General features: G+C 64.6%; 99 protein-coding genes, 1 tRNA gene and 2 pseudogenes. 77 read left to right on the forward strand and 25 right to left on the reverse strand.

From position 1 onward, the window contains the following. Nucleotides 1-144, reverse strand: a pseudogene (locus tag LK540_RS18895) (GFA family protein); the annotation flags it as partial. A gap of 121 nt (nucleotides 145-265) precedes the next feature. On the opposite strand from LK540_RS18895, the gene LK540_RS18900 reads away from it, so the two are divergent. The 7 genes from LK540_RS18900 to bamC all read left to right on the forward strand — a co-directional run bounded on the left by LK540_RS18900 (nucleotide 266) and on the right by bamC (nucleotide 6,198). Further along, a complete protein-coding gene (locus tag LK540_RS18900) occupies nucleotides 266-1,099 on the forward strand; it encodes a 3',5'-nucleoside bisphosphate phosphatase (protein WP_229438862.1) in 834 nt (277 codons plus the stop codon). Nucleotides 1,100-1,196: 97 nt separating this feature from the next. Continuing rightward, complete coding sequence (htpX, locus tag LK540_RS18905; RefSeq protein WP_229438863.1) at nucleotides 1,197-2,075, forward strand: protease HtpX; 879 nt, start codon at nucleotides 1,197-1,199, stop codon at nucleotides 2,073-2,075. A 12-nt stretch (nucleotides 2,076-2,087) separates the two neighbouring features. Next, the gene (locus LK540_RS18910) at nucleotides 2,088-2,711 is read left to right on the forward strand and encodes an L-threonylcarbamoyladenylate synthase (protein WP_229438864.1); all 624 of its coding nucleotides are present in this window, start codon (nucleotides 2,088-2,090) and stop codon (nucleotides 2,709-2,711) included. A 96-nt stretch (nucleotides 2,712-2,807) separates the two neighbouring features. Next, nucleotides 2,808-3,461, forward strand: coding sequence for a site-2 protease family protein (locus tag LK540_RS18915; protein WP_229438865.1), 654 nt, complete (start codon nucleotides 2,808-2,810; stop codon nucleotides 3,459-3,461). Beyond that, nucleotides 3,458-4,030 carry a bifunctional 2-polyprenyl-6-hydroxyphenol methylase/3-demethylubiquinol 3-O-methyltransferase UbiG gene (locus LK540_RS18920; protein ID WP_229438866.1) on the forward strand — a complete coding sequence of 191 codons (573 nt, stop codon included), beginning with the start codon at nucleotides 3,458-3,460 and terminating at the stop codon, nucleotides 4,028-4,030. Before LK540_RS18915 ends, LK540_RS18920 begins: the two co-directional genes overlap by 4 nt. 61 nt (nucleotides 4,031-4,091) lie before the next feature. Then, nucleotides 4,092-4,976: a 4-hydroxy-tetrahydrodipicolinate synthase gene (gene dapA / locus LK540_RS18925; protein WP_229438867.1), complete on the forward strand. Its 885-nt coding sequence runs from the start codon at nucleotides 4,092-4,094 to the stop codon at nucleotides 4,974-4,976. Between the two features lie 43 nt (nucleotides 4,977-5,019). Then, nucleotides 5,020-6,198: an outer membrane protein assembly factor BamC gene (bamC, locus tag LK540_RS18930; RefSeq protein ID WP_229438868.1), complete on the forward strand. Its 1,179-nt coding sequence runs from the start codon at nucleotides 5,020-5,022 to the stop codon at nucleotides 6,196-6,198. Between the two features lie 275 nt (nucleotides 6,199-6,473). Here bamC and LK540_RS18935 read toward each other — a convergent pair whose 3' ends face one another. The 3 genes from LK540_RS18935 to LK540_RS18945 form a co-directional block, all read right to left on the reverse strand. Then, complete coding sequence (locus tag LK540_RS18935) at nucleotides 6,474-6,770, reverse strand: hypothetical protein (RefSeq protein WP_229438869.1); 297 nt, start codon at nucleotides 6,768-6,770, stop codon at nucleotides 6,474-6,476. Between the two features lie 280 nt (nucleotides 6,771-7,050). Continuing rightward, a complete protein-coding gene (locus tag LK540_RS18940; RefSeq protein ID WP_229438870.1) occupies nucleotides 7,051-7,530 on the reverse strand; it encodes a hypothetical protein in 480 nt (159 codons plus the stop codon). Between the two features lie 18 nt (nucleotides 7,531-7,548). Beyond that, on the reverse strand, nucleotides 7,549-8,670 hold the full coding sequence (locus tag LK540_RS18945; protein ID WP_229438871.1) for a cupin domain-containing protein: 1,122 nt from the start codon (nucleotides 8,668-8,670) through the stop codon (nucleotides 7,549-7,551). 78 nt (nucleotides 8,671-8,748) lie between these two features. Here LK540_RS18945 and LK540_RS18950 point away from each other — a divergent pair, with 78 nt between their 5' ends. Next, entirely contained in the window at nucleotides 8,749-9,297 is a 549-nt protein-coding gene (locus tag LK540_RS18950) for a peptidylprolyl isomerase (RefSeq protein WP_229438872.1), read from the forward strand. Between the two features lie 323 nt (nucleotides 9,298-9,620). Here the strand turns inward: LK540_RS18950 and LK540_RS18955 are convergent, their stop codons facing one another. Then, nucleotides 9,621-10,559 (reverse strand): hypothetical protein, encoded by a 939-nt coding sequence (locus LK540_RS18955; protein ID WP_229438873.1) that lies wholly within the window; start codon nucleotides 10,557-10,559, stop codon nucleotides 9,621-9,623. Beyond that, nucleotides 10,559-13,222: a DNA mismatch repair protein MutS gene (mutS, locus tag LK540_RS18960; RefSeq protein WP_229438874.1), complete on the reverse strand. Its 2,664-nt coding sequence runs from the start codon at nucleotides 13,220-13,222 to the stop codon at nucleotides 10,559-10,561. Before mutS ends, LK540_RS18955 begins: the two co-directional genes overlap by 1 nt. Nucleotides 13,223-13,409: 187 nt before the next feature. Between mutS and LK540_RS18965 the strand changes: the two genes are divergently transcribed. After that, a complete protein-coding gene (locus LK540_RS18965; protein WP_229438875.1) occupies nucleotides 13,410-13,736 on the forward strand; it encodes a response regulator in 327 nt (108 codons plus the stop codon). Between the two features lie 21 nt (nucleotides 13,737-13,757). Here the strand turns inward: LK540_RS18965 and LK540_RS18970 are convergent, their stop codons facing one another. After that, nucleotides 13,758-14,138, reverse strand: coding sequence for a response regulator (locus LK540_RS18970; RefSeq protein WP_229438876.1), 381 nt, complete (start codon nucleotides 14,136-14,138; stop codon nucleotides 13,758-13,760). 3 nt (nucleotides 14,139-14,141) lie between these two features. Continuing rightward, nucleotides 14,142-15,884 carry a histidine kinase famiy protein gene (locus tag LK540_RS18975; protein WP_267498845.1) on the reverse strand — a complete coding sequence of 581 codons (1,743 nt, stop codon included), beginning with the start codon at nucleotides 15,882-15,884 and terminating at the stop codon, nucleotides 14,142-14,144. Nucleotides 15,885-16,135: 251 nt separating this feature from the next. Here LK540_RS18975 and LK540_RS18980 point away from each other — a divergent pair, with 251 nt between their 5' ends. Next, entirely contained in the window at nucleotides 16,136-20,260 is a 4,125-nt protein-coding gene (locus LK540_RS18980) for a CheR family methyltransferase (protein WP_229438877.1), read from the forward strand. A gap of 165 nt (nucleotides 20,261-20,425) precedes the next feature. After that, the gene (locus tag LK540_RS18985; RefSeq protein ID WP_229438878.1) at nucleotides 20,426-21,064 is read left to right on the forward strand and encodes a PEP-CTERM sorting domain-containing protein; all 639 of its coding nucleotides are present in this window, start codon (nucleotides 20,426-20,428) and stop codon (nucleotides 21,062-21,064) included. On the opposite strand, the gene LK540_RS18990 is transcribed toward LK540_RS18985, so the two are convergent. The 3 genes from LK540_RS18990 to cphA (LK540_RS19000) all read right to left on the reverse strand — a co-directional run bounded on the left by LK540_RS18990 (nucleotide 21,042) and on the right by cphA (LK540_RS19000) (nucleotide 26,684). Beyond that, complete coding sequence (locus LK540_RS18990; RefSeq protein WP_229438879.1) at nucleotides 21,042-21,668, reverse strand: LysE family translocator; 627 nt, start codon at nucleotides 21,666-21,668, stop codon at nucleotides 21,042-21,044. The two genes, LK540_RS18985 and LK540_RS18990, sit on opposite strands and share 23 nt — an antisense overlap. A gap of 185 nt (nucleotides 21,669-21,853) precedes the next feature. Further along, on the reverse strand, nucleotides 21,854-24,427 hold the full coding sequence (cphA, locus tag LK540_RS18995; RefSeq protein WP_229438880.1) for a cyanophycin synthetase: 2,574 nt from the start codon (nucleotides 24,425-24,427) through the stop codon (nucleotides 21,854-21,856). An 82-nt stretch (nucleotides 24,428-24,509) separates the two neighbouring features. After that, nucleotides 24,510-26,684 (reverse strand): cyanophycin synthetase, encoded by a 2,175-nt coding sequence (gene cphA / locus LK540_RS19000; RefSeq protein WP_229438881.1) that lies wholly within the window; start codon nucleotides 26,682-26,684, stop codon nucleotides 24,510-24,512. Between the two features lie 286 nt (nucleotides 26,685-26,970). Here cphA (LK540_RS19000) and LK540_RS19005 point away from each other — a divergent pair, with 286 nt between their 5' ends. The 25 genes and pseudogenes from LK540_RS19005 to LK540_RS19125 all read left to right on the forward strand — a co-directional run bounded on the left by LK540_RS19005 (nucleotide 26,971) and on the right by LK540_RS19125 (nucleotide 59,214). After that, nucleotides 26,971-29,256, forward strand: a complete 2,286-nt coding sequence (locus LK540_RS19005; protein ID WP_229438882.1) for an ABC transporter ATP-binding protein — start codon at nucleotides 26,971-26,973, stop codon at nucleotides 29,254-29,256. A gap of 3 nt (nucleotides 29,257-29,259) precedes the next feature. Next, nucleotides 29,260-29,727, forward strand: coding sequence for a DUF1854 domain-containing protein (locus LK540_RS19010; RefSeq protein WP_229438883.1), 468 nt, complete (start codon nucleotides 29,260-29,262; stop codon nucleotides 29,725-29,727). Nucleotides 29,728-30,024: 297 nt separating this feature from the next. Then, nucleotides 30,025-30,435 (forward strand): GFA family protein, encoded by a 411-nt coding sequence (locus tag LK540_RS19015; RefSeq protein WP_229438884.1) that lies wholly within the window; start codon nucleotides 30,025-30,027, stop codon nucleotides 30,433-30,435. 121 nt (nucleotides 30,436-30,556) lie between these two features. After that, on the forward strand, nucleotides 30,557-31,006 hold the full coding sequence (locus tag LK540_RS19020; protein WP_229438885.1) for a hypothetical protein: 450 nt from the start codon (nucleotides 30,557-30,559) through the stop codon (nucleotides 31,004-31,006). A 121-nt stretch (nucleotides 31,007-31,127) separates the two neighbouring features. Continuing rightward, nucleotides 31,128-31,664 carry a pyridoxamine 5'-phosphate oxidase family protein gene (locus LK540_RS19025; RefSeq protein WP_229438886.1) on the forward strand — a complete coding sequence of 179 codons (537 nt, stop codon included), beginning with the start codon at nucleotides 31,128-31,130 and terminating at the stop codon, nucleotides 31,662-31,664. Nucleotides 31,665-31,695: 31 nt separating this feature from the next. Then, nucleotides 31,696-32,082: a VOC family protein gene (locus LK540_RS19030; protein WP_229438887.1), complete on the forward strand. Its 387-nt coding sequence runs from the start codon at nucleotides 31,696-31,698 to the stop codon at nucleotides 32,080-32,082. A 91-nt stretch (nucleotides 32,083-32,173) separates the two neighbouring features. Beyond that, nucleotides 32,174-32,509, forward strand: a complete 336-nt coding sequence (locus tag LK540_RS19035; RefSeq protein WP_229438888.1) for a DUF805 domain-containing protein — start codon at nucleotides 32,174-32,176, stop codon at nucleotides 32,507-32,509. A 91-nt stretch (nucleotides 32,510-32,600) separates the two neighbouring features. After that, the gene (locus LK540_RS19040; protein ID WP_229438889.1) at nucleotides 32,601-33,668 is read left to right on the forward strand and encodes an SDR family oxidoreductase; all 1,068 of its coding nucleotides are present in this window, start codon (nucleotides 32,601-32,603) and stop codon (nucleotides 33,666-33,668) included. Next, complete coding sequence (locus LK540_RS19045) at nucleotides 33,668-34,993, forward strand: glycosyltransferase (RefSeq protein ID WP_229438890.1); 1,326 nt, start codon at nucleotides 33,668-33,670, stop codon at nucleotides 34,991-34,993. The genes LK540_RS19040 and LK540_RS19045 overlap by 1 nt, the downstream gene beginning before the upstream one ends. A gap of 204 nt (nucleotides 34,994-35,197) precedes the next feature. Then, nucleotides 35,198-37,753 carry an excinuclease ABC subunit UvrA gene (gene uvrA, locus LK540_RS19050; RefSeq protein ID WP_229438891.1) on the forward strand — a complete coding sequence of 852 codons (2,556 nt, stop codon included), beginning with the start codon at nucleotides 35,198-35,200 and terminating at the stop codon, nucleotides 37,751-37,753. Between the two features lie 153 nt (nucleotides 37,754-37,906). Then, a complete protein-coding gene (locus LK540_RS19055) occupies nucleotides 37,907-41,377 on the forward strand; it encodes a response regulator (RefSeq protein ID WP_229438892.1) in 3,471 nt (1,156 codons plus the stop codon). Nucleotides 41,378-41,412: 35 nt separating this feature from the next. Beyond that, nucleotides 41,413-42,204: a protein-glutamate O-methyltransferase CheR gene (locus LK540_RS19060; RefSeq protein ID WP_229438978.1), complete on the forward strand. Its 792-nt coding sequence runs from the start codon at nucleotides 41,413-41,415 to the stop codon at nucleotides 42,202-42,204. Further along, nucleotides 42,201-42,815 carry a chemotaxis protein CheB gene (locus LK540_RS19065; protein WP_229438893.1) on the forward strand — a complete coding sequence of 205 codons (615 nt, stop codon included), beginning with the start codon at nucleotides 42,201-42,203 and terminating at the stop codon, nucleotides 42,813-42,815. Before LK540_RS19060 ends, LK540_RS19065 begins: the two co-directional genes overlap by 4 nt. Continuing rightward, the gene (locus LK540_RS19070) at nucleotides 42,812-44,026 is read left to right on the forward strand and encodes a hybrid sensor histidine kinase/response regulator (RefSeq protein ID WP_229438894.1); all 1,215 of its coding nucleotides are present in this window, start codon (nucleotides 42,812-42,814) and stop codon (nucleotides 44,024-44,026) included. The genes LK540_RS19065 and LK540_RS19070 overlap by 4 nt, the downstream gene beginning before the upstream one ends. A gap of 250 nt (nucleotides 44,027-44,276) precedes the next feature. Beyond that, entirely contained in the window at nucleotides 44,277-44,840 is a 564-nt protein-coding gene (gene ahpC / locus LK540_RS19075) for an alkyl hydroperoxide reductase subunit C (RefSeq protein ID WP_229438895.1), read from the forward strand. Between the two features lie 98 nt (nucleotides 44,841-44,938). Next, the gene (gene ahpF / locus LK540_RS19080) at nucleotides 44,939-46,528 is read left to right on the forward strand and encodes an alkyl hydroperoxide reductase subunit F (RefSeq protein ID WP_229438896.1); all 1,590 of its coding nucleotides are present in this window, start codon (nucleotides 44,939-44,941) and stop codon (nucleotides 46,526-46,528) included. 142 nt (nucleotides 46,529-46,670) lie between these two features. Then, the gene (locus tag LK540_RS19085) at nucleotides 46,671-47,957 is read left to right on the forward strand and encodes a hypothetical protein (protein ID WP_229438897.1); all 1,287 of its coding nucleotides are present in this window, start codon (nucleotides 46,671-46,673) and stop codon (nucleotides 47,955-47,957) included. Between the two features lie 531 nt (nucleotides 47,958-48,488). Further along, the gene (locus LK540_RS19090; RefSeq protein WP_229438898.1) at nucleotides 48,489-50,195 is read left to right on the forward strand and encodes an ATP-dependent DNA helicase RecQ; all 1,707 of its coding nucleotides are present in this window, start codon (nucleotides 48,489-48,491) and stop codon (nucleotides 50,193-50,195) included. A 145-nt stretch (nucleotides 50,196-50,340) separates the two neighbouring features. Further along, a complete protein-coding gene (locus LK540_RS19095; protein ID WP_229438899.1) occupies nucleotides 50,341-51,441 on the forward strand; it encodes a ligase-associated DNA damage response exonuclease in 1,101 nt (366 codons plus the stop codon). Next, complete coding sequence (locus LK540_RS19100) at nucleotides 51,434-53,074, forward strand: ATP-dependent DNA ligase (protein WP_229438900.1); 1,641 nt, start codon at nucleotides 51,434-51,436, stop codon at nucleotides 53,072-53,074. The genes LK540_RS19095 and LK540_RS19100 overlap by 8 nt, the downstream gene beginning before the upstream one ends. Further along, nucleotides 53,071-55,539, forward strand: a complete 2,469-nt coding sequence (locus LK540_RS19105) for a ligase-associated DNA damage response DEXH box helicase (protein ID WP_229438901.1) — start codon at nucleotides 53,071-53,073, stop codon at nucleotides 55,537-55,539. The genes LK540_RS19100 and LK540_RS19105 overlap by 4 nt, the downstream gene beginning before the upstream one ends. Further along, the gene (pdeM, locus tag LK540_RS19110) at nucleotides 55,536-56,210 is read left to right on the forward strand and encodes a ligase-associated DNA damage response endonuclease PdeM (protein ID WP_229438902.1); all 675 of its coding nucleotides are present in this window, start codon (nucleotides 55,536-55,538) and stop codon (nucleotides 56,208-56,210) included. Before LK540_RS19105 ends, pdeM begins: the two co-directional genes overlap by 4 nt. 125 nt (nucleotides 56,211-56,335) lie before the next feature. Beyond that, nucleotides 56,336-57,457, forward strand: coding sequence for a sensor histidine kinase (locus tag LK540_RS19115; protein ID WP_229438903.1), 1,122 nt, complete (start codon nucleotides 56,336-56,338; stop codon nucleotides 57,455-57,457). Next, nucleotides 57,454-58,248, forward strand: a pseudogene (locus LK540_RS19120) (LytR/AlgR family response regulator transcription factor). Before LK540_RS19115 ends, LK540_RS19120 begins: the two are co-directional and overlap by 4 nt. 153 nt (nucleotides 58,249-58,401) lie before the next feature. Then, the gene (locus tag LK540_RS19125; protein ID WP_229438904.1) at nucleotides 58,402-59,214 is read left to right on the forward strand and encodes a glycine zipper 2TM domain-containing protein; all 813 of its coding nucleotides are present in this window, start codon (nucleotides 58,402-58,404) and stop codon (nucleotides 59,212-59,214) included. A 299-nt stretch (nucleotides 59,215-59,513) separates the two neighbouring features. Here LK540_RS19125 and LK540_RS19130 read toward each other — a convergent pair whose 3' ends face one another. The 3 genes from LK540_RS19130 to LK540_RS19140 form a co-directional block, all read right to left on the reverse strand. Then, on the reverse strand, nucleotides 59,514-60,305 hold the full coding sequence (locus tag LK540_RS19130) for a Crp/Fnr family transcriptional regulator (protein ID WP_229438979.1): 792 nt from the start codon (nucleotides 60,303-60,305) through the stop codon (nucleotides 59,514-59,516). Nucleotides 60,306-60,786: 481 nt separating this feature from the next. Continuing rightward, nucleotides 60,787-61,431, reverse strand: a complete 645-nt coding sequence (locus tag LK540_RS19135; RefSeq protein WP_229438905.1) for a response regulator transcription factor — start codon at nucleotides 61,429-61,431, stop codon at nucleotides 60,787-60,789. 96 nt (nucleotides 61,432-61,527) lie between these two features. Then, nucleotides 61,528-61,995: a universal stress protein gene (locus LK540_RS19140; RefSeq protein ID WP_229438906.1), complete on the reverse strand. Its 468-nt coding sequence runs from the start codon at nucleotides 61,993-61,995 to the stop codon at nucleotides 61,528-61,530. Between the two features lie 384 nt (nucleotides 61,996-62,379). Between LK540_RS19140 and LK540_RS19145 the strand changes: the two genes are divergently transcribed. From LK540_RS19145 to LK540_RS19240, 20 genes are all read left to right on the forward strand, one after another. Next, on the forward strand, nucleotides 62,380-63,243 hold the full coding sequence (locus LK540_RS19145) for a protein phosphatase CheZ (RefSeq protein WP_229438907.1): 864 nt from the start codon (nucleotides 62,380-62,382) through the stop codon (nucleotides 63,241-63,243). After that, complete coding sequence (locus tag LK540_RS19150; RefSeq protein WP_229438908.1) at nucleotides 63,243-65,165, forward strand: chemotaxis protein CheA; 1,923 nt, start codon at nucleotides 63,243-63,245, stop codon at nucleotides 65,163-65,165. The genes LK540_RS19145 and LK540_RS19150 overlap by 1 nt, the downstream gene beginning before the upstream one ends. Before the next feature lie 231 nt (nucleotides 65,166-65,396). Beyond that, a complete protein-coding gene (gene leuC / locus LK540_RS19155) occupies nucleotides 65,397-66,797 on the forward strand; it encodes a 3-isopropylmalate dehydratase large subunit (protein ID WP_229438909.1) in 1,401 nt (466 codons plus the stop codon). Between the two features lie 29 nt (nucleotides 66,798-66,826). Next, the gene (locus LK540_RS19160; protein ID WP_229438910.1) at nucleotides 66,827-66,949 is read left to right on the forward strand and encodes an entericidin A/B family lipoprotein; all 123 of its coding nucleotides are present in this window, start codon (nucleotides 66,827-66,829) and stop codon (nucleotides 66,947-66,949) included. Nucleotides 66,950-66,992: 43 nt separating this feature from the next. Further along, the gene (gene leuD / locus LK540_RS19165; RefSeq protein WP_229438911.1) at nucleotides 66,993-67,640 is read left to right on the forward strand and encodes a 3-isopropylmalate dehydratase small subunit; all 648 of its coding nucleotides are present in this window, start codon (nucleotides 66,993-66,995) and stop codon (nucleotides 67,638-67,640) included. An 8-nt stretch (nucleotides 67,641-67,648) separates the two neighbouring features. Then, a complete protein-coding gene (gene leuB / locus LK540_RS19170) occupies nucleotides 67,649-68,722 on the forward strand; it encodes a 3-isopropylmalate dehydrogenase (RefSeq protein ID WP_229438912.1) in 1,074 nt (357 codons plus the stop codon). Between the two features lie 158 nt (nucleotides 68,723-68,880). Beyond that, nucleotides 68,881-70,008, forward strand: a complete 1,128-nt coding sequence (asd, locus tag LK540_RS19175) for an aspartate-semialdehyde dehydrogenase (RefSeq protein WP_229438913.1) — start codon at nucleotides 68,881-68,883, stop codon at nucleotides 70,006-70,008. A 396-nt stretch (nucleotides 70,009-70,404) separates the two neighbouring features. Beyond that, nucleotides 70,405-73,482: a FimV/HubP family polar landmark protein gene (locus LK540_RS19180; RefSeq protein ID WP_229438914.1), complete on the forward strand. Its 3,078-nt coding sequence runs from the start codon at nucleotides 70,405-70,407 to the stop codon at nucleotides 73,480-73,482. Then, complete coding sequence (gene truA, locus LK540_RS19185; RefSeq protein WP_229438915.1) at nucleotides 73,479-74,279, forward strand: tRNA pseudouridine(38-40) synthase TruA; 801 nt, start codon at nucleotides 73,479-73,481, stop codon at nucleotides 74,277-74,279. Before LK540_RS19180 ends, truA begins: the two co-directional genes overlap by 4 nt. An 8-nt stretch (nucleotides 74,280-74,287) precedes the next feature. Continuing rightward, nucleotides 74,288-75,019 (forward strand): phosphoribosylanthranilate isomerase, encoded by a 732-nt coding sequence (locus LK540_RS19190; RefSeq protein WP_229438916.1) that lies wholly within the window; start codon nucleotides 74,288-74,290, stop codon nucleotides 75,017-75,019. Beyond that, nucleotides 74,964-76,247 (forward strand): tryptophan synthase subunit beta, encoded by a 1,284-nt coding sequence (gene trpB / locus LK540_RS19195; protein ID WP_229438917.1) that lies wholly within the window; start codon nucleotides 74,964-74,966, stop codon nucleotides 76,245-76,247. Before LK540_RS19190 ends, trpB begins: the two co-directional genes overlap by 56 nt. A gap of 91 nt (nucleotides 76,248-76,338) precedes the next feature. Next, nucleotides 76,339-77,139 (forward strand): tryptophan synthase subunit alpha, encoded by an 801-nt coding sequence (trpA, locus tag LK540_RS19200; protein ID WP_229438918.1) that lies wholly within the window; start codon nucleotides 76,339-76,341, stop codon nucleotides 77,137-77,139. A 219-nt stretch (nucleotides 77,140-77,358) separates the two neighbouring features. Further along, entirely contained in the window at nucleotides 77,359-77,637 is a 279-nt protein-coding gene (locus tag LK540_RS19205; protein ID WP_229438919.1) for a hypothetical protein, read from the forward strand. Nucleotides 77,638-77,737: 100 nt separating this feature from the next. After that, nucleotides 77,738-78,613 carry an acetyl-CoA carboxylase, carboxyltransferase subunit beta gene (accD, locus tag LK540_RS19210; RefSeq protein ID WP_229438920.1) on the forward strand — a complete coding sequence of 292 codons (876 nt, stop codon included), beginning with the start codon at nucleotides 77,738-77,740 and terminating at the stop codon, nucleotides 78,611-78,613. An 89-nt stretch (nucleotides 78,614-78,702) separates the two neighbouring features. Continuing rightward, nucleotides 78,703-80,001 carry a bifunctional tetrahydrofolate synthase/dihydrofolate synthase gene (folC, locus tag LK540_RS19215; protein ID WP_229438921.1) on the forward strand — a complete coding sequence of 433 codons (1,299 nt, stop codon included), beginning with the start codon at nucleotides 78,703-78,705 and terminating at the stop codon, nucleotides 79,999-80,001. Nucleotides 80,002-80,010: 9 nt separating this feature from the next. Beyond that, nucleotides 80,011-81,012, forward strand: coding sequence for an SPOR domain-containing protein (locus LK540_RS19220; RefSeq protein ID WP_229438922.1), 1,002 nt, complete (start codon nucleotides 80,011-80,013; stop codon nucleotides 81,010-81,012). Nucleotides 81,013-81,028: 16 nt separating this feature from the next. Further along, the gene (locus tag LK540_RS19225) at nucleotides 81,029-81,517 is read left to right on the forward strand and encodes a CvpA family protein (RefSeq protein ID WP_229438923.1); all 489 of its coding nucleotides are present in this window, start codon (nucleotides 81,029-81,031) and stop codon (nucleotides 81,515-81,517) included. 37 nt (nucleotides 81,518-81,554) lie between these two features. Continuing rightward, nucleotides 81,555-83,081 carry an amidophosphoribosyltransferase gene (purF, locus tag LK540_RS19230; RefSeq protein WP_229438924.1) on the forward strand — a complete coding sequence of 509 codons (1,527 nt, stop codon included), beginning with the start codon at nucleotides 81,555-81,557 and terminating at the stop codon, nucleotides 83,079-83,081. An 8-nt stretch (nucleotides 83,082-83,089) separates the two neighbouring features. Next, nucleotides 83,090-84,331 (forward strand): cystathionine gamma-synthase family protein, encoded by a 1,242-nt coding sequence (locus LK540_RS19235; protein ID WP_229438925.1) that lies wholly within the window; start codon nucleotides 83,090-83,092, stop codon nucleotides 84,329-84,331. 24 nt (nucleotides 84,332-84,355) lie between these two features. Then, nucleotides 84,356-85,090, forward strand: a complete 735-nt coding sequence (locus LK540_RS19240; protein ID WP_229438926.1) for a tetratricopeptide repeat protein — start codon at nucleotides 84,356-84,358, stop codon at nucleotides 85,088-85,090. Between the two features lie 262 nt (nucleotides 85,091-85,352). Here the strand turns inward: LK540_RS19240 and lexA are convergent, their stop codons facing one another. Further along, the gene (gene lexA / locus LK540_RS19245; RefSeq protein WP_229438927.1) at nucleotides 85,353-85,988 is read right to left on the reverse strand and encodes a transcriptional repressor LexA; all 636 of its coding nucleotides are present in this window, start codon (nucleotides 85,986-85,988) and stop codon (nucleotides 85,353-85,355) included. A 241-nt stretch (nucleotides 85,989-86,229) separates the two neighbouring features. On the opposite strand from lexA, the gene rpsF reads away from it, so the two are divergent. The 7 genes from rpsF to LK540_RS19280 all read left to right on the forward strand — a co-directional run bounded on the left by rpsF (nucleotide 86,230) and on the right by LK540_RS19280 (nucleotide 91,052). After that, nucleotides 86,230-86,622 carry a 30S ribosomal protein S6 gene (rpsF, locus tag LK540_RS19250; RefSeq protein ID WP_229438928.1) on the forward strand — a complete coding sequence of 131 codons (393 nt, stop codon included), beginning with the start codon at nucleotides 86,230-86,232 and terminating at the stop codon, nucleotides 86,620-86,622. Nucleotides 86,623-86,666: 44 nt separating this feature from the next. After that, nucleotides 86,667-86,960: a primosomal replication protein N gene (priB, locus tag LK540_RS19255; protein WP_229438929.1), complete on the forward strand. Its 294-nt coding sequence runs from the start codon at nucleotides 86,667-86,669 to the stop codon at nucleotides 86,958-86,960. Between the two features lie 42 nt (nucleotides 86,961-87,002). Continuing rightward, the gene (gene rpsR, locus LK540_RS19260) at nucleotides 87,003-87,293 is read left to right on the forward strand and encodes a 30S ribosomal protein S18 (protein WP_036249492.1); all 291 of its coding nucleotides are present in this window, start codon (nucleotides 87,003-87,005) and stop codon (nucleotides 87,291-87,293) included. Nucleotides 87,294-87,334: 41 nt separating this feature from the next. Further along, nucleotides 87,335-87,787: a 50S ribosomal protein L9 gene (rplI, locus tag LK540_RS19265; protein WP_229438930.1), complete on the forward strand. Its 453-nt coding sequence runs from the start codon at nucleotides 87,335-87,337 to the stop codon at nucleotides 87,785-87,787. Nucleotides 87,788-87,927: 140 nt separating this feature from the next. Beyond that, the gene (locus tag LK540_RS19270; protein WP_229438931.1) at nucleotides 87,928-89,313 is read left to right on the forward strand and encodes a replicative DNA helicase; all 1,386 of its coding nucleotides are present in this window, start codon (nucleotides 87,928-87,930) and stop codon (nucleotides 89,311-89,313) included. A 78-nt stretch (nucleotides 89,314-89,391) separates the two neighbouring features. Beyond that, the gene (locus tag LK540_RS19275) at nucleotides 89,392-90,018 is read left to right on the forward strand and encodes a DUF47 domain-containing protein (protein ID WP_229438932.1); all 627 of its coding nucleotides are present in this window, start codon (nucleotides 89,392-89,394) and stop codon (nucleotides 90,016-90,018) included. 23 nt (nucleotides 90,019-90,041) lie between these two features. Beyond that, on the forward strand, nucleotides 90,042-91,052 hold the full coding sequence (locus tag LK540_RS19280) for an inorganic phosphate transporter (protein WP_229438933.1): 1,011 nt from the start codon (nucleotides 90,042-90,044) through the stop codon (nucleotides 91,050-91,052). Nucleotides 91,053-91,358: 306 nt separating this feature from the next. On the opposite strand, the gene LK540_RS19285 is transcribed toward LK540_RS19280, so the two are convergent. The 3 genes from LK540_RS19285 to LK540_RS19295 all read right to left on the reverse strand — a co-directional run bounded on the left by LK540_RS19285 (nucleotide 91,359) and on the right by LK540_RS19295 (nucleotide 94,463). Then, a complete protein-coding gene (locus LK540_RS19285) occupies nucleotides 91,359-93,113 on the reverse strand; it encodes a PhoH family protein (RefSeq protein ID WP_229438934.1) in 1,755 nt (584 codons plus the stop codon). A 224-nt stretch (nucleotides 93,114-93,337) separates the two neighbouring features. Then, the gene (locus LK540_RS19290) at nucleotides 93,338-93,808 is read right to left on the reverse strand and encodes a peroxiredoxin (protein WP_374041370.1); all 471 of its coding nucleotides are present in this window, start codon (nucleotides 93,806-93,808) and stop codon (nucleotides 93,338-93,340) included. A gap of 277 nt (nucleotides 93,809-94,085) precedes the next feature. Continuing rightward, the gene (locus LK540_RS19295) at nucleotides 94,086-94,463 is read right to left on the reverse strand and encodes an Mth938-like domain-containing protein (RefSeq protein ID WP_229438935.1); all 378 of its coding nucleotides are present in this window, start codon (nucleotides 94,461-94,463) and stop codon (nucleotides 94,086-94,088) included. Between the two features lie 156 nt (nucleotides 94,464-94,619). Here LK540_RS19295 and LK540_RS19300 point away from each other — a divergent pair, with 156 nt between their 5' ends. Further along, entirely contained in the window at nucleotides 94,620-95,846 is a 1,227-nt protein-coding gene (locus LK540_RS19300) for a pyridoxal phosphate-dependent aminotransferase (protein WP_229438936.1), read from the forward strand. Between the two features lie 16 nt (nucleotides 95,847-95,862). Then, nucleotides 95,863-97,182, forward strand: coding sequence for a homoserine dehydrogenase (locus LK540_RS19305; protein ID WP_229438937.1), 1,320 nt, complete (start codon nucleotides 95,863-95,865; stop codon nucleotides 97,180-97,182). Nucleotides 97,183-97,213: 31 nt separating this feature from the next. Here LK540_RS19305 and LK540_RS19310 read toward each other — a convergent pair whose 3' ends face one another. Further along, nucleotides 97,214-97,420 (reverse strand): hypothetical protein, encoded by a 207-nt coding sequence (locus tag LK540_RS19310; protein WP_229438938.1) that lies wholly within the window; start codon nucleotides 97,418-97,420, stop codon nucleotides 97,214-97,216. Nucleotides 97,421-97,741: 321 nt separating this feature from the next. Between LK540_RS19310 and LK540_RS19315 the strand changes: the two genes are divergently transcribed. The 5 genes from LK540_RS19315 to LK540_RS19335 all read left to right on the forward strand — a co-directional run bounded on the left by LK540_RS19315 (nucleotide 97,742) and on the right by LK540_RS19335 (nucleotide 101,818). Continuing rightward, entirely contained in the window at nucleotides 97,742-99,628 is a 1,887-nt protein-coding gene (locus LK540_RS19315) for an MFS transporter (protein ID WP_229438939.1), read from the forward strand. 71 nt (nucleotides 99,629-99,699) lie between these two features. Then, nucleotides 99,700-99,776: transfer RNA gene (locus tag LK540_RS19320), tRNA-Pro, on the forward strand. A gap of 252 nt (nucleotides 99,777-100,028) precedes the next feature. Continuing rightward, entirely contained in the window at nucleotides 100,029-100,268 is a 240-nt protein-coding gene (locus LK540_RS19325; protein ID WP_229438940.1) for a hypothetical protein, read from the forward strand. Then, nucleotides 100,265-100,957: a hypothetical protein gene (locus LK540_RS19330; RefSeq protein ID WP_229438941.1), complete on the forward strand. Its 693-nt coding sequence runs from the start codon at nucleotides 100,265-100,267 to the stop codon at nucleotides 100,955-100,957. The genes LK540_RS19325 and LK540_RS19330 overlap by 4 nt, the downstream gene beginning before the upstream one ends. Before the next feature lie 252 nt (nucleotides 100,958-101,209). Continuing rightward, nucleotides 101,210-101,818 carry a hypothetical protein gene (locus LK540_RS19335; protein ID WP_229438942.1) on the forward strand — a complete coding sequence of 203 codons (609 nt, stop codon included), beginning with the start codon at nucleotides 101,210-101,212 and terminating at the stop codon, nucleotides 101,816-101,818. A gap of 188 nt (nucleotides 101,819-102,006) precedes the next feature. Here the strand turns inward: LK540_RS19335 and LK540_RS19340 are convergent, their stop codons facing one another. Next, nucleotides 102,007-102,795 carry a helix-turn-helix transcriptional regulator gene (locus LK540_RS19340; protein WP_229438943.1) on the reverse strand — a complete coding sequence of 263 codons (789 nt, stop codon included), beginning with the start codon at nucleotides 102,793-102,795 and terminating at the stop codon, nucleotides 102,007-102,009. A gap of 126 nt (nucleotides 102,796-102,921) precedes the next feature. Between LK540_RS19340 and LK540_RS19345 the strand changes: the two genes are divergently transcribed. Then, nucleotides 102,922-104,160, forward strand: a complete 1,239-nt coding sequence (locus LK540_RS19345) for an MFS transporter (RefSeq protein WP_229438944.1) — start codon at nucleotides 102,922-102,924, stop codon at nucleotides 104,158-104,160. Nucleotides 104,161-104,376: 216 nt separating this feature from the next. After that, on the forward strand, nucleotides 104,377-105,894 hold the full coding sequence (locus LK540_RS19350; RefSeq protein WP_229438945.1) for an SGNH/GDSL hydrolase family protein: 1,518 nt from the start codon (nucleotides 104,377-104,379) through the stop codon (nucleotides 105,892-105,894). Nucleotides 105,895-106,024: 130 nt separating this feature from the next. Here the strand turns inward: LK540_RS19350 and LK540_RS19355 are convergent, their stop codons facing one another. From LK540_RS19355 to LK540_RS19375, 5 genes are all read right to left on the reverse strand, one after another. Further along, nucleotides 106,025-107,140, reverse strand: coding sequence for a glycosyltransferase family 9 protein (locus tag LK540_RS19355; RefSeq protein WP_229438946.1), 1,116 nt, complete (start codon nucleotides 107,138-107,140; stop codon nucleotides 106,025-106,027). Continuing rightward, entirely contained in the window at nucleotides 107,137-107,697 is a 561-nt protein-coding gene (locus tag LK540_RS19360) for an HAD-IIIA family hydrolase (protein WP_229438947.1), read from the reverse strand. Before LK540_RS19360 ends, LK540_RS19355 begins: the two co-directional genes overlap by 4 nt. Before the next feature lie 132 nt (nucleotides 107,698-107,829). After that, nucleotides 107,830-108,783, reverse strand: coding sequence for a glycosyltransferase family 4 protein (locus LK540_RS19365; RefSeq protein ID WP_229438948.1), 954 nt, complete (start codon nucleotides 108,781-108,783; stop codon nucleotides 107,830-107,832). Between the two features lies 1 nt (nucleotide 108,784). Then, nucleotides 108,785-109,816 (reverse strand): glycosyltransferase family 2 protein, encoded by a 1,032-nt coding sequence (locus LK540_RS19370; RefSeq protein WP_229438981.1) that lies wholly within the window; start codon nucleotides 109,814-109,816, stop codon nucleotides 108,785-108,787. Nucleotides 109,817-110,260: 444 nt separating this feature from the next. Further along, nucleotides 110,261-111,178, reverse strand: coding sequence for a hypothetical protein (locus LK540_RS19375; protein WP_229438949.1), 918 nt, complete (start codon nucleotides 111,176-111,178; stop codon nucleotides 110,261-110,263). Between the two features lie 354 nt (nucleotides 111,179-111,532). On the opposite strand from LK540_RS19375, the gene LK540_RS19380 reads away from it, so the two are divergent. The 5 genes from LK540_RS19380 to LK540_RS19400 all read left to right on the forward strand — a co-directional run bounded on the left by LK540_RS19380 (nucleotide 111,533) and on the right by LK540_RS19400 (nucleotide 115,291). Beyond that, nucleotides 111,533-111,811: a KGG domain-containing protein gene (locus LK540_RS19380; RefSeq protein ID WP_229438950.1), complete on the forward strand. Its 279-nt coding sequence runs from the start codon at nucleotides 111,533-111,535 to the stop codon at nucleotides 111,809-111,811. 243 nt (nucleotides 111,812-112,054) lie between these two features. Continuing rightward, nucleotides 112,055-112,417, forward strand: a complete 363-nt coding sequence (locus LK540_RS19385) for a hypothetical protein (RefSeq protein WP_229438951.1) — start codon at nucleotides 112,055-112,057, stop codon at nucleotides 112,415-112,417. A gap of 117 nt (nucleotides 112,418-112,534) precedes the next feature. Beyond that, nucleotides 112,535-113,656, forward strand: a complete 1,122-nt coding sequence (locus LK540_RS19390; RefSeq protein WP_229438952.1) for a M14-type cytosolic carboxypeptidase — start codon at nucleotides 112,535-112,537, stop codon at nucleotides 113,654-113,656. 4 nt (nucleotides 113,657-113,660) lie between these two features. Then, on the forward strand, nucleotides 113,661-114,137 hold the full coding sequence (locus tag LK540_RS19395; RefSeq protein WP_229438953.1) for a CYTH domain-containing protein: 477 nt from the start codon (nucleotides 113,661-113,663) through the stop codon (nucleotides 114,135-114,137). After that, the gene (locus tag LK540_RS19400; RefSeq protein WP_229438954.1) at nucleotides 114,134-115,291 is read left to right on the forward strand and encodes a serine hydrolase; all 1,158 of its coding nucleotides are present in this window, start codon (nucleotides 114,134-114,136) and stop codon (nucleotides 115,289-115,291) included. Before LK540_RS19395 ends, LK540_RS19400 begins: the two co-directional genes overlap by 4 nt. The last annotated feature ends 52 nt before the right edge of the window (nucleotides 115,292-115,343 follow it).

A 115,343-nucleotide genomic window follows, 5' to 3' on the forward strand; every position in this document is an offset into this window, starting at 1 on the left:
ACAAGCAGCCCCCACCTGCACCCCCCAGAACCGCATCTTCGTACAAACCGAACAATTACACTTCACCGTCCCCGTCACCGCCAGGTCGAACTCCGCCTCATACCGCACCGCCCCGCAATGACAACTCCCCCGATACGTCTTCATCGCCGCCGCCCAAGTTCAAGAAGAAAGCAACAACTCTAGCACTGCCCAGCCGCCCCGCACAGCCGGCGCATTGCGGCGTACAATGTCCCTTCCGTCCAGTATCCGCACACGCACCGCATCCATGCTGAAAGTCGACCTGCACTGCCATTCCAACGTTTCCGACGGCGTCCTCGCGCCGGCCGCCGTGGCCGCCTATGCGCGCAAGGGCGGGGTCGATGCCTGGGCCCTGACCGACCACGACGAGGTCGGCGGCATCAAGGCGGCGCGCGCCAAGGCGAACGAACTCGGCATGCGCTTCGTCCCCGGCGTCGAGATCTCGGTCACCTGGGCCAACCAGACCGTGCACCTGGTCGGCCTGCACGTCGACGAAGACAACCCGGACCTGCTGGCCGGCCTGGCCGCCACGCGCCAGGGCCGCGACGCGCGCGGACGCGAGATCGCCGCCCAGCTGGAACAGGCCGGCATTCCCGACGCCTACGAAGGCGCCCTGAAATACGTCGGCAATCCCGATTTGCTGTCGCGCACCCACTTCGCCCGCTACATCGTCGAAACCGGCCGCTGCAACAGTACGCCCGAGGTATTCCGCAAATACCTCAGCGAAGGCAAACCCGGCTATGTGCCGCACCGCTGGGCCGCGCTCGACCAGGCCATGGGCTGGATCAAAAGTGCCGGCGGCATCCCCGTGATCGCCCACCCGGGCCGCTACCGCTTCGACGCCACCGCCGAGGGCGTGCTGTTCGACGAATTCCGCCAGCTCGGCGGCAACGCGATCGAAGTCGTCACCGGCAGCCACACGCCCGACCAGTACGCTGTGTACGCCGAAGTCGCGCGCCGCTACGGCTTCCTCGCCTCGCGCGGCACCGACTTCCACGCCCCTGGCGAAGCCCGCGTCGAATTCGACGCCTTGCCGCCCTTGCCGGCCAACGTCACCCCGGTCTGGCACGACTGGTTCTGAAGCCTTAAGCTCCCCATAAGCCCCCGGCCTTGAATTTTCCAAGGCAGAGCCCTATCTTGGCAGCCTGTCAATGTCATTCTGCCGGGAGGCTTGTTCCATGAAGCGCATCGTTCTGTTCCTCGCCACCAACCTCGCGGTTGTGCTGGTGCTCACCGTTGTCCTGAACCTGCTGGGTGTCGGGCGCGCGGTGACCGCCGAGGGCATTAATGTCGGCGCCCTGGCTGTCTTCTCGCTGGTGGTCGGCTTCACCGGCTCGATCATTTCCCTGCTGCTGAGCAAACCGATGGCCAAGTGGTCGACCGGCGCGCGCGTCATCGACCAGCCGCAAAACGCCACCGAGCAGTGGCTGGTGAATACCGTGCGTAAGCTTGCCGAGCGCGCCGGCATCGGCATGCCCGAAGTGGCGGTCTACGACGGCGAACCAAATGCCTTTGCCACCGGCGCCTTCAAGAACTCCGCACTGGTCGCCGTTTCCACCGGCCTGCTGCAGGGCATGACCCAGGACGAGGTCGAGGCCGTGCTCGGCCACGAGGTTGCCCACATCGCGAATGGCGACATGGTCACGCTCACGCTGATCCAGGGCGTGGTGAACACCTTCGTCGTGTTCCTGGCGCGCGTGGTCGGCTTCTTCGTCGACAAGGTGCTGCTGCGCGGGAACGACGACCGCGGCCCCGGCATCGGCTACATGGTCACCGTCTTCGTGTGCGAGATCGTGTTCGGCCTGGTGGCCTCGATCATCGTCGCCTGGTTCTCGCGTCAACGCGAATTCCGCGCCGATGCGGGCTCGGCTAAACTCCTGGGCAGCACGGTGCCGATGCAGCATGCGCTGGCGCGCCTGGGCGGCCTGCAGCCGGGCGCCTTGCCGTCGTCGCTGAACGCCTCGGGCATCTCGGGCGGCGGCGGCGGCTGGGGCGCGCTGTTCTCGACCCACCCGCCGATGGAAGAGCGCATCGCCGCGCTGCAAGCCCTGCGCTAATCAAGGAAACCAATGAGCCAATTTTTCCAGATCCATCCAGAGAACCCGCAGGCGCGGCTGATCAAGCAGGCCGCGCAGATCATCCGCTCCGGCGGCGTGGCGGCGCTGCCGACCGACTCGGCCTATGCGCTGGTATGCCAGCTCGACGACAAGAACGCGGTCGAGAAGCTGCGCCGCGTGCGCGGCATCGACGACAAGCACCACCTGACGCTGCTGTGCCGCGACCTGTCGGAAATCGCGAAGTACGCGCGCATCGACAACTCCCAGTACCGCCTGCTGAAGGCCACCACCCCCGGCCCCTACACGGTGATCCTGGAAGCGACGAAAGAGGTCCCGCGCCGCCTGTCGCATCCGTCGCGCAAGACCATCGGCCTGCGCGTGCCGGAAAACCTGATCACGCTGGCGCTGCTGGAAGAACTCGGCGAGCCGCTGATCGGCACCACGCTGCAGCTGCCGGGCGACGACCACATGCTGTCCGACCCCGACGAAGTACGCGAGCGCCTGGAAAAGCAGATCGACCTGGTGGTCGACGGCGGCGCCGGCACGCTGGAAGGCACCACCATCGTCGACCTCACCGGTCCCGAGCCCGTGCTGCTGCGCGAGGGCAGGGGCGACCCCGCCGCCTTCGGCCTGTAAGTTCTCTCCGCCACTGCCACCCCGGCCCGGCCGCTCATCCTGCGCGCCGGGTCGCCTGCCGGGTTCCCTTGCCCGGCTCTGCTAGAATCCCTCCCCATGGTTGAAAATTTCAGAAACATCCTGGTCTTCGCGCTGCCCGTACTGTTCGCGATCACCCTGCACGAAGCGGCCCACGCCTATGCCGCCCGCCGCCTCGGCGACAACACCGCCTATGCCCAGGGCCGCATGACCTTGAATCCGCTGGTCCACATCGACCTGCTCGGCACCATCATCATTCCGATCGTGCTGTACATGACGAGCGGCTTCGTGTTCGGCTATGCCAAGCCGGTACCGGTCCAGTTCGGCAACCTGCGCAATCCGAAGCGCGACATGGCCTGGGTGGCGCTGGCCGGGCCTGCCGCCAACCTGCTGATGGCCTTCCTGTGGGTGGTGTTCAGCATGCTGCTGGTGGCGTTCAATATCGACGAGGAATTTCCGAACAAGATGGCGCGTGCCGGCCTGGTCACGAACCTGCTGATCTTCGCCTTCAATTTGTTCCCGCTGCCGCCGCTCGACGGCGGGCGCGTGCTGACCAGCATGCTGCCGAACCGGATCGCCTACCAGTTCGCGCGCATCGAGCCCTACGGCTTCTTCATCCTGCTGGCGCTGCTGTACTTCAACCTGCTCGCCTTCTGGGTGCAGCCGGTGATGTGGCTGGGCGCGCAGGCGGTCGAGCTGATCACCACGCCGCTGGCCTGGCTCCTCACATGATGCACGCTCCCGTTTCCGCCGCCTCGCCCTGGGTGGGGCGCTTCGCCCATCTGGTACCCGCCGGCGAAGTGCTGGACCTGGCCTGCGGCAGCGGCCGCCATGCGCGCCTGTTCGCGGGGCTTGGCCATCCCGTGCTGGCGGTCGACCGCGACCCGCAGGCGCTGGCAAGCGCCTCCGGCCCCGGCATCGTCACCCTCGAGCACGACCTGGAAGTTGACGGCGCCATCTGGCCCTTCGAGCCCGGCCGCTTTTCCGGCATCGTCGTCACGAACTACCTGCACCGGCCCCTGATGGCGCAGCTGATGGCCAGCCTGGCGCCGAACGGCGTGCTGCTCTACGAAACCTTTGCCCTTGGTAACGAACTCTTCGGCAAACCCTCGAACCCGGCCTTCCTGCTGCGCCCTGGCGAACTGCTGGAACACGCGGTGGTGGGCGGCTTGCGGGTGCTGGCGTTCGAGGACGGCGCCATCGCCCAGCCGAAGCCGGCGCGGGTGCAGCGCCTGTGCGCGGCGGGGCAGGCCATGGTGCAAACCGAGGTAAAGCTCGACCATTTATCTGGCGTTGAATGAACCACAGCGCCGGGCTATCCGCTACAATCGGATTTTTATTTTCCAACACGTACCAGAAATTATGATCAAGGGCAGCATAGTAGCAATCGTCACGCCGATGTTTGAGGATGGCAGTCTCGACAAGGACAGCCTGCGCAAACTGCTCGACTGGCACGTGGCCGAAGGCACCGACGGCATCGTCATCGTCGGCACCACCGGCGAATCGGCCACCGTCAGCCCGGAAGAGCACTGCGAACTCATCAAGCTCACGGTCGACCACGTGGCCGGCCGCATTCCCGTCATCGCCGGCTCGGGCGGCAATTCCACCGCCGAAGCCATCGCCCTGACGCGCCACGCCAAGGAAGTCGGCGCCGACGCCTCGCTGCAGGTGGTGCCGTACTACAACCGTCCGACCCAGGAAGGCATGTACCGCCACTTCAAGGCGATCGCCGAAGCGGTCGAGCTGCCCATCATCCTGTACAACGTGCCGGGCCGCACCGTGGCCGACATGAGCAACGAGACCATCGCGCGCCTGGCGCCGATCGACAACATCGTCGGCGTGAAGGATGCCACCGGCAACATCGGGCGCGGCATCGAGCTGCTGAAGATGGTCGACAAATCCTTCGCCGTGTACTCGGGCGACGATCCGACCGCGATGGCGCTGATGTTCTGCGGCGGCGCCGGGAATATCTCGGTCACCGCCAACGTCGCTCCGCGCGCGATGCACGAGCTGTGCGCCGCCGCCATGGCCGGCGACATCGCCAAGGCCGTCGAGATCAATAACCGCGTGCTCGAACTGCACGCCAAGCTCTTCGTCGAGCCGAATCCGGTGCCGGTCAAATGGGCGCTGACGGAAATGGGCAAGATGCCGGCAGGCCTGCGCCTGCCGCTGGCGCCGCTGTCCGCGCCTTTCCACGACACCGTGCGCACCGCGCTGCGCCAGGCGGGCCTCCTGCCGCAATCCTGAGTCCCGCAAGGGTGTTGGTTCACAGATCTGAAATCGTAACGATATGACTACTCGCAACAAAAAGACCTTCGCGACCCGTGTTTCCGCGCCAACCGCAGCGCGCGTACTGGCGCTGTCCGCACTGGCGCTGAGCATGGCCGCGTGCACCACCGTGTTCGAGTCGGACAAGGTGGATTACAAGGCTTCGAAAAAAGCGGCGCCGCTGGACGTGCCGCCGGACCTGACCCAGCTTCAAAAAGACAATCGTTACGCCGTGCCGGATGGCAGCGGCGTTGCCACCGCGTCCGGCATGCAGGCCGCCGCCGGTAGCCAGGCCGCGCCGGCCGCGGGCGTTCCCGCCGGCGCCGCCGCCATCGGCCCGGTCTCGACCGACGCCGTGCGCATCGAGCGCGCCGGCGACCAGCGCTGGCTGGTGGTCAAGCAGACGCCCGAGCAGCTCTGGCCGAAACTGCGCGAATTCTGGAACGACGCCGGCCTGCCTGTGGCAACCGAGTCGGAAGCGACCGGCGTGATGGAAACCGAGTGGGTCGAGAACCGTTCGAAGATCCCGCAGGACTTCCTGCGCAACACCATCGGCAAGGTCTTCGACCGCGCCTACTCGACCGGCGAGCGCGACAAGTTCCGCACCCGCCTCGAGCGCCTGCCGGACGGCTCCACCGAGATCTACATCAGCCACCGCGGCGCCGAAGAGGTGCTGACCGGCGCCCAGAAGGAAACCACGGTCTGGACCGTGCGTCCGAACGACCCGACCCTGGAAGCGCAATTCCTGGGCCGCCTGGTGGCACGCCTGACCGGCGCCACCACGCCCGAGCAGGTGCAGAGCGCGCAGGCCAAGGTCGACAACGCCGCCCCGGCGCCGCAGCGCGCCAAGCTGGTGGGCAACATCGTCGAAGTCGACGAGGGCTTCGAGCGCGCCTGGCGCCGTGTGGGCCTGGCGCTCGACCGCGTCGGCTTCACCGTCGAAGACCGCGACCGCGTGCAGGGCATCTACTTCGTGCGCTACGTCGATCCGGACGCGTCCAGCAAGGATGGCTTCTTCTCGAAACTGTTCAGCTTCGGCAATGACGACAAGGCCAAGGAAGCCCAGCGCTACCGCGTGCTGGTCAAGGCCAACGAAGGCGGCAACAGCAGCGCGGTGACCGTCCAGGACAACGAAGGCAAGCCGGATGCATCGGCGACGGCGGGCAAGATCCTGTCGCTGCTGAATGACGAGCTGAAGTAATCGTCGTCAGCGTCGAGAAAGCCGGCCTTCGTGGCCGGCTTTTTTATTGGCGCTTCGCGTCATGGTGGAGGTGTGCATGGGTGCGACAGCGTGGACACGGGTGTCCACCCTACGAAATCCGCCATGCCGCCGGTAATTGCATGGTGATACTGTAGGGTGGACACCTGTGTCCACGCGGTATGGCGCCTCCATGTCGATAAATTCTTCCGGCTACAAACGTCCGGACGAAAAAAAACCGGCCCGCAGGCCGGTCTTTCGAACCAGAAAAAATCTGATTACTTGGTAGCAGCAGCCGAAGCAGCAGCGTCAGCAGCGGTCGAAGCGGCCGAAGCGGCTTCCGAAGCAGCAGCCGAAGCGGTAGCGGCAGCAGCAGCAGCGTCAGCGGCTGGGGTGGTAGCAGCAGCGTCGGTGGTTGCTGGAGCAGCAGCGTCGGTGGTGGTGGTGGTGGTGGTTGCGGTGGTGTCAGCAGCAGGCGCTTCGACAGCAGCTGGGGTTGCTGGAGCTTCTTCTTTCTTCGAGCAAGCAGCCAGAGCAACAGCCATCAGGGAGACGATCAGCAGGGATTTTTTCATGATTTTCCTTTTAATTAAAAGTGGAGTGCTTCTTGTTTTGACGATGAATAATTACCGGTAATTATCGCTCGCTGGAATTCTCGTGTACTTTGCAAATATTGCAACAATGATACACATACAACGGAACCTTCCTAACCCGATATTATAGCCAAATTTACTCATTCGCAATAGAAAAGTCATGCCAAAATGTAAGTATTGTGTTACTTGTTAAGCTTCATTTTGTTACAAGATGCAACAGCCTCCAAGAGCTTTCCCAGCGGTTCAAATACTTGCCTGATTGCTACAATCCAGTGACGCTCGGCAGGAGCGTTGGGCGCGATTCTTCCCAGATGCCGGCGAAGCGGTGGGCCGGCACATCCACGGCGCCGGGCGCGTCGAAAGCGGCCTCGCCGCGCATCCAGTCGCTGTGAAAACGGCGCAGCACATGCAGCTCGTCGGCAATGCAGAAGGAGTCGGTCAGCTGGCGCAGCGCGCGCGGCGTCTGGCGGCATTCGGCCAGGTGGCTGTAGTCGCGCAGCAGGCGCAGGAAGCGCGGCGCGTGGCGTTCGATATGGCCGGGGTCGTGCAGCGCCAGGCGCAGGCTGCCGCCGCCATGCAGAAAGGCGCGCAACTGGGCATCGACTTCGCTCGAACCCAGCGGGAAGACGCTGAAATCGGGATCGAACATGTCGAGCCGCCGCACGGCGCGCGCCATCACGGCCTGCCACTGCGCCTCGCAGTCGCGGCGGGTATCGAAACGCACCAGCAGCGGCTCGTCCATGCTTCCTCCCGTTCGTGATTACCCCAGTTCGATCCAGCCGTCCTGGTACCAGGTGTAGAGCGCTTCGAGCACGTCGTCCGAGGCGTGGCCCAGGGTTTCGCCATCGAGGCGGCGTTCGTTGGCCAGTACGTCGAGCACGATCTTGTCGTTGCGGCTGACGGCAAACGATTCGCCGTTGATGAAGACGTGCTTGCCGCGGTAGAGCATCAGGGTCTTGCTGGAGAGCTTCAGGCCCTTTTTCGCTGCCGCTTCCATGAAGCGCCCCACGACCAGCGGCTTGGCCGGGCCGGTAAAGAAGACATTGTGCTTCGGCTCGGACATGTACTCGCCGAAGAAGATGGTCACGTCTTCCTCGTCCCAGCGCACCTTGTTCAGTTCTTCGGTAATGCTGGCCAGCATCTCGCGCGGGATCTCGGCCGGGTTCTTCGCAACCTGCTGGCCCGGGTCGGCATAGCGGCCCGGCAAATCGATCGAGTCTGCCATGAACTGCAGGAAGGCTTCGCCCAGTTCCTGGAACGAGGGCGAGCGGAAGCCGATCGAGTAGGTCATGCATTCGCCCTCGGCGATGCCGTCGTGGGCATAATGCGGCGGCAGGTACAGCATGTCGCCCGGCTCGAGCACGAATTCTTCTTCCGGGGTAAAGTTCGACAGGATCTTCAGCGGCAGGCCTTCGACCAGCGACAGGTCTTGCTGGGCGCTGATCTTCCAGCGGCGCTTGCCGTGGGCTTGCAGCAGGAACACGTCGTAGGAATCGAAGTGGGGGCCGACGCCGGCGCCGTCGGTGGCGTAGCTGATCATCAGGTCGTCGAGGCGCGCGTCCGGCAGGAAGCGGAACTGGCGCAGCAAATCGTCGGCCTTTTCGTCGTACAGGTTCACGCCCTGCACCAGCATGGTCCAGTTCTTCTGGTCGCGCGGGGGGAGTTCAGTCAGGGGGCCGTGCTGCATGTCCCACTGGCCGTCGACCTGGGTCACGAGGCGCGATTCGACGAAGTTCTTGGTGGCGAGGTCGGCCAGGCGCTCGAACTTGAGCAGGGGCTTGAAACCGGGGATGGCGCCGCGGATCAGCAGCGGCTTCTTGTGCCAGTATTCCTTGAGGAACTGGGCGGGAGTGATGTTCCCGAGGAGCGGTAATTTATTCATGCGTCATTATAACCAGCCGGGCAACAGGCAGCAGCGGGGCAGGGGTATAATCCGCACCTTACAACGAAAGGATGTGCGATGAAGATTGCCAAGAATACGGTCGTATCGGTCAACTACAAACTGTCGGATGCGCAAAACAACCTCATCGAGGAAGGCGCCCAGCCGATGGTCTACCTGCATGGTGGCTACGAGAACACCCTGCCGAAAATCGAAGAACACCTGGACGGCAAGGAAGCCGGCTTCAACTCGACCCTGCAGATCGAACCGGAAGACGCCTTTGGCGACTACGACGCCGAGCTGGTGAAGGTCGAAGAGCGCTCGCGCCTGCCGGAGCCGCTGGAAGTGGGCATGCAGTTCGAAGGCATGGCCGACGGCGCGCCGGACGACGAGCCGGTCATCTTCACTGTCACCGAAATCGCCGACGACAAGGTCGTGCTCGACGGTAACCACCCGCTGGCCGGCATGGCCCTGCGCTTCGAGCTGTCGGTCATCGACGTGCGCGCCGCCACCGACGAAGAAATCGCCCACGGCCACGTGCACGGCGCCCACGGTCATCACCACGGTGAAGACGAAGGCGACGACGAAGGCGAGGAAGGCGATCACTTCCGCAGCCAGCCGCTGCACTGATCGGGCAGTCGCCTCATGAACAAAAAACGGGACCATGTGTCCCGTTTTTTGTTGGCGCAGCAGGTTGGCCCGGTCAGGCGTTTCGACGGGATGATGGTGGCGTGTCGAATGAGGCCAACACGGCGCGCACGTTCGCGTGGGCACGGAGTGCCCACCGTACGGTTTAAGCCGCAGATCATCGTTGGCGCCAACAGTACCTGAGCTTCGACCGTACGGTGGGCACTCCGTGCCCACGCGGAACGCGCCGCATCGTTGGCGCCATCCCGTTCACGCTGCCAACGAACACCACCACCGCGTCCCGGTGATCACCCGCCAGCTCAAACCTAATCCGCCGCATCCTTCACGACAAACAAGGCCTTCGACCCCGGCTTCACTTCGACTTCAACCGCCTGGTCATCCACCGACAGGTGCCCCAGGTTCCCCCGCCATTCGATCTCCGGCTGCTTGCCCTTGCCCAGCGCCGCACTGTCGACCAGCAGCACCTTGCCGTCGAATTTCCTGGCCAGCGCCAGCACCTGCTTGCGCGTCGCCGCAAAGCCATCGAAGAGAGGCGAGCCACGCCGCAGCAGGCTGGGCGCCACCGGATCGGTCAGCGGCTTCAAATCCCCTTCCGAGAACAGCACGATCGCATCGAGCTTGTCGCCGCGCGCCAGCGTGAACAGGCGGTTCAGCCAGAAGCGCGTGGCCACCTGCCGGTCCTCGTACTCGCTGTTCCTGCCCGCCGCCGCCAGGTAGTGGTTGTTATTCGCCGGCAGGTTCACGCTCGCATACAGCACCTTGCCCACGGTCCAGTGGGCATTCTCGGCATACGCGCGAAAACGCGGGCTCATCGACAGCCGCGTGAGCGGCAGCTTCTTCACGCCGAGCGAGGCCGGCTCGCCATGGAACAGCTCGCGCAACCGGTTCAGGCGTTCGACCGCATTCGTGCGCCCGGCCGAATTGCGGCAGGCGGTCCAGTCGCTGCCGGCCGGCAGCACGATCACCGGGCGCTTGACGCGCGCGACCAGGTCGCGCCGCGCCTCGTACACGCGGTCGCCGCACGCTTCGCTCGCATGCTTGATGCCGGTGAGGACCACGAAGGCATTCGTCTTGTCGGACGTGTCGTCCAGCGCCTGCCTGAAACGCTTGTCGCTCTTGCCGTCGAAGCTGTGGCCGATGACGCCGAAGTGGTGCGCATCGTCCTTTGCGCCCGCCACGGCCGGCAGGCAGAGCGCCGCGCACAGGGCGGCTGCCAGCAGGGCAAAGGCGGGCGGGCAGCGCATCAGGCGGCCAGGCGCTTCAGTTCGTACAAGCGGGCCAGCGCTTCGCGCGGGGTCAGCGCGTCTGGGTCGATCTCGGCCAGGGCGTCCAGCAGATCGTCCGATGCGGCTGCGGCCGGCGCCGGCGCCGCCTCTTCCTCGGCCGGCTCCTCGCACACCTGGGCGAACAAGTCGCGCTGCGGCGTGGCGTCGAGCGCCTGCGATTCCAGGCGCGCCAGGTGCTTGCGCGCGGCCTTGATCACGGCCGGCGGCACGCCGGCCAGCTGGGCCACCTGCAAGCCATAGCTCTGCGAGGCCGGGCCTTCCTGCACCGCGTGCAGGAACACGATGCTGTCCTTGTGCTCGACCGCCGACAGGTGCACGTTGGCGGCGCTGGCGTGGGTCTCGGGCAGCTGGGTCAGTTCGAAATAGTGGGTCGCGAACAGCGTGAAGCTGCGGCTGATGTCGATCAGGTGGCGCGCGATGGCCCAGGCCAGGGCCAGGCCGTCGAAAGTAGAGGTGCCGCGACCGACTTCGTCCATCAATACCAGCGAATGCTCGGTGGCGCCGTTCAGGATCGCCGCCGATTCGGTCATCTCGACCATGAAGGTCGAACGGCCGCCGGCCAGGTCGTCATTGGCGCCGATACGCGTGAAGATGCGGTCGATCGGGCCGATGGTGGCGCTCGTCGCCGGCACATAGCTGCCAATGTAGGCCAGCAGCACGATCAGCGCGGTCTGGCGCATGAAGGTCGATTTACCGCCCATGTTCGGGCCGGTAATCAGCAGCAGGCGCCGGTCGTTCGACAGCTTGCAGTCGTTGGCGATGAAGCGCTCGATCTGCTTTTCCACCACCGGATGCCGGCCTTCGTGGATGGTGAGGCAGGGCGCATCCACCAGCTGCGGCGCGCACCAGTTATTCACCAGCGCGTGCTTCGTCAGCGCCACCAGGGTGTCGATCTGGGCCAGGCCTTGCGCCACCGTCTGCAACTGGCCGATGTGCGGCGCCAGGCAGGCTAGCAGCTCGTCGTAGAGCTGTTTTTCGCGGGCCAGCGCCCGGTCCTGGGCAGACAGCGCCTTGTCTTCGAAGGCCTTCAGTTCCGGCGTGATGTAGCGCTCGCAGTTCTTCAGGGTCTGGCGGCGGCGGTAGTCGTCCGGCACCTTGTCGGCCTGGCCGTTGGTGACCTCGATGTAGAAGCCGTGCACGCGGTTGTATTCCACGCGCAGGTTGGCGATGCCGGTGCGGGCGCGCTCGCGCGTCTCCAGGTCGACCAGGAACTGGCCGGCGTTCTCCGACAGCGCGCGCAGTTCGTCCAGGTCGGCGTCGTAGCCGCGTGCGAACACGCCGCCGTCGCGCACCATCGCCGCCGGTTCTTCCATCACGGCGCGGGTCAGCAAATCCAGGCAGTCGGCGGGCGGCAGCAGGGCGTCGTGGATCTCGCGCAGCAGGCAGGAATCGCCCGGGATGAAGCAGCGCGCCACGCCCTGGCGCAGGGCAGGTAACTGCTTCAGGCCGTCGCGCAGGCTGGCCAGGTCGCGCGGGCGCGCCGACAGCAGGGCGATGCGCGTGGTGATGCGCTCGATGTCCGGCACCTGGGCCAGGATGCTCGATAAACCATCCGCCGCGTCGCCTTGCGCCAGCGCCTCGATCGCTTCGTGGCGCGAACGGGCGACCGACTGGTCGCGCCGCGCGTGGTGCAGCCAGTGGCGCAGCAGGCGCGAACCCATCGCCGTGCGGCAGCCGTCGAGCAGCGAGAACAGGGTCGGCGATTCCTGGCCGCGGATGGTCTCGGTCAGCTCCAGGTTGCGGCGGGTGGCGGCGTCCAGGCCGATGAATTCGTTTTCGGACTCCACCGTGAGGCTGTTCACGTGCTGCAGGCCGCGGCCCTGGGTCGAGTGGGCATAGCGCAGCAGCGCACCAGCCGCGCCGAACGCCGCGCCCAGGCCATCGGCGCCGAAGCCGGTGAGGGTCGACACGGCCAGCTGGTCGACCAGCGCCTTGTGGCCCTTGACCACGTCGAAGTGCCATTCGGGCACCCGCTGGGTGTGGGCGACCGGGCTGTCCTCGAACAGATCGCCATCGTCGGCGCGCAGGATCTCGGCCGGTGCGATGCGTTCCAGTTCCTGGGCCAGGCGGATTTCGTTGGCGCGGGCGTCGCCGCTGAACTCCATCAGGCGCAGCGCGCCGCTGGCGAGCGACATCCAGGCCAGGCCCGTGGTGACCTGCTTGCGGTTCGTGACCGAATACAGGGCCAGCAGCGGGCGCTCGGCCTTTTCGGGCAGCAGGTCGGAATCGGTGAGGGTGCCGGGCGTGACCACGCGCACGACCTTGCGCTCGACCGGGCCTTTGGAAAGCGCCGGGTCGCCGATCTGCTCGCAGATGGCGCAGGATTCGCCCAGCTTGACCAGCTTGGCCAGGTAGGGATCGAGCGAGTGGAAGGGCACGCCCGCCATCTTGATCGGATTGCCGCCCATCGAGCCACGCGCGGTCAGCGTGATGCCGAGGATGCGCGCGGCCTTTTCGGCGTCGTCGAAGAAGAGTTCGTAGAAGTCGCCCATGCGGTAGAAGACCAGCATGGTGGGGTAGTCGCCCTTGATACGTAAATATTGGGCCATCATGGGCGTGACTTTTTCCGTGGCGCTGTTCTTGACGGCGGCGGCGTTGATTTCGGATGGAACGGTGGTCATGTCGGTTGTGTTCGGTACGGCGGGGCAGGGGATGCCAGGACCGCCATTTTAACCGCATCGGTTGAGCAGGAGCCAAAGCATGCTTCTCCTGTATTGACTATGTTGTCCAGCGCACGGAAAAAAATTTCCGCCCCGCTATGATTCGCTTAAGAAAGGGCATGTGATGGACGCGCACGAAAAAAACATATTGATTCTGGAACGCGACGAAGACGTCGCCGAAACCGTGTGCAGCATGGCCGAAGTGCTCGGCTACCGCACGCGCGTATGCGACACCACCGATGGCGCGCTGACCGAACTGTCGCGCAAGCGCTACGACATCGTGATCACCAACCGCGTGCTGAAGCACACCGAAGTCTCGCTGCCCTGGCTGATCCGCTCGGTCCAGCCCGACGCCAAGATCGTGGTCACCACGGCCTGGCCGCTGGAACTGCATGCGGCGGCACTGCCGATCGACTGCCTGCTGCACAAGCCCTTCAGCCTGACCGAGCTGGGTAGCGCCATCGATGCACGCTAGTGGGCTGTCGCTAACGCCGGCTCAGTCCGCCGGCTTGTTCAGCGCCACCGTCTCGGCGTCGAGCAGCAGATCGCGCACCAGCGCCACCAGTTCATCGGCCGCCACCGGCTTGTTCAATACCCGTACGCCGGGAATCTGCACGCTTAGTTCGTTGCCATAGGCCGACACGATCAGGGCCGGCAAGTCCGGCTGCCGCGCGCGCAAGGCCAGGATGAATTCTTCGCCGTTCATGCCCGGCATGCGGAAATCGGTCACCACCAGGTCGGCCGGTTCCGCGTCGAACAGCGCCAGGGCGGCGCGTCCGTCCGGCGCCGCGCGTACGGCGAAGCCCGCCTTGTCGAGATACCGCGTCAGGATATAGCTGACGGCCGGATCGTCCTCGGCCAATAGAATACGTTTCAAGATCTAACCTTCGTGCTGGAAGCCCGATGCGGAATTCGTGCGCGCATCGCTCGCCAGGGCCAGGCGGACCCGTTCGGCCAGGTCGGCCAGGCGGTAGGGCTTGGCCATGGTCGTGTAGGTGGCGCCGGGCTGGGCCGAGACCGGTAATTCGTTCATGTAGCCAGTAGCGAGGAGTACGGGCACGCCGGGCTGGCGCGCGCGCACCAGTTCGGCCAGGCGCACGCCGTTCATCCCGCCCGGCATGATGATATCGCTGAACAGCAGGTCGATGTCGCCATAGCGTTCGACCAGTTCCATCGCTTCTTCGCCGCTCTGCGCCGCCAGCACCCGGTAGCCGAGTTCGCGCAGGTGGTGTTCGGCCAGTTCGCGCACGTCGTGGCTGTCGTCCACCACCAGGATGGTGCGCCTTCCGAGGATGGCCGCCGGGGTCCAGTTCATACCCTTGCCGCTGATGCGGTCGGCCAGGATTTCCAGGCCCGACTGCTGGGCCAGCGGGAAGATCATGCGGATGGTCGTGCCTTCGCCCGGTACGCTGTCGATCTCCAGGCGCCCGTGCGATTGCTGGACGAAGCCGTGCACCATCGCCAGCCCCAGGCCGGTGCCCGGTCCCTTGGTGGTGAAGAAGGGTTCGGTGGCGCGCTGGGCCACTTCCGGCGGCATGCCCTGGCCCTGGTCGATCACGCAGATGACGACATAGGTACCCGGCGCCAGCCCGTGGCGCTCCAGGCGCTCGCTGTCGACCATGGTCGAGGTGGCCACGGTGACCCGGCCGCCTTCGGGCATGGCGTCGCGCGCATTGATCAGCACGTTCAGCAGGGCCATTTCCATGTGGGTGGCGTCGAGCGTGCAGGAGGGCAGGCCGGGTTTCAGGTCGAGGTGCAGGTCGACATTGTCGCCAAGGGTGCGCACCAGCATGTCGCTGAACTCGACCACCAGCGAATTCAGGTTCAGGCGCTTCGGGTCCAGGCGCTGCTTGCGGGCGAAGGTCAGCAGTTGCTGGGTCAGCTTGCTGGCCTTTTCGCTCGCCAGCTGGGCCCGTTCGATCGATTGCAGCGTGGCTTCCGGGTCGTGCACCGTGGTGGTGGCCACTTCCAGGTTGCCGGCGACTACCTGCAGCAGGTTGTTGAAGTCGTGCGCCAGGCCGGCGGTGAGCTGGCCGATGGCTTCCATCTTCTGCGCCTGCAGGTACGACTGCTCGGACACGCGGCGGCGGGTGATGTCCATCTGCGAGGCGAACCAGTACAGCAGCTTGCCGTCCTGGTCGAACACCGGGCCTGCGAACAGGCCGTTCCAGAAGGGGCGGCCGTCCGCCTTGTAATTGAGGATGTCGACCGCTACCGCGCGCTGTTCGGCCACTGCCGCGCGCAGCTCGGCCACGGTGGCAGGGTCGGTCTGCTCGCCCTGCAGCAGGCGGCAGTTGCGGCCCAGCACTTCTTCCTCGCGGTACATGGTCAGGTCGAGGAAGGCGCCGTTCACGAACACGATCGGATTGTCGGGCTGGTTCGGGTCGGTGAGGACCATCGGCATGCGCGTCATTTCGATGGCGGCGAAGAAGACGTTGCCGCGGTCGTCCAGGCCGGGGCGCGAGATCTGGCTGGACTGCCAATGGCGCACGGCGACCTCGCCGATCGGGTGGTAGCTGTTGCCCTCCAGCTTGCCAAGCGCGGGCACGCCCTGGCTCTGGCCGCCGCCTTCCTGCTCGTGCGGAAGGTTCTCGCGTTCGTCTTTCGAGCTGCCGGTTGTCATGCTGGACTTCTCCATGGTGTGGTGGATGCAAGGCCAGGCGGTTCGACCCCCGTAGGATTATAACAACATGCAAGGATGGTAATCCGCTAGCCTGCCTGTACACGAGGAACAAATGGATAGGCGGAAGAACAGACAGGAATGTTCTCGGAAGCGTATAAAAAGACTATTTTTTTTCACAATCTGGCCAAACATCGTGTCGAATCGTCTAGACTCGCCTTTATTGATTCGAGACGCTCCAAAGCGCAAACACGATGTACGATCCCGGCAACGCTCCCAGCACTCCTCCATCCGAACCCGGCATCGTGCCGAGCACCGTCGACTTCCCGGTCGTCGGCATCGGCGCCTCGGCCGGCGGCCTGCCGGCGCTGGTGCGCCTGTTCGAGAACATGCCGGCGGTGCACGAGATGGCCTTCGTCGTCATCCTGCACCTGTCGCCCAAGCATCCGAGCTCGGCCGCGGCAATCCTGCAGCGCGCCACGCGCATGCCGGTGCTGCAAGTGACGTCGAAGGTGCAGATCGAACCCGGCCATGTGTACGTGATCGCGCCGAACCAGCACATGTCGATGGTGGACGGTCTGCTGCTGGTCGACCCGCTCGAGCGCCCGCGCGGCAAGCACATCGCCATCGACATGTTCTTCCGCACCCTGGCCGAAGTCCACCGCGAGCGTGCGGTCGCGATCGTGCTGTCGGGCACCGGCGCCGATGGGGCGGTGGGGCTGACGCGCGTGAAGGAGCAGGGCGGGGTGACGCTGGCGCAGGCGCCCGGCGACGCCGAGCACGACGGCATGCCGACGGCGGCGATCCGCACCGGCGCGGTCGACTTCGTCCTGCCCGCGATCGAGATTCCGCAAAAGCTGATCGAGCTGTGGAACAACGCGCGCACGATCCAGATGCCGCCGCCGGGCGACGGCGAGGAGCCGGTGGCCCACGTCACCCAGGGCGACGCCACCGCCAACGCCGAGGATGCGCTGCAGGACATCATCGGCGCCCTGCTCAGCCATACCGGGCACGACTTCCGCCACTACAAACGCGCCACCGTGCTGCGCCGCATCGAACGGCGCCTGCAGGTGCGCGCGGTGCAGACCCTGCCCGAATACCGCGACCTGCTCGAAGCCGACCCGGGCGAGCACAAGCTGCTGCTCGACGACATGCTGATCGGCGTGACGAACTTCTTCCGCGACCGCGAAGCCTTCGAATCGGTCGAGCGCGACATCATTCCCGAACTGTTCAAGGACAAGGGTCCGACCGACGAGGTGCGCGCCTGGGTGGCCGCCTGCGCCACCGGCGAGGAAGCGTATTCGCTGGCCATGCTGATGGCCGACCAGGCCGAGCTGATGGAGCATCCGCCGGCCTTCCAGGTGTTCGCGTCGGATATCGACGACGGCGCGATCGACAGCGCGCGCTCGGGCAATTATCCGGCCTCGATCATCACCGACGTCGTCCCGACCCGCCTGCGCCAGTATTTCAACAAGGAAGACGACCGCTACCGCATCCGCAAGACCCTGCGCGACCGCATCCTGTTCGCCTCGCACAATCTGCTGCGCGATCCGCCGTTCTCGCGCCTGGACATGATTTCCTGCCGCAACCTGCTGATCTACCTGAACCGCGACGTCCAGGTACGCGTGCTGCAGACTTTCCACTTCGCGCTGAAACCCGGCGGCTATCTCTTCCTGGGCAGCTCGGAGTCGGCCGAGTCGGTGTCCGATTATTTCATCCCGGTCGACAAGAAGAACCGCATCTACCGCGCGCGCGGCGGCAGCCGTCCGCTGCAATACCAGAGTCCGACCTCGGCCGTGTTCGGCGCGCGCCTGCCGGAAGTGAGCCGGGTTAAGCCGCCCGGCAAGCGCCAGTTCTCGTATGCCGAATTGCACCAGCGCGCCCTGGCCCAGTACGCGCCGCCGTCGGCCGTGATCGACGGCGAAGGCAACATCGTGCACATGTCGGAAGGCGCGGGCCGCTTCCTGCGCATGGCCGGCGGCGAGCCCTCGCGCAACCTGCTGACGCTGGTGCTGCCCGAACTGCGCCTGGAACTGCGCTCGGCCATGTACCAGGCCACGCAAAGCCACGCCAGCATCGAATGCCGCCCGATCGAATTGCAGGAGCAGAAGGAGCTGGGCACCATCGCGATGTCGGTGCGGCCTTTCCGCGACGAGGACGCCGAGACCGACTTCCTGCTGGTGGTCTTCAACCGCGTCGAGCACCTGCCGGAACGCGCCTTGCCGGCGCGCCCGAACGGCAGCCACGACGTGGTGCTGGGCCAGCTCGAGGCCGAGTTGCAGCGCAAGCGCGAGCAGCTGCAGGAAACCATCGAGAATGCCGAGGTCTCGACCGAGGAACTGCGCGCCTCGAACGAGGAACTGCAGGCCATCAACGAGGAATTGCGATCGGCCACCGAGGAACTCGAAACCAGCAAGGAAGAACTGCAGTCGGTGAACGAGGAACTGGTCACCGTCAACTACGAGCTGAAGGTCAAGGTCGAGGAAACCGGCAAGGCCAACGACGACCTGAACAACCTGATCGCTTCCACCGACATCGCCACCATCTTCGTCGACAGCAGCCTGCGCATCAAGCGTTTTACCCCGCGCGCGGCCGATTTGTTCTCGATCATCGCCTCCGACATCGGCCGCTCGCTGCTCGACCTGACCCACAAGCTCGATTACGACCAGCTGGCCGGTGACGTCAGCGCTACCTTCGACACGCTGCGCCTGGTCGAGCGCGAGGTGCGCAGCAACGAAGGGCGCTACTACATCGTGCGCCTGCTGCCTTACCGCACCAACGAAGACCGCATCGAAGGCGCGGTGATGACCTTCTTCGACATCACGGCGCGCCGCCAGGCCGAGGAGCAGGCGCGTGCGATCGAGGCGCGCATGCGGCTGGTAGCCGAGAGCGCCAACGACTACGCCATCATCACGATGGACGAAGAGGGCCGTGCGACCAGCTGGAACAAGGGCGCCGAGGCGCTGTTCGGCTACAGCGAACAGGAGATGCTGGGCCAGCCGCTCGACCCGCTGTTCGTGCCGGAAGACCGCGCCGCCGGCGTGCCAGCCGACGAGCTGCGCCGCGCCCGCGAGGACGGCCGCGCCGAGGACGAGCGCTGGCACCTGCGCAAGGATGGCAGCCGCTTCTTCTGCAGCGGCGTGACGACCCCGCTGCGCAACGGCGACATGGAAGGCTACGCGAAGATCGCACGCGACGTCACGGCGCGCGAGCGCCAGGAGCAGGCGGTGCGCTCCGACGCCGAGAACGCAGTGGCGCTGAAGGACGAGTTCCTGGCCGTGATGGCGCACGAACTGCGCCATCCGCTGAACATGATCAACATTAACGTCGAGCTGCTGGCGCGCATGCCGGAAATCCGCCAGTCGCCGGCTTTCCTGCGCGCCGCCACCATCATCCGCAATTCGGTAATGAGCCAGGCGAAGATCATCGACGATTTGATGGACATGTCGCGCGTGCGCACCGGCAAGCTGTCGCTGACGATGGCGCCGGTGCTGCCCGACCTCGTGGTGCGCGGCATCGTCGAGGTGATGCGCGCCGATCCGGCCTCGCAGGACATCGCCATCGAGCTGGCCGGCAGCGCCGACGGCCTGTACGTGATGGCCGACGCCGTGCGCATCGAGCAGGTGCTCATGAACCTGCTGAGCAACGCGCTGAAGTTCACGCCCAGGGGCGGGCGCGTCGCGGTGCAGGTCGAGCGCGACGATGGCCTGCTGCGCATCGACGTCATCGACAGCGGCCAGGGCATCGCGCCATCCTTCCTGCCGCACGTGTTCGACATGTACGGCCAGAGCGTCTCGGTGACCACCCGCACCAAGGGCGGGCTGGGTATCGGGCTGGCGCTGGTGCGCGAGATCGTCGCCCTGCACGGCGGCCGGGTCGAGGCCTTCTCGGAAGGCGTGGGCAAGGGCGCGCGCTTCAGCGTCTGGCTGCCGCTGCTCGACAGCCATGCCGCGCCGCTGCCGGGGGGCGGCGGCGAGGGCGAAGACAGCATGGCCGGCCTGCGCATCCTGGTGGTCGACGACATGGAAGAGATGCTGCTGATCTTCAAGTCGCTGCTGGAGACGGGCGGGGCGACCGTGTTCGAAGCCACCGGCGCGCTGAAAGGGCTGGAGATCCTGGAGCGCGAGCAGATCGATTTGCTGATCTCGGACGTCTCGATGCCCGAGATCGACGGCTACGAATTCCTGCGCCGCATCCGCGCCAATCCGGCGCTGGCCAGGCTGCCGGCAATCGCCATCAGCGGCATGCGGCGCGACAGCGATATCGCGAATGCACGTGCGGCGGGCTACTCGGCGCACCTGGGCAAGCCGGTCTCGGTCGAGCGCCTGAGCGCGATCGTGCACGACCTGCTGCCGCGCGGCGGGGCGGCGAAACGCTGAAGTGGCGCCGGCGCATCCGGGCGGCTACCTGCCGCCGGATGTCGCCAAGTTTTACATCCTGTTCCGCCAGATTTGACAATCTCTCCGTAAGGCATTGATTTAGCAGAAGCTTCCGTCACGGGTGCAGAACTTGCTTTTCTTTCCTGGTCAACCGAAAGGAGAGCCATGAGCATGTTCCCGCACCGCCTTACCGCTTTGTTCCTTGCCTGCCTGGTGAGCGGCAGCGCCGGCGCCACCGTTGTTGCCAGTAATACCCGCTACGGCCTGTTCGACGGCAGCGAGGGCACGCGCAGCCTCAACGTGACGTACCACGGTTCCATCCTCGACCTGAACCTGATCATCGACCTGGCCAAGTGCGACGATCCGCCGATCGGCGCGGGTGGGGGCGCCTGCCGCGGCTTCGGCATCCCGTATGAAGACGAGTTCTCGATTGCGCTCGTGGCGCCGGACGGCACCACGGTCGACCTGGTGCGCGCCTACGAGACCTATGCACGCGGGAATGCGGGCGCCGGACGCGTGCGTTTGAATTTCGACGACGAGGCGCCGGATGCCGCCGGGCCGCAGCTGGCCTCGGGCAGCTTCCGCCCGGCCGGTTCGCTGTCCGCCTTCGACGGCATGGATGTGTATGGGCGCTGGACGCTGCAGTTCCAGGATTTCTTCCCGGGCGATCCGCTCGAATTCTTCTCGGCGCGGCTGGATGTGGAAACCGATCCGCCGGCGCCGGTGCCGGAACCGGCGTCGCTCGCCTTGGTCGGGCTGGGCCTGCTGGGGCTGCGACGCTTCAGCGCGCGACGATCAGCTTGATGCCGAGGGCAACGAAGACGGTGCCGGCGATGCGGTCCAGCCATTTGCCGGCGCCGGGCTTGCGGTTGAGCCAGGCGCCAATCGCACCGGCGAAGTAGCCGAGCAGGCCGAACAGGATCGCCGCCTGCACGGTGAAGGTCACGCCCAGGGCCAGCATCTGGCCGGGCACGTTGCCGTTGGCGGGAATGACGAACTGCGGCAGCAGCGAGAGGAAGAACAGCACGACCTTCGGGTTGATGGCATTCGCCACCAGGCCTTTGGTGAACAGGCTGCGCAGCGATTGCGGGGCGGCGTTGCCGTCGCTGGCTTTCGAGCCGCCCTGGCTGCGCAGGGCGTTGTAGCCGAGCCAGACGAGGTAGAGGCCGCCGCCGACGCGCAGGGCGGTGAATGCGACCGGCGAGGCGGCGATCAGCGCGCTCACGCCGAGCACGGCCAGCAGCGTATGGCTCAGGCAGCCGAGCGCGCAACCGAGGCCGAACACCATGCCCTGCTTGCGGCCCTTGGACATGCCCAGGCCCAGGACCATCAGGTTGTCGGGGCCGGGGGAGGCAGTGAGCAGGACGGCGGCGAGCAGGAAGCCCAGGAATTGTTCGGGTGCGAGCATGGGGGAGATTTTCGTAGGGTGGACGGGTTCCCCGTCCACGCGTTCAAACATGGCGTGATCCGCCGCGACGTTCGATTTTGCCGTGTTGAATCAAACGGCGCAAGATACCGCGTGGATGCGCACCCGCCGGTTGAACGCGTGGACGGCGAAGCCGTCCACCCTACGGCATTAGCAGCCGATGTGAATCAGCGAGCCTCAGCAACACGCTTGGCGATGTGCGCCAGCGCTTCGTCGACCTGGTCGATCAGGATCAGGCACAGGTCCCCATCCGACAAGCGCTCCAGGGCACGGTCGATCGCCACGAACTCGCCGTAGATCTCTTCCACATGCGAGGTGCGCGACGCACCCTGCAAGCCCTGGCGCAGCAGCGCCACGACTTCGCCATCGGCCCGTCCGCGCTGGCACTGGTCTTCATACAGCAGCACGTCGTCGAACGCAGCGCCAAGGATCTCGGTCTGCTGGGTGATGTCCTGGTCGCGGCGGTCGCCCGCGCCGCTGATCACCACCGAACGGCGCTTGGCCGGCATGTTCTCGACAGCCGACACCAGCGCCGCGATCGCGTCCGGATTGTGGCCATAGTCCGCGATCAGCGTCGCGCCGCGATAGTCGAACACATTGAAACGCCCCGGCGCATTGTCGCTCTCGCCGACAAAGGTGCGCAGGCCGAGCGCGATCTTGTCCCAGTCGATGCCGACGCCCCAGGCCGCGGCCACCGAGGCCATCACGTTCTCGACCTGGAAGCCGATCACGCCGCCACGGGTGATCGGCACGTCCGCCAGCGGAATGCGGTGCTCGAACTTGCCCTGCGCGCAGACCAGGTGGCCGTCTTCCACGAACACGGCGCGGCGGCCCTGGGCGCGGTGCATGGCCATCAGCGGCAGATTGCCGTCCTGGGCAAAGAAGGTGACGTCGCCGCGGGTGAAATTGGCCATGTCGGCCACGGTCGGGTCGGCGGCGTTCAGCACGGCCATGCCACCTTCCATCACGTTCTGCACGATCACGCGCTTCAGGACCGCCAGGTCTTCCAGCGTGGTGATGTAGTTCAGGCCGAGGTGGTCGCCGGCGCCGATATTCGTCACCACCGCCACCTGGCAGCGGTCGAAGGCCAGGCCTTCGCGCAGCAGGCCGCCGCGCGCGGTCTCGAACACGGCGGCGTCGACGTCCGGGTGCAACAGCACGTTGCGCGCACTGCGCGGGCCGCTGCAGTCGCCGCTGTCGATGCGGCGGCCTTCGATGTAGACGCCGTCGGTATTCGTCATGCCGGTGCGCAGGCCGGAGGCGGTGAGCAGGTGCGCGATCAGGCGCACGGTGGTGGTCTTGCCGTTGGTGCCGGTAACGGCGACCACCGGGATGCGGCCGTCGTCGCCGTCTTCATACAGCATGTCGACGATGGCTTCGCCGATGGCGCGCGGCTTGCCGAACGAGGGCGCCAGGTGCATGCGCAGGCCCGGCGCGGCGTTCACTTCGACCACGCCGCCGTTCTGGTCTTCGATCGGTTTCAACACGCTGTCGCACACCAGGTCGACGCCGCAGATGTCGAGGCCGACCATGTGGGCGGCGGCAATCGCGCGCGCCGCGACTTCCGGATGCACGTCGTCGGTGACGTCGGTGGCGGTGCCGCCGGTCGACAGGTTCGCGTTGTTGCGCAGGATGACGCGCTTGCCCTTGGGGGGCACCGAGTCGGCGTCCATGCCTTGCGTGGCCAGGCTGGCCAGGGCGATGTCGTCGAAGCGGATCTTGGTCAGCGAAGTCGAGTGGCCGTTGCCGCGGCGCGGGTCGCGGTTGACAATGTCGACCAGCTGGCGCACGGTGTGCACGCCGTCGCCGGTCACGTTCGGCGGTTCGCGCCGTGCAGCGGCCACCAGCTTGTCGCCGATGACCAGCAGGCGGTAGTCGTGGCCCGGCAGGTAGCGCTCGACCATGATGTCGTCGCGGAATTCGCTGGCGGCGTGGAAGCCGGCGGTGATCTGTTCCTTGGTCGTGATGTTGACCGTCACGCCCTTGCCCTGGTTGCCGTCCTTCGGCTTGACCACGACCGGCAGGCCGATCTCCTGGGCCGCGGCCCAGGCGTCGTCCGGGTCCGTCACGGTGCGGCCATGCGGCACCGGCACGCCGGCGGCGTCGAGCAGCTTCTTGGTCAGTTCCTTGTCCTGGGCGATGGTCTCGGCAATCGCGCCGGTGGCGTCGATTTCGGCGGCCTGGATGCGGCGCTGCTTGCTGCCCCAGCCGAACATCACCAGGCTGCCTTCGGTCAGGCGGCGGAAGGGAATGTTGCGGGCCACGGCGGCCTGCACGATCGAACCGGTGGACGGGCCGAGGCGCACGTCTTCGTCGAGGTCGCGCAGTTGGGTGAGGGCGTCCTGCAGATCGAAAGGCGCGTCATGGCGCGCGGCCGCGATCAGGTTTTCCGCCAGCGTGAGCGCCAGGCGGCCGACGTCTTCTTCGCTGTATTCGACCACCACCTGGTAGATGCCGCTTTCCAGCGTGGCGGTGGTGCGGCTGAAGGTGACCGGGCAGCCGGCTTGCGCCTGCAGGTCGAGCGTGACCACTTCGAGCACGTGGGCCAGCGGGATGGTGTCGTCGTGGCCGAGCGGCTGCAGCTGGCCGAGCTGGGGGAAGAGGGAACGCAGGCGCGTCTCGAAGCCGGGCAGGGTGCCGATCGATTCTTCTTCCGGCGTGCAGGCGACGATCGCCTCGACCGAGGTGTGGTGGCTCCAGAGATTGGGGCCACGCAGGGCCCGTACGCGAGATACTTCCATAAAACTGTAATCCTTAAGTGTGGGCCGCGCCTGTCATGCGCGGCGGGCGGCTGCCAGGTTCAGCGAACCGGGCCGCTCTTCTTCAATAAATCGTTTTCTTCGGCGTGGCGTCGAAGGCGCGCAGGCCGCCGCAGATCAGGTCGTGCTGCAGGCCCAGCGCCCAGGCGGCAGCCGTCGCGGCCAGCACGCTGGCCGGATGCTTGACGGTGGCCGGCTTGATCTTGGCGAGGTCGAGCAGGGCGGTCTCGTTGGCGCCATCGGCCAGCATGATGCGGTTGTCGCGCGCGAACACGGCGCGTTCGCCGGCAGCGCGGTGCGCCACGATGGCCGGGTTGTGCTCGTCCATCGCGTAGAAGATCACGCGGCCATCGGACAGCTCGGCCAGCTTCACTACTTCCGGATCGGCCGCGTTCAGCACGGCGGCGCCGCTGGACAGGATCACGTCGACCTGGCTGCGCACCACGTTGGCCAACGCTTCATCGTCGTTGATGTGCAGGTCGCGCACGTCGTCGAGCTTGCCCATGTCGGTCACCACGCCCACCGAGCAGCGGTCGTAGGGCAGGCCTTCCAGCAGGATGCTGCGCGCGTTCGATTCGAACACGGCCGCTTCCATGTTGCGGTTGATGAGCAGGCGCTCGCCGGCGGCAAAGCCGGTGCAATCGCCTTTCTGTACCTGGCGGCCGTCGAGGTAGAGGCCTTCGCCGTTCGCCACGCCGGCATGCTTGCCGGCCGCGTTCAGCAGGCAGCCCAGCAATTTGGCGATCAGGCTGCTGCCCAGGGTGCCGGTGACGCCGACGATCGGGATGCGGCCCGATTCTTCAGCCGCGAACAGGTGCTCGACGATGGCTGCGCCCACATTGCGCGGTTCGCCGCTGGCCGGCTTGATGTGAGCCAGCAGGCCGGGGCTGGCATTGACTTCGATGATGGCGCCGCGCTGTTCGGCCAGTGGCTTGGAGATGTCTTCGCAGACCAGGTCGATGCCCGCGATGTCGAGGCCGACCACGCGCGCAGCCAGGGCGGCGGCGTGGGCCACGTCCGGATGCACGATGCCAGTCACGTCGTCGGCAACGTTGCCGTTCGGCTGGATCAGCACGCGCTGGCCGTCCTGCGGGACCGCGTCCGGCGTCAGGCTCTGGCGCTGCAAATCGAGCAGGATCACCGGGTCCTTGGTGTCGATGCGGCCGAGCGGGAATTCCTCGCTGTCGCCGCGGCGCGGGTCGATGTTGATCTGGCTGTCGCAGAGTTGGGCGACCGTGGACTTGCCGTCGCCCGTGACCCACAGCGCTTCGCCGCGTGCGGCGGCCACGACCTTCTTGCCGACCACCAGCAGGCGGTGCTCGTTGCCGGGGATGAAGCGCTCGACCAGCACCGCCGTGCTATCGCCTTCTTCCGAGGCGATGGCGTAGGCGGCGTGCACGTCGGCCTCCGTCATCAGGTTCAGGGTCACGCCGCGGCCATGGTTGCCGTCGACGGGTTTCACCACCACCGGCAGGCCGATGTCCTGGGCTTCTTCCCAGGCGGCGGCCGCGCTGCGCACCAGGGCGCCTTCCGGCACCGGCACGCCGCACGAGGCGAGCAGGCTCTTGGTCAGGTCCTTGTCGCTGGCGATGCTTTCGCCGATGGCGCTGGTGCGGTCGGTTTCGGCGGTCCAGATGCGGCGCTGGGCAGCGCCGTGGCCGAGTTGCACCAGGTTGCCTTCGGTCAGGCGGATCGAGGGGATGCGGCGGTCGGTGGCGGCGTCGACGATGTTGGCGGTGGACGGGCCCAGGCAATAGCGGTCGACCAGGTCGGTCAGGCGGGTGACGGTGCCGGCCATGTCGAAGGCTTCGTCGTTGATGGCCGCCATCAGCAGGCGGTGGCCGGCTTCCAGGGCGGCGCGGCCGACCACGGCATCGCGCGTGCGGAAGCCCATTTTATACACGCCGTGCTCGCCGGTGGAGCGGGTCTTGCCGAAGCCGGTCTTCATGCCGGCCATGTTCTGCAACTCCAGCACGACGTGCTCGAGGATGTGGCCGGCCCAGGTGCCGCTATGCAGGCGCTCGATAAAGCCGCCGCGCTCGCCGACGCCGCAGCGGTGTTCGATCAGGCCCGGCAACCAGGCGGTCAGGCGTTCGGTGAACCCGGGTAGCAAGTTCGAGGGGAAGTCCTCCAGCTCGCCGATGTCGAGCCAGGCCTCGAGCACGGGACGGTAGGTCCAGATGTTCGGGCCGCGCAAATGGGTCACACGGAGAAACTTGATGTCGTTCTTTTTCGTCATGTATCGATGTCTTGCCGCCGGTGTCTGCACGACTACCATGATGGCGTTGCCTATGTTTTTCTGCCTGTGCGCTACCGCACCGAATCGCCATGCTGCGCGAGATGCTGTGGTGCGCCGTGTTATATACTCGCGGCCTTATTTCCTATCCGGCACCGGTTTCCCGAGGGCCGTGCTACGGTAATCACACCGCCAGCGAAGAATATTTCCACGTTCTACGTAAACCGCTGAGCCGGTCACCGCGTTACCCCCTTATTCAGAACTTGCCTGACCAAGGCTGCATCACACAATGACAACTCAACAACCTGCTATTCCGACTTCGCTGGCGGCACCCGCCAGTTTCCTGCCCGATGCCTGGCAGGGTGATGTTCGGAAACAGCTTGCACCAGGGGAAAACGTTTTAAGTAGCGTGGAGGTTGACCTCGATGCGAAATTACGTTTCGTGAAGGGCATCCTGGTCGTCACGAACCGCCGTTTGCTGAGCCTGGCCCCGGGGGAAACCGCCTGGCGCGACTGGGCCTACCGCCCCGGCCTGGCCCTCCAGCACCACGACCATGCCGGCGTCGGCCACCTGGAACTGGTGGATGAACAGGGCCGCCTGGCGTCCTGGCGCTTCACCCTGGGCCAGAACCTGCATGCCATCCGCGTGGTCGATGCGTTTACGGACCAGCTGAAGAGCGTACTTACGGGCGTGGCCGTGCAGCCGCCCGAGACCCACACCTGCCCGAGCTGCAAGGCGCCGCTCGAGCCGGACCAGGAAGATTGCCCGATCTGCACCAAGGTGCTGCACACGCCGCCATCCACCTGGACCCTGTTCCGCCTGTGGCGTTTCGCCCGGCCCTACAAGGTGCAGCTGCTGATGGGTTTCCTGCTGATGCTGGGCTCGACGGCGGCGCACATGATTCCGCCGTATCTGACCAAGCCGCTGATGGACAATGTGCTGATTCCTTACCAGAACGGCCAGACCATCGACAACTCGCTCGTCTGGCTGTACATGGGTGGCCTGTTCGGCGCGTCGATGCTGGCCTGGGCGCTGGGCTGGGGCAAGACCTATGTGCTGGCGCTCGCCTCCGAGCGCATCAGCGCCGATCTGCGTTCCACTACGTATGAACACCTGCTGCGCCTGTCGCTCGAATACTTCGGCGGCAAGCGCACCGGCGATTTGATGAGCCGCATCGGCAGCGGCTCGGACCGGATCAGTGTCTTCCTGTCGCTGCACCTGCTCGACTTCCTGTCGGACGTGCTGCTCATCATCATGACCGGCGTGATCCTGTTCAGCATGAATCCCTGGCTGGCGCTGGTGACCCTGGTGCCGCTGCCCTTTATCGCCTGGATGATCCACGTCGTGCGCGACCGGCTGCGCACCGGCTTCGAGAAGATCGACCGCGTTTGGGGCGAAGTCACCAACGTGCTGGCCGATACGATTCCCGGCATCCGCGTGGTGAAAGCCTTTGCCCAGGAAAAGCGCGAAGCGCTGCGCTTCCGCGAAGCCAACAAGCACAACCTGGCCGTCAACGACAAGCTGAACCGCGTGTGGTCGCTGTTCTCGCCAACGGTGTCGCTGCTGACCGAACTGGGTTTGCTGGTGATCTGGATCTTCGGCATTTGGCAGGTGTCGCAAGGCGACATCACGGTCGGCACGCTGACCGCCTTCATCGCTTATAGCGGCCGCTTCTACGTGAAGCTCGATTCGATGAGCCGCATCGTGTCGGTGACGCAAAAATCGGCGTCGGCCGCCAAGCGCATCTTCGACATCCTCGACCACGTGTCGAGCGTGCCGGACCCGGTGACGCCTGTCAAGGTGCCCGAAGTGCAGGGGAATATCGAGCTGCGCGAAGTCGGCTTCCGCTACGGCAACCGCGCCGTGAACCGCGGCATTTCACTGAACATCAAGGCCGGCGAAATGGTCGGCCTGGTCGGGCACAGCGGCTCGGGCAAGAGCACGCTGGTCAACCTGATCTGCCGCTTCTACGACGTGGCCGAAGGCGCGATCCTGCTCGACGGCGTGGATATCCGCTCGTTTGCCGTGGCCGACTACCGCCGCAATATCGGCCTGGTGCTGCAGGAACCCTTCCTGTTCTTTGGCACGATTGCCGAGAACATCGCCTACGGCAAGCCGCATGCGACGCGCGAGGAAATCATCGCCGCCGCGCGTGCTGCCCACGCCCACGAATTCATCCTGCGCCTGCCGCAGGGCTACGATTCGATGGTGGGCGAGCGCGGCCAGGGCCTGTCGGGCGGCGAGCGCCAGCGCATCTCGATTGCGCGCGCGCTGCTGATCGACCCGCCGATCCTGATCCTCGACGAAGCAACCTCGTCGGTGGACTCGGAAACCGAAAAGGAAATCCAGAAGGCGCTCGACAACCTGGTGCAGGGCCGCACCACGATTGCGATTGCCCACCGCCTGTCGACGCTGCACCGCGCCGACCGCCTGGTCGTGCTCGACCGCGGCGTGGTGGTGGAAGAGGGCAGTCACGACGAATTGATGGCGCGCGAAGGCGCCTACCACCGGCTGTATGAAGCGCAGGCGCGCAATGTCGACCAGGACATGGACGACGCCAACAAGGACGACTAAAGCATGAGCAATCCCATTCAACTGCGCCGCGACGCGTTCGGCAAACTGGTTTTCACGAGCGCCGAGGGCGAGGATTTCGTCGGCGTGATCCCGGTGCGCGCCTTCCCGATCCAGGCGCCGACGCGCGGCATTTCGCTGGTGCGCGACGGCGGCAAGGAAGTGGCCTGGATCGACGACCTGGCCGAGCAGCCGGAAGCGATCCGCGCCCTGATTACCGAGGAACTCGAGGGGCGCGAATTCATTCCCGAGATCGAAACCATCCGCAGCGTGTCGAGTTTCGCCACGCCTTGCACCTGGTATGTGAAGACCGACCGCGGCGAGACCGAGTTCGTGCTGAAGGTGGACGAGGATATCCGGCGCGTGGGCGAGGCCTCGCTGCTGATTGCGGACAGCCACGGGATCAATTTCCTGGTGCGGGACATGTTCAGGATCGACAAGGGAAGCAGGAAGATCCTGGATCGCTTCCTGTAAGGTTGTAGCGCCAACACTGTGCAGCGTTCCGCGTAGGTGCCGGAGCGCGTCAGGGCAAGGCGCATCGTCGAAGACAGTACGAGGGTGCGGCGAGACGATGCAACGCAGCCATGGCGATTTATTTACACGCTCGTACGGTGGGCACCCCGTGCCCACGCGGTTACGTGCGCAACCGTTTGCCGATAACGCCAACACATCGCTCGAAACGTCTCACCCGGCCACGTCAACGAACACCGCTTGAACCCCACCGCCGCCTGTCTTATCCTGCAACTCACGACCTTCCCACCGGAGACCACCATGAGCCTGCAGGGCGGATGTTTTTGCGGTGCAGTACGCTACGTCATCGACGGCGACACCTTCAATAGCACCCTGTGCCACTGCAGCGATTGCCGGCGCATGACCGGTGCACCCGCGGTGGCCTGGGTCAGCGCCGCCATGGACCATTTCCGCTTCTCGCAAGGCAACGCTACCACCTTCCGCTCCAGCGACCACGTCCTGCGCAGCTTCTGCTCGACCTGCGGCACCACGCTGACCTACCAGGACGACCGCTACCCCGACGAGCTCGACATTTCCACGGCCACCCTCGCCGACCCGGCCGCCATCGCCCTCGGCGACCACACCTTCGTGAACGAGCGCCTGCCCTGGATGCGGCTGCACGACGGCCTTCCGGAATATCCGCGCACCCGCAGCGAAGGGCAGGGCGGCTAGCGACGCCGCAGGCGTTTCCGCACTGTATATGGACACACCTGGGCCTGCCTGATATTTGACTTAATGGAATGGTGTATTACAAACTACACCGCATCACCACGAACAAGGCCAGGGCGGCGCAATGACAAAAAAAACCAGACTGACCTTGTCCTCCCTTTCCCTTCTTGCCGCGATGATGGTGCCGGCCGCTGCCGAGCCACGCGATCCGCCAGGCGATACCTGGGTTGGCGTCAAGGAAGTTCTCGCGGCACCGTTCGACTATGATGGAAAAACCGTAACAATCAAGGGATGGGCGACGATTCAACGGGAATTCTATGGCATCTGGGCCTCCCAGGCCGATTACGAGAACAGGGTCTGGCGCCACTGCATCGCGCTCCTGAACCTCTATGCCGACGACGGCAAGAACAAGGCGCTGAACCAGAGCGATGTGCTCGTGACTGGCGTGTTCAGCCGTGACAGCTCGCGCACGAAACACGGCCGACCCATCGTCCGCCTCGGCGCCTGTAACGAGGCCGGGATCCATTTCATTGGACCGGATGGCTTGAGAAAGTTTGCGACGGCATCCGATTGACGGATGTGTGCCTGCTTGACCGCGAAGCACAGCCCCATGCGACCGCCCGCGTGAAGCAGGGCACATACGGACGCGCCTTGACGAGCTAAGGTGACCCATCGTTACCAACGAAGGAGAACCCATGGATTCGATCAACAAGCAGCAACCCGAAGAGAACCGCCGCGACCTCGCCGGAGAGGAAGCCCGCGCCCGCATCAAGGAAATGGCCGACGACGCCAAGACCTGTTTCTTCACCACGCACGGCAGCCTGGGCGACAGCCGCGGCGTGCGTCCGATGAGCGTGCTGCAGGCCGACGACGACGGCACCCTGTGGTTCATGAGCGCCATCGACAGCCACAAGAACGCCGAACTGAAGGCCGACCCGAACGTCAAACTCTACTTCCAGGCCGACAAGCATGCCGGTTTCCTGGAACTCGACGGCGTCGCGACGATCTCACAGGACAAGGCGAAGATCAAGGAACTCTGGGACTTCACGCTGAAGACCTGGTTCACCGAGGGCGAAGACGACCCGCGCATCACCGTCATCGGGGTGACGCCGCGCGCAGGCTATTACTGGGACAACAAGCACGGCCAGGCCGTGGCCGGCGCCAAGATGCTGGTAGGCGCCGCCATCGGCAAGACGCTCGACGATTCGATCGAAGGGCGACTGCTGCCGTAAGAAGCACCGCTCTGCAGGGCAGGGAGGAAACATGATCGAGCTCGACCATTTCATCGTTTCCGCGCGCGACCGCCATGCGGCGGCGCGCCTGCTTGCCGAACTGCTCGACGTCCCCTGGGAAGCCGAGCAGTTCGGCGTATTCTCGCCGGTGCACATCAACCGCGGCCTGACGCTGGATTTCATCGGGACCGACGGCCCGTTCCCGGTCGAGCACTTCTGCTTCCGCGTGAGCGACCTTGAGTTCGATGCCATCCTGCAGCGCATCGAGGCAGCCGGCATCCCCTGGCGCAGCAGCGTACGCGGGCCGGTGGACCGCCAGGTCGACACCAGCTATGGCGGGCGCGGCATCTACTGGAACGAGCCGGAAGGCCACCAGTGGGAAATGCTGACGGCCAGCTATGCCCGGAAAACCGGCTGAGCTTGTTGTAGCGCAATTCTTGTCCGCGTGACATACTACAAGCGTGGTTTTTATATCAACGCGTAGCACTCGTTAATCTGAAAGAGCCGGCATGACGTTCACCGAATCGATTTCCACCTGCTTCAACAAGTACGCCACCTTCGAGGGCACCGCCTCGCGCTCCGAATACTGGTGGTTCATGCTGTTTCTTTTCCTCGCCGGTGCGGCAGCGAACGTCATCAGCGAAACGCTGGGCGCCCTGTTCACCCTGGCTACCATCCTGCCGTCGCTTGCCGCAGCTTGCCGCCGCCTGCACGATACCGACCGCAGCGGCTGGTGGCAGCTGATCTGGTTCGTTCCAGTCATCGGCTGGATCATCTTGATCGTATTCCTGGTGCAGGAAGGCCGTCCTAACCGTTACAGCCAGGGCCTGCCGGCAACGGTCTAAGTGCTTGTCCGCGGCGCCGCGTTCGGGCGGCGCCGACGTCTTTTTTCCTGCCCAAGTAGAATAGGCTTTACTTGGCAGAGAAAGGGAAAAGATGAAACGGACAGCATTAATCGCCGGCGTCACCGGCATTGGCGGCAACCACCTCGCGCGCGAACTGCTTGCGAACGGCTGGGATGTGGTCGGCCTGTCGCGCCGCGCACCGAAGGATTTGCCGGGCGTGCGCCACGTCGCGGCGGACCTGCTCGATCCGGCCGCGCTGGGCACTGCCCTGGCAGATGTCGCGCCGACCCACGTCTTCATCACTACCTGGATGCGCCAGGACACCGAAGCCGAGAACATCCGCGTCAACGCCGCCCTGGTGCGCAATCTGCTCGACGCGCTGTCGCCGCAAAAAAGCCTGCGCCACGTGGCCCTGGTCACCGGCCTGAAGCATTACCTCGGCCCCTTCGAGGCCTATGCCAGCTCGGGTACCTTGCCCGACACGCCGCTGCGCGAAAGCCAGCCGCGCCTGCCGCTGGAAAATTTCTATTACGCCCAGGAAGACGAAGTCTATGCCGCCGCCGCGCGCGACCGTTTCACCTGGAGCATCCACCGCCCGCATACCATCATCGGCCTGGCCGTCGGCAACGCCATGAACCTGGGCACCACGCTCGCCGTGTACGCCACCATCTGCAAGGAAACCGGCCGCCCGTTCCAGTTCCCGGGTTCGGAAGCGCAGTGGAAGGGCTTGTCGGACGTGACCGACGCGCGCATGCTGGCGAAGCAGCTGGCCTGGGCCGCCGATACCGATGCGGCCAAGAACGAAGCCTTCAACATCGTGAATGGCGACGTGTTCCGCTGGAGCTGGCTGTGGCCGAAGCTGGCCGAGTGGTTCGGCGTGGAAGCGGCCGGTTTCAATGGCACGATCCAGCCACTGGAAGCCGCGATGGCGAACGACGCCGACACCTGGCGCCAGATCGCCGCCAAGTACGACCTGGCGGAAGCGGACCTGGAGCGCCTGGCCTCGGCCTGGCACACCGACCTCGACCTCGGCCGTCCGCTGGAAGTCATGACCGACATGGCCAACAGCCGCCGCCTCGGCTTCAGTGCCTACCAGGCCACCGACAGTTCGTTCTTCGACCTGTTCGCGCGCCTGCGCGCCGAGCGGCTGATTCCGTAATGGCGGGCACGGGAGCGCACGACGTGGACGTCGCCCGCACTCCCGTCGACGCCGGCCATGTCGTCCTGGTGACGATCGGCTCGGCCGGCGACCTGTTTCCCTTCCTGAAGCTGGGCCTGGCCCTGCATGCGGCCGGGCGCCGGGTCAGCTTCCTCGGGCCGGAGCAGCATGGGCCATATGTACGCGAGGCCGGCCTGCCTTTCCACGGCTTGCCGGCCGATGAGGCGGTACTCGATCATCCCGACTTGTGGCATCCGACGCGCGGCTTCGGCGTGGTGTGGGAAGCGACCCGGCCGGCGATGGCCCTGGTCCCGGCCTTCATGGCGGCGCTGCCGCAGGAGGAACCGTGCATGATGGTGGTCCATCCGCTGGCGTTGCCCGAAGCCGACCTGTGCCGCGCCGCGCGGCCAAGCCTGCGCATTGCCGCGATCTTCCTGGCGCCCTCCAACATCCCCACCGTGTACGACCCGCTGCTGCTGGGACCGTACCGCGTGCCGCGCTGGGTGCCGCACGGGGTGCGCCGCTGGCTGTGGCGCACGGCGGTGAAGCACCTGGTCGACCCGGTCGCCATGCCGGACGTGAATGCGAAGCGGCGGGCGGCCGGGCTGGCGCCGGCCGGGTCGCTGATGGACCACATCTTTGCGATTCCGGATTGGTCGATCGGATTGTTCCCGGAATGGTTCGCGCCGACCCAGCCGGACTGGCCGCAACCGATGCTGCGTACCAGCTTCCCGCTGTACGACCCGAATCCGCATGCGGAGCTGTCCGCCGAGCTGCGCCAGTTCCTGGGGCAGGGCGGGCGCACGCTGGTATTCACGCCGGGGACCGGCAACCGCCAGGCGCGTTCCTACTTCGAGCACGCGGCCGAGGCGTCGCGGCTGCTGGGCGAGCGGGCGGTGTTCCTCACGCCGCACCGCGACCAGTTGCCCGCCGAGCTGCCGCGCCATGTGCTGTGGCAGGAGTACGTGCCGCTGCGCGCCTTGCTGCCGCACGTGGCGGTGCTGGTGCACCACGGCGGGATCGGGACCACGGCCGAAGCGCTGCATGCCGGCACGCCGCAACTGGTGGTGCCGCTGGCGCACGACCAGTTCGACAATGGCGCGCGGGTCGCGGCGCTGGGCGTGGGGCGAAGTTTGCCGGCCACGCGCTTGACGCAGGGGCGCTTGTTGCGGTGCCTGGAAGGGCTGCTCGATGACGAGGGCTTGCCGGCCAGGTGCCGGGCAGTGGCGGCCAACTTCAAAGGCGACGCCGGAATGGAAGAGGTGGTCCGTAGGGTGGACACCTGTGTCCACGCTGTCTCACCGGATGCATCGACGCGGCCTTGACCCGGAATCCGTAACGCCGGCATACCGGTTCGTTGCATGCCGTGCCATATGCAAGCGCCGTACCGCGTGGGCACAGGTGCCCACCCTACAACTGCCACACTCGGATGTTTATCCACATCGAGCCGTCATAGCGTGTGTCACCGCACCGTCACCTGTTGCCCCATCGCGTTTTAATGACACCAACGAACCACCGGACGACAAGCGATGCGCAGGAAAGCCGAGGACACCACCGCCACCACCCCCCAATCCGGCCAGGGCCGCCCTGGCTACGTGCGCGTACGCGGCGCGCGCGAACACAACCTGAAGAACGTCAGCCTCGACATCCCGCGCGACGCCCTGGTCGTATTCACCGGTGTCTCCGGCTCCGGCAAATCCTCGCTCGCCTTCGGCACCCTGTACGCCGAAGCCCAGCGCCGCTACCTGGAATCGGTCTCGCCCTACGCGCGCCGCCTGTTCCACCAGATGCCGGTGCCCGAAGTCGACGAGATCGACGGCCTGCCGCCGGCGGTAGCCCTGCAGCAGCAGCGCGGTTCGCCCACCACGCGCTCTTCGGTCGGCAGCGTCAGCACCCTGTCGAATTCCCTGCGCATGCTGTACTCGCGCGCCGGTGATTACCCCGACGGCCAGGAACTCCTGTACGCCGAGTCCTTCTCCCCGAACACCCCTGAAGGCGCCTGCCCCGAGTGCTCGGGCCTGGGCCGCGTCTACGAAGTGACCGAGCAATCGATGGTGCCCGACGATACGCTCACGATCCGCGAGCGCGCGGTCGCCGCCTGGCCGCCGGCCTGGCACGGCCAGAACCTGCGCGACATCCTGGTCACCATGGGCTACGACGTCGACACGCCCTGGCGCGAACTCCCGAAGAAAGACCGCGACTGGATCCTGTACACCGACGAAACGCCGACCGTGCCGGTCTACGCCGGCCTCACCCCCGAGGAAACCAAACGCGCCCTGAAACGCAAGGACCCGCCCAGCTACCAGGGCACCTTCACCGGCGTGAAGCGCTACGTGATGCAGACCTTCGCCACCACCGAAAGCGCCTCGATGAAGAAGCGCGTGGCGCGCTACATGGTGAGCACCGAATGCCCGCTCTGCCGCGGCAAGCGCCTGCGCCAGGAAGCGCTGTCGGTGACGTTTGCCGGCGCCGACATCACTGACATCTCGCGCATGCCGATGGCGCGCCTGCACGCGCTGCTGCAGCCCTACGCGCGTGGCGACGCACCAAAGGATGCACGCCGCGCCAAGCTGCACCCCGAGCAACTGATCGTCACGCGCCGCATCGCCGAAGACCTGGTCGCGCGCCTGGACGTGCTGTTGGCCCTGGGCCTGGGTTACCTGGCGCTGGAGCGCAGCACGCCCACGCTCTCTCCCGGCGAACTGCAGCGCCTGCGCCTGGCCACGCAGGTGCGCTCGAACCTGTTCGGCGTCGTGTATGTGCTCGATGAACCCTCGGCCGGCCTGCACCCGGCCGATACCGAGGCGCTGCTCACGGCATTGGACCAATTGAAAGCCTCGGGCAACTCGATGTTCGTGGTCGAGCACGCGCTGGACGTGATCCGCTGCGCCGACTGGATCGTCGACGTCGGCCCGGCTGCCGGCGAGCGTGGCGGCGAGGTGCTGTACAGCGGCCCGCCCGAAGGCCTGAAGAAAATCGAGGCGTCGCAGACGCGGCGCTACCTGTTCGATGATGCCCCGCCCGCGGCACGCACGCGCCGCGAGCCAGTCGGCCAACTGCGTCTGGAAGGCGTCACCCGCAACAACCTGGACAAGCTCGACGTCGACTTCCCGCTCGGCGTGCTCACTGCCGTGACCGGCGTGTCCGGTTCCGGCAAATCGAGCCTGGTAAGCCAGGTGCTGGTCGAACTGGTGTTGAAGGAACTGGGGCAGGGCGCCCCTGCTGCCGAAGCCGAGGAGGGCGAAGACCTGGAACAGGAAGCCGCGCTGCCCCTGGAAGGCCGCATCGCCGCCGGCATGGAGAGCATCCGCCGCATGGTGCGCGTCGACCAGAAGCCCATCGGCCGCACCCCGCGCTCGAACCTGGCCACCTATACCGGTTTGTTCGACCAGGTACGCAAGCTGTTCGCCGCCACCAAGATGGCGAAATCGCGCCGCTACGATGCCGGCCGTTTCTCCTTCAATGTCGCCAAGGGCCGCTGCGAGAACTGCGCCGGCGAGGGCTCTGTGATGGTCGAGCTGCTGTTCCTGCCCAGCGTGTACGCGCCTTGCCCGGTATGCGAAGGCGCGCGCTACAACGCCAAGACCCTGGAAGTGACCTATAAAGACCGGAACATCGCCGAGGTGCTGGGCATGACGGTCGATGCCGCTGCCGAGTTCTTCGCAGGCGAGGCGCTGGTCGAACGCTCGCTGGAAGTGCTGCGCGAAGTCGGCCTCGGCTACCTGCGCCTGGGCCAGCCGGCAACCGAACTCTCGGGCGGCGAAGCCCAGCGCATCAAGCTGGCCACCGAATTGCAGCGCGCCGGACGCGGCAACACCCTGTACGTACTGGACGAGCCGACCACCGGCCTGCACCCGTCCGACGTGGATCGCCTGATCGTGCAATTGCAGCGCCTGGTCGATGCCGGCAACACGGTGGTGGTGGTCGAGCACACGATGCGCGTGGTGGCCGCCTGCGACTGGGTGATCGATATCGGCCCCGGCGCCGGCGACGAAGGCGGCACCGTGGTCTGTGCCGGCGCGCCGGAAAAAGTGGCAAAAGCGACGCGCAGCCGCACGGCGCCTTATTTGAAACCTTACTTGTAACCCGCCTTGGTGAAGTGATTATTTCGAAAAATTGTTATAATTAGCACGATCGTGCTGGATACAAAGCGATACAAGCCCGCGCACGGTTGAGCGTATCAGCGATTTCGCAATTGCGTTAAACTTAGGATATTTTTCTTAAGATAATCGCAACGAATGACCGGCTCTTCCATCGATAATTCCCAGTTTCGCCGCATCCTGACGCGCAATGTCGCGTTGCCGCTCGGCCTGAGCGTGTTGAGTGCCGGCGTGTTCGTGGCGATCATTGCCTACCTGATCAGCGTGCTGAACTGGGTCGAGCACTCGCAGCAGGTGATCGGCAATGCCACCGAGGTCAACCGTCTCGTCTCGGAGATGGAAACCGGCATGCGCGGCTATCTGCTCACCGGCGACGAAAGCTTCCTCGGCCCGTATGTGGTGTCGAAACCCAAGGTCGAGGCCGAGCTCGACGCCCTGGTGCGCCTGGTCACCGACAACGATGCCCAGACCACGCGCCTGCAGCGGGTCCGCGCGGCGCACGGCGAGTGGGTCCGGTACTCGAACGAGATGATCGAACGGCGCCGCCGCAGCGAAGACGTGGTGGAATCGATCAAGAGCGGCCGCGGCAAGATCCTCACCGACGACATGCGCGCCCAGTTCGCCGCCTTCATCGCCATGGAGCGCACCTTGCTGCAGGCGCGCAACGAAGACGCGCGCTCGGTCACCACTTGGTCGGTCGGCTTCTACCTGCTGTTTACCCTGATCGTCGGTGGTTTGCTGGCTGGCTTTGGCCGGCGCGAACTGGTGCGCCTGTCAAAGTCGTACTCCGACATCCTGGACCATGAGGCCGAGCACAACACCGAGCTGCGCCACCAGGCCTGGCTGCGCACCGGCCAGACCGAGCTGAACACGCGCAGCGCCGGCATCCATTCCCTGGAGCCGCTGGCCCAGGCCGTGCTTGACCACGTGGTGCGCTACGTCGGCGGCACCGTGGCCGCCATGTACGTGCGCAGCGACGACGGCGTGCTGCGCCGCATCGGCGCCTTCGGCTTCTCGAACGAGGAACAGCGCAACCTAGTCATCGAACCGGGCGCCTCGCTGGCCAGCCAGGCCGCCAACGAAAACCGCCTGATCACCGTCGACAACCTGCCCGACGACTACATGAAGGTCGCATCGAGCCTGGGCGATGCCGTGCCGCGCGAAGTCGTGATCGCACCGATCAACAACTTCGGCAAGGTGAAGGGCGTGATCGAGATCGGCTTCCTGCACGGCATCCGCGAGCGCGACGTCGAATTCCTGAAGCTGATTGCCGACAATGTCGGCGCCTCGGTGGCTGCCGTGGTCTACCGCCAGCGCCTGCAGGACGCGCTGTCCGAAACGCAAGCCCTGAACGAGGAACTGCAGGTCCAGCAGGAAGAACTGCGCACCGCCAACGAGGAACTCGAAGAGCAATCGCGCGCGCTGGAAGAATCGCAGTCGAGCCTGGAAAACCAGCAGGCCGAGCTGGAACAGACCAACGACCAGCTGGCCGAGCAGGCCCTGAACCTGGACATGAAGAACGCCGCGCTGACCGAAGCCCAGGACCAGTTGCGCGCCCGCGCCCTGGACCTGGAACGCGCCAGCCGCTACAAGTCCGAGTTCCTGGCCAACATGTCGCACGAACTGCGCACGCCGCTGAACAGCTCGCTCATCCTGGCCAAGCTGCTGTCCGACAACGTGCCGGGCAACCTGAACGAAGAGCAGGTGCGCTTCGCCCAGACGATTTATTCGGCCGGCAACGACCTGCTGAACCTGATCAACGACATCCTGGATATCTCCAAGGTCGAAGCCGGCAAGCTGGAACTGCTGCCGGAAGACCTGCCGCTGCGCCGCACGGTCGAGGGCCTGGGCCGCACCTTCGAGCCGCTGGCCAAGCAAAAGGAGCTGCAATTTACCGTGACGGTCGAGCCGAACGTGCCGGCCTCGATCCACACCGACCGCCAGCGCCTGGAGCAGGTGCTGAAGAACCTGCTCTCGAACGCCGTGAAGTTCACCGAACAGGGCGCGGTCAGCCTGACGGTGAGCGCCACCGACGAAGGCTGGGTCCAGTTCACGGTGCAGGATTCGGGCATCGGCATCGCGCCCGAGCAGCAGGAGCGCATCTTCGAGGCCTTCCACCAGGCCGACGGCACCACCAGCCGCCGCTTCGGCGGCACGGGCCTGGGCCTGTCGATCTCGCGCGACCTCACCAGCCTCCTGGGCGGCACCCTGGTGGTGTCCAGCACGCCGGGCGAGGGCAGCAGCTTTACCCTGAGCCTGCCGAAGAGCGGCGCGGTCGCGGCCACGCCGCCGGCCCCGCGCGCCCCGGCTCCCCAGTTGCGCGCGGCCCGTCCGGCCCCGGCGCCGGTGGCCGCTCCGGCCGCCGAACCTGCGCAGGCGCCCGCCGAACGCTTCCCGGACGACCGCGAACAGGCCGCCGCCGGCCGCCGCACCGTGCTGGTGGTCGAGGACGAACCCGGCTTCGCGCGCATCCTGTACGACCTGGCGCACGACCTCGGCTACCGCTGCCTGGTGGGCCTGACCGCCGGCGAGGGCCTGGAACTGGCAACGAACGCAGGCCCCGACGCGATCCTGCTCGACATCCGCCTGCCCGACGGTTCCGGTCTGTCGGTACTGCAGCAGCTGAAGGACAACCCGGCCACGCGCCACATCCCGGTGCACGTGGTGTCGAGCATGGAAAACGGCACCGAAGCCCTGCACCTGGGCGCGATCGGCTACGCCCTGAAGCCGACCACGCGTGAACAGCTGGAACAGGTGTTCCGCAAACTGCAGGAGAAATCCTCGCAGCAGATCAAGCGCGTGCTGCTGGTGGAAGACGACGAGCGCCAGCGCGACAGCGTGACCGCCCTGATTGCCGACGCCGACGTGCAGATCTCGGCGGTCGGCTCGGGCGAGGAAGCCCTGGCCCTGCTGCACAGCGAGATCTTCGACTGTATGATCATCGACCTGAAACTGCCCGACATGCAGGGCAACGAACTGCTGCAGCGCATGTCGCAGGAAGAGCTGTTCTCGTTCCCGCCGGTGATCGTCTACACGGGCCGCAACCTGACGCGCGACGAAGAGGCGGAATTGCTGAAGTATTCGCGCTCGATCATCATCAAGGGCGCGCGCTCGCCCGAGCGCCTGCTCGACGAAGTGACGCTGTTCCTGCACAAGGTCGAGTCGCAGCTGTCGACCGAGCGCCAGCACATGCTCAAGACCGTGCGCGGCCGCGACCGCGTGTTCGAAGGGCGTACAATCCTGCTGGTCGACGACGACGTGCGCAACGTCTTCGCCTTGACCAGCGCCCTGGAGCAGCGCGGCGCCAACGTGGTCGTCGGCCGCAATGGCTTCGAGGCGATCTCGAAGCTCGACGAGGTGCCGGGCATCGACCTGGTGCTGATGGACGTCATGATGCCGGGCATGGATGGGCTGGAAGCGACGCGCCGCATCCGCGCCGACGGCCGCTTCGACCGCCTGCCGATCATCGCCATCACCGCCAAGGCGATGAAGGACGACCAGGAACAATGCCTGGCCGCCGGCGCGAATGACTACCTGGCCAAGCCCATCGACCTGGCCCGCCTGTACTCGCTGCTGCGGGTCTGGATGCCCACCATGGAGCGCGTTTGAAAACTGCACCGGACAACATCGACATCGAACTGCGGATGCTGGTCGAGGCGGTCTACCTCAAGTACAACTACGACTTCCGCGACTACACCGGCGCCTCGCAAAAGCGCCGCGTGCTGGTGGCCCTGCGCGAAATGGACTGCGCCACGGTCTCGGAACTGCAGGCCAAGGTGCTGCACCAGCCGGAAGCGTTTTCCCAGCTGCTGCAATACCTGACGATTCCCGTCTCCGAGATGTTCCGCGACCCGGAATACTTCGCCGCGATCCGCAGCCAGGTAGTGCCGCACCTGCGCACCTACCCGTCGCTGAAGATTTGGGTGGCCGGCTGCAGCACCGGCGAAGAGGTGTATTCGCTGGCGATCCTGCTGCACGAGGAAGGGCTGCTGGAACGCACCATGCTCTACGCCACCGACATCAATCCGGTGTCGCTGGACGCGGCGCGGCGTGGCGTGTTCCCGCTGGACCGCATGCGCCTGTTCACCGAGAACTACCAGAAGTCGGGCGGCAAGCGCGCTTTTTCCGACTACTACACGGCGGCCTATGGCGGCGCCCTGTTCGAGCGCATGCTGGTCGAGAACGTGACCTTTGCCGACCACTCGCTGGCCACCGACAGCGTGTTCTCGGAAACCCATTTCGTCAGCTGCCGCAACGTGATGATCTACTTTAACCGGCGCCTGCAGAACCGCGTGCTGGGCCTGTTCCACGAGTCGCTCTGCCACCGCGGCTTCCTGGGCCTGGGCAGCAAGGAAAGCATCGACTTTTCCAGTTACGCGAATCGCTTCGAGCCGCTGGCGCGGCGCGAGCGCCTGTTCCGCAAGGCGGCCGAATGAGCGAGCTGGCGGCCAGGTTCGCGCAGGTGCTGGCGGGGCGGCGCATCGAGGCCGTCGTGATCGGCGCCTCGGCCGGCGGCGTCGACGCCCTGGTCGGGCTGCTGCCGGCGCTGCCGGTGAGCCGCAAGCTGGCGGCCGTGTGCATCCTGCACGTGCCCGGCGACCGCGAAAGCCGCCTGGCCGAACTGTTCGACGCGCGCCTGGCGCTGCCGGTGCGCGAAGCCGCGGACAAGGAAAGCGTCGAGCCGGGCACGCTGTACTTCGCCGGCGCCGGCTACCATTTGTCGATCGAACACGATCGCGTATTTTCACTCAGCTGCGAGCCGCCGGTGCACTATGCGCGTCCGGCCATCGACGTGCTGATGGAGTCGGCCGCCGACGCCTATGGCCCGGCCCTGGCCGGCATTTTGCTCACCGGCGCCAATTCCGACGGCGCCGAAGGCATGCAAAGGATCAGGCAGCGCGGCGGCCTGACCATTGTGCAAGACCCGATTGAAGCGCAGGCGGCGACGATGCCCGAAAAGGCCATCAGCCTGTGCGCCCCGCACCTGGTGCTGCCGCTCGCGGACATCCGCGCGCTGCTGCCCCTGCTGGAGACAACAACACCATGAGCTTCCAAGAGCCTAGCAAACTGTTAATCGTCGACGACCTGCCGGACAACCTGCGCGCGCTCGACGCCCTGATCCGCGACGAGCGCCGCCTCGTGTTCCACGCCCATTCCGGCGAGGAAGCGCTGACGCTGCTGCTCGAACACGAGTTCGCGCTCGCCATCCTCGACGTCCAGATGCCGGGCATGGACGGCTTCGAGCTGGCCGAACTGATGCGCGGCACCGAGCGCACGCGCAACATCCCGATCATGTTCGTCTCGGCCGCCGGGCGCGAACTGAATTATTCGTTCAAGGGCTACGAGAGCGGCGCGGTCGACTTCCTCTACAAGCCGCTCGACCCGGACGCGGTGCGCGGCAAGGTAAACGTGTTCGTGGCCCTCGACCAGCAGCGGCGCGAAGTGGCGCGCCAGATGGAAGCGCTGGAACGCAGCCGGCGCGAACAGGAAATCCTGCTGCAGGAACTGAACGCGACCCAGGCCGAGCTGCAACGCTCGCTGCGCATGCGCGACGAATTCATGTCGCTGGTTGCCCACGAACTGCGCACGCCCCTGAATACCCTGTTCCTGGAAATCCAGATGCGCACGCTGCACCTGAAGCGCGGCAATCTGCAGGCCTTCAATGCCGAGCAGATGGGCGCCATGGTCAAGCGCGACGAGCGCCAGGTAAAGGCGATGATCCGCCTGATCGACGACATGCTGGACGTGACCCGCATGCGCAACGGCACGCTGTCGGTGCGGCCGGCGCCGGTGGAGCTGATGGGCATGCTCGAGCGCGTGGTGAGCGATCTGTCGCTGCAGGCCGCCGCCAGCGGCTGCGCCATCGGCCTGCAGCCGCACGAACCCGTGTTCGGCCACTGGGACGAATTCCGCATCGAGCAGGTGATCGTCAATCTGCTGACGAACGCGCTGCGCTATGGCGGCGGCTGCAACGTGGAAGTGAGCGTGCAGGTCGACGGGTGCTGCGCCCGCATCGACGTGGCCGACAAGGGCAAGGGCATTTCGCCCGACGACATCGAGCGCATCTTCCAGCCTTTCGAGCGCGGCACCCGCAACGGCGAACCGAAGGGGCTGGGGCTGGGCCTGTACATCTCGCGCCAGCTGGCCGTGGCCCACGGCGGCGAACTGACGGTGACCAGCACGCCGGGGCAGGGTTCGACCTTCAGCCTGGCGCTGCCGTGCAGCGTGATGACGCCGCGCGCCGAAATTCCGGCCTGAATACCTGGCTGATCCCGGGCTGACCCCGGGCCTGTTCGCGCGGGCGATTGAAAATCCAAATCGGGCGGCGGTTGCAAACCCCGCCCGTTTCCCTCACACTTACGCGGCACTTGCGAGGCTGATACTTTTGTCACCTCTGCATCATAGGTAAAATCAATTGAACTCATCTGATCAATTAATTTTACAAAAGCACAGCAAGAGCATAAACTTCGTTTCATCAATTTTGATTTGACCCACAACAGGAGCTTCCATGTCCCTTATCAACACCGAGATCAAGCCTTTCAAAGCAACCGCTTACCATGCTGGCAAATTCATCGATCTGACCGAAGAGCAGTTCAAAGGTACGTGGTCCGTCCTGATGTTCTACCCGGCCGACTTCACCTTCGTCTGCCCGACCGAACTGGAAGACCTGGCTGACTTCCAGCCAGAATTCGAAAAGCTGGGCGTGAAAGTCTACGGCGTGTCGACCGACACTCACTTCGCCCACAAGGCATGGCACGACACCTCGGACGCCATCAAGAAAGTGAACTATCCGCTGATCGGCGACCCGACCGGCACCCTGGCGCGTAACTTCGAAGTCATGATCGAAGAAGAAGGCCTGGCACTGCGCGGCACCTTCGTCATCAATCCAGAAGGCCAGATCAAGGTCATGGAAGTGCACGACAACGGCATCGGCCGCGACGCATCGGAACTGATGCGCAAAGTCAAGGCAGCCCAGTACGTCGCCGCCCACCCAGGCCAGGTGTGCCCAGCCAAGTGGACCGAAGGCGCCGAAACCCTGACCCCGTCGCTGGACCTGGTCGGCAAGATCTAAGCAGTAGCAGCAAGTAGTTGGCAGTAAATCAGTAGCACCGGAAGCCCGCCAAATGGCGGGCTTCCAATAAAAACCTCTGTATTTCAAGGAAAATCACCATGCTGGACGCAACCCTCAAGAAGCAGTTACAAGCCTATTTGGAAAAAGTGGTGCAGCCGATTGAGATCGTTGCATCGCTTGATGACTCGCCAAAAGCGCGAGAAATGGAAGAGCTGCTCAAGGAAATCACTTCCTTGGGCACCAAGATTACTTATCGCGAAGACGGCAATGCCACGCGCAAGCCGTCGTTCGCCATCAACCGCGTCGGCACCGATATCGGCATCGAATTCGCCGCCATTCCGCTGGGCCATGAATTCACCTCGCTGGTGCTGGCCCTGCTGCAAGTGGGCGGCCACCCGATCAAGTTCGATGCGCCTGTCATCGAGCAGATCAAGAACCTGCCGGGCGACTTCGTGTTCGAAGCCTTCATTTCGCTGTCGTGCCACAACTGCCCGGAAGTCGTGCAGGCGCTGAACTCGATGTCGATCATCAACCCGCGCATCAAGGTCACGACCATCGACGGCGGCCTGTTCAAGGATGAAGTCGAAGCACGCCAGATCCTGGCAGTGCCGATGATGTTCCTGAACGGCGAGCACTTCGGCCAGGGCCGCATGAGCGTCGAGGAAATCCTCGCCAAGCTCGACACCGGCGCCGGCGCCAAGAAAGCAGAAGAACTGAGCAAGAAAGAAGCCTTCGACGTGCTGATCGTCGGCGGCGGCCCTGCCGGTGCGGCAGCGGCGATCTACTCGGCCCGCAAAGGCATCCGTACCGGCGTGCTGGCGGACCGTTTCGGCGGCCAGGTGATGGATACCCTGGCGATTGAGAACTTTGTGTCGGTGAAAGAAACCGAAGGACCGAAGTTCGCCGTGTCGCTGGAAGAGCACGTCAAGCAGTACGAAGTCGACATCATGAACCTGCAGCGCGCCGCCAAGCTGGAACGCAACGAAGGCGAGAAGCTGTTCGAAGTAACGACCGAGTCGGGCGCGCTGCTGAAAGCCAAGTCGGTGATCCTGTCGACCGGCGCCCGCTGGCGCGAAATCAACGTGCCGGGCGAAAAAGAGTACAAGAACCACGGCGTGGCTTATTGCCCGCACTGCGACGGTCCGCTGTTCAAGGGCAAGCGCGTGTCGGTGATCGGCGGCGGTAACTCGGGCGTCGAAGCGGCCATCGACCTGGCCGGTATCGTCGAGCATGTGACCCTGATCGAATACGGCGCGGAACTGCGCGCCGACGCGGTCCTGCAGCGCAAGCTCTACAGCCTGAAGAACGTGAACGTGATCAAGAGCGCCCAAACCACGGAAATCCATGGCGACGGCAAGAAGGTGACGGCCCTGTCGTACAAGGACCGCGTGTCGGGCGAGACCCACCGCGTCGAACTGGCCGGCGTGTTCGTCCAGATCGGCCTGATCCCGAACGCCGAATGGCTGAAGGGCACGCTGGAACTGTCGCCGTACGGCGAGATCGAAGTCGACGTGCGTGGTGAAACCTCAATCCCGGGCGTGTTTGCCGCCGGCGACGTGACCACCGTGCCGTTCAAGCAGATCGTCATCGCCGTGGGCGAGGGCGCCAAGGCTTCGCTGGCGTCGTTCGACTACCTGATGCGTCTGCCGACGGAAGAAACCGAGGCGCTGGAAGCAAAAGCAGCCTAAGCGTCAAGCGGCCCCGCGGGGCCGTCAGCAAGAACAAAAACGCCATCGCGACGAACCTTGCGATGGCGTTTTTCTATTTCATTTGGAAATATTTCGGGATACGGCAGTGATAAACTGTTGCATCTTTAGCATATATCTCTATATGAAAACCTTTTCTCTGCTGGCCAGCCTGGGATTACGTGATTTACGCAATGTTATCGCGCTGGTTGTTGTGGCGGCGATCGGCGCTGGCTGCAGCAAAACCCAGCCCAATTGCATTGACCCGTCCACCATCGACCTCGTCAAACAGGGCGTCGAGGAAACGCTGGATAAAGTCTTGTCCGGTTCAGGAGGCGACACCGAGCTGCTCGACCGCCTCAAGAAGCGCATGCAGATCGCCGTCACGACCATTCGTACTTCAAGCAAGGACGAGAAGATCGGCAAGGTCACATGCGAGGCCTCGCTCGAGATTACGCTGGCCAATGCCGATCAAATCGTCGGCGACCCGGTGTTCAAATCCCTGCAGGACAGCAAGCGGCTTCCTGAACTCGTCGATACGAGCGGGCCGGCGTGGAAAACCAGTATCCAGTACACCGCCCAGCACACCGAGGACACGAAGGACCTGCTGGTCGAACTGAGCGGCCACGCGCCCATGGTGGAATTGCTGTCCACGGTTGCCCAGTCGGGCGTCATGGAGCCCAGGCAGCAGCCGCCCGGCGACATTCCCTCTAACCTGCTCGCTTCCGGCAACGCACGCGACGCTGCCGTGCGCCTGATGAATCACGTCTACGGCAAACAGGAAAAGGAGAACGGATGCTGGATATCCCGATTTGAAGGGATGCCGTATTGCATGAAGATCGCGCAATCCGAGATCAAGACGCTCGGCAGCGGAAAGCGTTTGTATGCCATTGCAAATGGACAGGCCATCGATCAGCAGGGCGAAGCGATTACCGCACACGCCATGCAGGGCCTGGTCGGTGCATTCATCGTTGGCGAGACAAATGGCAAGCCCGCATTCATTGCGAAATCGACGGTCATCCAGGCCGGCACCATGGGCACCGCGCCGTCCGAATGGATATTGACCGAGCTCGGAGCGAACGATAACTGGGGTTGGCGTGGCGAATACGGCGATTGTCACCAGGGTTATTGCGGCAGCCGGATGGTTATCCTGGCAAATCGCGCCGGCATCGTTCAGGAGGTCGGTGGGCTGCCGACCGCTTATGACGACACAGGTGCATGCGGGGATTGCGAAGGGAAGTCTTCATCGCTGGCCTCGACCGTGCGTGTCAGCGATGGTCCGGATAATGCCGAGTTCTATCATCTGCTCGTCGCGGTAACCGGCACCAGCAACGGCAAGGAACTCGCGAAAGAATGGACGCTGGCGTTCGACAATGCAAAGGGCACGTATATCGAGCCTGCCGACTGGCCGCTCGGTGACAGGGACTTCTAGGAAAACACCGCGTCACCCCACCCAACAAAAAGCGCCGTTCCACGTCAGTGGTACGGCGCTTGCTCTATCGTGCGCAGGTCTCGGCTGCGGCTAGGTAAAATGGGCTATCGAACTTGCCACGCAGGCAAGTATTCAGCCGTGTTTCTTAGAATTAGTGGAACATCATGAACGCCGCGCCCTGCAGCGCATTGGTCTCGTAGAGCAGCCAGGCGGCTGCGCTGGCGAGGGCAAGTTGCAAGGCAGTCAGGGTGGTGGGGATTGAGCGCATCATGATCGTTCTCCGGGGCGGTACGGCGTGTTTTGTTGGTGTATGGTGCCATCTTAGCCATCCGGCCGTTGTTGCGGCATCGGCGGGAACTCCGCCGTTATGTAGGAAAAAGCCTTGTGGCCCTGTCTCAGCGGCAGCCGGCCCAACTGAACGGCGGCGCCGACAGCGCCGGTCCGGCATTTTTCCCCACCCGCACTCCTACACACCGGTTGGCGTGCATCCTATAGCTGGGTTTGCAGGGGAGGCTTACATTAGCTTCCATCATGACCCGACACGAACCCAAACTCCTGCATAACGGCCTCCTCGCGGTGCGCCGCAATTCCATTCGCAAGCTGCTGCGCTCCGTGTTCGGTATCGAACAGCTGCGCGAAGGGCAGCAACGCGTGATCGACAGCGTCCTGGATGGCAAGGACACCCTGGCGATCATGCCCACCGGCGGCGGCAAGTCGCTGTGTTACCAGATTCCTGCGCGCATGCTGGGCGGCACCACGGTCGTGGTCTCGCCTCTGATCTCGCTGATGAAAGACCAGCTGGAAAAGCTCGATGAGCTCGGCGTGCGCGCCTGCCAGGTCAACAGCAGCCTGAATGCCGAGGAAGAGCACCAGGCCCTGGAGTCCATCAGCGGCGGCACCTGCGAAATCGTGTTCTGCACGCCCGAGCGCCTGACCTCGCCCGAATTCATCGAGGTGCTCAAGCACACCACGGTCACCCTGGTCGCCATCGACGAAGCCCATTGCATTTCCCAATGGGGCCACGATTTCCGCCCGGCCTACATCGAGATGGCGGCGGCGATTGCGGCCATCGGCAACCCGACCGTGCTGGCCCTGACCGCCACCGCCACCGACGAGGTGATGGAAGACATCGGCCGCCAACTGAACCGGCCGCGCATGAAGGTCATCAACACCGGCATTTACCGCCCCAACCTGGAATACCGGGTGCACCAGGTGACCAGCCTGGCCGACAAGTTCGCCGAAGCGCGCCGCCTGGTGGCCGAGACCGAAGGCGTGGGCATCGTGTATGCCGCCACCGTGAAGGCGGCCGAGGAAATGCACCGCATCCTGGAAGAAGCCGGCGAATCGGTGACGATTTACCATGGCAAGCTGCCGGCCGCCGAGCGCCGCGCCAACCAGGATATGTTCATGAACGACGAGCGCCGCATCATGGTGGCGACGAACGCTTTCGGCATGGGCATCGACAAGGCGGACACGCGTTTCGTGGTGCACCTGCAGATTCCGGCCAACCTGGAATCGTATTACCAGGAGTCGGGCCGCGCCGGGCGCGACGGCAAGGACGCCCAGTGCACGCTGCTGTTCCTGCAGGACGACAAGCGCCTGCAGCAGTTCTTCCTGGTGAAGCACTATCCGGATGCGGCCGAGATCCGCTCGGTCTACGACGCCGCCTGCGAACTGGCGGAAGCCGGTCCCGTCACCACGGAACGCATCGAGGACAAGCTGGTCGACCTGAATGAAGCCAAGATCAAGGTCTGCCTCAAGCTGCTGAAAGACGGCAAGCTGGTGCGCCAGAACCGCAAGCTGGAGTTCGTGATCACGAGTGCCGAGCCGAAGGCGGTAACCTTCGAGCAGCTGGCCCAGGTCTACATCCAGAAGCAGGACCACGACCGCGAAGCGCTGGAAAAGATGGTGGGCTATGCGGTGAGCGGCTTCTGCCGCTGGAAGCTGCTGCTCGACTATTTTAATGACGAAGTCGAAGGCTTCGAGAAGTGCTGCCGCTGCGATAACTGCCTGAATCCGCCGGCGGCCGCACTGGAAGACATCGAGATCCGCGACGACGAATTCAGCCATGAGCCGGAACCGGAAGACACGGGACCGCACTTCGAAACCGGCATGCGCGTGACGGTGGCGAAGTACGGCGAGGGTGTGGTGAGTTCGGTGGCTGGCAGCCAGATCGGCATCGACTTCCCGGACGGCGAGCATCGGAGCTTTATGGCAGACTTCGTAAAGCCGTTGTAAAAATTTTATCGATAATGAGGCGCCTGAGAAAACCCTCAGGGCAAGGGATGCGGCCAGCCGACGCAGCGTCGAAGACAGTACGCGTGTACGGCAAGACGCTGTAACGCAGCCATGAGGATTTTATCAGGCGCCGTAAAGGAGACGCATGGGAGATATGGTCGTAGTACGCAAGGAAGGACTGTACTGTGTGCCAGGTGGGTTCTACATCGACCCCTGGCGGCCGGTGGAACGGGCCGTGATCACGCACGCACACGGCGACCACGCGCGCTACGGCCATGGCCGCTACCTGACCGCCGCCAGCGGCGTGCACGTGCTGCGCTCGCGCCTGGGTGACATCTCGGTCGATGGGCTGGAATACGGCGAGACCGTGGTCCACAACGGCGTCACCATCTCGCTGCACCCGGCCGGGCACGTGCTCGGCTCTGCACAAGTGCGCATGGAATGCGGCGGCGAAGTCTGGGTCGCATCCGGCGACTACAAGATCGAACCCGACAAGACCTGCGCGCCGTTTGAACCCGTGCGCTGCCATACCTTCATTACCGAATCCACTTTCGGCCTGCCGATCTACCGCTGGGCGCCCGAACAATCCATCTTCGACGACATGAACCGCTGGTGGCGCAAGAACGCGGAAGAGGGGCGTTGCAGCGTGGTGTTCGGCTATTCCTTCGGCAAGGCCCAGCGCATCCTGTCCGGCCTCGATCCTTCCATCGGACCGATCGTTTGCCATGGCGCGGTCGAGCCATTGAACCGCGTCTACCGCGAAGGCGGTATCGAATTGCCGCCGACGCTGATGGTGAGCGACGTGTCGAAAGCCGATCTGAAGCAGTCCATCGTGGTGGCGCCGCCATCGGCCTCGGGGTCGGCCTGGATGAAACGCTTCGGCGACTACAGCGATGCCTTTGCCAGCGGCTGGATGCAGCTGCGCGGCGCGCGCCGGCGGCGTGGCGTCGACCGTGGCTTCGTGCTGTCCGACCACGCCGACTGGCCGGGGCTGATGCAGGCGATTGCCGCCACCGGCGCCGAACGCGTGATAGTCACCCACGGCTCGATCCCGGTGCTGGTGAAGTGGCTGTGCCAGCAGGGGCTGGACGCGGCCGGCTTCGACACCGAATACGGCGACGACGACGACGACGTGGCGATTCCGCCGCAGCCGGCCGAAGCTGCCGAAGCTGCCGAAGCAGCGCAAGCCACCGAAGCGAACGACGCCGTCGGGACCACGGAGGCAAAGGAGGCGCGCGATGCGTGAATTCGCCCGCCTCTACGCCGAACTCGACGAAACCACCGCCACCAACCGCAAGCTGGAAGCCCTGCAGCAGTATTTCTCGACCGCCGCGCCGGAGAACGCCGCCTGGGCCGTCTACTTCCTGGCCGGCGGCAAGCCACGGCAGGCCGTGCCGACCAAGCTCTTGCGCCAGTTCGCCATCGAATACGCGGTGCTCGACGAATGGCTGTTCGACGAGTCCTATCATGCGGTCGGCGACATGGCCGAGACCATCGCCCTGATCCTGCCGCCGCCGGAAAAACAAAGCGACGTCGGCCTGGCCGAATGGATGACCGAGCGCATCGGCCCCCTGCGCGGCGCCGACCCGGACGTCATCCGCGCCGCCCTGTTCAGCTACTGGAACGAACTCGATACGCGCGAGCGCTTTTTGTTCTGCAAGCTGATCGGCGGCGGCTTCCGCGTCGGCGTGTCGAAACTGCTGGTGACGCGCGCGCTGGCGAACATCGCGGCGGTGGACAGCAAGCTCGTGGCCCAGCGCCTGATGGGCTGGACCGACGGCAGCGTGCGTCCCACCGCCACCAAGTTCCTGCAACTCATCGCCGCCCAGTCCGACGAAGAGCACAAGCTGCGCGGCGGCCAGCCTTATCCCTTCTTCCTGGCGCACCAGCTGCAGGGCGACCCGGCCGCGCTGGGCGAGCTCAAGGAATGGCAGGTCGAGTGGAAGTACGACGGCATCCGCGCCCAGCTGGTGCGGCGCGGCGCGCAGAACTATTTGTGGTCGCGCGGCGAAGACCTGATCTCCGAGCGCTTCCCCGAGCTGTGCGCGGTGCGCCTGCCCGAGGGCACGGTGGTCGACGGCGAAGTGCTGGTCTGGGACCATGCCAACGATGTGCCGGCCCCGTTCGCGGAACTGCAGCGCCGCATCGGCCGCAAGACGCTGTCCGCCAAGCTGCTGGCCGAGCTGCCGGCGGTGCTGGTCTGCTACGACCTGCTGGAACTCGACGGCGTCGATTTGCGTGCGCTGCCCCAGCACGAGCGGCGCACGCTGCTGGAAACGCTGGTGGCCGCCGTCGACCAGGCGCAGCTGAAGGTGTCGCCCGTGGTCCATGCCGACGACTGGGCGGCGCTGGCCGAGCTGCGCGCCGAATCGCGTGCGCGCGGCGTGGAAGGCATGATGGTGAAAGCCAGGAGCGCCCAGTACGGCGTGGGCCGCACCAAGGACGTCGGCACCTGGTGGAAGTGGAAGATCGATCCTTATTCGGTGGACGCGGTGCTGATCTACGCCCAGGCCGGCCACGGGCGGCGCGCCTCACTGTATACCGACTACACCTTTGCCGTCTGGGACGACGAAGACGGGAAGGGCGAGCGGCGCCTGGTGCCGTTCGCGAAAGCCTATTCCGGCCTGACCGATGCCGAGATCGCCCAGGTCGACAATGCGATCCGCAAGACCACGGTCGAGAAGTTCGGGCCGGTGCGCTCGGTGAAGCCGACCATGGTGTTCGAGATCGGCTTCGAGGGCATCGCTCTGTCGAGCCGGCACAAGGCGGGCATCGCGGTGCGCTTCCCGCGCATCCTGCGCCGGCGCGACGACAAGCCGATCGAGGAAGCCGATACGCTGGACACCCTGAAAGGCCTGCTGGCCGCCGCCGGTGCATGAGCGGGCCGAGTAAGAAGGAGGTGAAAGCGTGGTTCGACGCGCGCGGCTGGAAGCCTTTTCCCTTCCAGAAGGCCGTGTGGGACGCGGCACTGGCCGGCCAGTCCGGCCTGCTGCATGCGAACACCGGCGCCGGTAAAACCTACGCGGTGTGGCTGGCGGCGCTGCAGCGCGGGGCCCTGACCAAGGGACGCATGAGCGGCCTGCGCGCGCTGTGGATCACGCCGATGCGCGCACTGGCCGCCGACACCCAGCGTGCGCTGGAAGAATCGGCGGCGGCGCTGGCGCCCGAGTGGACGGTCGGCGCGCGTACCGGCGACACCGGTTCCGCCGAACGCGCGCGCCAGGCACGCAAGTGGCCGTCTTCGCTCATCACGACTCCCGAAAGCCTGTCGCTGCTGCTGTCGCACGCCGCGGCCGAGGAACAGTTCAAGCACCTCGACATGATCGTCATCGACGAGTGGCATGAGCTGATGGGCAGCAAGCGCGGCGTGCAGGTGCAGCTGGCGCTGGCGCGCCTGCGTACCTGGCGGCCGGGCCTGGTGATCTGGGGCGTCTCGGCCACCATGGGCGACCTCGATTTGGCGCGCCAGGTGCTGCTGGGCGCAGATTCGGAAAATAAGCCGGGCGTGCTGGTCGAAGGCGATACGAAAAAGCAGATCGTGGTCGATTCGCTGATCCCGAAGGACGTCTCGCGCTTCCCCTGGGGCGGGCACCTTGGCCTGCAAATGCTAAAGCCCGTCATCGACGAAATCGAGCATTACGACGCGACCCTGGTCTTCACCAACACGCGCTCGCAGTCGGAGATCTGGTACCAGAACATCCTCGAAGCGCGCCCCGACTGGGCCGGCGTGATCGCGTTGCATCACGGTTCGCTGGCGCGCGAGGTGCGCGACTGGGTCGAGATGGGCCTGAAAAGGGGCGAGCTGAAAGCCGTGATCTGCACCGCCAGCCTGGACCTCGGCGTGGATTTCCTGCCGGTCGAGCGCGTGCTGCAGGTGGGCAGCGCGAAAGGCATCGCACGCCTGCTGCAACGGGCCGGGCGCAGCGGCCACGCGCCGGGCCGGGTCTCGCGCGTGACCCTGGTGCCGACCAACAGCATGGAAATCCTGGAGGCGGCCGGGGCTAAAGTGGCGGTGGCCAAGCGCCGCATCGAAGGGCGCTACGTGCCGAACAAGCCCTTCGACGTGCTGGTGCAGCACCTGGTGACGGTGGCGCTGGGCGGCGGCTTCCGCTCCGAGCAGCTGTTCGAGGAAGTCAGGCGCGCCTGGTCTTACCGCGACCTGAACCAGGAAGAATGGCAGTGGGCGCTGGATTTCGTCGCGCGCGGCGGCCAGAGCCTGACGGTGTACCCGGAATACCGGCGCGTGCTGCCCGACGAGGAGGGCGTGTACCGCGTGCCGGACGTGGGCATCGGACGGCGCCACCGCATGGGCATCGGCACCATCGTCTCGGATGCCTCGATCCAGGTGAAGTACGTCAGCGGCGGGCGTATCGGCAGCATGGAAGAATCCTTCATCTCGCGCCTGAAGCAGGGCGACCATTTCCTGTTCGGCGGACGCATCCTGGAATTCATCCGCGTGCACGAGATGACGGCGTTCGTGAAACGCGCCACTGGTTCGCGCGGCGCCATCGCGCGCTGGCAGGGCGCGAAGATGCCGATGTCCTCGGAACTGGCGCACGCCGCGCTGGAACAGCTGCGCCAGGCCGCCGAAGGACGTTTCGAGGGGCCGGAAATGCAGGCCATCCGGCCGCTGCTGGAAATCCAGGAAAAATGGTCGGCGCTACCCACCATCGACACCCTGGTGCTGGAATCGATGAAGAGCCGCGAGGGGTATCACCTGTTCGTGTACCCGTTCGCGGGACGCTCGGTGCACATGGGCCTGGCCTCGCTGTTCGCCTGGCGCATCGGGCGCGTGCAGCCGATTACCTTTTCGATTGCGGTCAACGACTACGGTTTCGAGCTGATGGCGCCGGAGCCGGTGGATTGGGAAAGCATGTTCGCGGGCGCCACCGGGCTTGAGGTACCGCTGTTCGCTACCGAGCACCTGCTGGAAGACGTGCTGGAAAGTTTGAACGCGACCCAGCTCTCGCAACAGCGCTTCCGCGAAGTGGCGCGCATTGCCGGGCTGGTATTCCAGGGTTATCCGGGACAGCCGAAATCGAACCGGCAGGTGCAGGCCTCGTCCTCGCTGTTCTTCGAGGTCTTCCGCAAGCACGATGCCGGCAATCTGCTGCTGACGCAAGCCCAGCGCGAAGTGCTGGAACAGGAGCTGGAACTCACGCGCCTGCGCGAGACGCTCGAGGAACTGCATGCGCGCAAAGTGGCGTATCGTGTGGTCAAGCGCGCCACGCCCTTCGGCTTTGCGCTGATGGTGGAACGCTTCCGCGAAAAGGTGAGCACCGAAAAACTCAACGACCGCGTGGCGCGCATGGTACGGGAACTGGAAAAGGCAGCGCAGGTATGAGTGGTACGGGTGAGGTAGTAACAACCGCGTCGGCGGTGGCGGTGGCGGGCGAAACCTTGATGCTGTTGCCGGAAAAGGCCGTGTATTGGCCGGCGCGGCGGATGCTGATCATCGCCGACATCCATTTCGGAAAAGCGGCGTCCTTCCGCGCCCAGGGCATTCCGGTCCCGCGCGGCACCACTACGGAAAACCTGGCCGGGCTCGACGACCTGATCGAACGCCATGGCGCCCGCCACGTGATGTTCCTCGGCGACTTTTTGCATGCGCGCGCGGCCCATGCGTCCTCGACCCAGGGGGCGATGCTGGCCTGGCGCCACACGCGGGCCGACCTGCAGCTGACCCTGGTGCGCGGCAACCACGACAAGCACGCCGGCGACCCTGCCGCCGCGCTCGGCATCGAGCTGGTCGACGAGCCGCATACGGTGGGGCCGTTCGCTTTTTGCCACCATCCGGACCTCGATACAGGGGGCTATGCCCTGGCCGGGCACGTGCATCCGGCCTGGGTGCTGGCCACGCGCTACGATGCGCTGCGCCTGCCTTGCTTCGTCGTGGGCAGCCAGCGCATGATCCTGCCTTCCTTTGGTTCCTTCACCGGCGGCCATGTGGTCACCCGGGAGGCGGGCGACGCCATCTACGTGACCTCGGGCGAGGCAGTGCACGCCATCCGCTAGGCCGGCTTCGCTCTGGCATCCCGCGTTTTCGCTCCGCCGAAACCGGCTTTCGTCGCAGCCGGCTTGCCGCCGCCCGCGCGGCTCGGCAGAATGGGCTCGTTGCTAACCAGACAAAGCAAGCGCCGATGCCCACCACTCTTTTTCCTGCCGAGGCAGCGCCGGCGCCATCGCCATCAACCCCGCCTGTGCTGCGGCGCCTGCTGGCAGACCTGCGCATTGCCTTGCCGGTCAGCCTGCTGGCCGGCCTGGTGATCACGCTTGCCAACGGCTACCCGGAATTGCTGTACGAACAGCTTGTCTATTCGCTGTGCATCGGTGTGATTGCCTTCGGCATGGTCGACCTGGCGCGCCTGCTCATCTGGCCGCATCCGAATCGGCGTGTGCTCCAGTGGCTGGCGTTTCTCGTCTTCATGCTGGCCGCTTCGCTGATCGGACATTTCATCGGGATCCATGTCGGTGCGCTCGTGCTGGGCCACACCGTTCCCACGCTCGCCGACTATCCCTCGATTGGTCGCATCAGCATGGTCCTGTTCACCTTCCTCGGCATGTGCACGATGATCGTCCTGGTCGAACAGCGCGAGCGGGTTGCACGCATTGGCCGCGAACACCAGGAAGCGCGCCTGCGCGCCGAAGTCGTCGAGCGCCAGGCCGTGCAGGCGCAATTGCGTCTGCTGCAGGCCCAGATCGAGCCGCACATGCTGTTCAATACCCTGGCCAACCTGCAGGGCCTGATTGCCCTCGACCCCGAGCGCGCCAGCCTCATGCTCGACCAGTTGATCCAGTACCTGCGCGCCACGCTCGGCGCCACGCGCGCGGACAGTACGACGCTGGAGCAGGAGTTCGCTGCCATGCAGGCTTACCTCGGCCTGATGGGCGTGCGCATGGGCGCGCGCCTGGCTTACCGCTTCGACTTGCCGCCCGAACTGCGCAAGGCGCGGCTGCCGCCGCTGCTGCTGCAGCCGCTGGTCGAGAACGCCATCGTGCACGGGCTGGAGCCGAAGATCGAGGGCGGTGAGATCCTGGTCGAAGCCCGCGCCCGCGACGGCCTGCTCGACATCGCCGTGCGCGACAGCGGACTCGGCCTGAATGAAGATGCCGCGCCAGCCCGCAGCGGCGGCGGGGTGGGCGTGGCGACCACCCGCGAACGCCTGCAAGCCCTGTATGGCGAGCGCGCCAGCGTGCTGCTCGCGCCAGCCCAGCCGCAGGGCACGATCGTCCGACTCACCCTTCCATTGGAGAATCCATGAGCATCCGCGCCCTGATTGCCGAAGACGAACCGATCCTGGCCGCGGTGCTGGCAGCCAGCCTGCGGCGCCTGTGGCCGGAACTCGAGATCGTCGGCTCCGCGCCGAACGGCGTCGCCGCGGTCGAGCAGGCGCTGGCGCTGCGGCCGGACATCCTGTTTTTCGACATCAAGATGCCCGGGCAGAGCGGGCTGGAGGCGGCCGAGGAACTGGCCGAGTGCTGGGACGCTAATGGAGAAAACGCGGCGCCGTTCCCGTAGGTGGTGTTCGTCACCGCCTACGACGAGTACGCGGTGCAGGCCTTCGAGCAGGCCGCCGCCGACTACGTGCTCAAGCCGGTGAACGACGCACGCCTGGCGCGCACCGTCGAGCGCCTGCGCACGCGGGTTGCCAGTCGCTCGGACGATGGCGGGCTGGCCAGCCTGGTCGGCCAGTTGCAGGCGCTGTTGCCGGCGGTGGCCGCACACGAACGCCTGAGCGTGATCCGCGCCGCCGTCGGCAATACCGTGCGCATGATCCCGGTGCAGGAGGTAGTGTTCTTCCAGGCGCTCGACAAGTACGTGAACGTGGCCACCGCCGACAGCGAGGCCCTGATCCGGCTGCCGCTGAAGGACTTGCTGCCCCAGCTCGATCCGGCCTGCTTCCAGCAGGTCAGCCGCAGCACGGTGGTAAACCTGCGCTGCGTGGCGCATGCCGGGCGCGATACGGCGGGCAAGGTGGTCCTGCACCTGCGCAACCGGCCCGACAAGCTGCGCGTGAGTCCCGTCTACGCCCACCAGTTCCGGCAGATGTAGGCGCGCCTTCGCGCTTTCTCGGAAGTCTTTGCCGCTGCGCTTTACTGCTGTGCTCGTCTGCACGGTACGTTAGCGCACGGTAGCCGCGCCTGCGCAGGCGTACTTTCATTCCATGCCCCAGGTCCGCACCGGACCCATCCAGAGGAGGGAAACATGAAAGCACGCAAGACAATCTGCAGCCTGGTGTGCGCGCTGCTGCCGCTCGGTCCGCTGACCCTGGCACCCGTGGCCGCACAGGCACAAAATTATGCTCGCGACCGCATGCCGGCGCCCGACATCCGCGGCTTCGACGTCGAGGAAGTGCGCCGCATCGCTCCCGGCGTGGAACTGCATTTCAATCTGTACGGCACGCCCGGCGGCAACGCCACGGTGAAGATCGACGGCGCCACCCGCAACCTGCGCCTGCACGAGCTCGACCGTGGCCAGTACGCCGGCACCTACACGATCGGCACCCACGACCGCATCCGCAACGGTAGCCGCGTGACGGCCGACCTGCGCGTGGGCGACCGCGTGGCCAGCGACGTGCTGCGCGAAACCCTGGTGCGCGACGGCGCGCCGCCGGCAACCCAGCGCAACCTGGCCGCCGACAACCGCGGCCGCACGACCGAGTCCCCGCGCGCGGCGCGCTACTGCACCAATTGCGCCACCGTGGAAGCAGTGAACGTGGTCGAGCACAAGGGTTCCGGCGCCCTGGGTACGGTGGGCGGCGCCGTCATCGGCGGCCTGCTCGGCAACCAGGTCGGCAGCGGTAGCGGCCGCACGGCGGCAACGGCGGCCGGCGCCATCGGCGGCGCAGTGGTGGGGCGCAATATCGAGCAAAATCAGCGCCGCGACCAGCGTTACGAAGTCGTGGTCCGGTATTCGGGGAATGGCGCGACGCAAACCCTGCAATACGACAACGATCCAGGCTTCCGTGCCGGCGACGCGGTACGCGTGAACGACGGCGTGCTGTCGCGCGACCAGTAAGAGCCTATCTCAGTAGGCTCGAGTCGCCGCTGGTGCGCCTGACAAGCGGGGGCTGCGTTGCTCGTCGTTGCATGGAACCACCATGCGGCCTCCTCGCGCCTTGCCCGCGCTTGCCATGCATCGCCATCCGCTTCCTCGTGCCGACTGAGATAGGCTCTAAGGCGGCGATTCAAAACGAAACCGGCTCCGATAAGGCGCTCTCGTCCTGAGAAAGCCGCATCGGAGCCGATTCCTGCACTGCTACAACTGCCGGGCATTCCTGTGAACTGCTCCGGTAAAACATGTGCCGGTAGGAGCGATCAGGCGGTGGCGAGCATCTGGTCGTCGCCGGCCGCATCGAGCTCGGCCTTCTTGCCGGCAGCCTTGGTGCGCGAGCGCGATGGCGGCAGGCGGCGCAGCGTCTTGAGGGCTTCGGCGTCCTTGATGCCGATGGTGCGCTGGTCGACGGTGATCAGGCCGATTTCGTTGAACGCCGACAGTGTGCGGCTGACGGTTTCCAGGGTCAGGCCGAGGTAGCTGCCGATCTCGTGGCGCGTCATGCGCAGGTTGAACAGCTTGCTCGAGTAACCCATGGCGGCGAAGCGGTCGGCCAGCGACACCAGGAAGCGGGCCACGCGGGCTTCGGCCGAGAGGGCGCCGAGCATGCCGATCATCGCCTGTTCGCGCACCAGCTCGCGGCTCATCACGCCGTACATCAGGTTTTCGAGCTCCATGTGCACGCGGCCCAGGGCGGTCAGTTTCTTGAACGGCAGCAGGATCAGGTCGCAGTCGGACAAGGCCACGGCCTCGGAGGCGTAGTGGCGGGTGTGGATGCCGTCGACGCCGAGCATGTCGCCCTTCATCGGGAAGCTCAGCACCTGCTCATTGCCGAATTCGTCGATGAGCACGGTTTTCAGGAAGCCGGAGTTGACGATGTACAGGGTGTCGAAGGCCTGGCCGATGGTGTGCACGCGCTGGCCGGTCTTGAATTGTACGTGCTGGAACAGCAACTCTTCCGAGTTGACCGAGACCGCGGCCGGAATATGCAGCAGGTCGCAGACTTCCTTCAGGTTGGACCACAGGCGGCCCTGGCGCTGGCGGCCGGCCTCCATGGGCGTGGTATGCATGGTCGACGTGCTGGCGGTGCGTTGGTCTGTCGTTTGCTGGGACTGCATGCTCATCTCCAGTGAAGAATTCTTTCGGGTGAGGCCGCGAGTGGCGCTGCACCGGTGCTTCAATAGGAATTCAGGAACGGCGGCAGGCTGGCTTACGGAGAGAAAGGTGATCGCAAGCAAGTCGATACGCTGGATTCAGTATGCCAACACGAGTCCGGCAGTGGTATCAGCAATGGCTGAATGTGTAGGTAGGAGAGAAGGTAGGAATGTAGGAGTATTCCGACCGAATTACTTGCCGCATAGAGGGAGAGGCTTGTTCGCAGCGGATGCGGACCACTGCGAATGGATCAAAGTGCGCGTGGCGCTGGTGGCACGAATGCGACTGGACGGTGTCCAAGTTGATTAGGCTTGTTGACGCGTCCTTGCCCATACCGCAGTCGTGCCGGAAATACTTTTACGCCAGCATACGGCGGCGCGGTCAAGCCTTCATCGGCGCCAGCAGGCGGTGCGCCACCGCATACTGCACCATTTCCGACAACGAAGTCATGCCCATCTTCTGCATGATGCGCGTCTTGTGTGTGCTGACGGTTTTCACCGACAAGTGCAAATTGTTGGCGATCTCGGTAATCGACTTGCCGCCCACCAGCAGCGAAAACACCTCGAACTCGCGGTCCGACAACTGCTTGTGCAGCAATTGCTCGTTCGGCGCCATGATGTTCAGGGCCAGTTGCTCGGCCACCTCGGTGCTGATGTAGGGCCGCCCCGAGGCCACCTTGCGGATCGCCCCCACCAGCTGGGTGCCCGCGCTTTCCTTGGTGAGGTAGCCCTGGGCCCCGGCGCGGATCGCCCGCACCGCGTACTGTTCCTCTTCGTGCATGGTGAGGATGAGGATGGCCAGCTTCGGCGCCTCGCTGCGCACCTGGCGGATCAGGTCGACCCCGCTGCGCCCGGGCATCGACAAGTCGAGCAGCAGCAAATCGAAGCCGCCCTGGCGCACCAGGGACAGCACCTCGAAGCCGTTGGTGGCTTCGCCGACGATCTCGACGTCGAGTGCGCCGTCGAGGATGCGCTTGAGTCCTTCGCGCATGATGGTGTGATCATCTGCGATGACGATTCTGATCATGTTGCATTCTCCCCAGTTCCAGGCAAGCCGTGGCTATTGCTTCCACCTTATATATAGATGCAGGGTGCACGGGACGGCGCGCACCCGTCCGGCCGCTCAGTCCGGCGCCGGCTCGCTGATCAGGCGGTGCACCAGCACCGGGCGCGTGGTTTGCGCCAGCACCTTGTTGGTGACGCTGCCCAGCAGCAGCTGCCCCCAGCCGCTGCGCCCGTGCGAGCCCATGAAGATCAGGTCGCAGCCCTGCTGCTCGGCGACCTCGACGATCTTCAGGGCGGTGGCGTCGGAAAACGCCGTCATGCAGCTGTGCTGCAGGTTGGCCCTGGCGCAGGAATGCATGATGCGGCCCATGTAGTCCTCGCCCATGCGCTTCATCTGTTCGGCGTATTCTTCCTCGCTCGGGTAGGATGGCGGGATGATTTCGACGTAGACGGGGTACTGGTACTCGGGCGCGACGAACAGGGCCAGCACTTCGGCGCCCATCTGTTGCGCGAATTTGACGCCGGCACAGGCCGTATGTTGCGAGACGGCCGAGCCGTCGGTGGTGATCAGGATTTTCCGGTACATGGTTATGTCCTCCCAGACGCACGTATTGTTACCTCACTGGGCAGTCCCGTGATTGCGATGACGCAAGCCCTTGAGTTTGCTCAAACATGAGCTCGCTAGCACCGGACCGGTCCGGAAAACCGTGCACAATCGACGCGACCACAAAACAACACCTGGCTTGTGAAAAGATTCAGGAACCGCATGGTTTTATTGTCGCGGAATTAAGTTTCCTTGTCCATTTTGTTGTACCGCGATCGCCGACATTTACCTACGGCAACCACACTGCTACACTCGCTAACTGAATTTTGGGCTTCCTGCGAGGAAAGTAACGCGCGCGGAAGTCCGCATTACCAACGGACCGAAGCACGCAGACCGCGACATTTATATTATGGAGAAGCAGGGATTATGACCGACGCCGCTGACGATTTCGACGCACTATTCGAGGAAGTGGCGGCCCAGCGTGCCAACGCGGCGCCGGCTCCTGCCGCCCCCGCAGCCGCTCCCGCAGCACAACCCGCCGACGAGGACGACCTCGAGGCCTTGTTCGACCAGGTAGCCGCCGCTACGCCGGTAGCCGCAGCCGCAGTACCGGTAGCTGCCGCGGCCCCCGCGGCGGTGGCCTCTGCAACCGCAGCCCCTTCCGGCGACGCCGCCGAAGGCGAGGGCGGCAACATGTACGAGCGCCTGGGCGGCATCGTGCGCCTGCTGCACGACTCGCTGCGCGAGCTCGGCTACGACCGCGCGCTGACCGAAGCCTCGTCGCAGATCGTGGACGCCCAGGATCGCCTGGAATACGTCGCCACCCTGACCGAGCAGGCCGCCAACAAGGTGCTGAACACCCTGGACGAAGGCATGCCGGCCCAGGACAAGCTGTCGAAGCAGGCCCAGGACATGGAAACCCGCTGGAACGATCTGTTCTCCGGCAAGCTCGGCCTGGACGAATTCAAGGCCCTGGCCGGCGATTCGCGCCAGTTCGCGCAGGCCGTGTCGGTGGCCGCCGAAGCCGAAAAGGCGCGCCTGCTCGACATCATGATGGCCCAGGACTTCCAGGACATCACCGGCCAGCTGATCAAGAAAGTGGTCACCATCACCAAGACCGTCGAGAACGAGCTGGCCCAGCTGCTGCGCGACAACGCGCCGCCTGAAACCCGTGCCAAGCTGGCCGAGAAGGAAGCCGCACCGGCGCCGCTGATGCAAGGCCCGTCCGTGCCTGACGTGGCGCTGGACCAGGACAATGTCGACGACCTTCTTGCCGATCTGGGATTCTAATGGACGATATGCTCAAGGACTTCGTCGTCGAGGCGATGGATCTGGCAGTCAATGTTGAAGAGCACCTGCTGCGCCTCGAACGCGACCCCGAGAACAAGGAAACGCTGAATGCGGTGTTTCGTTCGTTCCACACCATCAAGGGCGGCGCCGGCTTCATGGGCCTGCCCGCGCTGGTCGCGGCCTGCCACCTGACCGAAAACCTGTTCGACGCGCTGCGCACCGGCGCCGCGCCCGTCACGCCGCTGTCGATCGAAGCGGCGCTGCAGGCATCGGGCTTCGTGGCCGACCAGCTGAACGACCTGAACAACGGCGCCGCGCCGGAACAGCTCGCGCCCATGCCGCAGGACCTGGAACGCATCCTGATGGATGCGATCGAAGGCAAGGCCGCGGCTGCGTCGACTACCGCGCCGGCTGCTGCTGCGCCGGCTCCGGTGGCTGCGCCGGTTGTCGAGGCCGCTCCGGTTGCCGCGCCTGCCGCCGCCGCCGGCGAAGATGGCCTGGACTGGACCGCGATGTACAACGCCGTGGTGCCGGCTGCGAATGCGATCGCCGTCGCTGCGCCGGTTGCAGCGCCTGCCGCGTCTGCCGCCGCCCCTGCACCGACCGAATCCGCGCCTGCCGCGGCCGCATCCGCCGCGCCTGCCGCAGCCGCGCCCGCCGCGGGAAAGCCGGGCTGGGACGGCGTCGAGCGCCGTGGCGACAACAAGGTGGCCGACGCCCGCGCCGCCGCCGCGCCGGCAAAGGACGAAAGCATCCGTATCGATGCCGTGAAACTCGACGCGCTGCTGGAAGTGGCCGGCGAATCGGTACAGGCCGCCAACCAGGCTGCCGTGCTGCTGGAACGCCTGTCACAGTTCAAGTTCGAAGGCCAGGCCGCCACCCTGATGGCCACGCTGACCGAAACTCTGGAGCGCGCCTCGCGCTACTCGGCCGAACTGCAGCGCGCTACGCTGGCGACCCGCATGCAGCCGGTGGGCCGCCTGTTCCAGAAGTTCCCGCGCTTGGTGCGCGAACTGGCGAAGGACCTGGGCAAGGACGTTGAGCTGACCATCGAAGGCGCCGAGACCGAAGTCGACCGCGTCGTCGTGGACAGCCTGTACGACCCGCTGGTGCACATGCTGCGCAACGCGCTGGACCACGGCGTCGAATCGCCGCAGGACCGCGTCGCCGCCGGCAAGCCCGCGAAGGCCTTCATCCTGCTGAAAGCCTGGCAGGAAGCCAACAGCGTCATGATCGTGCTGCAGGACGACGGCAAGGGCATGGACCCGGCCAAGCTGCGCAAGAAGGCCTTTGAAAAGGGCCTGATCAGCGAGAACGGCGCGCCGAACGACGAAGACGCCTACCAGCTGGTGTTCCTGCCGGGCTTCTCGACCAAGGAAGTCGCTTCCTCGGTCTCGGGCCGCGGCGTGGGCATGGACGTGGTCAAGACGGCGGTGGAAAAGAACCGCGGTGCGATCCGCATCGATTCCCAGCTGGGTTCCGGCACCAAGTTCGCGATCCGCCTGCCGATCGAACTGTCGATCGTGCCGACCATGCTGGTCTCCACCTCGGGCGCCTCGCTGGCGCTGCCGATGGCGGTGGTCGAGCGCGTGGTCGAGCTGCCGGAGGAATTCTCGATGGTCGGCGGCGCCCCGGTGCTGAAGGACCAGGGCCGTCCGCTGCCGGTGCGCTCGCTGGCCGGCGCGCTCGGCTACGAGGAAGCACCGGAACGCGTCGGCATCGTCATCAACGCACCGCAGCCCTACATCCTGGCAGTGGAAGCGGTCGATGGCACGGCGGACCTCGTGATCAAGCCGATGACGGCGCTGACCGTCGAGGGCATCACCGGTACCGCGCGTTCGGCCGAAGGCGAGCTGGTGCTGGTGGTCGGCCTGTCCTTCCTGATGGACGGCTGCCGCAGCACGGTGCGCATGGCGGCGTAACAACGCACCAAATCCGTGAAAAGGGCCCGCCGCGGCCCTTGCAAGAAAAAGCCTGTGCAAACCCTGCACAGGCTTTTTTATTTGCATTTGCGTCTTTACGTTCAAACGAAATTTGCATCGATAGGCCATTATTGGCAGAATCGTGCAAACGGGTCCGCTTGCCGCACTGCACAATTGTGGGCATAATCAAAAAACGCTTCCCCATTTCTACGCGCCCGCACAGGAAACCGCATGTTAAAGACCCTCTACGACAAACTCTGGGACGCCCACGTCGTGCGTGCCGATGCCGACGGAACGACGGTGCTGTACATCGACCGCCACCTGGTACACGAAGTCACCAGCCCGCAGGCCTTCGAGGGACTACGCGAAGCCGGCCGTCCGCTCTGGCGCAACGCCGCCAATTTGCTGGTGGCCGACCACAACGTGCCGACCACCGACCGCCGCGACGGCATCGCCGATCCGACCTCGCGCCTGCAGGTGGAAACGCTCGACGCCAACGCGAAGAGCTATGGACTTACCTACTTCAACATGAACGACAAGCGCCAGGGCATCGTCCACGTGATCGGGCCGGAGCAGGGCGCGACCCTGCCGGGCATGACCGTGGTCTGCGGCGACTCGCACACCTCGACCCACGGCGCCTTCGGCTGCCTGGCGCATGGGATCGGCACCTCCGAAGTCGAGCACGTGCTGGCCACGCAGACCCTGCTGGCGAAGAAGTCGAAGTCCATGCTGGTGCAGGTCGACGGCGCGCTGCCGAAAGGCGTGACGGCGAAAGACATCGTGCTGGCCGTGATTGGCAAGATCGGCACCGCCGGCGGCACCGGTTATGCCATCGAATTCGGCGGTTCGACCATCCGGTCGCTGTCGATGGAAGGCCGCATGACGGTCTGTAACATGGCCATCGAAGCCGGTGCACGCGCCGGCATGGTGGCCGTCGACGATACCACGATCGAGTACGTGAAGGGCCGTCCGTTCTCGCCGGTTGGCCCGCAGTGGGAGCAGGCGGTGAGCTACTGGCGCACCCTGCATTCCGACCCGGGCGCCAGGTTCGACATGGTCGTGACCCTGAACGCCGCCGACATCCGTCCGCAGGTCACCTGGGGCACCTCGCCCGAGATGGTGATCGCCATCGACGGCCGCGTGCCCGATCCCGAGCAGGAAAAGGATGCCGTGCGCCGCGACGCCATGGAAAAGGCGCTGACCTACATGGCGCTCGAACCGAACACCGCCATCGAGGACATCCGCATCGACAAGGTCTTCATCGGCTCCTGCACGAATTCGCGCATCGAGGACTTGCGCGCCGCCGCGGCAGTCGTACGCGGGCGCCAGCGCGCCTCGAACGTGAAACTGGCGCTGGTGGTGCCGGGTTCCGGGCTGGTGAAGGAACAGGCCGAGCACGAAGGGCTGGACGCGATCTTCAAAGCCGCCGGTTTCGAATGGCGTGAGCCGGGCTGCTCGATGTGCCTGGCGATGAACGCCGACCGCCTGGAGCCGGGCGAACGCTGCGCCTCGACCTCGAACCGCAACTTCGAAGGGCGGCAAGGGCAGGGCAGCCGCACCCATTTGGTGTCGCCGGCGATGGCCGCCGCGGCCGGTATCGCCGGCCACTTCGTCGATGTACGCGCATTGTAGAATTCGGATTTTTGACTCTTTCGATCACCATGAAAAAAGCATTCGCACTCACCCTCGTCGCTATCGTCCTCACCGGCTGCAACACCATCTCCGGCATCGGCCGCGATGTACAGAAGGTCGGCCAGGTCGTCACCAGCGCCGGCGGCAAGTAAGCACATTTGAACATGCCATCATTCGGCGAATCAGGAACAGCACATGGATAAATTCACCGTACACGAAGGCCTGGTGGCGCCGCTCGACCGCGCCAATGTCGATACCGACGCCATCATCCCGAAGCAGTTCCTGAAGTCGATCCGCCGCACCGGCTTCGGCCCGAACCTGTTCGACGAGTGGCGCTACCTCGACCACGGCGAACCGGGCCAGGACAACAGCCGCCGCCCGCTGAACCCGGACTTCGTGCTGAACCAGCCGCGTTACCAGGGCGCCTCGATCCTCCTGGCGCGCAAGAACTTCGGCTGCGGTTCCTCGCGCGAGCATGCGCCCTGGGCCCTGCAGCAGTACGGCTTCCGTGCGATCGTCGCGCCGAGCTTCGCCGACATCTTCTTCAACAACTGCTACAAGAGCGGCCTGCTGCCGATCGTGCTGAGCGAAGCGCAGGTCGACCAGCTGTTCAATGAAGTGAAAGCCTTCAGCGGCTTCAAGCTGGTGGTCGACCTGGAAAACCAGGTGCTGCGCACGGCCGACGGACGGCTTGGTTTCGAGTTCGCCATCGACGACTTCCGCAAGTACTGCCTGCTGAACGGCCTGGACGACATCGGCCTGACCCTGCGCCACGCCGACGAAATCCGCGCCTTTGAAGAGCGCCACCTGGCGCGCCAGCCCTGGCTGGCCAACACCATCTGAAAGAACGCATGACCAAGATCGCAATCCTGCCGGGCGACGGCATCGGTCCCGAAATCATCGACCAGGCCGTACGCGTGCTCGACGCGCTGGGCGAATCCTTCGAGATGGAGCGCGCCCCAGTCGGCGGCGCCGGCTACGCGGCCCACGGCCATCCGCTGCCCGAAGCAACGCTGAAGCTGGCGAAGGAAGCCGACGCCGTGCTGTTCGGCGCCGTGGGCGACTACCAGTACGACACCCTGGAGCGCGCGCTGCGCCCGGAGCAGGCCATCCTCGGCCTGCGCAAGGAGCTCGGCCTGTTCGCCAACCTGCGTCCAGCGATCCTGTACCCGGAACTGGCCGGCGCCTCGACCCTGAAACCGGAAGTGGTATCGGGCCTGGACATCCTGATCATCCGCGAACTGACCGGCGACATCTACTTCGGCAAGCCGCGCGGCGTGCGCGAGTGCCCGGACGGTCCGTTCAAGGGCCAGCGCGAAGGCTTCGACACGATGCGCTATGCCGAAGGCGAAATCCGCCGCATCGCCCACGTCGCCTTCCAGGCCGCACAAAAGCGGGATAAACGCGTGACCAGCGTCGACAAGGCGAATGTGCTGGAAACCTTCCAGTTCTGGCGCGACATCGTCACCGACGTGCACAAGGAGTACCCGGACGTCGCGCTCGAGCACATGTACGTCGATAACGCTGCGATGCAGCTGGTGCGCGCACCGAAAAAGTTCGACGTCATCGTCACCGGCAACATGTTCGGCGACATCCTGTCCGACGCCGCTGCGATGCTGACCGGCTCGATCGGCATGCTGCCCTCGGCCTCGCTCGATGCGGACAACAAGGGCCTGTACGAACCCTCGCACGGCTCGGCGCCGGACATCGCCGGCAAGGGCGTGGCGAATCCGCTGGCGACGATTCTGTCGGCCGCGATGATGCTGCGCTATTCGCTGAACAGGGCCGAGCAGGCCGACCGCATCGAGACCGCCGTGAAGAGCGTCCTCCAGCAAGGATTGCGCACACCGGATATATTTGAGGATGGCACGCAGCGCGTTTCTACCGTCCAGATGGGCGACGCGGTAGTCCGCGCCCTCAATTAATGGCGCAGTTCGCACACCCCTAACGCGTGTGCTCGCAACGAATCGTAAGGTGGGCACTCTGTGCCCACGCGTGAACGCCGGGCATTGTTGGCTCCCATGTCCACCAATACGCCCTCGTCATCGTTAACGTATCAATGAATAACCCCTAAAGGAAAATAATGAAGTTAGTAGGCCTGGTTGGTTGGCGCGGCATGGTCGGTTCGGTCCTGATGCAGCGCATGCAGGACGAGGGCGATTTCGCCCACATCGAACCGGTGTTCTTCACGACGTCGAACCCGGGCGGCGACGCCCCGAAGATGGCGAAGAACGAAACCAAACTGAAAAGCGCCACCGACATCGCCGAGCTGTCGAAGTGCGAGATCATCATCTCCTGCCAGGGCGGCGACTACACCACCGAGGTGTACCCGCAACTGCGCGCCGCAGGCTGGAACGGCTACTGGATCGACGCCGCATCGACCCTGCGCATGAACGACGACGCCGTCATCGTGCTCGACCCGGTGAACAAGGACGTGATCCAGAATGCGCTCTCGCGCGGCGTGAAGAATTACATCGGCGGCAACTGTACCGTGTCGTGCATGCTGATGGGCCTGGGCGGCCTGTTCGAACAGGGCCTGGTCGAGTGGATGACCTCCATGACCTACCAGGCGGCCTCCGGCGGCGGCGCCCAGCACATGCGCGAGCTGCTCACGCAATTCGGCACCATCAACGCGGCCGTCAAGCCGCTGCTCGACGACCCGGCCTCGGCCATCCTGGAAATCGACCGCACCGTGCTGGCCACCCAGCATGGCTATGCCCCTGACGAGATCAAGCAGTTCGGCGCGCCGCTGGCCGGCAACCTGATCCCGTGGATCGACAAGGACCTGGGCAACGGCCAGTCGAAGGAAGAGTGGAAGGCCGGCGCCGAGACCAACAAGATCCTCGGCCTGGGCGAAGCCTTCGGTTCGGCCGCGATTCCGGTCGACGGCCTGTGCGTGCGCATTGGCGCCATGCGCTGCCACTCGCAGGCGCTGACCATCAAGCTGAAAAAGGACGTGCCGCTGGACGAGATCAACGACATCATCGCCTCGCACAACGAGTGGGTGAAGGTGGTGCCGAACACGCGCGAAGCGTCGGTGCATGATCTGTCGCCGGCCGCGGTGACCGGCAGCCTGACGATTCCGGTCGGCCGCCTGCGCAAGATGTCGATGGGTCCCGAGTACCTGTCGGCCTTCACCGTCGGCGACCAGCTGCTGTGGGGCGCCGCCGAGCCGCTGCGCCGCATGCTGCGGATCGTGCTCGAGAAGTAATCCGAACGGCGCCGCGTGCATCGCGGCGCACCGCTTCATTGCCGCGTAGGGTGGGTACTCGTACCCACCTCGTCGTCGGCCCCGTGCCATCGAGCGCAAGGCTGGTGGGTACAAGTACCCACCCTACGTTATCTCCTCACTCACACCTGTTATTCCCGCACTAATTTTCCGCCCCGCGTAACGATATCGAATCGTTACCAAACACGCTTTTACCCCACAGAAACACCCCGCTACGCCCCGTAGCGCTTGCATGCTCTAGTGCATGATGATATGTTCAGACTTCCGGGAATCCGTCCTTTCCCAGCTAACCTACCCGTCCCCACTATGCCATTGAACCGCCGTCCTCAGATCATGTCGTCCGCGCTGAAAACACTCACCGCCGCGGTCGCCAGTGCAGTGCTTCTGTCTTCGGCGGCGTCGGCAGCGGGATTGGGCAAGCTGACGGTGCTGTCCGCCCTCGGCCAGCCGCTGCGCGCCGAGATCGAGCTGACCGCGGTGTCGAACGAGGAGGCGACCGGCCTGGTCGCCAAGCTGGCATCGGCTGATGCCTACCGCGCCGCCAACATCGAATTCAACCCGGCGCTGCTGTCGCTGCGCTTCAATGTCGAACAGCGGGGCGGCCGCCAGTTCGTGCGCATCAGCTCGACGCAGCCATTGAACGAGCCCTTCGTCGACCTGCTGCTGGAACTGGCCTGGGACAATGGCCGCCTGGTGCGCGAATACACCTTCCTGCTCGACCCGGCCGAACTGCGCGCGCCGCAGCCGGCGCAAGTGGCCGCCGCGCCCGCCGCCGGACGCCAGCGCGCCGCCACGCCTGCAGCGGAGGCCCCGGTCCAGCCTGCGCCGGCCAGCCGCACCCAGCGCGCCGCGCGCGCCCAGGAACGGGCCGAGGAATTGGCCAACGAGCGCGCCGCCGCCGCGGAAAGTGCCCCGCGTTCGCCGAACGCCGCCTCGCGCTACCGCGTCCGCCGCGGCGACACCCTGAGCGACATCGCCGTGCGCCTGAAGCCCACCGACGTCTCGCTCGACATGATGCTGGTCGCGCTCTACCGCGCCAACCCGGACGCGTTCATCGGCAACAACATGAACCGCCTGAAGTCGGGCCAGATCCTGAACGTGCCGGCCGGCGACACCCTGCGCGGCGGCGATGCCGAGGAAGCGCGCGGCACCGTGGTCGCGCATGCGGCCGACTTCGACGCCTACCGCGCCAAGCTGGCCGGCCAGGTCGCCACCAGCACCCCGGCGCGCGAGACGGCGGCAGGGCAGAGCGCCACCGGCCGCATCACGGCCCGGGTGCAGGAACGCCCGACCGCCGCCAACGAATCGCAAGACCAGCTGCGCCTGTCCCGGGCCACGCCGGCCCCGGCGTCCGGGGCGGCCGGCGGCGCCAACGCCACCGGCGCGAACACCGAAGAAACGGTCGCCCGCGAAAAGGAACTGGCCGACGCCCAGCAGCGCGTGAAGGAACTGGAAACCAACGTCAACAAGCTCGAAGAGCTGATCACGGTGAAGAACGGCGCCGGCGCCGCCGCTGCCGGTGCGGCCGCCGAAGGCATCAAGCCGCTCGTGCCGGCGAACGAAGCAGGCGAGGCGCCTGCCCAGCCGGCGCCGAAGATCAAGCCCAAGGTCGCCAAGCCGGCGCCGCCGCCGGAAAAGTCGCTGCTCGACACGCTGATGGACAACATCACGTACATCGGCGCGGGCGTGGCCGTGCTGGCGCTGGCTGCCCTCGGCCTGTCGCAGCGGCGCAAGCAGAAGCCGGCGCAGAAAGGCAAGGGCGCCGCCGCCCCTGCCGCCGAGCCGAGCATCCTGGGCGCCGCCGCCCAGCCGTCCTCGTCGCAATCGCTGTATGCCGAGACCGGCGGCCAGAGCGTCGACACCAACGACAGCGTCTTCAATTCCAGCTTCGCACCTTCGGCCAGCCAGCTCGACACGAACGAGGTCGACCCCCTGGCCGAAGCCGAGCTGTACCTGGCCTATAACTTCGACACCCAGGCCGAGGACATCCTCAAGGAAGCGCTGCGCAACGACCCGCTGCGCCATCCGGTGCGCCTGAAGCTGCTGGAAATCTACGCCGCGCGCAAGGACGTGCGCGCCTTCGAGACCCAGGCCACCGAGCTGTACAGCCTCACCGGCGGCAAGGGCGACGAGTGGGCGCAGGCGGCCAGCATGGGCCTGGCCCTCGATCCGGCCAACCCGATGTACGCCGCGGCGGCCGGCAGCGGCATTGGCGCCGGTGCGGTGGCGGCGGGCGCGGCCGGTATCGCCGCCGGCGCGATTGCCGCGCAGGACGACAACAACCCGCAGACCCTGCTCTCGCAGCAGCTGGAGCAGGCCTTCCGCAGCCGCGCCGAGGACACCGGTTTCATCGAGCCGGTATCCACCACCGACGCCCTCACCGGCGCGCCGCTCGACACTGGCTTCGGCCTCGGCAGCGTGAGCCTGGACAAGAACGCCACCGCGCTGCCGCAGGCAGCCGAGACCGCCGTGGCGCAGGACGCCAAGGACGACAATCTCCTCGACTTCGACCTGGGCGGCCTGAGCTTCGAGCCGGTCCCGGCCAGCGAGCCGGCCTCGTTCGGCCGCAACGACATCACCGCCGTGCCGGCCGTCGATTCCGCCGTGCCGGACCTGCAGTTCGACATGGAGCCGTTCGCGCCGCTCGAACCGGACGCGACCCCGGCCGGCAGCGTCGCCGCCAACAGCCTGGACGATTTGTCCTTCGACATGGACTTCGACCGCCAGGACGGCGCCCAGCCAGCGCAGCCGGCCACCCTGGCGCCGCTGGACGACGACGACGGCTTCGTGCTCGATTTGTCGAAGAACGGCCCGGCCACCGACATCGACATGGCCGAACTGGCCAAGGAGTTCGAGCTGCCGCCGCTGCCGGAAGTGCCGCAGTCCCCGGCCGCGTCGGACCTGAAGGACCCGCTGTTCGACCTCGACGCCATGGACTTCAGCCTGGCCGACGACACCCCGGTGACCCCGGCCACGCCGGCAGCGCCAAGCCAGGACCTCGACTTCGCGAACGACCTGGACCTCGACTTCGCGCCCACGCCGGCCGCTGAATCGCCGGCGCCGGCGAAAGACCCGCTGTTCGACCTCGATACCCTGGACTTCGGCCAGCCGGCCGCGCCTGCCGCGCCGCAGGACGATCCGTTCGCGCTCGACGACGTGCCTGCCATCCCGAACCCGGGCACCCCGGTGCCGCGCTTCGACATGGACAGCTTCGACCTCGACCTGCCCGCCGGCGAGCCTGGCGTCACGCCGCAGTTTGCCGAGTCCACGCAGTCTGCTTCCGAAGGCGAACTCACCCCGGCCCAGATGGAAATGGAAACCAAGCTCGACCTGGCGATCGCCTACCAGGAAATCGGCGACAAGGAAGGCGCGCGCGAATTGCTGGACGAAGTCATCAAGGGCGGCAGCAGCGAGCAGGCCACCCGCGCGCGCACCATGCGTGACCAGCTGGCGTGAGGCGCATCGCACTAGGACTCCAGTACGTCGGCACCGGCTGGAATGGATACCAGAAGCAGCCGAGCCGTGACACCGTGCAGGACGCACTCGAGATCGCCCTCGAGAAGTTCGCCACCACGAAACTGCACACCACCTGCGCCGGCCGCACCGACGCCGGCGTGCACGCGGTCGAGCAGGTGGTCCACTTCGACACCGAACTCGATCGCGCCATGCAGAGCTGGGTGCGCGGCACGAATACCTTCCTGCCCGATTCGGTCACGGTGCGCTGGGCGCACGAGGTGGCGCCCGACCCCGAGGGCCAGGAATTCCACGCGCGCTTCTCGGCACGGGCCCGCACTTATCACTACGTCCTGTACAACAACGCCAACCCGTCGGCGCTGCTGGCCGGGCGCGCCGGCTGGGTGTTCCGCCCGCTCGACGTCGAGCGCATGCGCGAAGCGGCCCGGCACCTGATCGGCCTGCACGACTTTTCCTCGTTCCGCGCCTCGGGCTGCCAGGCGAACACGCCGGTGAAGGACATGCAGCACATCGGCATCGAGCGCCGCGGCGACATCATCGTGTTCACCGTGCGCGCCAGCGCCTTTTTGCACCACATGGTACGGAACATCGTCGGCGCCCTGGTGTATGTCGGCACCGGCCGCAACGAGCCGGACTGGATGGCCGAGGTGCTGGCCGCGCGCAACCGCGACGCCGCCGCGCCCACCTTCATGCCGGACGGCCTGTACTTCGCCAAAATCGATTACGATCCGAAGTGGGGGCTGCCGCAGGAGGCGGTCTCGCCTTTGCCCTGGCTGTAAGGTTCACCATGAAACGCACCCGCATCAAGATCTGCGGCATCACCCGCGAGCAGGATTTGATTGCTGCCGTCGATGCCGGCGCCGACGCCCTCGGCTTCGTGTTCTACCCGAAGAGCCCGCGCTACGTCACGCCCGAACGCTTCGCCGAATTGGGCCGGCTGGTGCCGCCGTATGTGAGCGCGACCGCGCTGTTCGTGAACGCCAGCCTGGACGAGGTGAGGGCGGTGCTCGATGCGGCGCCGGTCGCGCTGCTGCAGTTCCACGGCGACGAAACGCCTGAGGAATGCGCGCGGATCGCGGCTGTGGTGAAACGTCCATTCGTGCGGGCCTTCCGCGTCAAGCCGGACACGGCGCATGCCGAACTGCTAGAATGCGAACTCGCATACCGCGCTGCCAGTCCCTGGTTTTCGAGCCTGTTGCTCGATGCCCACGTGGATGTGTATGGCGGCGCAGGAAAGGTCTTCGATTGGTCTCTTATTCCAAAAGAGCTCGCGCCTCGGGTCGTTTTGAGTGGTGGCTTGAGCGTGCAAAACGCGACTGACGCAACGGTCCGCGTACGGCCCTACGCCGTCGACATCAGCAGTGGTGTCGAGGAAGCGAAGGGGATCAAGGACGCCCGCAAGATCGCGGCCTTTGTCGCCGCGGTGCGGGCAGCCGATGCCACCATAGCAAGCGAGTTTGACCATGACCATCAAAGACGTGCAGGAAGCAGCCCTGGAAGCCCAGGAACCCATCATTGAGCGCGGCGCCAACGCCCTGTTCCAGACCACCGAGTACCAGTTCCCCGACGCGCGCGGCCACTTCGGCCCCTACGGCGGCAGCTTCGTCGCCGAGACGCTGAGCCACGCGCTGGCCGAACTGAACGAAGCCTACGCGCGCTATTCGCACGACGCCGAGTTCCTCGAAGAATTCCGCTACGAGCTGGCCCACTTCGTCGGCCGTCCGTCGCCGGTCTACCACGCCAAGCGCTGGTCCGAGCTGGCCGGCGGCGCGCAGGTGTTCTTCAAGCGCGAAGACCTGAACCACACCGGCGCCCACAAGATCAATAACGTGATCGGCCAGGCCCTGCTGGCGCGGCGCATGGGCAAGACCCGCATCATCGCCGAGACCGGCGCCGGCCAGCACGGCGTGGCCACGGCCACCATCTGCGCCCGCTTCGGGCTGGAATGCATCGTCTACATGGGCGCCGAGGACGTCAAGCGCCAGGCCCAGAACGTGTACCGCATGAAGCTGCTCGGCGCGACCGTGGTGCCGGTGGAGTCGGGTAGCAAGACCCTGAAGGACGCGCTGAACGAAGCGATGCGCGACTGGGTCACCAACATCGAAAACACCTTCTACATCATCGGCACCGTGGCCGGCCCGCATCCTTACCCGATGATGGTGCGCGACTTCCAGTCGGTGATCGGCGAGGAATGCCGCGTGCAGATGCCGGAAATGACCGGCCGCCAGCCCGACTACGTGGTGGCCTGCATCGGCGGCGGCTCGAACGCGATGGGCATCTTCTATCCCTACATCGACGAGCCGGGCGTGAAACTGGTCGGCGTCGAGGCGGCGGGCGAGGGCATCGATTCCGGCAAGCACGCGGCCTCGCTGTCGGCCGGCTTCCCGGGCGTGCTGCACGGGAACCGCACCTACCTGCTGCAGGATGCGAACGGGCAGATCATCGAGACCCACTCGGTCTCGGCCGGCCTGGATTATCCGGGCGTCGGGCCCGAGCACGCCTGGCTGAAGGATTCGGCGCGTGCCGAATACGTGTCGATTACCGATGACGAAGCGCTGCAGGCGTTCCACGACTGCTGCCGTATCGAGGGCATCATTCCGGCGCTGGAGTCCTCTCACGCGATCGCCTACGGCGTGAAGCTGGCGGCGACCCTGCCGAAGGACGCGATCATCCTGGTGAACCTGTCGGGACGCGGAGACAAGGACATGCACACGGTGGCGCAGAGGATGGGGCTGGATTTCAGCTGAATCCCGACGCATACGTGCGTTGAACGCGTGGACGGCATAGCCGTCCACCCTACCTGCCGCCAACACCGATCATCCAACACGGAAAACCACCATGTCCCGCATCGAACACACCTTCGCCGCCCTGCGCGAACAAGATAAAACCGGCCTCGTCACCTTCATCACCGCCGGCGACCCCGGCCCCGGCCTCACCGTGCCGCTGATGCACGCGCTGGTCGAAGGCGGCGCCGACGTCCTCGAACTCGGCGTTCCCTTCTCCGACCCGATGGCCGAAGGCCCGGTCATCCAGCGCGCCTGCGAACGCGCTTTGAAATTCGGCATCGGCCTGCCCGACGTCTTCAACTTCGTGCGCGAGTTCCGCAAGACCGACACCAGCACGCCCGTGGTCCTGATGGGCTATGCCAACCCGATCGAGCGCATCGGCCCCGATGAATTCATCCGCTGCGCCAAGGAAGCCGGCGCCGATGGCGCCATCGTGGTCGACTACCCGCCGGAAGAATGCGAAGCCTTTGCCGACGCCATGCGCGCGGCCGGCCTCGACCTGATCTTCCTGCTGGCGCCGACCTCGACCACGGAACGCGTGCGGCAGGTGGCGCGCTACGGCAGCGGCTTCAGCTATTACGTCTCGCTGAAAGGCGTTACCGGCGCCGGCAGCATCGACACCGAGGACGTGGCGCGCCGCGTGGCCGCGATCCGCGAACACGTGAGCCTGCCGATCGGCGTCGGCTTCGGCATCCGCGACGCGGCAACGGCCAGGGCAGTGGCCTCGGTGGCCGACGCGGTGGTGATCGGCAGCCGCATCATCCAGGAAATCGAGAACGCCGGCGCGGAGCATGCCGTGGCGGCGGTGCGCGATTTCGTCGGCGGCATCCGCACGGCGCTCGACGCGGCCTGAGTCAGGCGCACCTTCCGGGTTCGCCCGGATCACATGCAAACCGGCGCCAGACACGTCTGCCGCCGGTTTTTTTAAGGCCGCGTTGCCTGCGCATCGGCTTGAACCGATCCTGTCCCCCAGGCGTCGAAGACAAAACGACTGCATTTGATTACTTGTCCAGTTGTCATCGCGTACGTTACATTACGTCAACTACAACTCTTTGTACGGACGGGGTCTCCCATGAAAAAGCAAGTCGTCAGCGTTTCCATCCTGCAGAACGCCAAGGTGATGGCGGCCCTGTATTTCGCCATCTCGCTCCCGTTCACGCTGCTGATGACCATCCCGGCCCTGATGGGGCAGGGGCAGGGCGCCGGCTTCTCGATCGTGATGCTGGTCCTGATGCCGTTTCTTTATACCCTGATCGGATTCGTGTTCACGCTGGTCGGCGCCTGGGTGTATAACGTCATTGCCGCCCGCATCGGCGGTTTCGAGTTCACGACGGCCGAGGTCGGTAAATAAGCGCACTGCGGAGTGATTGTCAGAAAGCCAAGCGGTCGACAAGCCCGGCGCTAGCGGCTACACTACGCCCCAACTTCAGACACGCCGCAAAGGAGATAACATGAGTTGGTTGGAAAAACTGCTGCCCCCACGGATCCAGCGCTCCGATGCCGCCAATCGCAAGACCATGCCGGAAGGCCTGTGGGTCAAGTGCCCATCGTGCGAAGCCGTGCTGTACCGCGCCGACCTGGACGCGAACCAGCACGTTTGCCCGAAGTGCGACCACCACATGCGCATCCGCGCCCGCGAGCGCCTTGACGCGCTGCTCGACGCCGGCGGCCGCTATGAAATCGGCCAGGAAGCGCTGCCGGTCGACACCCTGAAATTCAAGGACAGCAAGAAGTACCCGGACCGCCTGAAGGCCGCGATGGACGCCACCGGCGAAACCGATGCGCTGATCGTCCAGGGCGGCTCGATCATGAGCCTGCCGGTGGTCGTCGCCTGCTTCGAATTCGAATTCATGGGCGGCTCGATGGGCTCGGTCGTCGGCGAACGCTTCGCCCGCGGCGCCCAGATCGCGCTGGAACAGAAAGTGCCGTTCATCTGCATCACCGCCACCGGCGGCGCGCGCATGCAGGAAGGCCTGCTGTCGCTGCTGCAGATGGCCAAGACCACGGCCATGCTGACCAAGCTGTCCGAGAAAAAGCTGCCGTTCATCAGCGTGCTGACCGACCCGACCATGGGCGGCGTCTCGGCTTCGTTCGCCTTCATGGGCGACGTCGTGATTGCCGAGCCGAAGGCCCTGATCGGCTTTGCCGGCCCACGCGTGATCGAAAACACCGTGCGCGAAAAGCTGCCGGAAGGCTTCCAGCGCGCCGAATTCCTGGTGCAAAAGGGCGCCGTCGACATGATCGTCGACCGCCGCAAGATGCGCGAAGAAATTGCGCGCCTGCTGGCCCTGCTGCAGAACCAGGCTGCGGAAGTCGTCGCCGAGTAATCGCAGCGCAAGATCGAAGCTTCCTGACGGCCGGCCGTCCGCCTAGCGGGCCGCCGGCCGTTCCTCTTCACAGCCCCGTGTTCAATTCCATGCAAAACCTTCCCACCACCTTGCCTGACTGGCTGGCACTGATCGAGTCGCGCCACGCCGAAACCTATATCGACATGGGCCTGGACCGTGTGCGCGCCGTCAAGGAGCGCATGGGCCTGGCCTTCAGCTGCCCGGTGATCATGGTGGCCGGCACCAACGGCAAGGGCTCGACCTGCGCCATGCTCGAATCGATCCTGCTGCACGCCGGCTACCGCGTCGGCCTCTACATCAAGCCACACTTCCTCGATTTTAACGAGCGCGCCCGCATCAATGGCGAAATGGCGGGCGACGAGGCCATCGTCGAGGCCTTTGCCTATGTCGAGGCCCAGCGCGGCGACATTTCGCTGACCTATTTCGAATTCACCACGCTGGCCATCATGCATTTGATCTCGAAGGCCGGCGTCGACGTGGCGATCCTGGAAGTGGGCCTGGGCGGGCGCCTGGACGCGGTGAACGTGATCGACGCCGACGTGTCCATCGTCACCAGCATCGACATCGACCACGCCGACTACCTGGGCGACACGCGCGAAGCCATCGGTTTCGAAAAGGCCGGCATCTTCCGCGCCGGCAAGGCCGCGATCTGCAGCGACCCGGTGCCGCCCGCCACGCTGATCAAGCACGCCGAGGACATCGGCGCCGATCTGTGGCTGATCGGCCGCGATTTCAACTACCAGGGCGACCAGCAGCAGTGGAGCTGGGGTGGGCGCAGCATGCGCCGCAATTCGCTGGCCTATCCAGCCCTGCGCGGCGCGAACCAGTTGCTGAACGCCTCGGCGGCGCTGGCGGCCCTCGAGGCCCTGCGCATGCAGTTGCCGGCCGGCGCCCAGGAAGTGCGCACCGGCCTGGCACTGGTGGAACTGCCGGGCCGCTTCCAGGTACTGCCAGGCCGCCCGACCACCGTGCTCGATGTGGCGCATAACCCACATGCCTCGGCCACCCTGGCCCAGAACCTCGGCAACATGGGTTTCCATCGCTACACCTACGCCGTGTTCGGCATTATGGAAGACAAGGACATCGAGGGCGTGCTGGCCCCCATGGCCGGCCTGATCGACCACTGGTGCCTGGCCGACCTGCCGTCGCCACGCTCGGCAAAGGACGAGAAACTGGCTGCACAAGTGGCCGCCCTGAAGCCTGACGGCGCGAAAGAAGAGGACTTTTCGGTCACCACCTTCGCCGATCCTGCCGCCGCATTCGCAAATGCGGTGAGCCGTGCCGGGGAGAATGATAGAATTGTGGTCTTTGGCTCGTTCTATACCGTCGCCGGCGTGATGGCGGCCCGAAAAAACTCTCTTCACTGATTAAGACGCATGGGCTTGTTCTCGATCTTTAGTAAAAACAAGCAAGAAAACACTGCCCAGGACAGTGGCCATTTCTCCCGCGACGACGACAATCTTGCCGAGCGCGCCCGTGCCAAGCGGGCTGCCTACGCGGGCGAAGCGGCCAGCGTCTCGCGCCGCAGCCGTAGCGGTGGCGACCCCATGCTGCCCGAAAAGAAGCGCGCACGGCGCCGCCTGGTAGGCGCGATCGCGCTGGCGCTGGCCGCCGCCGTCGGCCTGCCGATGCTGCTCGACTCGGAACCGCGTCCGCTGGTAGGCGACATCGCCATCGACATCCCGGCCAAGGACAAGGCGCCGGCCCTGCCTGTGCCCTCGAGCCCGGTGCCGGCCGCCGACAGCGTCGACCAGGACGAGGAAATCATCGATCCGCCGGCGCCGCCTGCTGCGACCCAAGGCACGAACCAGGGAACGACGACGCCGCCGCCGGTGCGGATGGCCCAGGCGCCGAAGTTCGATCCGAAAGAGCTGGTGTATGCCGAGCCGGAACCGAAGCCGGCGCCCAAGGCGGAACACAAGCCTGAGGTAAAACCCGAGCCGAAGAAGCCCGAACCCAAACCCGTCGAGCACAAGCCCGAACCAAAAAAGCCCGAGCCGAAGCCGGAGCCGAAAAAGCCCGAGCCGAAGAAGGCGGAAGAGAAGAAGGCCGAGGACAAGCCGCGTGCGAAGGACCAGGACGCCGCGCGTGCGCTGGCCCTGCTCGAAGGCAAGCCGGCTGAAAAGGCCGAGAAGCCGGCCGCCGCCAAGCCCGAAGCCAGCGGGCGTTTCGTGGTCCAGGTGGCCGCCCTGGCGAGCCAGGACAAGGTGGCCGAATTGCAGGCGCGCCTGCGCGCCGCCGGCGTCAGCGCCCATACCCGCAAGTCGGGCGAGCTGATCCGGGTCCAGGTGGGGCCCTTCGGCAGCCGCGAAGAGGCGGAAAAAGCCCGGGCCAAATTGAGCAGCCAGGGCTTCAGCGGTTTCCTGGTTCCGGTGTAAGCGTGGTCGGGGCAGCGTGACGATTTTCGATTATCTGGTATTGTTCGTGCTGATTTCCTCCGTCATCATCAGCACCATGCGTGGCCTGGTGAAGGAAATCCTGTCGCTGCTGGGCTGGGTCGTTGCCTTCGTGGTGGCAAACGCCTACGGCGCCCAGCTCGCGCCGTTGCTGCCGGAAATGATTCCCGGCGACACGGTGCGCCTGATGGTGGCCTTTGTCGCCCTGTTCCTCGGCGTGCGCATTCTGATGGGGCTGCTGGCGCTGGCCCTCGGTTCGCTGATCGAGGCGGCCGGGCTGACCCTGGCGGACCGCGGCCTCGGTGGACTGTTCGGCCTGGCGCGCGGTGTTGTAATGGTGCTGGCCGCCGTCATATTGTGTTCGATGACTTCCATCCCCCAACAAGCATTCTGGAAAGAAGCGCTTTTATCGCCCCTGGCGGAGACCGGTGCACGCACGGTCAAGCCTTTCCTTCCCGCTGCCCTCGCGCAGCATGTTCAGTTTTGATCTTTCTGTAACTGCATTCAGTTCTTAGGAGCACACCATGTGTGGCATCGTCGGCGTCGTCTCGCAAACTCCCGTCAACCAGCTCTTGTACGACGCATTGCTGCTGCTGCAGCACCGCGGCCAGGATGCGGCGGGCATTGCAACCAATCACAGCAGCATGTTCTCGATGTACAAGGCCAACGGCCTGGTGCGCGACGTGTTCCGCACCCGTAACATGCGTTCGCTGCAGGGGAACACCGGCATCGGCCACTGCCGCTACCCGACCGCCGGTTCGTCGAGCGAGGAAGAAGCGCAGCCGTTCTACGTGAACGCGCCGTTCGGCATCACCCTGGCTCACAACGGCAACCTGACGAACCAGGCCGAGCTGAAAGACGCGCTGTTCCGCAACGACCGCCGCCACATCAACACCAATTCCGACTCGGAAGTGCTGCTGAACGTGCTGGCCCACGAGATCCAGGTGGCGGCGAACGGTTATTCGCTCGACGCCGAGGCCCTGTTCAAGGCGGTCGGCATCGTGCACAAGCGCGTGCGCGGCGCCTACGCCGTCGTCGCCCAGATCGCCGGCCACGGCATGCTGGCCTTCCGCGACCCTTACGGCATCCGTCCGCTGTGCCTGGGCATGAACGAGGGCGAGCACGGCATCGAATACATGGTGGCCAGCGAATCGGTGGCCCTGGAAGGCATCGGCTTCCGTTTCGTGCGCGACATCGCGCCGGGCGAAGCCGTGTTCATCGGCGACGACGGCCAATTGCACGCGCGCCAGTGCGCCGAGAACCCATCGCTGAATCCCTGCGCCTTCGAATACGTGTACCTGGCGCGCCCGGACTCGGTGATCGACGGCGCCTCGGTCTACGCCACGCGCCTGAAAATGGGCGAGTACCTGGCTGACAAGATCCGCAAGGAAATTCCGGTCGAGGAAATCGACGTCGTCATGCCGATTCCCGATTCCTCGCGTCCGGCCGCGATCCAGCTGGCGCTCAAACTCGGCGTCGAATACCGCGAAGGTTTCATCAAGAACCGCTACATCGGCCGTACCTTCATCATGCCGGGCCAAGGCATGCGCAAGAAGTCGGTGCGCCAGAAGCTGAACGCGATCGGCTCCGAGTTCAAGGGCAAGAACGTGCTGCTGGTCGACGATTCCATCGTGCGCGGCACCACCAGCCGCGAGATCGTGCAGATGGCGCGCGAAGCCGGCGCTAGGAAAGTGTTCTTCGCGTCGGCGGCGCCACCGGTGCTGTTCCCGAACGTGTACGGCATCGACATGCCGACCCGCGACGAGCTGATCGCCTATGGCCGCACGGTCGAGGAAGTGTGCAAGGAAATCACGGCCGACCGCCTGGTCTACCAGGACATCGACGCGCTGAAGCGCTCGATCTCGGACGTGAACCCGGAGCTGACCAACTTCGAGGCCTCGTGCTTCGACGGCGTGTACGTGACCGGCGACGTGACCCCGGCCTACCTCGACAACCTGGAGTCGGCGCGCCACAACGGCGGCAAGCCGGCGCCGGCGGAGGATGCCGTGCGCACGCAGCTGAACCTGAACCCACCGGTCGCCGCGGAATAACCTGCACCATGAGCGATAAAAAGAACTACGGTTTCACCACGACCATCCTGCACAACGACCGTCGCAGGACGATCGAGCAGGGCTCGCTGCACAAGCCGGTGCACACCTCGGTGGCATTCGGCTACAACGATGCGCGCCAGCTGGCCTCGGTATTCCAGGGCAAGGAGCCGGGCTTCCGCTACGGCCGCCAGGGCAACCCGACCGTGTCTGCGCTGGAAGACAAGGTCACGAAGATGGAAGACGGCGTCGCCACCCTGTGCTTCGGCACCGGCATGGCGGCCATCGGCGCGCTGTTCCAGGCGCTGTTGAAAGAGGGAGACCATATCGTCTCGTCGAGCTTCCTGTTCGGCAACACCAACAGTTTGTGGCAGACGGTAGCGGGGCAGGGCGTGGACGTGTCGTTTGTCGACGCCACCGACGTGGCTAACGTCGAAGCGGCCTTGACGCCGAACACGCGTTTCGTGTTCGTCGAGACGATTGCCAACCCACGCACGCAAGTGGCTGACCTCAAGCGCATCGGCGAGCTGTGCCGTGCGCGCGGCATCCTGTACGTGGTCGACAACACCATGACCACGCCTTATCTCTTCCGTCCGAAAGACGTGGGCGCGGGCCTGGTGGTGAATTCGCTGACCAAGTCGATCGCCGGCCACGGCATCGCGCTGGGCGGCGCGCTGACCGATACCGGGCTGTTCGACTGGAGCGCCTACCCGAACATCGCCGACAACTTCCGCAAGCAGCCGGCCGCCAACCAGGGCATGGCGCAACTGCGCGCCAAGGCCCTGCGCGACTTCGGCGCCTCGCTCGGGCCGGAAGCGGCGCACCACATCGCGGTCGGCGCCGAAACGCTGGCATTGCGCATGGAGCGCACGACGGGCAATGCGCTGGCGCTGGCGCGCATGCTGGAAGCGGATGAACGCGTGGCCGCCGTGCACTACCCGGGCCTGGCATCGCACCCGCAGCATGGCGTGACGACGGAACTGTTCCGCGCCGGCGGCTCGCTGCTGAGCTTCGAGCTGAAGGACGGCATCGACTGCTTCGATTACCTGAACCGCCTGAAGCTGGCCATCCCGGCGAGCAACCTGGGCGACACCCGTACCCTGGTGATTCCGGTGGCGCACACGATCTTCTTCGAGATGGGCGCCGAGCGCCGCGCCAGCATGGGCATTGCCGAGTCGCTGATCCGGGTCTCGGTGGGCATCGAGGACACCGAGGACTTGCTAGAAGACTTCCGCGCGGCTTTGGACGCGTAATCCATTCTGAAGAGACGCGACAACATGAAGAAAACTGCGCTGCTGTTTGCCGGCCTGCTGCTGGCAGGATTTGTTCACGCGGGCGAGCTGGAAGACGCCAAGGCCTTGTTCGAGCAGAAGAAGTATCCCGAAGCCATGAAGCTGTACACCAAGCTGGCGAATGCCGGCAACGTCGAGGCCCAGCAGAGCCTGGGCCAGATGTACTGGTATGGCGAAGCGGGCGAGGTCGACGAGGCCAAGGCCACCATGTGGTTCACCAAGGCCGCGGCCAAGGGCAACAAGGTGGCCGCGGATTCGCTGGTGATCATGCAGCAGCGCGTCGCGCGCCGTGCCGACATCGATTACTGGGTGTCGAAGTACGATGGCGAAGACCTGAAGTCCGGCAAGTTCCACTGCCCGGCGCCGCGCGTGCCGCCGATCTCGAAGCAGAGCGACGAAATCGACCGGGTCGCGAATGCGATCAACAAATGGCAGGATTGCTACAACGGCTTCGTGCAGAACCTGAATGCGGTGTCGCCCCTGTCGAACCGGATCCCGGCGGATGTGGCCAAGCTGATGAACGCGGCCGAGATGGAAAAGGCCAAGGCCCACCTGGCGCAGGTGCAGGAGAACGTGTCGGAAGAAGCCAAGGTCGGCGCCAAGATGACGCTGGCGGATGTGGCGGTGTGGCGTTCGGCAACCGAGGCGTATATTGCCGAGCACAATGCGATCGTGAACAAGGCGCCGAAGGAAGATTCGATCTCGAGCAAGCGCAAATAGGTGTTGTAGGGTGGACCGGGCCACGAAAGGCACCTGTGTCCACGCGGTAGGGCGCTTGAGCAATCGATCAGCATCGCGTAGCGCACGGCACGCCGGTATTCGACGCATTTCGATTTTCGTGTGTAGTACTGTGTCCACGCGGTATGGTGCGGTTGATTGATCGTGGATAAATATCGATTGATCAGATGCCGCACAGCGTGGACACAGGTGTCCACCCTACAAAAAAGGCCGCGTCAGCGGCCTTTTTCATGTCGACGACAGCTTAATGCCAGCTGCGCATCAAACCGACCGCCAGGCCTTCCAGCGCGAACTCGTCGCCTGGCGCGACCTGGATCACCTTGAAGTCCGGATTTTCCGGCAGCAGCTCGATCAGTTCGCCCGTCTTGCGGTAACGCTTGACCGTCACATCCTCGCCCAGGCGCGCGACGACGATCTGGCCGTTCTTGGCGCTGTCGACCTTTTTCACGGCCAGGAAGTCGCCATCCATGATGCCGGCGTCGCGCATCGACCAGCCGCGCACCTTCAGCAAAAAGTCGGGACGGGCCGCGAACATGGCCGGGTCGACGTTGTAGGTGGCTTCCACGTGTTCCTGGGCCAGGATCGGCGAGCCTGCCGCTACGCGTCCGACCAGCGGCAGCGACATCAGCAGGGCAGGCGGGATGACCGGCAGCGCCGGTTCGCTGGAGGCGCCGATCAGGCGGATGCCGCGCGAGGTTCCCGAGACGATCTCGATCGCGCCTTTGCGCGCCAGGGCTTGCAGGTGCTCCTCGGCCGCGTTGGCCGACTTGAAGCCCAATTCCTTCGCGATCTCGGCGCGGGTCGGCGGGAAGCCGGTGTTGTCGATCGCTTCCTTGATCAGGTTAAGGATCTGTTCTTGCCTTGCAGTGAGCTTGAGCATGGGTATACCACTGGTTATCGATTCAGACTGTATTTTTGTACAGTGCTTCGCATAATGCAAGGGTAAATGCAAATAAATCCCACTTTTCGCCGCATCTTCTGTCCTGGGTTGTCGCAAGGGCGGTACAAACCCCCGCGATTGCCACGCCGCCGACTTCGCGTTATAATTGCCGGCTTTCCCTTCCCACACTCGTCTTGACGCCGAGGTGGGCATTTGTTTAAACGTCCTCAAGGAGTGTTGCATGCGTCATTATGAAATCGTTTTTATCGTCCACCCGGACCAAAGCGAGCAAGTCCCGGCGATGATCGAGCGTTACAAGGCCAGCGTCACCGCGCGCGGCGGTAACATCCATCGCGTGGAAGACTGGGGCCGTCGCCAGATGGCTTACCAGATCCAGAAGCTGCCGAAGGCACACTACATCTGCATGAACATCGAATGCGACAACGAGACCCTGGTCGAGCTGGAAACCGCATTCAAGTTCAATGATGCCGTGCTGCGTCACCTGACCGTGAAGATGAAGAAAGCTGAAACCGCTCCATCGCCAATGATGAAGTCGGTCCAGCGCGAAGACGCAGCCAAGAGCCACCGCGCAGAAGCCCCAGCGGCTGCTGCTGCCCCAGCTGCTGCTGCCTAAATTCTTTCCCTAGGATTCGTGAACGGGCGTGAGCCCGAAGTGAAGTGAACCAGCTACAAGTCGTCGCCACCATCGCTGAACGCGACGTACTGCGCTATACCCCGGGCGGCGTGCCGATCGTTTCGGCAATCCTGCTGCACAGTTCGCAGCAGGTCGAGGCAGGGGTGGCAAGGCTGGTGGAGTTCGAAATATCCGCGTTCGCCGCGGGAGAAATTTCGGGCCGCTTCGCCAGCGCCGAGTTGGGCGCCGCCCACCGGTTCACGGGATTCCTGGCCAAGAAGAACCGCAACAGCAAAGCCCTGGTGTTTCACATCATTGATTTCAGTGCCGCCGCTTAAATAATTCAGCGGCCCACCTTTTAGATATACAGGAGCCTCAAAATGGCATTCGGTAAAAAGTTCGACAAAAACAAAGCCAAGGAAAAACTGAAGCGCAAACAGCAGAACCCGCTGTTCAAGCGCAAGAAGTTCTGCCGCTTCACCGCCGCCGGCGTTGAACAAGTTGACTACAAAGACGTCGACACCCTGAAAGACTTCGTCCAGGAAAACGGCAAGATCATGCCGGCACGCCTGACCGGTACCAAGGCGCACTACCAGCGCCAAGTGGACACCGCGATCAAGCGCGCACGTTACCTGGCCCTGCTGCCGTACACCGACCTGCACAACGCTTAAGTCGCCACGGCAACGAGCACAAGTAAATACTGGAGAATAATATGCAAGTTATCCTGCTGGAAAAAGTCGTCAACGTCGGCAATCTGGGCGACGTCGTCAAGGTCAAGGACGGTTACGCACGTAACTTCCTGATCCCGCAAAAAATGGCCCGCCGCGCAACCCAGGCCGCTGTGGCCGAGTTCGAAGTCAAGCGCGCCGAGCTGGAAAAAGCTGCTGCTGAAAAGCTGGCTGCTTCGCAAGCCCAAGGCGAAAAGCTGGGCGGCATGACCATCACCGTCGCTCAAAAAGCCGGCGTCGATGGCCGTCTGTTCGGTTCGGTCACCAACTTCGACATCGCCGAAGCCCTGACCAAGCAAGGTTTCGCAGTCGAAAAGGCGCAAGTGCGCCTGCCGACCGGCCCGCTGAAGACCACCGGCGAACACCCGGTTGCGGTCGCGCTGCACACCGACGTCGTCGTGGAAATCACGATCGCTGTCGTGGGCGAAGCTGCCTAAGTCAAGCTGAATTGCAGCTGCTTATGAAGCCATAATCAGTTGTTGTATTCTGGAAAAAGCCGGGTTCGCCCGGCTTTTTTTATGACCCAAAAGTCGCCAATTATTTCAGCCGTGTGACCGGAGCAGGTATAATGCCCGCCATGAATACCCCCGCAGATCCGCAAATCGAATCGCTGCGCATCCCCCCGCACTCCATCGAAGCAGAGCAGTCCGTCATCGGCGGCCTGCTGCGCGATAATGCGGCGTGGGACCGTATTGCCGACTTCATGCACGCGGACGATTTTTATCGTTACGACCACCGCATCATCTTCGAACAGATGGTGCGCCTGATCAACAGTGGCAAGCCTGCCGACGTGATCACCGTCTACGAGGCCATGGTGTCGCTTGGCAAGGCCGAGGACGTCGGCGGCCTCCAGTACCTGAACGCCATGGCGCAAAATACGCCATCGGCTGCCAACATCCGCCGTTATGCCGAGATCGTGCGCGACCGCGGCGTGCTGCGCAAACTCATCACCGTCGCCGACGAAATCTCCGGCAACGCGTTCAATCCGCAAGGCAAGGAAGTCAAGCAGATGCTTGACGAAGCCGAATCGAAGATCTTCGCCATTGCCGAGCAGGGTGCCCGTGGCGCCCAGGGCTGGAATCCGATCCAGCCGCTGCTGACGCAAGTGGTCGAGCGCATCGACGAACTATATTCGCGCGAAAACCAGGGCGAAATCACCGGCGTGCCGACCGGCTTCATCGACCTCGACCGCATGACCTCGGGCCTGCAGCCGGGCGACCTGGTCATCGTGGCTGGCCGTCCGTCGATGGGCAAGACCGCATTCTCGGTGAACATCGGCGAAAACGTCGCCATCGAAGCCGGCCTGCCGGTTGCCGTGTTCTCGATGGAGATGGGCGGCGCCCAGCTGGCCATGCGTATGCTGGGCTCGGTCGGCCAGCTCGACCAGCACCGCCTGCGTACCGGCCGCCTGAACGACGAAGACTGGCCGCGCCTGACGCATGCGATCCAGAAGATGAACGATGCCCAGCTCTACATCGACGAGACGCCGGCGCTGAACCCGATTGAGATGCGCGCACGCGCGCGCCGCCTGGCGCGCCAATGCGGCAAACTCGGCTTGATTATCGTCGACTACCTGCAGCTGATGCAGGGTAGCCAGCCGGGCGACAACCGCGCCGCCGAGATTTCCGAAATCTCGCGTTCGCTGAAGGGCTTGGCGAAAGAGCTGCACTGCCCGGTCATCGCGCTGTCCCAGCTGAACCGCTCGCTGGAACAACGCCCGAACAAACGGCCCGTCATGTCCGACTTGCGCGAATCCGGCGCTATCGAACAGGATGCGGACGTCATCATCTTCCTGTACCGCGACGAGGTGTACAACCCCGATTCGCCGGACAAGGGAACCGCCGAGATCATCATCGGCAAGCAGCGTAACGGTCCGATCGGGGCGATCCGCCTCACCTGGATCGGTCAGTACACCAAGTTTGGCAATTACAGCGGCAACCTCGCCGTCTACCAGGGCGATTAAGCCGATATTGCGCCGCTGCCCGGTACCCGACACCGCAGCGGACTTCGCAGTCCCAAGAGTTTTATCACGGAGAAATACATGTTTGGACGCCTGATGCCCACCGAGGGCAAGTTTTTTGATTTGTTCAACCAGCACGCCGCGCTGTGCGTGAAGGGTGCGCAAGAAATGGTTGGCCTGATGACCAACTTCGACGACCTGGAAAACCGCGTCCACGCCGTCGAAAGCATCGAAAAACAGGCGGACAAGATCACCTACGCCACCGTCGACCTGCTGCACAAGACCTTCATCACCCCGCTCGACCGCGACGACATCCACAAGCTGATCACGCGCATGGACGACATCCTCGACATGATGGAAGACGCCGCGCAAACCATTTCCCTGTACGACCTGCACGCCGTGACCCCGGAAGCCAAGCGCCTGGCCGAGCTGTGCCTGTCGGCCTGCCAGAAGGTCCAGGAAGCCGTGGCGCTGCTGCACGACATGGGCAACGCGCAAAAGATCGTCGCCATCTGCGAAGAAATCGACCGCTTCGAATCCGACGCCGACCACGTGATGCGCGCCGCGATGAGCAAGCTGTTCCGCGACGAGCCAGACGTCCGTAACCTGATCAAGATGAAGGCGATCTACGAGATCCTCGAGACCGTCACCGACCGTTGCGAAGATGTGGCCAACATCATCGAAGGCATCATTGTCGAGAACGCGTAAGCTTCCTTAGAACAAAAATAATTATGGAACATCTCACCATCAGCATTTACGTGCTGGGTATGCTGGTGCTGCTCGCACTGATCTTCGACTTCATGAACGGTTTTCATGATTCGGCGAACGCGATTGCCACCGTCGTCTCGACCGGCGTCCTGAAGCCCCAGTCGGCGGTCGCGATGGCGGCATTCTTCAACTTCGTCGCGATCTTCGTGGTCAACATGAAGGTGGCGCAGACGATCGGCAAGGACATCATCGACCCGCACATCGTCGACCACTACGTGATCTTCGGGGCCCTGGTCGGGGCCATCGTCTGGAACGTGATCACTTGGTACTACGGCATTCCATCGTCGTCCTCGCACGCCCTGATCGGCGGCCTGGTCGGTGCGGCAGTGGCCAAGTCGGGCACCGGCGCGCTGATCTCGGCGGGCCTGTGGAAAGTGGTCGCCTTTATCGTGCTGGCGCCGCTGCTGGGCTTTGTGCTCGGTTCCATCATCATGCTGATCGTATCCTGGGTGTTCGTGAAGAGCACGCCGCGCAAGGTCGACGTCTGGTTCCGCCGCCTGCAACTGGTGTCGGCAGCCGGCTACTCGCTGGGTCACGGTGGTAACGACGCGCAAAAGACTATGGGCATCATCTGGATGCTGCTGATCGCTGCCGGCTACACCAATGCGGCCGATGCGCACCCGCCGGCCTGGGTCATCATTTCCTGCTACGCGGCAATCAGCTTCGGCACGCTGTTCGGCGGCTGGCGCATCGTCAAGACCATGGGTCAGAAGATCACCAAGCTCAAGCCCGTTGGCGGCTTCTGCGCCGAGACCGGCGGCGCCATGACCTTGCTGATGGCGAGCTTCTGGGGCATCCCGGTCTCGACCACCCACACCATCACCGGCGCGATCGTCGGCGTGGGCGCCTCGCAAAAGGCCTCGGCCGTGCGCTGGGGCGTGGCGGGCAACATCGTGTGGGCGTGGATCTTCACCATTCCGGCAGCGGCCTTCGTGGCGGCGATTGCCTGGTGGATTGGTCGTCACATCATGTAATTCGCTTGCGCATGGATAGAAAACGCCCGGACTTGTGCCGGGCGTTTTTGTTTTGGGGCCTGTGGAGTGGCCGTCGTAGGGTGGACACCTGTGTCCACGCGGTATCACCGGTTAATGGACGGCGCCGTTAAACCCAACCGATCCGCGTGCACCATGGTGTTCGCCTGTGCAATCGCATATCAACTGCTGTACCGCGTGGACACAGGTGTCCACCCTACGCCCTTGCATCTGAACATGGCCGTAAAAAAACCTGCGGGCCGCTAGGCGCGCAGGTTTTTTGCTTGTCCAGCTATCGGAGCGTGACGCTTACAGCACGTCGCTCGCGTGATCCGCCAGGCGCGAGCGTTCGCCGCGCGCCAGGGTTACGTGGCCGCTGTGCGACCAGCCCTTGAAGCGGTCGACCACATAGGTCAGGCCGCTCGACCCTTCGGTCAAATAAGGCGTGTCGATCTGGGCGATATTGCCCAGGCACAGGATCTTGGTGCCTGGACCGGCGCGCGTGACCAGGGTCTTCATCTGCTTCGGCGTCAGGTTCTGCGCCTCGTCGATGATCAGGAACTTGTTCACGAAGGTACGGCCGCGCATGAAGTTGAGCGACTTGATCTTGATGCGCGAGCGGATCAGGTCTTGGGTGGCGGCGCGGCCCCAGTCGCCGGCGTCGTTGTCGGACTTGTTCAGCACTTCCAGGTTATCGTCGAAGGCGCCCATCCACGGCGACATCTTTTCTTCCTCGGTGCCCGGCAGGAAGCCGATGTCTTCGCCCACCGGCACGGTCACGCGGGTAACGATGATCTCGTTGTACTGCTTGGTTTCCAACACCTGCGCCAGGCCCGCGGCCAGGGCCAGCAGGGTCTTGCCGGTACCGGCCTGGCCGAGCAGGGTGACGAAATCGCATTCCGGATTCATCAGCAGGTTCAGCGCAAAATTCTGCTCGCGGTTGCGCGCGGTGATGCCCCAGACACTGTTCTTTGTGTGGCTGTAGTCGCGCAGCACTTGCAGCACGGCGGTCTTGCCGTTGATCTCTTTCACCTGCGCCTGGAAGGGCGAATCGTCGGACTCCAGGTAGACGAACTGGTTCACCAGCAAGCTGTTGATGAAGGGACCGGTCACGCGGTAGAAGGTGGTGCCGTTGCGCGTGTCTTGCCACGACTCCATGTTCTTGCCGTGCTTGTCCCAAAAATCGTCCGGCAGCTGGACGATGCCCGAGTACAGCAGATCGGTGTCTTCCAGCACATGGTCGTTGAAGTAATCTTCCGCCGGCAAGGCCAGAGCGCGCGCCTTGATGCGCATGTTGATGTCTTTCGACACCAGCACGATGGCGCGGTCCGGCTGTTCGGCGGCCAGGGCTTTCACCACGCCCAGGATCTGGTTGTCGGCCTTGCCGACCGGCAGGCCTTCGGGCAGGGTAGGGCCGTTCTGCAGTTTGGTCTGGAAGAACAGGCGGCCCTTGGCATCCTTGTTGCCCAGCTTGGCCAGCTCGATGCCGGCTTCGATGGTGTCGTCGTCGATGTCGGCGATCAGGGCGTCCAGGGTGCGCGACACCTGGCGGGCGTTGCGGGCAACCTCGGACATGCCTTTCTTGTGGTCGTCGAGTTCCTCGAGCGTCATCATCGGCAGGTAGACGTCGTGTTCCTCGAAGCGGAACAGGCAGGTCGGGTCGTGCATCAGCACGTTGGTGTCGAGCACGAAAACCTTGGTCTTGCCGGCACGGTCGGCCTTGCGGCTGGTGGAGGACTTGACGTTGACCTCGACCGGCTTGTGCTTGGCCGGATGCGGCTCGTCCATGTCCGTTTCCTTGAGCTTGGCAACGGTCGCGGGCTGCGATGCACGTTCGGGCGCGGCCTGGGGTGCCGGTACGGCAGCGAGCGGCGTGGCCTTGCCCTTGCGGGCACGGGTGGACTTGGCGGCAGGGACGGCCTTGCCGCTGATGAGGTCTTCGACAGGATCGGCCTCGACCGGCGCAGCGACGGCGCGCACAGGAGACTTGCCGGGTTCGGCCTTGGGGTATTCGTTTACCGGCAGCAGCGTGCCCGGCTTGCTAGGAATTTTTGGTAGTGGCATCAGGTTCTCAATCTAAAAAAGTGGAGGACGCTCGCGCCAGCGCACCATGAAGGGCGCGCTGCCGGGCGGGTTCTATGCACTGGAAAAATGTTGCGGGGGCGCGGGCCAAGGGAGTAGGGAAACCGCCTTGGCAGGCAGCCAGATTGGAATGATGCTGAGATGAAGCGGTGCGACTCAAAATAAGCGATAAGGGTCCAGCAGGTTGATCGACTGGAGCCATCCGTTCAAGGCTGGCTCTTCACAAATTCCAGCACTTCATCGACGTGATCGGCAACTTTCACGCCACGCCATTCTTTCACCAATCGGCCTTGAGCGTCAACGACAAACGTACTGCGCTCGACCCCGCGTACTTGCTTGCCGTACATGTTCTTCATCTTCATGACGCCGAACTGGTTGCAGACCAGTTCCTCGGGGTCGGAGATGAGTTCGAAAGGCAGGCCGAGCTTGGATTTGAAGCCTTCGTGCGAACGCAGCGAATCGCGGCTGATGCCGTAGATCTCGGTATTCGCGGCCAGGAATTCGTCGTGCTTCTCGCGGAAGGCAATGCTCTCGGTGGTACAGCCGGGGGTATTGTCCTTGGGGTAGAAATACAGCACCGTGTACTTCGCGGGACGGCCGCCAAGCTGGAAGGTCTGGTCGCCGGTCATGGCGGCGCTAAAGTTCTCTACGGATGCTGCGCTTGGGCTGTCGGCCACGTGAATTCTCCTGGACTGGTATTGGGCTGAACTTGGAGCCCTCATCATAATCTGCGCCGCTGCCGGGTGGTAGTGCTGATACGTCACCCGGGCGGTGCTCGATGCGCCAGATGGGGGCGAAAGATTGCCTTTCAACCACAATAGTCGGAATTTACACGAGGGCGCCGAAGGAGGGGTGTTCGATTGAATGGCGATGCAAAGGATATTTGCATGGAGAGCCGCCGATGCAAATATCGTTTGCCGGCTATTCGAGCCGCCCGGCAGGATTTACCCGGATTTACGCCGGGTCGATAATCAGGGCCAGGGTTACCTTGCGGCCTTCGCCCATCAGCACGTTATAAGTGCGGCAGGCGGCCTGGCTATCCATGCTTTCGACGCCGGTGCGCTTGTCCGTCAAGCTGGTGATCAGGCGCGGGTGCACGAAGCGCTGGCGTTCGCCGGTGCCGAGGATGACGACGTCCGGCTGGTCGGCGGCAATCTGCTCGAAATGGGCAGCGGTCAGGTCTTCGAAGCGCGTCACGTCCCAGGGGCGCGGCGGCGTTTCCGGCATCACCAGCAGGCTGTAGTTGAAACGCTCGGCATTGATCTCGACGCCCGAGGCATCGTAGCCGGTCACGGTCTGGTATTGTTGGTTGTCGTCGGAATGCAGCTTCATGGCGTCGAAAAGATAAGCAAAAGAGCCGCCCATTATAAGCCTTCCGTCCTTCCGGCTCTTTTCGCCTGCTCCCGGATGCGTATTGCGTAAATCTGGCGCTTTCGGCAGAATGGTATTTTTCGCACTGCAACATGCGGGCCAATTAAAGGTGACAATTTGCGACCGATTCTGAAATCGAACAAGCTCGACGATGTCTGCTACGAGATCCGCGGCCCCGCACTGCAAAAAGCACGCGCGATGGAAGACGACGGCCAGAAGATCATCAAGCTGAACATCGGCAACCTGGCCGTCTTCGGTTTCGATCCGCCCGACGAGATCATGCAGGACATGATCCGGAATATGTCCGGCGCCGCCGGTTATACCGATTCCAAGGGCCTGTTCGCGCCGCGCAAGGCGATCATGCACTACACCCAGCAAAAGAAGGTCGCGGGTGTCGGCATCGACGACATTTACCTGGGCAATGGCGCATCGGAACTGATCGTCATGGCCATGCAGGGCCTGCTGAACAATGGCGACGAAGTGCTGGTCCCCGCGCCGGACTACCCGCTGTGGACCGCTGCCGTCAGCCTGGCCGGCGGCGCCCCGGTGCACTACATCTGCGACGAGCAGGCCGACTGGATGCCGGACATCGCCGACATGCGCCGCAAGATCACGCCGAACACGCGCGCGATCGTCGTCATCAACCCGAACAACCCGACCGGCGCCCTGTATCCGCGCGAAATCCTGCTCGAGATCATCGAGTTGGCGCGCCAGCACGGCCTGATCATCTACGCCGACGAAATCTACGACAAGGTGCTGTACGACGGCCACGTGCACGAGTCGATCGCCGCCCTGGCCGACGACGTGCTGTTCGTCACCATGAACGGCCTGTCGAAGAACTACCGCTCCTGCGGCTACCGCGCCGGCTGGATGGTGGTGTCGGGCGAAAAGCGCCACGCGAAGGACTATATCGAGGGCCTGAACATGCTGGCCTCGATGCGCCTGTGCGCGAATGCGCCGGGGCAGTTTGCGATCCAGACCGCGCTTGGCGGCTACCAGAGCATCGACGACCTGGTGCGTCCGGGCGGGCGCCTGCTGAAGCAGCGCGATCTCGCGTACAAGTTACTGACAGATATTCCGGGTGTGTCCTGCGTCAAGCCAAAAGCGGCGCTCTACATGTTCCCGCGCCTGGACCCGGCGATGTACCCGATCGCCGACGACCAGCAGTTCATTTGCGAGCTGCTGGCCGAGGAAAAGGTCTTGCTGGTGCAGGGCACCGGCTTCAACTGGACTACGCCGGACCATTTCCGGCTGGTCTTCCTGCCCAACTCCGACGACCTGACCGATGCCTGCGGCCGTATCGCCCGCTTCCTCGACGGTTACCGACGACGCCACGCGCGCTGAAATTGACACACTGCTCATGAATCCCATCAAAGTTGGCCTCCTCGGCATCGGCACCGTCGGTGCCGGCACCTTCAACGTCCTGCAACGCAACGGCGAAGACATCCGCCGCCGCGCCGGCCGCGGCATCGAAATCACCATGGTTGCCGCGCGCAACGTCGAGCGCGCTGCGCAATTGACCAACGGACAGGTCGAGATCGTCGACGATCCCTTCCTGGTGGTCGACAACCCGGACATCGACATCGTCGTGGAACTGATCGGCGGCTACGAATTGCCACGCGAACTGGTGCTGCGCGCCATCGCCAACGGCAAGCACGTGGTTACCGCCAACAAGGCCTTGCTGGCCCTGTACGGCAACGAGATCTTTGCCGCCGCCCAGGAAAAGGGCGTGATGGTCGCCTTCGAGGCGGCCGTGGCCGGCGGCGTGCCGATCATCAAGGCGCTGCGTGAAGGCCTGACCGCCAACCGCATCGAATCGGTGGCCGGCATCATCAACGGCACCACCAACTTCATCCTGTCCGAGATGCGCGACAAGGGCCTGGATTTCCCGACCGTCCTGAAGCAGGCCCAGGAACTCGGCTATGCCGAAGCCGACCCGACCTTCGACATCGAGGGCGTGGACGCGGCGCACAAGCTGACCATCATGTCGGCGATCGCCTTCGGTATCCCGGTGCAGTTCGACAAGGCCCACGTGGAAGGCATCAGCCAGCTGCAGGCCGACGATATCCGTTACGCCGAGGAACTGGGCTACCGCATCAAGCTGCTGGGTATCACCCGCCGCGTGCACGCCGAAGGCGTCGAGGGCATCGAGCTGCGCGTGCACCCGACCCTGATCCCGGCCACGCGCCTGATCGCGAACGTCGAAGGCGCCATGAACGCGGTGCTGGTGCAGGGCGACGCCGTCGGCGCCAGCCTGTACTACGGCAAGGGCGCAGGCTCGGAGCCGACCGCCTCGGCGGTGATTGCCGACCTGGTAGATGTGACGCGCCTGGCCACGGTCGACCCGTACTGCCGCGTGCCGCACCTGGCCTTCCAGCCGAACCAGATGACCGATGTCGCCATCCTGCCGATGTCGGAAATCACGACCAGCTATTACCTGCGCGTGTACGTAAACGACCAGCTCGGCGTGATGGCCGACCTGACCCGCATCCTGGCCGACGCCGGCATCTCGATCGACGCCGTGCTGCAAAAGGAAACCCGCGGCGACGCGCGCACCGACATCATCATGATCACGCACCAGACGCGCGAAAAGAACGTCGACGCCGCCATTGCACGCATCGAGGCGCTCGGTTCGGTGGTCGGCAAGGTGATCCGGATCAGGCTGGAGACGCTGAGCTGATCCGGGCGGCTGAGTTGCCCGCCGTTGCGTCCTAGCAGGGCGGGCGGCCGCTGTCTGTCAGGCTCAGCTCGGCCAGGAATTCGTTATCGAACTCGTCGACACTGGTAGTGATAGAGGGGGACGAGGCGCCGTCGTCGTCGAGCGAGGCGGTGGTGAGGTCGAGCAGGTCTTGCTCGATATCGTCGAGCAGCGCATCGGGTGCGCGCTGCCGGAGGCTGGGGAGCTTGGGAGAATTCATCCGAGCATTCTACTCACGCTGCACTGCACAACAAGGTGGACGGGGAGGGCATTTGCGCTGTCTCAAACGCGTTTTGGCGCCGTCAACCGAACTTCTTTTCAGTGTTGCGCCATCTCCTGCGCTGGATACATGGATTGGCGGCGTTGCGCTTGCTCGACCTCAATGACCTCGTTTGACCCCGTGGCGGCGGTATCGCGCGCTGCTACCGGAAGTATTACTATCGGCGGCTGAATTGCTACACGGGAAATAGTTGTATTCAAGCCTGGCGAGGTATTGTAAATTACACACCGCCATCCGCACCGACGCCTACGAGACCGAAGCATGAGCCAATCGAGCCAGTTTTCCCTGTTGTCCCAACGCCGTTTTTCGCCGTTCTTCTGGACCCAGTTCCTGGGCGCCTTCAACGACAATCTGTTCAAGACGGCGCTGATGGTGGCGCTCACCTATGACGCCCTGTCCTGGACCACGCTCGAACCCGGCCTGCTGAACAACCTGATTCCCGGCCTATTCATCCTCCCGTATGTCGTGTTTTCCGCCACCGCCGGCCAGATTGCCGACAAGGTCGAGAAGGGCAGGCTGTCGCGTTTCGTCAAGCTGCTCGAAGTCGGCATCATGCTGGTGGCCGGCATCGGCTGGATGACCCACACCCTGTGGTTGCTGATCGCCGCCGTGGTCGGCATGGGCGTGCATTCGACCCTGTTCGGGCCGGTAAAGTATGCCTACCTGCCGCAGCACCTGAAGCCGGAAGAACTGGTTGGCGGCAATGGCGTGATCGAAATGGGCACCTTTGTCGGTATCCTGCTGGGCCAGGTGCTGGGCGCACTGCTCGTCGTGCACAAGCCTTGGGGCATCGAACTGGTGGCCGGCGCCAGCTTCGCCGTGGCGCTGCTCGGCCTGGCGACCAGCTGGCGCATCCCGGCCTCGCCGGCGCCGGCGCCGGAACTGCAGGTGAGCAAGAATTTCATTGCCGAGTCGATCCGCAACCTGCGCTTCTCGGCCCAGAACCGCACCGTGTTCCTGTCCATGCTCGGCAATTCCTGGTTCTGGTTCTACGGCGCCTTGGTGCTGTCGCAATTCCCGCTGTATGCCAAGGATTACCTGCATGGCGACAACAGCGTATTCGTGCTGCTGCTGACGGTGTTTTCGCTGGGCGTCGGCGCCGGCTCGCTGCTGTGCGAAAAATTGTCTGGCCATAAGGTGGAGATCGGCCTGGTGCCGTTCGGTGCGATCGGCCTGTCGGTATTCGGCATCGATTTGTACTTTGCCAGCCTGGCGTACACGAATACCGCGACGGTCGGCGCGGCGGCCCTGCTGGCGCTGCCGGGCACGCTGCGCATCCTGGCTGACGTGGTGCTGATCGGCGTCTTCGGCGGCCTGTTCATCGTGCCGCTGTTCGCGCTGATCCAGACCCGCTGCGACCCGAAGCACGTGTCGCGCACGATCGCCGGCATGAACATCCTGAACGCCCTGTTCATGGTGGCAGCGGCAGGCGTGGCGATCCTGCTGCTGGGGCAGGGTTTTACGATTCCGCAGATGTTCCTGGTCACCGCGCTGCTGAACGCGCTGGTGGCGCTGTACATCTTCTCGCTGGTGCCGGAATTCCTGATGCGTTTCCTGGCCTGGCTGCTGATCCACACTATCCACCGCGTCAAAACCGTGGACGTCGACCGGATTCCGGACGACGGCCCGGCCGTGCTGGTATGCAACCACGTCAGCTACGTCGACGCGCTGGTGATCGGCGCCGCCAGCCCGCGCCCGATCCGTTTCGTGATGGACCACCGCATCTTCAAGACGCCTTTCCTCGGCTGGATCTTCCGCACCGCCAAGGCGATCCCAATTGCGCCGGCCAAGGAAGATCCTTTCCTGATGGAGCGCGCCTTCATCGACATCGCCGAAGCCCTGCACCAGGGCGACCTGGTCTGCATCTTCCCCGAAGGGAAACTGACACGGACCGGGGACATGAGTGAATTCCGTGGTGGGATTTCGAAGATCGTCGAGCGCAGCAAGGTGCCGGTGATTCCGATGGCACTGCGCGGGCTGTGGGGCAGCGTGTTCACGCGCGATCCGGCGAATGTATTCGAGCGTTCACTGACGCGCGGGCTGCGCTCGAAACTGGCGCTGGCGGTGGGCGCGCCTGTGCCGCCGCAGGAGGCGACGCCGGAGTACCTGTACGAACAGGTGAGCGCGCTGCGCGGAGACTGGAAGTGAGTTTGGAACATGACTCGACTGTGACAAAAACCTAAGACATTTTCCTGTCTCTGGTATAATTGTTGACTAGTCGGGGCGTAGCGCAGCCTGGTAGCGTACGTGCATGGGGTGCACGGGGTCGGAGGTTCGAATCCTCTCGCCCCGACCAAAAGAATCAGGGAAAAAGGCCAATCTTCGGATTGGCCTTTTTCTTTTCTGGTCCGGTTAGCCCTACATTTACTTTATAGTTTTTACCTCTGTGTTTTACCTTTGCAAGGTAGCGCCGTAGCGTACGGCATTCGATTCTTGTTGTCGAAGTAATACCATCGTACACTGGGCCATTCTAATGTCCGCAATCGGCCAGAAGCGGTCGTTGGAGCAAGTAAGTTCTTGATGAGGCTACTAGGAAAACAGCAGAAGAATGGATCGTAAAACAGCACAAGCGCTTATGGCTGCCTACAAACGCATAGGTGAGGTCATGAACGAAGCGGATGGCATCATTCGAACGCTGCCGGAAAACGAGCGGTCGAAGCATTTACGCGGCCTTGGTGACATGATGGGTGACCTCTGGTTCAAGCTTCAGCTTCCGGTTGTTAGCGAACACCGGGATATCGATCCGGATGGTGATCGTTTGCAGAAGAAACTTACTCAAGAGCAATGAAGTATGGCTGCTTTGGATCGCTTACAGAGGTTCGTGACAGTTCGATAGATTTCTACTTGGCAAAATGCTATGCTCTCCTGACCTTTTTAAATCGGCCAGAAGCGGTTATCCAACACGACGAAGCCAAATCGATGAGTGCACGTGAAATAGATGAGGTCGAAATCTGCGTTGACGGCTGGATCATCCAAGATGGAAACTATGGCGACTTTCGCGTCGGTGAGAAGGTCAGATGTGCGCTCGAATTCTATGGTGACCTGAACGCAACTGCACAATGCGCACCGGCCATGACGCATCTTCGGCAGAACCACTACCGAGTGCGCGCACAGGTTGTTTATCTCGCACCCGATGCATGGGCAGTCGACTTTGGTCTAGCAGTGTTTCAGGAGTATCAACCTCCGGAATTCGCTCACATCGGCTCATGGGTAGAAGGCAAAATTGGACTCGCGCTTGATCCTTTCATGTACAAGGATCGCCTCGTGCACGAGATCGGCATGCCGGACCTATTCAACACATGGGAAATCACGGGCATAGCCCGCGACGATACACCTTGGGTCACTGCATCTTGCGGAAAGATGTTGTCCCGTGACCCGGAGCATCCGCGCTGGACTAAGGTGGAGCAAACTGACGCTTGGGATGACGACAACGGGCGAAGTTCCTACCTTCTCCGTCTCCGGGTATCACGACCATAAACTTGTAGGCCAAAGGCTTTGCCTCCTTGCCAAGCAAGGTCCGCTTTGGGTCGGTAGCGGACGCTACAATAGGTCTGTTGCTGGCCAAAAGCGGACATTAACAATCCGATAGTTGGCACCTGTTGCTCTGACGACAGGAATAGGTTTTACGAGGTGCATTAGTGATAAGTGACTTCCCAACTGGTCTGGGCAGACAAAAATTTTTTGTACACTCGCTTGATACCATATTAATACCCCGATTGTGAGGAGCCTATGAGCGATAACAGTGCAAACATTTTGACCGGTCTATATTTGTATGGAGAGAGTCAGCGTAAGGCGCAAGAAGCAGATGTTAAGTATAGTGAGGTTCAAGGGCTTAACAACAGTTTGCAAGGTTCGCTAGATGATGCAGCTAGTCTGAATAACGAGCTTGAGGACGAGATTGGGACATTGGTGCGTCAGAAGAAGCACCTTCTTGAAGAATTCGCTAAAGAACGAGCGTATCGCAATGAACTTGTCGATCTACACGATGCGCTGTTAGATAAAAATGAAGCCCTAGCAAAGGAAGTCGAAGAGTTAAAGAGGCTTTTCCGGAAACCAATGCCCGAAATTGCTGAGATTAATGCGGATTTCCAGGCTACTTACGAAGCACACATGGAACAGTTCTGCGGATGGATTGTTTCACAAAAAGCATTTAAAGAGTTGGCTATTCAGCTAGGAGCAAAAAACGGCTTAAGCGCTGGTGAAGTCATTCAGCTGGGTCATATCAAAAGAATTGATGTGCTGGAGAATAAGAACGAAGCGAGCCACAATTCGAATGCGGTAGATTCACCCGCAGTATCAAATCGAATTTCGAAGTTAAAACAATCTGTGAATAAATGACTCTGCAAGTAAGCATTATTTTTTTGAACGACCGGTCATAACATAGATTATGGGATTTCTAGAAGTATGATCAGTTGGAAGGTCCGCTTCGGGTCGTAAGCAGTCGTTCAGGTCTTTGTGTCGACTTGGAGTCAGGCTGCGCCACGCCGGGTAGTCACCTTTATCGCCCGTTCGCTATCCATGGGTATTTATGCAAAAAACCTGGTCGGCGTCACGCCGAAATGGCGCTTGAACATGGCCGCAAAGGCGCTCGGGCTGGCATAGCCGCAATCAAGCGCCACGTCAATAATCTTGTCGCCGTTCGCGATCCGCTGCAGCGCATGCAGCAGGCGCGCCTGTTCACGCCAAGTGGCGAAAGTCATGCCGGTTTCTTTCACGAACATGCGGTGCAGCGTGCGCTCGGCAACGCCGATCGATGCCGCCCATTCGGCTGCGCTATTGTCCGCCGCCGGGTTGTCGCTCAGTGCGCGGCACAGCTTTCTCAGCCGTCCTTCGTCCGGCATCGGCAGGTGCAGCGGCAGCACCGGCGACATGCGGATCTCGTCGAGCAGCAAATCGATCAGGCGGGCGTCGCGGCCTTGCGGCTCCTCGCTCGGCGAAATGTGCACGGCTTCGACCAGCAATTCGCGCAGCAGCGGCGAGACGTTCATCACGCAGCTTGCCAGCGGCAGCGTCGGCACTTTCGCCACGTCGATGTAGGCTGTGCGGATCAGGACGTCGCCGGACATGGTGACGTTGTGGCGCAGGCGCGGCAGCATCCAGAGTGCGCGGTTCGGCGTGACGACCCAGGAGCCGGCATCGGTGTTCACCAGCATCACGCCTTCGGTCGCATACAGCAGTTGCCCGGTTGGATGGGTATGCCAGCCGGTCGAGGTGCCCGCCGGCCAGCGGTTTTCCATGACCACGAGCGGACGCGGCAAGTGGTCGAAGTGCGGATGTTTTTCGGACGGGTGCAAGGGTTTGTTCGAACTGGCCATGGCAGGAATTCTACAGGCGGTGGCAGCTTAGCGGGAGACGGTCACCGCCGGCTGACCTATGCTTCAGGATTGCGCTACCTTCCCCTGGATCAGCCGGGCAGGGCGCCGTTCACACTTCGATCTTTCATGACTGCCAAACCTTCCCAACTCGGTACGCCGGATGCTGCGCCGACGTCCCTGACTGCCGAGAAGCCGCATGGCTTCCTGCTGCCCATCGTCGGCGGCGCGGCCGTGGCCCACCTGCTCAACGACATGATACAGGCCATGCTGCCGGCGATCTTCCCTATGCTCAAAAGTAGTTTCGCCCTGGACTTCGGCCAGATCGGCATCCTGGCCCTGGTCTACCAGATCACGGCTTCGCTGCTGCAGCCCTGGGTCGGCATCTACACCGACAAGCATCCGCAACCCTGGCTCCTGCCTTCGGGTATGGTGATGACGGCGGTTGGCATTGCCTTGCTCGCCACGGCGAACAGCTACCACATGCTGCTGGTGGCGGCGGCCGTGATCGGCATCGGTTCCGCCACCTTCCACCCGGAAGCATCGCGCATCGCGCGTCTTGGCTCGGGCGGCAAGTTCGGCACCGCGCAGTCGACCTTCCAGGTTGGCGGCAACTCCGGCAGCGCGATCGGCCCGCTGCTGACGGCGGCGATCATCATTCCCCACGGCCAGGGTGCAGTGGCCTGGTTCCTGGTGGTGGCGATCGTCGCCATCCTGGTGCTGACGCGCCTGAGCAACTGGGGCCGTCATCATGGCGCGGCCAAGGCGAAAAGCCTGTCGCAGGGCCAGGGCGTGGGCCTGGACCGTGCCGGCGTGATCCGCGCGGTGGCCGTCATCTGCATCCTGATGTTCGCCAAGTTCGTCTACATCGCCTCGTTCACGAATTACTTCACCTTCTACCTGATCGAGCGCTTCCATCTGAGCGTGCAGCACAGCCAGATGTTCCTGTTCATGTTCCTGGCGGCCGTAGCTGCCGGCACCTTTGCCGGCGGACCGGTGGGCGACCGCATCGGCCGCAAGGCGGTGATCTGGATTTCCTTCCTGGGCGTGGCGCCGTTCGCGCTGGCGCTGCCTTACGCCAATTTGTTCTGGACGGCGGTGCTGGCGATTGCCATCGGCCTGGTGATGTCGTCAGCCTTTGCCGCGCTGGTGGTGTATGCGCAGGAAGCGGTGCCGGGACGCGTGGGCATGGTATCGGGCCTGATGTTCGGGCTGATGTTCGGTATCGGCGGCATCGGCGCGGCCGGGCTGGGCGAGCTGGCCGACAAGCACGGCATCGTTTGGGTGTACGGCGTGATTTCCTTCCTGCCGCTGCTGGGCCTGGCGACGGCCTTCCTGCCGAATGCGCGCAAGGCACATCGAAGCTGAGCGGCGGGCGTGATGCGGACTGGGTGGAAACGGTGAATATTTAGCCGCTTCAATAAAGTTCCCTTAACTCATCGGTTTTCTGCGCGGGTATCGACATCGCGCAATATTGCTCACTGTCCGTACCTTGCTCGCAACGCTTGAGCTCGTTAGATTGGGCGTTCCGCCAAACAGCCGCGTTCGCGGTGCTGGCGGCGCACCCAACAACGAGGAGCAAACATGCGTTCACTGTACTTGTCCGACCCCGTTCTTCCATCGCCGCGCCTGTTCACCCGGATGCGCACCCTGCTGGCCGCCGGCACGCTGGCGCTGGCCAGCCTGGCATTGCCGCTGGGCGCGCAAGCCGACCAGGGCTTGTGGGACCCGAGCCAGCAATGGGTCGGCACCTGGGGCACGGCGCCGGCCGGGCCGCCGCTGCCGGCGCAAACGCAAACCTTCACCGACCAGACCCTGCGCCTGATCGTGCACACCAGCATCGGCGGCAAGCAAGTGCGCATCCGTGTGTCGAACGAACTCGGCAGCACGCCCCTGCGCATCGGCGCCGCCCACATCGCACTGCGCCAGGCCGGCGCCGACATCGTGGCCGGCAGCGACCGTGCGCTGACCTTCAGCGGATCGACCACGATCACGGTGCCGGCCGGGGCGCCAGTGCTGTCCGACCCGGTCGACCTCGACGTGCCGGCCCTGGGCGACCTTGCAGTCAGCCTCTACCTGCCGGGCGACGTCCAGGCCACCACCATCCACGGCTCGGCCTTCCAGACGAATTACGTTTCGCTGCCGGGCAATTTCACTGCCGCGGCCACGTTGCCGACCCAGCGCACCATCACCTCCTGGCCCTTCCTGACCGAAGTCGACGTCAGCGCACCGGGCGCCGGCGCGATTGTCGCCCTGGGCGACTCGATCACCGATGGCGCGGTGACCACCGTCGACGCCAACCGCCGCTGGCCGGACCTGCTGGCGCTGCGGCTGCAAACCACGCGCGATGCCGCGACCGGCGGCGCCAGCGCCAGCACAACTACCGGCGCAGGCACGAATAGTGGTGCCGGCACCGGCGCCGGCACGCGCATGAATGCCAGCGCCAATGCCAACGCAGGCAAGGGCGCCGTCCAGGCCGCGCCGGGCGCCGTGGCGCCGGCGCTGCACGCGCTGAACAGCCCCCTGGGCGTGGTGAACCGAGGCATTGGCGGCGACCGCCTGCTGCGCGATCCCGGCGAGCAGCCGCTGTTCGGCCGCGCCGCCCTGGTGCGCTTCGACCGCGACGTGCTGGCCACCAGCGGCGTGCGCCATTTGATCGTCCTGATCGGCATCAACGACATCGGTCATCCAGGCACCGGCACGATTCCGGTCACGGAAACCGTGACGGCGCAGGACCTGATCGCCGGCTACCGCCAGCTGATCGCCCGTGCTCATGCCAAGGGCATCCCGGTCTATGGCGCGACGCTGACGCCCTTCGAGGGCACGGTCTTCCCCGGCTATCACTCGCTCGAGAAAGAAGCCGTGCGCCAGGCCGTGAACAACTGGATCCGCAGCGGCGACGAGTTCGACGCCGTGATCGACTTCGACCGCGCTGTCCGTGACCCGGCCAACCCCACGCGCATGCTGCCGGCCTACGACAGCGGCGACCACCTGCACCCGAACGACCTGGGCATGCAGGCGATGGCGAATGCGATTCCGCTCGAGTTGTTCCGTTCGAGCGGGGCGGCTTTGGCGCCGGCCGGGCAGAAGCTGCGCAAATAGTCGGCCCGGGATACGCGGTCGGGATGTGCAGCCCGCATACGGCCTGAATATGCGCAGATACGCGCACTTACGCGCTGCAGCAGGTGGCGTGACCAGGCGTTGGCGGTGCGCCGGACAAAGGGTCCGAGGATCATGAAACCATGCGCATCTCCTTTCGCCGATATGGCTCGGTCTGCTTGAGCAGGCTGCAGATCGCGTCGACCACCTGCTCCGGCGCCGGTTTTTCCAGGCAGTCGTGGTGGCCTTGCGGGCAGATGCTGCGTTCGCAGTTGCGGCAGTCGGCATCGCGGTTCAGTACGCGGCTCGGCACGCGCCAGGGCGTGTGCCGGGGATTGGTCAGCGCGTACAGGTCGACTACCGGGGCGCCGACCGCCGCGGCAAGGTGGGCGGGGCCGGTGTTGTTGCTCACCACCAGCGAGGCCTGAGACAGCAGCGCGCCGAGTTCGCCGATATGCAACTGACCGGCGAATGAGTGGACCGGTGCGCCGCCTGACTCCCTGGCGGGCGCCACGATCTGCGCGATCTGCGCAGCCTCGTGCGCCGCACCGGTAAAGACCAGCGGACATCGAACGCGTTTGCCCAGTTCCCGCACCAGGGTCTGCCAGTGATGCGGCGGATAGCGGCGCGACGGGGCGCTGGCGCCGGGATGCAGCACCAGCCAGCGTCCATCCGGATCGATGCCGGCTTGCCGCAACCTGCCGCGCACCGCATCGATGTCGGCGGGCGCGGGGGTGAACGCCAGGCGCTCGTCCGCAATCTCGGCGCCGACATGGCGCACTAGGTCGAGCTGGCGCTGCACTTCGTGGCGCACCATCGCGCCCGGTTCCGGGTCGGCGATCCAGTCGCTGAGCAACTGGTACGGCTTTTCGCGGCAATAGGCCAGGCGCAAGGGGATGCCGGCGAGCTGGCACAGCAAGGCGGCCGGCAGCGCGCTCTGGCTATAGGAGGTAAAGATCACGGCGGCATCGAAGCCGTGCCCGGCCAGCGTGGCGATCCAGTCGCGGCGCTGCTCGGGCCGCAGATCGGCGCTACTTTTCATCCACGGCGCCTCATAGGCGATGGCGGCGTCGACATCGTCGAGGTAGGGCGCCAGCGCCGCGCCGGCGGGCGAGGTGAGCAGGGTCAGGCGGCGCTCGGGGTGCTGGGCACGCAGCGCGCGCATCGCGGGCGTGCACATCAGCACGTCGCCGAGCGCGTCGAGGCGCACGCACAGCACGTGCCGGGCCTGGTTCCAGAGGTGTGTCATTCGTTGTCGTGTCCGGCGATGAGCACAGCGGCCGAGTACAGGTCGGGTGCCATGCGGGTGGGGATGCGGCGCGGTCCGAGACGCCATTCGCTTTCGTTGCCGTTGTCGAGCAGGATGGTGCGGCAGCCGGCGCGGTTGCCCGCTTCGACGTCGTGCAGGATGTCGCCAATCATCCATGACGAGCGCAAGTCGACGCCGTGCTCCATCGCGGCTTTCAACAGCAAGCCGGGCAGGGGTTTGCGGCAATGGCATTCGATGGCATACGGCGCCACCGTGCCGCCGGGGTGGTGCGGGCAATAGTAAAAGCCGTCGAGCATCAGGTTTTCGCGGAACAGCAGGTCGGCGATGCAGTCGCCAACCGCATGCATGGCTTCTTCCGGAAAACGGCCTTCGGCAATGCCGGATTGGTTGCTGACCACGAACAGGCGGTAGTCGAGTTTCACCAGCAGGCGCAATGCCGGGCCGGCGCCGGCGGCCAGGCGGATGCGGCGCGGTTCCACGTTGTACGGCAGCTTGTCGATCAGCGTGCCGTCCTTGTTGAGAAAGATCGCTTTCATGTCAGGGCCGGGTGGTGTCGTTCATCGTCAACAGCGCCGCTTCCTGCGTCTTTTCCTGCATCACTGCCATGTCTGCTCCTGATCATTGGGTATGTCGCGAATGTGGGTGGACCGGGGGCACGCAGCCTCCCGCTAGCTGCCGGTGACCTGGCGCAGGGCGGCGTCCCAGTCGGCGCTGAAGCGCTCGATCGAGAAGCGTTCCTGGGCGCGGCGGCGGCCGGCCTGGCCGATGTCGCGCGCCAGCGAAGGACTGCGCAGCAGCTCGCGCATGCAGTCGGCCAGGCGCGCGAAGCGAGTGTCGGAATAGCCGTTGGCGCCGTCCTCGATGACGGTGGCCATCTCGGCGGTGGCAAAGGCCACCACGGGGATGCCGCTCATCATGGCCTCGATCACTGCCAGGCCCAGGCTGGCGTAGCGGATCGGGCTGAACAGGAAGCGGTAATGCGATGCAAACGCCGGCAATTGCGCATGCGGGATGTCGCCGATGCCGCCCAGCTCTTCGGCAGCCATGCCGGCGAGGTCGAGCGGCAGTTCGGCGCGCGCGCGCAGGAACAAATCGGCCCCCATGCGCCGCCCGCGCCGGCTTAGATGGTTGCTGATGACCAGGCCGCGCTCGAGCTCGCCCCGGTAGCGCACGTTGTCGGGCACCAGCACGCCGTGCTCGATGACGGTGGTGGGCGTGCGGCCGTTGTTCCACATGAGCTCGTTGAAGGGCGTGACGTGCACCAGCAGCACGTTCGGGTCGTCGACCGGGTGCGGGGTATCGGTGGGGTGGGCGCGCGGCGGATCGTGTTCGAGGTAGATGCGCGGCAGCGCGCGCTGGGCGGGCGTGAGGAAGGCGTACTGGTCCTTTTCCCATTGGTGGTCGTCCTGGAACAGGATGCAGTCGAATTCCTGGGCGCGCACCTGCGCCACCGGCAGGTCGTGCACGTTGTCGCCCCAGGGCATGTGGCCGCAACGGCCGCCGTAGCCGGGCGGGCGGCCCGGCTTGGAGAGGACGTAGAAGTCGTGTGGCGCCTGCGACAGGTAGTACAGATAGCTGCCGTGGGTATGCCAGGTCAGGACCTTGAGTCGGCGCATAGACACCTCAGGTGAAGCGGACGCGGTAACGGACGGCTCCGGCCAGGCGCCAGAACACCGCCAGCGGAGGAATGAGGGCCGAGGTAACGATCATCTCGGCGATATGGGATGCGGTTTTCGCGGTCCCGCGCAGGCGCTGCAGGCACAGGCGCGCGGTGAGCCCCAGCCAGGCCAGGCCGGCCGCGCCGAACACGGCCGCGCTGCCCGCCCACCAGCCGGCCAGGGCCAGCAGCAGGGCCGCCACAGCGAGGTAATGGTCCCAGCGCGGCGCCGGTTCCACCTTGGCGCGGTACAGGCCGGGATGCTTCTTGTAGAGCAGGGCGTCGAACACCGCGCGCCGCGTGTGCAGCAGGCTCACGCCCCAGGGGGCCGGGCGCAGCGGATGCACCACCAGCGCCTGCGGCGCCCGCACGATGCGCGCCTCGATGCCGAGCAGGCGGAAGTGCAGGTCGGAATCCTCGCGGCAGGGTTCGGTGAAGCGCTCGTCGAAGCCGTCCAGGCGTTCGAGGATGCTCTTGCGGCAGAAGCAGTTGGCGGCCACGAACTCGGCGGTTTCGAGCTGGCGCGCGGTGCGCTGGTAATCGGTGGGCGTGGCCGGCAGCGGCATTTCCACGCGCCCGCAGAGGACGTCGACGTGCTCGCCGAAGGCGGCCAGGCCCTGGGCCAGCCAGGTGGGCGAGGGCACGGTGTCGTCGTCGGTAAAGGCGATGATGGAGGCCTGGGCCGCGCGCCAGCCGAGGTTGCGCGCCGCTGCCGGGCCGTGCTGGCCGGAATTGGCGACATACACCAGGCGCGGGCCGCGGTCGAGCGTGCGGGCGCGCCAGCCGGCCACCAGGTGCAGGGTGTTGTGGTTGGGCTCGTCGTCGACGATGATGATCTCGAAGGCGCCGCCCGGCAGGGTCTGGCGGGTGAGGGCGTCGAGGCAGCGGTCGAGCAGGTCCATGCGGCCGCAGGTGGGCACGACCACCGATACGCTGAAGGCCAGCCCGAGCGGCGGCCCGAGGCCGGTGCCGACAGTCTCCCTGTTCGCTTCTTGCATGCTCGCCTCCCTGTGTTGGCGCCCGCGGTCCATGACGACGATGAGGTCGGCGTTGACGATGGTGGACGGGCGGTGCGCAATAATCAGGGTGGTTCGATTCCCCAACAAACGGTCGAGTTCCTGCGTGATGGTGTGTTCTGAATCTGAATCAAGTGCCGACGTCGCCAGGAACACCCAACACTGTTGTGTCAATCCGCCATTCGGGTGTGCTTCCATGCTTGAAACCGTCTTAAATCATTTCACAAAATTTCCTTGATGGAGAAAGATTAGTCCTACATCGGGCGCGTGGATTTGCTGGCTCAGCATTGATTCCGAATGCATGAAACCTTACTGCCGATAGTCCACGCACATCGCAAGAGTTTAAAAAAAACCGGCCACCTTGCGGTAGCCGGTCAAGGTCCCCGGCCGAAGCCAGGGCTTATGGGAGCTGGTGAATACGGGCGATTACTTGCGCGAGAACCCGGTGTCGTCGTCCATCTTGCGGTCGCCTGCCAGGCGGTTGGCGCCGGCCGGGCTCTTCGGGTAGCCACCGGCGGCATCGTTCGACTGGTGCACCGGATTCGGTTCGTCCTTCATGCTGGCGCCGGGCTGCCATTCCTGGTTTTCGGTACGCGGCCCTGCGTTGCCCGGGCTGCGCGGCAGGCCGCCGGCGACGTCGTTCGACTGGTGCACGTCGGCGCCCTGTTCGCGGCCCTGTTCGCCGGTCTGCGAGCCGGCGCGGTCGGTGCTGTCCTGCCTTTCCCGAGCAGGCGAGCGCGGCAAGGCTTCTTCACGCTGGCTGTTGCCTTGCTGGGCCGATGCCATTTGCGCCGATTGGGCTTGCTGCCCCGACTGCATCGACTGGCTGCCGTACACCGGCTGGGCGGCGCCATGGTGGTGGCCGAGCGAGCCGCCCTGCAGTTCGGGCTGGCGCGCATCCTGTGGATTCATGCGCTCGGTCGCCTGGGTATTCCCGGCATGCTGGCCCTCGCGGTGCAGGAGGTCGGTGCCGCTGTCGCCGGAACGGCCGCCGACCGGCTGCTCGATCTGGCCATAGGCCTGGGAACGCTGTTCCATCTGGCGCTGGTGGCTGTCGGTGATGCTTTGCGTCGGGCCGCTGCCGCCGCTCTGCTGGGTCTGCATCGAGCCGCCCGGCAGGTCCCAGCGGCTGCTTTCCTCGGTCCAGGGGCCGTGGCCCATGCCGCTTTGCTGGGTACCCATCTGGTCGATGCCCTGGCGGCCCTGCTGCTGCGAGGCGCCTTGCGGATAGGTGTGGTCAAGCGGGGCGTCGGGAGCGGTCTTGCCCTTGGCATTCGCGTTCCACTTTTCGTTGCCGCCGTTATTGGTCTGGTTGTTCATTTCGCTGCGTTGATTCGCGTCCATGACGTTTCCTTTCACAAGACTGGTTGCTGGCGCGGCCGCCCGGCCGTTCGCCGCTGGCGCCGCCTGATTCTGCCATGATGCGCGCGCTGTCCGATGTCCAGTATAGGAAGACGTTGCGGTAGTGTGTAGGACTACAACTGATGGGCATTTTTGCCTATTGACACTACCTTTCGTAAGTGCATTTTCTCTTGCGTGTCGTCCTACAAAGTCATCTGAAAACGTCCTATACCCTCATCCAATCGCCCTGCCTAAGATGGTTTCAACCGAACACTCATCGGCGTTGGCGGATGGGACTGGGCGGTAGCCTGCCGCAGGACGCGGCGGTTTCCACAAGTGAACAGGGAGAACACGATCATGGCTTCGAGCAATCAAGGTAACAAACAGGGCGGCAACCAGTCCAACAGCCAGAGCAGCGGCACCCGCAACCGCGGCTTCGCTTCGATGGATCCGGCACGCCAACGCGAAATCGCCAGCCAGGGAGGCAAGGCAGCGCACCAGAAAGGCACCGCACACGAATTCACTTCGGAAGAAGCACGCCGTGCAGGCAGCATGAGCCACGGCAACCGCCAGTCCGCCAGCGCCGGTTCGGCCAGCGGCTCGCGTACGTCGTCGAAGAGCCGCAGCACGAAGTAAGCGCGCGGCAGCGATGAGGCTACGCATCTCCAGCCGCCGATCGGGCGGTTGGCAAACACATGGGTGATGGAGGGGAACGGGGAGCTGCGTGCTCCCCGTTTTCTTTCCTGGATAGTTTCTGAATACACACAATTCGACGATGGGATCAGGTAGAATCGCTGCGCCTTTTTCCAAGCAAATCAACCCAACCTGAGGAACCTCGTCGTGAAAGAAGCGGTCATTCGTCAAGTCAAGAGCATGTCCATGTCCTGCGATCGCGTGGGCAATTCGCTGCTCGCGAAATTTTCCGCCCACGGCGCCAGCGACGTTGCCCTGCATATTCCCGCCAGTATCGTGTTCTGGCTGAACAAGCACCTGCCGGTGAACCAGGACCCGACCCTGCAGCCGCCGCCGGCGCCGCCGCAAATCACCCAGTTCGACTGGGAAAACCCGAACAACCCGCGCGTCATCAGCCTGAATTGCCGCGAACTGCCGGGCAAGCTGCGCATGCAGTTCAACCTCGACCGCAAGCCCGACCTGGTGCTGGTGCTCGACCGCGGCAACGTCGAACTGATGCGCCAGATCCTGATCATGTACAGCCGCGAGCTGATCGACCTCGACGCATAAGCAGGCCGACCGCGCGTTTCTGCTGCCGCCACTGCTGCTGCTCGGCAGGAGAGGGCATGGCGCTGCCGAATCCAGTATCATGCTCCACTTTGTGAACGGGCCAAAAAGGGATCAGCCATGCCTATTAAAATCAGCCAGCATTTCGACTCCGGCGCCATCGAGGTGGTGTCAGCCGAGAACGCGAAACAGATCGATTTGAACCTGCGCCGCGACAACAACGCGGACATCCATCAGTGGTTCCACTTCCGCCTGCAAGGCGCGCGCGGCCAGGCCTGCACGATCCGTTTCCTGAATGCCGGGCAGGCTACCTACCCGAAGGGCTTCGAGGATTACCAGGTGGCGGCCAGCTACGACACCGAGAACTGGTTCCGCGTGCCCACCAGCTTCGACGGCCAGGTCATGACCGTCAACCACACCCCTGAACTCGACAGCGTCTACTACGCCTACTTCGAGCCCTACACTTGGGAACGCCATCTGCGCCTGCTGGGCGAAGTCGCCGAGAACCCGATCGCGCGCGTGCTCGACATCGGCACTACGGTCGACGGCCGCGACATGAACCTGGTCGTGATCGGCAACCCGAACGCCGAGAAAAAGATCTGGGTCATCGCCCGCCAGCACCCGGGCGAAACCATGGCCGAGTGGTACGTGGAGGGCATGATGGATGCGCTGCTCGACGACGCCAACCCGGTCGCGCGCAAGCTGCTGCAGCGCGCCGTGTTCTACATCGTGCCGAACATGAACCCGGACGGCTCGGTGCGCGGCAATTTGCGCACGAACGCCGCCGGCGCCAACCTGAACCGCGAGTGGATGACCCCGACGCCGGAACGCAGCCCGGAAGTGCTGTGCGTGAAGAACAAAATCCACGAGACCGGCGTCGACATGTTCTTCGACATCCATGGCGACGAGGCACTGCCGTACAACTTCGTGGCCGGCAACGAGATGCTGTCCGACTTCGGACCGGAGCGCCAGGCGCGCCAGGACGCCTTCGTGCAGCGCTACATGGCCGCCAGCCCGGACTTCCAGAACGTGTACGGCTACGCGGCCAGCAAGTACAACGAGGAACTGCTGACCCTGGCCTCGAAGTACATCGGCCACACCTTCAAGTGCCTGTCGCTGACCCTGGAGATGCCGTTCAAGGACAACGCCGATTTGCCGAACCCGCATACCGGCTGGAACGGTGCACGCAGCGCGGCCCTGGGCGCGGCGATCCTGCAGCCTATCCTGCAGACGCTGGACTAAGCAGATGGGCGTCGAGATCGAGCGCAAGTTCCTGGTCCAAGGCGACGCCTGGCGCACGCTGGGGAAATCGACCCTGCTGCGCCAGGGCTACCTCAGCCTTGACGCCGCGCGCACCGTGCGCGTACGTATCGATGGCGAGCAGGCTTTTATCACCATCAAGGGCAAGAGCGTGGGCGCCAGCCGCGGCGAGTGGGAATACCCGATTCCCGTGCTTGAGGCCGCCGAACTGCTCGACGGCCTGTGCCAGCAGCCGCTGGTCGAGAAAGTCCGCCACCGCATCGCCAGCGGGCCGCATACCTGGGAAGTCGACGAATTCCTGGGAGCGAATGCCGGCCTGGTGGTGGCCGAGATCGAGCTGGGCTCCGAGGACGAAGCCTTCGAGAAGCCCGACTGGATCGGCCGCGAAGTGACCGGCGACGCGCGCTATTTCAACTCCCGACTGATTTCCCATCCTTATTCGCAATGGAAGGACCCGGCATGACCATGTTGACCCGGCGCACTGCGCTCGCCCTTGGACTCGCCTTGTTGCTGCCGGCGCTTGCCGGAGCTGCCGACAAGCCGGCGGACAAGCCTGCCTATTTCCCGCCGGCGGGCGAGTGGGCCCGCAAGACACCAGCCGAACTCGGCATGGACCCGGCGGCGCTGGCCGCGGCGGTCCAGTATGCGCAGACGCACGAAACCGAACGCGCGCTCGACTTTTCCGACCAGGACAAGACTTTCGGCAAGCGCCTCGGTTCGATGCCGACGCGCCGCGCCCACACCAACGGCGTGGTGATCTACAAGGGCTATGTGGTGGCCGAGTTCGGCGACACGCAGTTCGTCGATCCGACTTATTCGGTGGCGAAGAGCATGCTGTCGACGGTGGCCGGCGTGGCCGTGCGCGATGGCCGCATCGGCCCGCTCGACGAGCCGGTGGCCAGGCGCGTAAACGACGGCGGCTACGCCTCGGCGCGCAATGCCCAGGTGACCTGGAAGCAGCACCTGCAACAGGAAACCGAGTGGGAAGGCAGCCTGTGGGGCAAGAATGCCGACTTCGTCGGCAAGGAAGAATTCGGCGCGGGCGAACGCAAGCCGCGTGCCCTGGCGGCGCCGGGCACGCACTACGAGTACAACGACGTGCGCATCAACCGCTTCGCGCTGTCGCTGCTGCGCGTGTTCGACAAGCCGGTGCCGGAAGTGTTCCAGGAACAGGTCATGGCCCCGATCGGCGCCTCGAACACCTGGAAGTGGGTGCCTTACACCAACAGCTACGTCGAGCTGAACGGCAAGCTGGCGCCCTCGGTGAGCGGCGGCACGCGCTGGGGCGGCGGCATGTGGATCAATTCCTGGGACATGGCGCGCTTCGGCTACCTGTGGCTGCGCGGCGGGCAGTGGAATGGCCGCGCCGTGCTGCCGGCGGCCTACGTGAAAGAAGCCCTGGCGCCGAGCGCCAACGGCCCCGACTACGGCTACCTGTGGTGGCTGAACACGAAAGGCAAGAATCTGCCGGGCCTGCCGGCGAATGCCTACGCGGCGCTGGGCGCGGGCAGCAACACGATCGTCGTCTCGCCGGACCACGACCTGGTGGTGGTGTGGCGCTGGCATGCGGGCAACCCGGCCGAGTTCACCAAGCGCGTGATCGCGGCGATTCGCTAAGCCAGAACCGCGCGCAAAAAACATCGCCCGCTACCGCCTTCGAGGCAGTAGC

The sequence above is a fragment of the Massilia sp. IC2-278 genome (assembly GCF_020708045.1).
Lineage (GTDB): Bacteria > Pseudomonadota > Gammaproteobacteria > Burkholderiales > Burkholderiaceae_D > Telluria.

Coding starts and splice junctions, on each gene's coding strand:
- LK540_RS18900 (WP_229438862.1), top strand. CDS start 266: ATGCTGAAAGTCGACCTGCACTGCCATTCCAACGTTTCCGACGGCGTC.
- htpX (WP_229438863.1), top strand. CDS start 1,197: ATGAAGCGCATCGTTCTGTTCCTCGCCACCAACCTCGCGGTTGTGCTG.
- LK540_RS18910 (WP_229438864.1), top strand. CDS start 2,088: ATGAGCCAATTTTTCCAGATCCATCCAGAGAACCCGCAGGCGCGGCTG.
- LK540_RS18915 (WP_229438865.1), top strand. CDS start 2,808: ATGGTTGAAAATTTCAGAAACATCCTGGTCTTCGCGCTGCCCGTACTG.
- LK540_RS18920 (WP_229438866.1), top strand. CDS start 3,458: ATGATGCACGCTCCCGTTTCCGCCGCCTCGCCCTGGGTGGGGCGCTTC.
- dapA (WP_229438867.1), top strand. CDS start 4,092: ATGATCAAGGGCAGCATAGTAGCAATCGTCACGCCGATGTTTGAGGAT.
- bamC (WP_229438868.1), top strand. CDS start 5,020: ATGACTACTCGCAACAAAAAGACCTTCGCGACCCGTGTTTCCGCGCCA.
- LK540_RS18935 (WP_229438869.1), bottom strand. CDS start 6,770: ATGAAAAAATCCCTGCTGATCGTCTCCCTGATGGCTGTTGCTCTGGCT.
- LK540_RS18940 (WP_229438870.1), bottom strand. CDS start 7,530: ATGGACGAGCCGCTGCTGGTGCGTTTCGATACCCGCCGCGACTGCGAG.
- LK540_RS18945 (WP_229438871.1), bottom strand. CDS start 8,670: ATGAATAAATTACCGCTCCTCGGGAACATCACTCCCGCCCAGTTCCTC.
- LK540_RS18950 (WP_229438872.1), top strand. CDS start 8,749: ATGAAGATTGCCAAGAATACGGTCGTATCGGTCAACTACAAACTGTCG.
- LK540_RS18955 (WP_229438873.1), bottom strand. CDS start 10,559: ATGCGCTGCCCGCCCGCCTTTGCCCTGCTGGCAGCCGCCCTGTGCGCG.
- mutS (WP_229438874.1), bottom strand. CDS start 13,222: ATGACCACCGTTCCATCCGAAATCAACGCCGCCGCCGTCAAGAACAGC.
- LK540_RS18975 (WP_267498845.1), bottom strand. CDS start 15,884: ATGACAACCGGCAGCTCGAAAGACGAACGCGAGAACCTTCCGCACGAG.
- LK540_RS18980 (WP_229438877.1), top strand. CDS start 16,136: ATGTACGATCCCGGCAACGCTCCCAGCACTCCTCCATCCGAACCCGGC.
- LK540_RS18985 (WP_229438878.1), top strand. CDS start 20,426: ATGAGCATGTTCCCGCACCGCCTTACCGCTTTGTTCCTTGCCTGCCTG.
- LK540_RS18990 (WP_229438879.1), bottom strand. CDS start 21,668: ATGCTCGCACCCGAACAATTCCTGGGCTTCCTGCTCGCCGCCGTCCTG.
- cphA (WP_229438880.1), bottom strand. CDS start 24,427: ATGGAAGTATCTCGCGTACGGGCCCTGCGTGGCCCCAATCTCTGGAGC.
- cphA (WP_229438881.1), bottom strand. CDS start 26,684: ATGACGAAAAAGAACGACATCAAGTTTCTCCGTGTGACCCATTTGCGC.
- LK540_RS19005 (WP_229438882.1), top strand. CDS start 26,971: ATGACAACTCAACAACCTGCTATTCCGACTTCGCTGGCGGCACCCGCC.
- LK540_RS19010 (WP_229438883.1), top strand. CDS start 29,260: ATGAGCAATCCCATTCAACTGCGCCGCGACGCGTTCGGCAAACTGGTT.
- LK540_RS19015 (WP_229438884.1), top strand. CDS start 30,025: ATGAGCCTGCAGGGCGGATGTTTTTGCGGTGCAGTACGCTACGTCATC.
- LK540_RS19020 (WP_229438885.1), top strand. CDS start 30,557: ATGACAAAAAAAACCAGACTGACCTTGTCCTCCCTTTCCCTTCTTGCC.
- LK540_RS19025 (WP_229438886.1), top strand. CDS start 31,128: ATGGATTCGATCAACAAGCAGCAACCCGAAGAGAACCGCCGCGACCTC.
- LK540_RS19030 (WP_229438887.1), top strand. CDS start 31,696: ATGATCGAGCTCGACCATTTCATCGTTTCCGCGCGCGACCGCCATGCG.
- LK540_RS19035 (WP_229438888.1), top strand. CDS start 32,174: ATGACGTTCACCGAATCGATTTCCACCTGCTTCAACAAGTACGCCACC.
- LK540_RS19040 (WP_229438889.1), top strand. CDS start 32,601: ATGAAACGGACAGCATTAATCGCCGGCGTCACCGGCATTGGCGGCAAC.
- LK540_RS19045 (WP_229438890.1), top strand. CDS start 33,668: ATGGCGGGCACGGGAGCGCACGACGTGGACGTCGCCCGCACTCCCGTC.
- uvrA (WP_229438891.1), top strand. CDS start 35,198: ATGCGCAGGAAAGCCGAGGACACCACCGCCACCACCCCCCAATCCGGC.
- LK540_RS19055 (WP_229438892.1), top strand. CDS start 37,907: ATGACCGGCTCTTCCATCGATAATTCCCAGTTTCGCCGCATCCTGACG.
- LK540_RS19060 (WP_229438978.1), top strand. CDS start 41,413: ATGCTGGTCGAGGCGGTCTACCTCAAGTACAACTACGACTTCCGCGAC.
- LK540_RS19065 (WP_229438893.1), top strand. CDS start 42,201: ATGAGCGAGCTGGCGGCCAGGTTCGCGCAGGTGCTGGCGGGGCGGCGC.
- LK540_RS19070 (WP_229438894.1), top strand. CDS start 42,812: ATGAGCTTCCAAGAGCCTAGCAAACTGTTAATCGTCGACGACCTGCCG.
- ahpC (WP_229438895.1), top strand. CDS start 44,277: ATGTCCCTTATCAACACCGAGATCAAGCCTTTCAAAGCAACCGCTTAC.
- ahpF (WP_229438896.1), top strand. CDS start 44,939: ATGCTGGACGCAACCCTCAAGAAGCAGTTACAAGCCTATTTGGAAAAA.
- LK540_RS19085 (WP_229438897.1), top strand. CDS start 46,671: ATGAAAACCTTTTCTCTGCTGGCCAGCCTGGGATTACGTGATTTACGC.
- LK540_RS19090 (WP_229438898.1), top strand. CDS start 48,489: ATGACCCGACACGAACCCAAACTCCTGCATAACGGCCTCCTCGCGGTG.
- LK540_RS19095 (WP_229438899.1), top strand. CDS start 50,341: ATGGGAGATATGGTCGTAGTACGCAAGGAAGGACTGTACTGTGTGCCA.
- LK540_RS19100 (WP_229438900.1), top strand. CDS start 51,434: ATGCGTGAATTCGCCCGCCTCTACGCCGAACTCGACGAAACCACCGCC.
- LK540_RS19105 (WP_229438901.1), top strand. CDS start 53,071: ATGAGCGGGCCGAGTAAGAAGGAGGTGAAAGCGTGGTTCGACGCGCGC.
- pdeM (WP_229438902.1), top strand. CDS start 55,536: ATGAGTGGTACGGGTGAGGTAGTAACAACCGCGTCGGCGGTGGCGGTG.
- LK540_RS19115 (WP_229438903.1), top strand. CDS start 56,336: ATGCCCACCACTCTTTTTCCTGCCGAGGCAGCGCCGGCGCCATCGCCA.
- LK540_RS19125 (WP_229438904.1), top strand. CDS start 58,402: ATGAAAGCACGCAAGACAATCTGCAGCCTGGTGTGCGCGCTGCTGCCG.
- LK540_RS19130 (WP_229438979.1), bottom strand. CDS start 60,305: ATGGAGGCCGGCCGCCAGCGCCAGGGCCGCCTGTGGTCCAACCTGAAG.
- LK540_RS19135 (WP_229438905.1), bottom strand. CDS start 61,431: ATGATCAGAATCGTCATCGCAGATGATCACACCATCATGCGCGAAGGA.
- LK540_RS19140 (WP_229438906.1), bottom strand. CDS start 61,995: ATGTACCGGAAAATCCTGATCACCACCGACGGCTCGGCCGTCTCGCAA.
- LK540_RS19145 (WP_229438907.1), top strand. CDS start 62,380: ATGACCGACGCCGCTGACGATTTCGACGCACTATTCGAGGAAGTGGCG.
- LK540_RS19150 (WP_229438908.1), top strand. CDS start 63,243: ATGGACGATATGCTCAAGGACTTCGTCGTCGAGGCGATGGATCTGGCA.
- leuC (WP_229438909.1), top strand. CDS start 65,397: ATGTTAAAGACCCTCTACGACAAACTCTGGGACGCCCACGTCGTGCGT.
- LK540_RS19160 (WP_229438910.1), top strand. CDS start 66,827: ATGAAAAAAGCATTCGCACTCACCCTCGTCGCTATCGTCCTCACCGGC.
- leuD (WP_229438911.1), top strand. CDS start 66,993: ATGGATAAATTCACCGTACACGAAGGCCTGGTGGCGCCGCTCGACCGC.
- leuB (WP_229438912.1), top strand. CDS start 67,649: ATGACCAAGATCGCAATCCTGCCGGGCGACGGCATCGGTCCCGAAATC.
- asd (WP_229438913.1), top strand. CDS start 68,881: ATGAAGTTAGTAGGCCTGGTTGGTTGGCGCGGCATGGTCGGTTCGGTC.
- LK540_RS19190 (WP_229438916.1), top strand. CDS start 74,288: ATGAAACGCACCCGCATCAAGATCTGCGGCATCACCCGCGAGCAGGAT.
- trpB (WP_229438917.1), top strand. CDS start 74,964: ATGACCATCAAAGACGTGCAGGAAGCAGCCCTGGAAGCCCAGGAACCC.
- trpA (WP_229438918.1), top strand. CDS start 76,339: ATGTCCCGCATCGAACACACCTTCGCCGCCCTGCGCGAACAAGATAAA.
- LK540_RS19205 (WP_229438919.1), top strand. CDS start 77,359: ATGAAAAAGCAAGTCGTCAGCGTTTCCATCCTGCAGAACGCCAAGGTG.
- accD (WP_229438920.1), top strand. CDS start 77,738: ATGAGTTGGTTGGAAAAACTGCTGCCCCCACGGATCCAGCGCTCCGAT.
- folC (WP_229438921.1), top strand. CDS start 78,703: ATGCAAAACCTTCCCACCACCTTGCCTGACTGGCTGGCACTGATCGAG.
- LK540_RS19220 (WP_229438922.1), top strand. CDS start 80,011: ATGGGCTTGTTCTCGATCTTTAGTAAAAACAAGCAAGAAAACACTGCC.
- purF (WP_229438924.1), top strand. CDS start 81,555: ATGTGTGGCATCGTCGGCGTCGTCTCGCAAACTCCCGTCAACCAGCTC.
- LK540_RS19235 (WP_229438925.1), top strand. CDS start 83,090: ATGAGCGATAAAAAGAACTACGGTTTCACCACGACCATCCTGCACAAC.
- LK540_RS19240 (WP_229438926.1), top strand. CDS start 84,356: ATGAAGAAAACTGCGCTGCTGTTTGCCGGCCTGCTGCTGGCAGGATTT.
- lexA (WP_229438927.1), bottom strand. CDS start 85,988: ATGCTCAAGCTCACTGCAAGGCAAGAACAGATCCTTAACCTGATCAAG.
- rpsF (WP_229438928.1), top strand. CDS start 86,230: ATGCGTCATTATGAAATCGTTTTTATCGTCCACCCGGACCAAAGCGAG.
- rpsR (WP_036249492.1), top strand. CDS start 87,003: ATGGCATTCGGTAAAAAGTTCGACAAAAACAAAGCCAAGGAAAAACTG.
- rplI (WP_229438930.1), top strand. CDS start 87,335: ATGCAAGTTATCCTGCTGGAAAAAGTCGTCAACGTCGGCAATCTGGGC.
- LK540_RS19270 (WP_229438931.1), top strand. CDS start 87,928: ATGAATACCCCCGCAGATCCGCAAATCGAATCGCTGCGCATCCCCCCG.
- LK540_RS19275 (WP_229438932.1), top strand. CDS start 89,392: ATGTTTGGACGCCTGATGCCCACCGAGGGCAAGTTTTTTGATTTGTTC.
- LK540_RS19280 (WP_229438933.1), top strand. CDS start 90,042: ATGGAACATCTCACCATCAGCATTTACGTGCTGGGTATGCTGGTGCTG.
- LK540_RS19285 (WP_229438934.1), bottom strand. CDS start 93,113: ATGCCACTACCAAAAATTCCTAGCAAGCCGGGCACGCTGCTGCCGGTA.
- LK540_RS19295 (WP_229438935.1), bottom strand. CDS start 94,463: ATGAAGCTGCATTCCGACGACAACCAACAATACCAGACCGTGACCGGC.
- LK540_RS19305 (WP_229438937.1), top strand. CDS start 95,863: ATGAATCCCATCAAAGTTGGCCTCCTCGGCATCGGCACCGTCGGTGCC.
- LK540_RS19310 (WP_229438938.1), bottom strand. CDS start 97,420: ATGAATTCTCCCAAGCTCCCCAGCCTCCGGCAGCGCGCACCCGATGCG.
- LK540_RS19315 (WP_229438939.1), top strand. CDS start 97,742: ATGAGCCAATCGAGCCAGTTTTCCCTGTTGTCCCAACGCCGTTTTTCG.
- LK540_RS19325 (WP_229438940.1), top strand. CDS start 100,029: ATGGATCGTAAAACAGCACAAGCGCTTATGGCTGCCTACAAACGCATA.
- LK540_RS19330 (WP_229438941.1), top strand. CDS start 100,265: ATGAAGTATGGCTGCTTTGGATCGCTTACAGAGGTTCGTGACAGTTCG.
- LK540_RS19335 (WP_229438942.1), top strand. CDS start 101,210: ATGAGCGATAACAGTGCAAACATTTTGACCGGTCTATATTTGTATGGA.
- LK540_RS19340 (WP_229438943.1), bottom strand. CDS start 102,795: ATGGCCAGTTCGAACAAACCCTTGCACCCGTCCGAAAAACATCCGCAC.
- LK540_RS19345 (WP_229438944.1), top strand. CDS start 102,922: ATGACTGCCAAACCTTCCCAACTCGGTACGCCGGATGCTGCGCCGACG.
- LK540_RS19350 (WP_229438945.1), top strand. CDS start 104,377: ATGCGTTCACTGTACTTGTCCGACCCCGTTCTTCCATCGCCGCGCCTG.
- LK540_RS19355 (WP_229438946.1), bottom strand. CDS start 107,140: ATGACACACCTCTGGAACCAGGCCCGGCACGTGCTGTGCGTGCGCCTC.
- LK540_RS19360 (WP_229438947.1), bottom strand. CDS start 107,697: ATGAAAGCGATCTTTCTCAACAAGGACGGCACGCTGATCGACAAGCTG.
- LK540_RS19370 (WP_229438981.1), bottom strand. CDS start 109,816: ATGCAAGAAGCGAACAGGGAGACTGTCGGCACCGGCCTCGGGCCGCCG.
- LK540_RS19375 (WP_229438949.1), bottom strand. CDS start 111,178: ATGGACGCGAATCAACGCAGCGAAATGAACAACCAGACCAATAACGGC.
- LK540_RS19380 (WP_229438950.1), top strand. CDS start 111,533: ATGGCTTCGAGCAATCAAGGTAACAAACAGGGCGGCAACCAGTCCAAC.
- LK540_RS19385 (WP_229438951.1), top strand. CDS start 112,055: ATGTCCTGCGATCGCGTGGGCAATTCGCTGCTCGCGAAATTTTCCGCC.
- LK540_RS19390 (WP_229438952.1), top strand. CDS start 112,535: ATGCCTATTAAAATCAGCCAGCATTTCGACTCCGGCGCCATCGAGGTG.
- LK540_RS19395 (WP_229438953.1), top strand. CDS start 113,661: ATGGGCGTCGAGATCGAGCGCAAGTTCCTGGTCCAAGGCGACGCCTGG.
- LK540_RS19400 (WP_229438954.1), top strand. CDS start 114,134: ATGACCATGTTGACCCGGCGCACTGCGCTCGCCCTTGGACTCGCCTTG.